Annotated in this window: 105 protein-coding genes, 1 tRNA gene, 3 pseudogenes and 1 riboswitch; of the genes and pseudogenes, 85 read left to right on the forward strand and 24 right to left on the reverse strand. The window is 44.8% G+C overall.

Annotation, left to right across the window (positions count from 1 at the left end):
- Positions 1-347 precede the first annotated feature (347 nt).
- The 3 genes from HMPREF0581_RS01810 (at position 348) to HMPREF0581_RS01820 (ending at position 4,386) form a co-directional block, all read left to right on the forward strand.
- Positions 348-983 carry a TetR/AcrR family transcriptional regulator gene (locus HMPREF0581_RS01810; RefSeq protein ID WP_009643109.1) on the forward strand — a complete coding sequence of 212 codons (636 nt, stop codon included), beginning with the start codon at positions 348-350 and terminating at the stop codon, positions 981-983.
- A gap of 40 nt (positions 984-1,023) precedes the next feature.
- Positions 1,024-2,349, forward strand: a complete 1,326-nt coding sequence (locus HMPREF0581_RS01815; RefSeq protein WP_051426888.1) for a DUF1254 domain-containing protein — start codon at positions 1,024-1,026, stop codon at positions 2,347-2,349.
- A 93-nt stretch (positions 2,350-2,442) separates the two neighbouring features.
- Entirely contained in the window at positions 2,443-4,386 is a 1,944-nt protein-coding gene (locus HMPREF0581_RS01820; protein WP_009643110.1) for an alkyl/aryl-sulfatase, read from the forward strand.
- A gap of 84 nt (positions 4,387-4,470) precedes the next feature.
- On the opposite strand, the gene HMPREF0581_RS08465 is transcribed toward HMPREF0581_RS01820, so the two are convergent.
- Entirely contained in the window at positions 4,471-5,328 is an 858-nt protein-coding gene (locus HMPREF0581_RS08465) for a helix-turn-helix transcriptional regulator (protein ID WP_084645309.1), read from the reverse strand.
- Between the two features lie 331 nt (positions 5,329-5,659).
- Between HMPREF0581_RS08465 and HMPREF0581_RS01830 the strand changes: the two genes are divergently transcribed.
- From HMPREF0581_RS01830 to HMPREF0581_RS01840, 3 genes are all read left to right on the forward strand, one after another.
- Positions 5,660-6,313: a cupin domain-containing protein gene (locus HMPREF0581_RS01830; protein ID WP_036379875.1), complete on the forward strand. Its 654-nt coding sequence runs from the start codon at positions 5,660-5,662 to the stop codon at positions 6,311-6,313.
- A gap of 208 nt (positions 6,314-6,521) precedes the next feature.
- A complete protein-coding gene (locus HMPREF0581_RS01835; RefSeq protein ID WP_036379878.1) occupies positions 6,522-7,688 on the forward strand; it encodes a low temperature requirement protein A in 1,167 nt (388 codons plus the stop codon).
- Between the two features lie 94 nt (positions 7,689-7,782).
- Entirely contained in the window at positions 7,783-8,970 is a 1,188-nt protein-coding gene (locus HMPREF0581_RS01840) for an oxygen-binding di-iron domain-containing protein (RefSeq protein ID WP_009643118.1), read from the forward strand.
- Between the two features lie 158 nt (positions 8,971-9,128).
- On the opposite strand, the gene HMPREF0581_RS01845 is transcribed toward HMPREF0581_RS01840, so the two are convergent.
- Positions 9,129-9,998, reverse strand: a complete 870-nt coding sequence (locus HMPREF0581_RS01845) for a DMT family transporter (RefSeq protein WP_036379880.1) — start codon at positions 9,996-9,998, stop codon at positions 9,129-9,131.
- 326 nt (positions 9,999-10,324) lie between these two features.
- Between HMPREF0581_RS01845 and HMPREF0581_RS01850 the strand changes: the two genes are divergently transcribed.
- Positions 10,325-10,900 carry an HD domain-containing protein gene (locus HMPREF0581_RS01850; protein WP_009643125.1) on the forward strand — a complete coding sequence of 192 codons (576 nt, stop codon included), beginning with the start codon at positions 10,325-10,327 and terminating at the stop codon, positions 10,898-10,900.
- A 283-nt stretch (positions 10,901-11,183) separates the two neighbouring features.
- On the opposite strand, the gene HMPREF0581_RS01855 is transcribed toward HMPREF0581_RS01850, so the two are convergent.
- Positions 11,184-11,495, reverse strand: a complete 312-nt coding sequence (locus HMPREF0581_RS01855) for a YhbY family RNA-binding protein (protein ID WP_009643104.1) — start codon at positions 11,493-11,495, stop codon at positions 11,184-11,186.
- Positions 11,496-11,730: 235 nt separating this feature from the next.
- Here HMPREF0581_RS01855 and HMPREF0581_RS01860 point away from each other — a divergent pair, with 235 nt between their 5' ends.
- Positions 11,731-12,873, forward strand: coding sequence for a DUF4317 domain-containing protein (locus HMPREF0581_RS01860; RefSeq protein WP_036379883.1), 1,143 nt, complete (start codon positions 11,731-11,733; stop codon positions 12,871-12,873).
- A gap of 193 nt (positions 12,874-13,066) precedes the next feature.
- Here HMPREF0581_RS01860 and HMPREF0581_RS08235 read toward each other — a convergent pair whose 3' ends face one another.
- From HMPREF0581_RS08235 to HMPREF0581_RS01890, 6 genes are all read right to left on the reverse strand, one after another.
- On the reverse strand, positions 13,067-13,543 hold the full coding sequence (locus tag HMPREF0581_RS08235) for a hypothetical protein (protein ID WP_051426890.1): 477 nt from the start codon (positions 13,541-13,543) through the stop codon (positions 13,067-13,069).
- 16 nt (positions 13,544-13,559) lie between these two features.
- Positions 13,560-14,408, reverse strand: a complete 849-nt coding sequence (locus HMPREF0581_RS01870; RefSeq protein ID WP_036379885.1) for a metal ABC transporter permease — start codon at positions 14,406-14,408, stop codon at positions 13,560-13,562.
- A complete protein-coding gene (locus HMPREF0581_RS01875; RefSeq protein ID WP_051426891.1) occupies positions 14,401-15,105 on the reverse strand; it encodes a metal ABC transporter ATP-binding protein in 705 nt (234 codons plus the stop codon). Before HMPREF0581_RS01875 ends, HMPREF0581_RS01870 begins: the two co-directional genes overlap by 8 nt.
- Positions 15,106-15,136: 31 nt before the next feature.
- Positions 15,137-16,180, reverse strand: a complete 1,044-nt coding sequence (locus tag HMPREF0581_RS01880; protein WP_009643134.1) for a metal ABC transporter substrate-binding protein — start codon at positions 16,178-16,180, stop codon at positions 15,137-15,139.
- 365 nt (positions 16,181-16,545) lie between these two features.
- Complete coding sequence (locus HMPREF0581_RS01885; protein WP_036379888.1) at positions 16,546-17,118, reverse strand: hypothetical protein; 573 nt, start codon at positions 17,116-17,118, stop codon at positions 16,546-16,548.
- 220 nt (positions 17,119-17,338) lie between these two features.
- The gene (locus HMPREF0581_RS01890; RefSeq protein WP_009643097.1) at positions 17,339-18,292 is read right to left on the reverse strand and encodes a 3-hydroxyacyl-CoA dehydrogenase; all 954 of its coding nucleotides are present in this window, start codon (positions 18,290-18,292) and stop codon (positions 17,339-17,341) included.
- 233 nt (positions 18,293-18,525) lie between these two features.
- A riboswitch (FMN riboswitch) is annotated at positions 18,526-18,641 on the forward strand.
- 125 nt (positions 18,642-18,766) lie between these two features.
- Between HMPREF0581_RS01890 and ribD the strand changes: the two genes are divergently transcribed.
- From ribD to thrH, 6 genes are read left to right on the forward strand one after another with little or no spacing between them, the layout of a single operon-like run.
- A complete protein-coding gene (gene ribD, locus HMPREF0581_RS01895; protein WP_009643093.1) occupies positions 18,767-20,041 on the forward strand; it encodes a bifunctional diaminohydroxyphosphoribosylaminopyrimidine deaminase/5-amino-6-(5-phosphoribosylamino)uracil reductase RibD in 1,275 nt (424 codons plus the stop codon).
- The gene (locus HMPREF0581_RS01900; RefSeq protein ID WP_036379890.1) at positions 20,041-20,715 is read left to right on the forward strand and encodes a riboflavin synthase; all 675 of its coding nucleotides are present in this window, start codon (positions 20,041-20,043) and stop codon (positions 20,713-20,715) included. Before ribD ends, HMPREF0581_RS01900 begins: the two co-directional genes overlap by 1 nt.
- An 11-nt stretch (positions 20,716-20,726) precedes the next feature.
- Positions 20,727-21,953 (forward strand): bifunctional 3,4-dihydroxy-2-butanone-4-phosphate synthase/GTP cyclohydrolase II, encoded by a 1,227-nt coding sequence (locus HMPREF0581_RS01905; RefSeq protein ID WP_036379892.1) that lies wholly within the window; start codon positions 20,727-20,729, stop codon positions 21,951-21,953.
- 12 nt (positions 21,954-21,965) lie between these two features.
- On the forward strand, positions 21,966-22,439 hold the full coding sequence (ribH, locus tag HMPREF0581_RS01910) for a 6,7-dimethyl-8-ribityllumazine synthase (RefSeq protein WP_036379895.1): 474 nt from the start codon (positions 21,966-21,968) through the stop codon (positions 22,437-22,439).
- Between the two features lie 11 nt (positions 22,440-22,450).
- Complete coding sequence (locus tag HMPREF0581_RS01915) at positions 22,451-23,200, forward strand: HAD family hydrolase (protein WP_036379897.1); 750 nt, start codon at positions 22,451-22,453, stop codon at positions 23,198-23,200.
- Positions 23,201-23,209: 9 nt separating this feature from the next.
- On the forward strand, positions 23,210-23,809 hold the full coding sequence (gene thrH, locus HMPREF0581_RS01920) for a bifunctional phosphoserine phosphatase/homoserine phosphotransferase ThrH (protein ID WP_036379899.1): 600 nt from the start codon (positions 23,210-23,212) through the stop codon (positions 23,807-23,809).
- 549 nt (positions 23,810-24,358) lie between these two features.
- Here the strand turns inward: thrH and rpsI are convergent.
- From rpsI to HMPREF0581_RS01940, 3 genes are all read right to left on the reverse strand, one after another.
- Positions 24,359-24,754: a 30S ribosomal protein S9 gene (gene rpsI, locus HMPREF0581_RS01930; protein ID WP_009643105.1), complete on the reverse strand. Its 396-nt coding sequence runs from the start codon at positions 24,752-24,754 to the stop codon at positions 24,359-24,361.
- A gap of 17 nt (positions 24,755-24,771) precedes the next feature.
- Complete coding sequence (gene rplM, locus HMPREF0581_RS01935) at positions 24,772-25,200, reverse strand: 50S ribosomal protein L13 (RefSeq protein ID WP_036379904.1); 429 nt, start codon at positions 25,198-25,200, stop codon at positions 24,772-24,774.
- Between the two features lie 171 nt (positions 25,201-25,371).
- On the reverse strand, positions 25,372-25,926 hold the full coding sequence (locus HMPREF0581_RS01940) for a GNAT family N-acetyltransferase (protein WP_036379906.1): 555 nt from the start codon (positions 25,924-25,926) through the stop codon (positions 25,372-25,374).
- Positions 25,927-26,429: 503 nt separating this feature from the next.
- Here HMPREF0581_RS01940 and HMPREF0581_RS01945 point away from each other — a divergent pair.
- The 6 genes from HMPREF0581_RS01945 to HMPREF0581_RS01970 all read left to right on the forward strand — a co-directional run bounded on the left by HMPREF0581_RS01945 (position 26,430) and on the right by HMPREF0581_RS01970 (position 34,125).
- Positions 26,430-26,987, forward strand: a complete 558-nt coding sequence (locus HMPREF0581_RS01945; RefSeq protein ID WP_156918786.1) for a hypothetical protein — start codon at positions 26,430-26,432, stop codon at positions 26,985-26,987.
- Positions 26,988-27,154: 167 nt separating this feature from the next.
- On the forward strand, positions 27,155-27,613 hold the full coding sequence (locus HMPREF0581_RS01950; protein ID WP_242835185.1) for a GNAT family N-acetyltransferase: 459 nt from the start codon (positions 27,155-27,157) through the stop codon (positions 27,611-27,613).
- Between the two features lie 19 nt (positions 27,614-27,632).
- Complete coding sequence (locus HMPREF0581_RS01955; RefSeq protein WP_242835187.1) at positions 27,633-28,418, forward strand: mechanosensitive ion channel family protein; 786 nt, start codon at positions 27,633-27,635, stop codon at positions 28,416-28,418.
- Positions 28,419-28,683: 265 nt separating this feature from the next.
- Complete coding sequence (locus tag HMPREF0581_RS01960) at positions 28,684-29,736, forward strand: response regulator transcription factor (protein WP_009643091.1); 1,053 nt, start codon at positions 28,684-28,686, stop codon at positions 29,734-29,736.
- A gap of 125 nt (positions 29,737-29,861) precedes the next feature.
- A complete protein-coding gene (locus HMPREF0581_RS01965) occupies positions 29,862-30,251 on the forward strand; it encodes a DUF1307 domain-containing protein (RefSeq protein ID WP_009643085.1) in 390 nt (129 codons plus the stop codon).
- A gap of 154 nt (positions 30,252-30,405) precedes the next feature.
- Positions 30,406-34,125: a Cna B-type domain-containing protein gene (locus tag HMPREF0581_RS01970; protein ID WP_036379916.1), complete on the forward strand. Its 3,720-nt coding sequence runs from the start codon at positions 30,406-30,408 to the stop codon at positions 34,123-34,125.
- A gap of 214 nt (positions 34,126-34,339) precedes the next feature.
- Here the strand turns inward: HMPREF0581_RS01970 and HMPREF0581_RS01975 are convergent.
- Positions 34,340-34,415, reverse strand: a tRNA-Arg gene (locus HMPREF0581_RS01975).
- A gap of 188 nt (positions 34,416-34,603) precedes the next feature.
- Here HMPREF0581_RS01975 and HMPREF0581_RS01980 point away from each other — a divergent pair.
- The 8 genes from HMPREF0581_RS01980 to rlmH all read left to right on the forward strand — a co-directional run bounded on the left by HMPREF0581_RS01980 (position 34,604) and on the right by rlmH (position 45,818).
- Entirely contained in the window at positions 34,604-35,194 is a 591-nt protein-coding gene (locus tag HMPREF0581_RS01980) for a histidine phosphatase family protein (protein ID WP_036379918.1), read from the forward strand.
- A 119-nt stretch (positions 35,195-35,313) separates the two neighbouring features.
- Positions 35,314-36,579 (forward strand): hemolysin family protein, encoded by a 1,266-nt coding sequence (locus HMPREF0581_RS01985; RefSeq protein WP_009643915.1) that lies wholly within the window; start codon positions 35,314-35,316, stop codon positions 36,577-36,579.
- A gap of 49 nt (positions 36,580-36,628) precedes the next feature.
- Positions 36,629-39,442, forward strand: coding sequence for a preprotein translocase subunit SecA (gene secA, locus HMPREF0581_RS01990; RefSeq protein ID WP_036379921.1), 2,814 nt, complete (start codon positions 36,629-36,631; stop codon positions 39,440-39,442).
- Between the two features lie 30 nt (positions 39,443-39,472).
- Positions 39,473-40,589, forward strand: a protein-coding gene (prfB, locus tag HMPREF0581_RS01995; RefSeq protein ID WP_156918790.1) for a peptide chain release factor 2 whose coding sequence is annotated in 2 segments (ribosomal slippage) — positions 39,473-39,538 and positions 39,540-40,589 — 1,116 coding nt in all. Because the reading frame shifts where the segments join, the coding sequence is not laid out codon by codon here.
- Positions 40,589-41,230 carry an HAD family hydrolase gene (locus HMPREF0581_RS02000; RefSeq protein WP_009643940.1) on the forward strand — a complete coding sequence of 214 codons (642 nt, stop codon included), beginning with the start codon at positions 40,589-40,591 and terminating at the stop codon, positions 41,228-41,230. The genes prfB and HMPREF0581_RS02000 overlap by 1 nt, the downstream gene beginning before the upstream one ends.
- Before the next feature lies 1 nt (position 41,231).
- Positions 41,232-44,510, forward strand: coding sequence for a PD-(D/E)XK nuclease family protein (locus HMPREF0581_RS02005; protein WP_036379926.1), 3,279 nt, complete (start codon positions 41,232-41,234; stop codon positions 44,508-44,510).
- The gene (locus HMPREF0581_RS02010) at positions 44,503-45,315 is read left to right on the forward strand and encodes an MBL fold metallo-hydrolase (RefSeq protein ID WP_009643951.1); all 813 of its coding nucleotides are present in this window, start codon (positions 44,503-44,505) and stop codon (positions 45,313-45,315) included. Before HMPREF0581_RS02005 ends, HMPREF0581_RS02010 begins: the two co-directional genes overlap by 8 nt.
- A 23-nt stretch (positions 45,316-45,338) precedes the next feature.
- A complete protein-coding gene (gene rlmH, locus HMPREF0581_RS02015; RefSeq protein ID WP_036379929.1) occupies positions 45,339-45,818 on the forward strand; it encodes a 23S rRNA (pseudouridine(1915)-N(3))-methyltransferase RlmH in 480 nt (159 codons plus the stop codon).
- A gap of 185 nt (positions 45,819-46,003) precedes the next feature.
- Here the strand turns inward: rlmH and HMPREF0581_RS02020 are convergent, their stop codons facing one another.
- Positions 46,004-46,888 (reverse strand): DMT family transporter, encoded by an 885-nt coding sequence (locus HMPREF0581_RS02020; RefSeq protein ID WP_036379931.1) that lies wholly within the window; start codon positions 46,886-46,888, stop codon positions 46,004-46,006.
- Between the two features lie 173 nt (positions 46,889-47,061).
- On the opposite strand from HMPREF0581_RS02020, the gene HMPREF0581_RS02025 reads away from it, so the two are divergent.
- The 11 genes from HMPREF0581_RS02025 to HMPREF0581_RS02075 all read left to right on the forward strand — a co-directional run bounded on the left by HMPREF0581_RS02025 (position 47,062) and on the right by HMPREF0581_RS02075 (position 57,193).
- Complete coding sequence (locus HMPREF0581_RS02025; RefSeq protein WP_036379932.1) at positions 47,062-47,958, forward strand: LysR family transcriptional regulator; 897 nt, start codon at positions 47,062-47,064, stop codon at positions 47,956-47,958.
- Positions 47,959-48,218: 260 nt separating this feature from the next.
- Entirely contained in the window at positions 48,219-48,401 is a 183-nt protein-coding gene (locus HMPREF0581_RS02030) for a DUF4044 domain-containing protein (protein WP_036379934.1), read from the forward strand.
- Between the two features lie 201 nt (positions 48,402-48,602).
- On the forward strand, positions 48,603-48,929 hold the full coding sequence (locus HMPREF0581_RS02035) for a hypothetical protein (protein ID WP_036379937.1): 327 nt from the start codon (positions 48,603-48,605) through the stop codon (positions 48,927-48,929).
- Positions 48,916-50,898 (forward strand): V-type ATP synthase subunit I, encoded by a 1,983-nt coding sequence (locus tag HMPREF0581_RS02040; RefSeq protein WP_036379939.1) that lies wholly within the window; start codon positions 48,916-48,918, stop codon positions 50,896-50,898. Before HMPREF0581_RS02035 ends, HMPREF0581_RS02040 begins: the two co-directional genes overlap by 14 nt.
- The gene (locus tag HMPREF0581_RS02045) at positions 50,898-51,371 is read left to right on the forward strand and encodes a V-type ATP synthase subunit K (RefSeq protein WP_009643949.1); all 474 of its coding nucleotides are present in this window, start codon (positions 50,898-50,900) and stop codon (positions 51,369-51,371) included. Before HMPREF0581_RS02040 ends, HMPREF0581_RS02045 begins: the two co-directional genes overlap by 1 nt.
- A gap of 46 nt (positions 51,372-51,417) precedes the next feature.
- Positions 51,418-51,987, forward strand: coding sequence for a V-type ATP synthase subunit E (locus HMPREF0581_RS02050; protein WP_036379944.1), 570 nt, complete (start codon positions 51,418-51,420; stop codon positions 51,985-51,987).
- Positions 51,988-52,014: 27 nt separating this feature from the next.
- Positions 52,015-53,010 (forward strand): V-type ATP synthase subunit C, encoded by a 996-nt coding sequence (locus HMPREF0581_RS02055; RefSeq protein ID WP_036379946.1) that lies wholly within the window; start codon positions 52,015-52,017, stop codon positions 53,008-53,010.
- The gene (locus HMPREF0581_RS02060) at positions 53,003-53,323 is read left to right on the forward strand and encodes a V-type ATP synthase subunit F (protein WP_009643929.1); all 321 of its coding nucleotides are present in this window, start codon (positions 53,003-53,005) and stop codon (positions 53,321-53,323) included. Before HMPREF0581_RS02055 ends, HMPREF0581_RS02060 begins: the two co-directional genes overlap by 8 nt.
- Before the next feature lie 11 nt (positions 53,324-53,334).
- On the forward strand, positions 53,335-55,113 hold the full coding sequence (locus HMPREF0581_RS02065) for a V-type ATP synthase subunit A (RefSeq protein ID WP_036379950.1): 1,779 nt from the start codon (positions 53,335-53,337) through the stop codon (positions 55,111-55,113).
- On the forward strand, positions 55,106-56,479 hold the full coding sequence (locus HMPREF0581_RS02070) for a V-type ATP synthase subunit B (protein WP_009643943.1): 1,374 nt from the start codon (positions 55,106-55,108) through the stop codon (positions 56,477-56,479). The genes HMPREF0581_RS02065 and HMPREF0581_RS02070 overlap by 8 nt, the downstream gene beginning before the upstream one ends.
- Before the next feature lie 24 nt (positions 56,480-56,503).
- Positions 56,504-57,193, forward strand: coding sequence for a V-type ATP synthase subunit D (locus tag HMPREF0581_RS02075; RefSeq protein WP_036379953.1), 690 nt, complete (start codon positions 56,504-56,506; stop codon positions 57,191-57,193).
- Positions 57,194-57,563: 370 nt separating this feature from the next.
- Here the strand turns inward: HMPREF0581_RS02075 and HMPREF0581_RS02080 are convergent, their stop codons facing one another.
- Entirely contained in the window at positions 57,564-59,063 is a 1,500-nt protein-coding gene (locus HMPREF0581_RS02080; protein WP_036379955.1) for a phosphohexomutase domain-containing protein, read from the reverse strand.
- A 264-nt stretch (positions 59,064-59,327) separates the two neighbouring features.
- Here HMPREF0581_RS02080 and HMPREF0581_RS02085 point away from each other — a divergent pair, with 264 nt between their 5' ends.
- The 19 genes and pseudogenes from HMPREF0581_RS02085 to HMPREF0581_RS02160 all read left to right on the forward strand — a co-directional run bounded on the left by HMPREF0581_RS02085 (position 59,328) and on the right by HMPREF0581_RS02160 (position 77,184).
- A complete protein-coding gene (locus tag HMPREF0581_RS02085) occupies positions 59,328-59,564 on the forward strand; it encodes a hypothetical protein (RefSeq protein ID WP_009643935.1) in 237 nt (78 codons plus the stop codon).
- Between the two features lie 57 nt (positions 59,565-59,621).
- Positions 59,622-60,062 (forward strand): Rrf2 family transcriptional regulator, encoded by a 441-nt coding sequence (locus HMPREF0581_RS02090; protein WP_036379957.1) that lies wholly within the window; start codon positions 59,622-59,624, stop codon positions 60,060-60,062.
- Between the two features lie 99 nt (positions 60,063-60,161).
- Positions 60,162-61,163: an SIR2 family NAD-dependent protein deacylase gene (locus HMPREF0581_RS02095; protein ID WP_036379959.1), complete on the forward strand. Its 1,002-nt coding sequence runs from the start codon at positions 60,162-60,164 to the stop codon at positions 61,161-61,163.
- A 292-nt stretch (positions 61,164-61,455) separates the two neighbouring features.
- Entirely contained in the window at positions 61,456-61,635 is a 180-nt protein-coding gene (locus HMPREF0581_RS08885) for a hypothetical protein (protein ID WP_009643945.1), read from the forward strand.
- A complete protein-coding gene (locus tag HMPREF0581_RS08470) occupies positions 61,581-62,057 on the forward strand; it encodes a flavodoxin (protein ID WP_242835188.1) in 477 nt (158 codons plus the stop codon). Before HMPREF0581_RS08885 ends, HMPREF0581_RS08470 begins: the two co-directional genes overlap by 55 nt.
- A 427-nt stretch (positions 62,058-62,484) precedes the next feature.
- A complete protein-coding gene (srtB, locus tag HMPREF0581_RS02110) occupies positions 62,485-63,435 on the forward strand; it encodes a class B sortase (protein WP_051426893.1) in 951 nt (316 codons plus the stop codon).
- 243 nt (positions 63,436-63,678) lie between these two features.
- Positions 63,679-64,785 carry a pyridoxal phosphate-dependent aminotransferase gene (locus tag HMPREF0581_RS02115; protein WP_009643950.1) on the forward strand — a complete coding sequence of 369 codons (1,107 nt, stop codon included), beginning with the start codon at positions 63,679-63,681 and terminating at the stop codon, positions 64,783-64,785.
- 192 nt (positions 64,786-64,977) lie between these two features.
- The gene (locus tag HMPREF0581_RS02120) at positions 64,978-65,565 is read left to right on the forward strand and encodes a nitroreductase family protein (protein WP_051426894.1); all 588 of its coding nucleotides are present in this window, start codon (positions 64,978-64,980) and stop codon (positions 65,563-65,565) included.
- Between the two features lie 381 nt (positions 65,566-65,946).
- Entirely contained in the window at positions 65,947-67,437 is a 1,491-nt protein-coding gene (locus HMPREF0581_RS02125) for a hypothetical protein (RefSeq protein ID WP_156918792.1), read from the forward strand.
- A 105-nt stretch (positions 67,438-67,542) separates the two neighbouring features.
- The gene (locus HMPREF0581_RS02130; RefSeq protein WP_009643919.1) at positions 67,543-68,163 is read left to right on the forward strand and encodes a TetR/AcrR family transcriptional regulator; all 621 of its coding nucleotides are present in this window, start codon (positions 67,543-67,545) and stop codon (positions 68,161-68,163) included.
- Positions 68,164-68,192: 29 nt separating this feature from the next.
- Positions 68,193-70,340 carry an ATP-binding cassette domain-containing protein gene (locus HMPREF0581_RS02135; protein ID WP_051426895.1) on the forward strand — a complete coding sequence of 716 codons (2,148 nt, stop codon included), beginning with the start codon at positions 68,193-68,195 and terminating at the stop codon, positions 70,338-70,340.
- Between the two features lie 18 nt (positions 70,341-70,358).
- On the forward strand, positions 70,359-70,940 hold the full coding sequence (locus HMPREF0581_RS02140; RefSeq protein WP_009643924.1) for an MptD family putative ECF transporter S component: 582 nt from the start codon (positions 70,359-70,361) through the stop codon (positions 70,938-70,940).
- A 9-nt stretch (positions 70,941-70,949) separates the two neighbouring features.
- Complete coding sequence (locus tag HMPREF0581_RS08955; RefSeq protein ID WP_009643934.1) at positions 70,950-71,375, forward strand: ABC transporter transmembrane domain-containing protein; 426 nt, start codon at positions 70,950-70,952, stop codon at positions 71,373-71,375.
- A gap of 31 nt (positions 71,376-71,406) precedes the next feature.
- Positions 71,407-72,015 carry an ABC transporter ATP-binding protein gene (locus HMPREF0581_RS08960; protein ID WP_330371650.1) on the forward strand — a complete coding sequence of 203 codons (609 nt, stop codon included), beginning with the start codon at positions 71,407-71,409 and terminating at the stop codon, positions 72,013-72,015.
- Positions 71,975-72,391 carry an ATP-binding cassette domain-containing protein gene (locus HMPREF0581_RS08895; RefSeq protein WP_242835186.1) on the forward strand — a complete coding sequence of 139 codons (417 nt, stop codon included), beginning with the start codon at positions 71,975-71,977 and terminating at the stop codon, positions 72,389-72,391. Before HMPREF0581_RS08960 ends, HMPREF0581_RS08895 begins: the two co-directional genes overlap by 41 nt.
- A gap of 198 nt (positions 72,392-72,589) precedes the next feature.
- Positions 72,590-72,682, forward strand: a pseudogene (locus tag HMPREF0581_RS09080) (hypothetical protein); the annotation flags it as partial.
- Positions 72,683-72,898: 216 nt separating this feature from the next.
- Positions 72,899-73,549: a TetR/AcrR family transcriptional regulator gene (locus HMPREF0581_RS02150; protein ID WP_009643960.1), complete on the forward strand. Its 651-nt coding sequence runs from the start codon at positions 72,899-72,901 to the stop codon at positions 73,547-73,549.
- A gap of 130 nt (positions 73,550-73,679) precedes the next feature.
- Positions 73,680-75,458, forward strand: coding sequence for an ABC transporter ATP-binding protein (locus HMPREF0581_RS02155; RefSeq protein WP_009643959.1), 1,779 nt, complete (start codon positions 73,680-73,682; stop codon positions 75,456-75,458).
- Positions 75,451-77,184 (forward strand): ABC transporter ATP-binding protein, encoded by a 1,734-nt coding sequence (locus HMPREF0581_RS02160; protein WP_036379963.1) that lies wholly within the window; start codon positions 75,451-75,453, stop codon positions 77,182-77,184. The genes HMPREF0581_RS02155 and HMPREF0581_RS02160 overlap by 8 nt, the downstream gene beginning before the upstream one ends.
- 149 nt (positions 77,185-77,333) lie before the next feature.
- On the opposite strand, the gene HMPREF0581_RS02165 is transcribed toward HMPREF0581_RS02160, so the two are convergent.
- A complete protein-coding gene (locus HMPREF0581_RS02165) occupies positions 77,334-78,233 on the reverse strand; it encodes a LysR family transcriptional regulator (RefSeq protein WP_009643969.1) in 900 nt (299 codons plus the stop codon).
- A gap of 342 nt (positions 78,234-78,575) precedes the next feature.
- Here HMPREF0581_RS02165 and HMPREF0581_RS02170 point away from each other — a divergent pair, with 342 nt between their 5' ends.
- The 6 genes from HMPREF0581_RS02170 to HMPREF0581_RS02200 all read left to right on the forward strand — a co-directional run bounded on the left by HMPREF0581_RS02170 (position 78,576) and on the right by HMPREF0581_RS02200 (position 84,282).
- Positions 78,576-80,087 carry a glycine/sarcosine/betaine reductase component B subunit gene (locus tag HMPREF0581_RS02170; RefSeq protein ID WP_009643958.1) on the forward strand — a complete coding sequence of 504 codons (1,512 nt, stop codon included), beginning with the start codon at positions 78,576-78,578 and terminating at the stop codon, positions 80,085-80,087.
- On the forward strand, positions 80,059-80,298 hold the full coding sequence (locus tag HMPREF0581_RS02175; protein WP_009643961.1) for a CBO2463/CBO2479 domain-containing protein: 240 nt from the start codon (positions 80,059-80,061) through the stop codon (positions 80,296-80,298). Before HMPREF0581_RS02170 ends, HMPREF0581_RS02175 begins: the two co-directional genes overlap by 29 nt.
- The gene (prdB, locus tag HMPREF0581_RS08475; RefSeq protein WP_083844325.1) at positions 80,295-81,020 is read left to right on the forward strand and encodes a D-proline reductase (dithiol) protein PrdB; all 726 of its coding nucleotides are present in this window, start codon (positions 80,295-80,297) and stop codon (positions 81,018-81,020) included. The genes HMPREF0581_RS02175 and prdB overlap by 4 nt, the downstream gene beginning before the upstream one ends.
- Before the next feature lie 243 nt (positions 81,021-81,263).
- Complete coding sequence (locus tag HMPREF0581_RS02190) at positions 81,264-82,148, forward strand: sulfite exporter TauE/SafE family protein (RefSeq protein ID WP_036379966.1); 885 nt, start codon at positions 81,264-81,266, stop codon at positions 82,146-82,148.
- Positions 82,132-83,163, forward strand: a complete 1,032-nt coding sequence (locus HMPREF0581_RS02195) for a proline racemase family protein (RefSeq protein ID WP_036379968.1) — start codon at positions 82,132-82,134, stop codon at positions 83,161-83,163. The genes HMPREF0581_RS02190 and HMPREF0581_RS02195 overlap by 17 nt, the downstream gene beginning before the upstream one ends.
- A gap of 351 nt (positions 83,164-83,514) precedes the next feature.
- Complete coding sequence (locus HMPREF0581_RS02200) at positions 83,515-84,282, forward strand: endo alpha-1,4 polygalactosaminidase (protein ID WP_242822275.1); 768 nt, start codon at positions 83,515-83,517, stop codon at positions 84,280-84,282.
- A 158-nt stretch (positions 84,283-84,440) separates the two neighbouring features.
- On the opposite strand, the gene HMPREF0581_RS02205 is transcribed toward HMPREF0581_RS02200, so the two are convergent.
- On the reverse strand, positions 84,441-84,992 hold the full coding sequence (locus HMPREF0581_RS02205) for a phosphoribosyltransferase family protein (RefSeq protein ID WP_036379970.1): 552 nt from the start codon (positions 84,990-84,992) through the stop codon (positions 84,441-84,443).
- Positions 84,993-85,204: 212 nt separating this feature from the next.
- Here HMPREF0581_RS02205 and HMPREF0581_RS02210 point away from each other — a divergent pair, with 212 nt between their 5' ends.
- The 9 genes from HMPREF0581_RS02210 to HMPREF0581_RS02250 all read left to right on the forward strand — a co-directional run bounded on the left by HMPREF0581_RS02210 (position 85,205) and on the right by HMPREF0581_RS02250 (position 98,314).
- Positions 85,205-86,992 carry an AMP-dependent synthetase/ligase gene (locus HMPREF0581_RS02210; protein ID WP_051426896.1) on the forward strand — a complete coding sequence of 596 codons (1,788 nt, stop codon included), beginning with the start codon at positions 85,205-85,207 and terminating at the stop codon, positions 86,990-86,992.
- Positions 86,943-88,832, forward strand: a complete 1,890-nt coding sequence (locus HMPREF0581_RS02215; RefSeq protein ID WP_051426897.1) for an AMP-dependent synthetase/ligase — start codon at positions 86,943-86,945, stop codon at positions 88,830-88,832. The genes HMPREF0581_RS02210 and HMPREF0581_RS02215 overlap by 50 nt, the downstream gene beginning before the upstream one ends.
- The gene (locus HMPREF0581_RS02220) at positions 88,823-89,947 is read left to right on the forward strand and encodes an alanine racemase (RefSeq protein ID WP_084645313.1); all 1,125 of its coding nucleotides are present in this window, start codon (positions 88,823-88,825) and stop codon (positions 89,945-89,947) included. Before HMPREF0581_RS02215 ends, HMPREF0581_RS02220 begins: the two co-directional genes overlap by 10 nt.
- Before the next feature lie 30 nt (positions 89,948-89,977).
- Entirely contained in the window at positions 89,978-90,457 is a 480-nt protein-coding gene (greA, locus tag HMPREF0581_RS02225) for a transcription elongation factor GreA (protein WP_009643957.1), read from the forward strand.
- A gap of 94 nt (positions 90,458-90,551) precedes the next feature.
- Entirely contained in the window at positions 90,552-92,498 is a 1,947-nt protein-coding gene (lysS, locus tag HMPREF0581_RS02230; RefSeq protein ID WP_051426898.1) for a lysine--tRNA ligase, read from the forward strand.
- A gap of 339 nt (positions 92,499-92,837) precedes the next feature.
- Entirely contained in the window at positions 92,838-94,373 is a 1,536-nt protein-coding gene (locus HMPREF0581_RS02235) for an RNA-binding domain-containing protein (RefSeq protein ID WP_036379972.1), read from the forward strand.
- Positions 94,374-94,479: 106 nt separating this feature from the next.
- Positions 94,480-95,436, forward strand: coding sequence for an AAA family ATPase (locus tag HMPREF0581_RS02240; protein WP_036379975.1), 957 nt, complete (start codon positions 94,480-94,482; stop codon positions 95,434-95,436).
- A gap of 2 nt (positions 95,437-95,438) precedes the next feature.
- The gene (locus HMPREF0581_RS02245; protein WP_036379979.1) at positions 95,439-97,910 is read left to right on the forward strand and encodes a S8 family peptidase; all 2,472 of its coding nucleotides are present in this window, start codon (positions 95,439-95,441) and stop codon (positions 97,908-97,910) included.
- Positions 97,911-98,059: 149 nt separating this feature from the next.
- The gene (locus tag HMPREF0581_RS02250) at positions 98,060-98,314 is read left to right on the forward strand and encodes a hypothetical protein (protein WP_330371646.1); all 255 of its coding nucleotides are present in this window, start codon (positions 98,060-98,062) and stop codon (positions 98,312-98,314) included.
- Between the two features lie 82 nt (positions 98,315-98,396).
- Here the strand turns inward: HMPREF0581_RS02250 and HMPREF0581_RS02255 are convergent.
- Positions 98,397-99,614: pseudogene (locus tag HMPREF0581_RS02255) on the reverse strand (IS110 family RNA-guided transposase).
- A 287-nt stretch (positions 99,615-99,901) separates the two neighbouring features.
- Here HMPREF0581_RS02255 and HMPREF0581_RS02260 point away from each other — a divergent pair.
- Positions 99,902-100,108, forward strand: coding sequence for a hypothetical protein (locus HMPREF0581_RS02260; RefSeq protein WP_084645314.1), 207 nt, complete (start codon positions 99,902-99,904; stop codon positions 100,106-100,108).
- 451 nt (positions 100,109-100,559) lie between these two features.
- Here HMPREF0581_RS02260 and HMPREF0581_RS08690 read toward each other — a convergent pair whose 3' ends face one another.
- Positions 100,560-100,715 carry a hypothetical protein gene (locus tag HMPREF0581_RS08690; protein ID WP_156918795.1) on the reverse strand — a complete coding sequence of 52 codons (156 nt, stop codon included), beginning with the start codon at positions 100,713-100,715 and terminating at the stop codon, positions 100,560-100,562.
- A 187-nt stretch (positions 100,716-100,902) separates the two neighbouring features.
- Here HMPREF0581_RS08690 and HMPREF0581_RS02265 point away from each other — a divergent pair, with 187 nt between their 5' ends.
- The 4 genes and pseudogenes from HMPREF0581_RS02265 to HMPREF0581_RS08480 form a co-directional block, all read left to right on the forward strand.
- Entirely contained in the window at positions 100,903-101,373 is a 471-nt protein-coding gene (locus tag HMPREF0581_RS02265) for a hypothetical protein (protein ID WP_009643640.1), read from the forward strand.
- A gap of 653 nt (positions 101,374-102,026) precedes the next feature.
- Positions 102,027-102,602: a hypothetical protein gene (locus HMPREF0581_RS02275; protein ID WP_330371647.1), complete on the forward strand. Its 576-nt coding sequence runs from the start codon at positions 102,027-102,029 to the stop codon at positions 102,600-102,602.
- Between the two features lie 292 nt (positions 102,603-102,894).
- Positions 102,895-103,209: a hypothetical protein gene (locus HMPREF0581_RS09015; protein ID WP_330368086.1), complete on the forward strand. Its 315-nt coding sequence runs from the start codon at positions 102,895-102,897 to the stop codon at positions 103,207-103,209.
- A 214-nt stretch (positions 103,210-103,423) separates the two neighbouring features.
- Positions 103,424-103,561: pseudogene (locus tag HMPREF0581_RS08480) on the forward strand (IS256 family transposase); the annotation flags it as partial.
- Between the two features lie 191 nt (positions 103,562-103,752).
- Here HMPREF0581_RS08480 and HMPREF0581_RS02285 read toward each other — a convergent pair.
- The 3 genes from HMPREF0581_RS02285 to HMPREF0581_RS02295 all read right to left on the reverse strand — a co-directional run bounded on the left by HMPREF0581_RS02285 (position 103,753) and on the right by HMPREF0581_RS02295 (position 105,459).
- A complete protein-coding gene (locus tag HMPREF0581_RS02285; RefSeq protein ID WP_036379983.1) occupies positions 103,753-104,232 on the reverse strand; it encodes a hypothetical protein in 480 nt (159 codons plus the stop codon).
- 33 nt (positions 104,233-104,265) lie between these two features.
- Positions 104,266-104,727 carry a hypothetical protein gene (locus HMPREF0581_RS02290; protein ID WP_009643651.1) on the reverse strand — a complete coding sequence of 154 codons (462 nt, stop codon included), beginning with the start codon at positions 104,725-104,727 and terminating at the stop codon, positions 104,266-104,268.
- A 90-nt stretch (positions 104,728-104,817) separates the two neighbouring features.
- The gene (locus HMPREF0581_RS02295; RefSeq protein ID WP_036379985.1) at positions 104,818-105,459 is read right to left on the reverse strand and encodes an L-2-amino-thiazoline-4-carboxylic acid hydrolase; all 642 of its coding nucleotides are present in this window, start codon (positions 105,457-105,459) and stop codon (positions 104,818-104,820) included.
- A 405-nt stretch (positions 105,460-105,864) separates the two neighbouring features.
- On the opposite strand from HMPREF0581_RS02295, the gene msrB reads away from it, so the two are divergent.
- From msrB to HMPREF0581_RS02315, 4 genes are all read left to right on the forward strand, one after another.
- Complete coding sequence (gene msrB, locus HMPREF0581_RS02300; RefSeq protein WP_036379989.1) at positions 105,865-106,848, forward strand: peptide-methionine (R)-S-oxide reductase MsrB; 984 nt, start codon at positions 105,865-105,867, stop codon at positions 106,846-106,848.
- Positions 106,849-106,936: 88 nt separating this feature from the next.
- Positions 106,937-107,296: an arsenate reductase family protein gene (locus HMPREF0581_RS02305; RefSeq protein ID WP_178978580.1), complete on the forward strand. Its 360-nt coding sequence runs from the start codon at positions 106,937-106,939 to the stop codon at positions 107,294-107,296.
- A 119-nt stretch (positions 107,297-107,415) separates the two neighbouring features.
- On the forward strand, positions 107,416-109,140 hold the full coding sequence (gene ade / locus HMPREF0581_RS02310) for an adenine deaminase (protein WP_036379990.1): 1,725 nt from the start codon (positions 107,416-107,418) through the stop codon (positions 109,138-109,140).
- A gap of 170 nt (positions 109,141-109,310) precedes the next feature.
- On the forward strand, positions 109,311-110,843 hold the full coding sequence (locus HMPREF0581_RS02315; RefSeq protein WP_051426899.1) for a CCA tRNA nucleotidyltransferase: 1,533 nt from the start codon (positions 109,311-109,313) through the stop codon (positions 110,841-110,843).
- Positions 110,844-110,916: 73 nt separating this feature from the next.
- Here HMPREF0581_RS02315 and HMPREF0581_RS02320 read toward each other — a convergent pair whose 3' ends face one another.
- Both HMPREF0581_RS02320 and HMPREF0581_RS02325 read right to left on the reverse strand, forming a co-directional pair.
- Positions 110,917-111,822, reverse strand: a complete 906-nt coding sequence (locus tag HMPREF0581_RS02320; protein ID WP_084645316.1) for a nucleotidyltransferase family protein — start codon at positions 111,820-111,822, stop codon at positions 110,917-110,919.
- On the reverse strand, positions 111,822-113,498 hold the full coding sequence (locus tag HMPREF0581_RS02325; RefSeq protein ID WP_036379993.1) for a glutamate--tRNA ligase: 1,677 nt from the start codon (positions 113,496-113,498) through the stop codon (positions 111,822-111,824). Before HMPREF0581_RS02325 ends, HMPREF0581_RS02320 begins: the two co-directional genes overlap by 1 nt.
- A 118-nt stretch (positions 113,499-113,616) precedes the next feature.
- On the opposite strand from HMPREF0581_RS02325, the gene HMPREF0581_RS02330 reads away from it, so the two are divergent.
- Genes HMPREF0581_RS02330 through HMPREF0581_RS02340 form a run of 3 tightly spaced genes read left to right on the forward strand, consistent with a single transcriptional unit; the run spans position 113,617 to position 115,238 of the window.
- The gene (locus HMPREF0581_RS02330) at positions 113,617-113,844 is read left to right on the forward strand and encodes a hypothetical protein (RefSeq protein WP_009643639.1); all 228 of its coding nucleotides are present in this window, start codon (positions 113,617-113,619) and stop codon (positions 113,842-113,844) included.
- Positions 113,845-113,853: 9 nt separating this feature from the next.
- Positions 113,854-114,468, forward strand: coding sequence for a dTMP kinase (gene tmk / locus HMPREF0581_RS02335; RefSeq protein WP_178978583.1), 615 nt, complete (start codon positions 113,854-113,856; stop codon positions 114,466-114,468).
- 11 nt (positions 114,469-114,479) lie between these two features.
- Complete coding sequence (locus tag HMPREF0581_RS02340) at positions 114,480-115,238, forward strand: hypothetical protein (protein ID WP_036379996.1); 759 nt, start codon at positions 114,480-114,482, stop codon at positions 115,236-115,238.
- The last annotated feature ends 105 nt before the right edge of the window (positions 115,239-115,343 follow it).

Here is a 115,343-nt window from a genome sequence, read left to right on the forward strand (position 1 = left end):
ATCGTCTGGAGTGAACTCCATAGAGAGGACAATTATCCTTCTTACTGGGATTAGCAAAACACGTTTTTTGTCCTATAAGCCTCCGTTGTCGTAATTTGACACGTTTTATCACAGGTTGTGTGACAAGTGTCAAAGTTTATAGATGCAAATTTATTCATTAAAACGTATAAACAAATAAATGTGAAAAAATACAGGTCATGTAATTTTATGCAGAATTAAAAAATATACCTTTAGACATTTAAGAATTTCTATAGACAATCTAAATTGCTTTGTAATTTTGCCTGCTGATGATATAATATCTATCATCAGCAGGCAAGCTGTCTTTAGAAGGGGAAAAGGAGAAAGGAATGGGATTTGACCCTAAGCAGGACGCTTTACAAAAAGAAGAAACCAATAGGCGAATACTTGATGCGGGCTTCAGTATATTTTCCGAAATGAATATAGACAAGGTCTCTATGGCAAAGGTTGCGGACAAAGCGGGGATAGGGGTCGCAACCTTATACAGATATTACCGAACCAAGTCCGAGCTTGTGGTCGCTGTCGGAACCCATGCATGGAGCAAATTCATAATAGGCTATATGCCTCTTATAAACGAGGACAAGGCAACAGCCGTGGAAGAACTTGAATTTTTCCTTGATTCATTTCTTGAATTATATAAAAACCACAAGAGACTGCTTTGCTTCAATCAGTTCTTTAATATTTACATCAGGAATGAAGCAGTTCCTCAAGAGGCTTTGAACTCATATAATGAAATGATTGACAGACTTGCAATGCGTTTCCATAGAACTTATGTTAAAGGCGAGAATGACAAAACACTGTGCACGGAAATGAGTGAAAGAACAATGTTTTTATCTATAATGCATCTCATGCTTGCCGCTGTCACAAGATATGCGGTGGGACTTGTTTACGAAAATGACAGCGAGTCGGATAAGGAGCTTATTTTACTCAGAGATATGCTTATGTGTGAGTTTACGCCAAACTGATATCGCGGAACTAATATGAAGTATTAAGGAGGATTTTAAGATGAGAGAAGAAATGAAACATGACAGAGCAAGATCGCTTATTGAGCAGGCGTTTATTTTTTCTTTTCCACTTGTTCTGATGGACATTACCAAGGAAGTCAGCACCAACACAGTCGAACCCTCAAAATCAAAGGCCCCTGTTAACTGTTTTTTTCATGCAAAGGCTCTCGCTACATCGGAGTTCAGGCAGGTTGTCACACCTAATGTTGACACGCTTTATTCTCAGGTTTTTTTCGATTTAAAGGACGATGCTCTTGTCGTTAAAAAGCCTTATGCAGATAGGTATCTGACATTTCAGATTATGGACGCATGGTCCAATACCGTGGCAACCTTGGGAACGGGTGGAGATACGGACGGAGAAAAAACATATATACTTACAGGACCTTCTTTCAGAGGGGATATTCCCGAGGGAATGGATAGGATTGAGGTTCCTACATCTATCGGTTGGCTGCTCGGAAGAACAATCTGCTATGGTGCCGAAGATATACCCAACATCTACAAATTGCAAAGTGAGATGGATGCCGAGACTCTGTCGGGTTTTATGTCTAACGGGGAAATATCAAAAGGCTCTTATGATGCGAGCAAAGACGGTGTTCCTCTTACGATTGCAATGAATCTTTCACCGACAGAGTATTTTGGGAGATTCAACAGACTTCTTATGGATAATCCTGCATATCCCGAGGATAATGAGTTGCTCCGAGAGCTTGCGGATTTGGGAATAGGCGCCGGCCTGAGCTTTAGCCCTTGTCTTTCTTCTGAGGATTTGGAAGATTTCTGGTGTGAAATGAAAGACCTGCTTCTTCCTAAATTGATCAAAGCAACATTGAAATTCATGGTCAGAAACGGCAGCTTTAAATTCTATGGTGATCCGATAAGCCGTTTCGGTAAGGAATACGAATACCGTTGTCTTGTTGCAATCGCAGGTTTCGGTGCAAATCCTGTGGAGACCGCCGTATATCTCAAAGCGGAAGAAGACGACAGTGGAGAGAAGCTAAATGCCAAAAACAAATACTTGCTGCATTTCATGTCGAACAGTCTGCCGCCGGTTGGAGAGCATGGATTTTGGTCGGTAACAGCATATGGCGATGATGATTTCTTGATTTCCAATCCGCTGGACCGTTATGCAATAAGCAATCGAAGCAGTTTCAAGCTAAACGAGGATAATTCCTTGTATTTAATACTCCAGACTGAAGAGCCGAATGAAAATAAGGAGAATTGGCTACCTGTGGGTAGTGACGGATTTCATCTTTTTCTTAGAATATACAGACCCGATAACAGCGTGCTGAACGGAACATGGGAAGCGCCTAAAATAACGAAAATCGGCTAAAGACCGACAATATAGTAAAACTTAGCTATCTTAACTATAAAAAAGATTGCTGCGATTGCTGCCGGGGAAACATATTAACAGGAGGTAAATATTGTGAGAATAGATAGAAAATTTTTAGGCAGGTCGTGTTGCTCGTGCGCAACGACGAGTACGGCTAAAGCTAACAGGACATGGTATTCTTTGCTTAATTTTTCGGATGAACGTGAAAAAGAATGTGCACTGAGAGGTCTGATTGAATCACCGGAAGAACTTGTTATTAAGCGTGACGACGGTGAAGTGGCGTGGGATCTCGGAGATTTCGATTTTATCAAGGACAAGGAAGCGCCCGACACGGTAAATCCGAGTCTATGGAGACATACGCAGCTCAACACTTACGCGGGACTTTTTGAAGTATGTGACGGTATATACCAGGTGCGCGGCTACGATATGGCGAATGCAACTTTCATTAAAACAGAGCATGGCTGGATAATTTTTGACGTTATGATGTGCAAGGAAAATATGGAATCAGCTATGGCGCTCATGGAAAAGCATTTCGGAAAGCTCAATGTCAAGGCAATTCTTTACAGTCACTCTCACATAGATCACTACGGCGGAATTATGGGTGCGATAAATGCCGATCAGGTGGCTGATGCGAGCCTTAGCTTAGAAGAACAACTCGCTTCCGGTAAGGTCCTGATCTTAGCGCCCGAAGGATTCTTAAAGCATGCAGTGAGCGAAAACATTTACTGCGGCGCTGCTATGGGAAGAAGAGCTCAGTATCAGTACGGTTCAATTATGAAAGCCGGAGAAAAAGACCGTATGGCAATAGGTATAGGACTTGGCCAGTCACGAGGAACGGTCGGTCTGCTGGCACCTACAATAGAGATAACTGGCAATGATACTATCACGATAGACGGGCTTGAAATTCGCTTCCAGCTGACGCCCGGAACAGAAGCACCGGTGGAAATGAACGCATATTTCCCTAAATATAAAGGCCTGTGGATGGCTGAAAATTGCACCGGGACTATGCATAACATTTACACTCTGCGCGGGGCTCAGGTGCGCGATGCCGAGGCGTGGGCACGCTTCATACTGGAGGCCGAATATCTTTTCGTGGATGAAACCGAGGTGGTTTTTCAATCTCACAATTGGCCGCACTGGGGAAAAGAAACCGTAAAGGAGTATATGCAGGATACGGCTGCAGTTTATCAATATATAAACAATCAGACGCTGCATTACATCAACCGGGGTCTCACTCCTGCGGAAATCTCAAGGAAACTGGAGCTCCCGGACAGGCTCAATAAAGTCTGGTATTGTCGCCAGTATTACGGCACGTTAAGTCATAATATAAAAGCAGTTTATCAACGATATATGGGCTGGTACGATGCCAATCCGGTCAATCTCAACCCGCTTACTCCCGAGGATACCGCAAAAAAATGGATTTCATACCTTGGTGATTTAGAAAAGGTTCTGAGCAAGGCGAAGGAGGATTTCGACAAGGGGGAATACCAGTGGGTAGCTCAGTTGACAAAGGAACTCGTATTTGCCAAGCCGGATCTCAGGGAAGCAAGGGAACTGTGTGCAAAGGCTCTTGAACAGCTCGGTTATCAGTCTGAAAGCGGTCCGTGGCGCAGCGCCTACCTTATGGGAGCGTGGGAGCTTCTTGATGGAAATCAGTCATGCAACGAAGGAACCGTAAAGGGCAATGAAGTAATGATGATGGGGATGACGACAGAGATGATGCTGTCATACATAGATATTATGACAGATGCTCTGGCAGCACAGGACGATAATTTCACCCTAAATCTTAAAATTACCGATACGAACGAGGAGTACCTCGCAGTAAGAAGAGATGGTATTCTGCTCGTCTATAAGGGAAAAGCCAAAAGGAAGGCAGATTGTTCCATTAGTTTAGAGCGTCTGCAGCTACTCTCGCTTATGTTTGGGAAAAAAGAAGTTATGGAGAGGATTTCCGTAACAGGAGATCAAACTGTGCCGCTACGGCTTATCAAATATATGTCTCCACTAGTATTGAACTTCAACATAATAGAACCGTGAGTAGAGAAAAACAGTGTTTAAAAAGCAAAAGAGAAGCCAAGCCATTTGAGCCGGCTTCTCTTGCTTTATCTGCAGGCTATTGAGTTATGCTTTATAAGCGACGGCAACCGAAGTCAAACTCACATATTTATTGTTGCCGATCGAATATTTGATTTCGAAAATACAGAACCAGACAGCAGTTTTGTTTTCATCAAGATTGTCACTAAACGTTACCTCATCCTCAAAGAGAAAGTCTGACAGGAACACAGTAACCCCGGCATCATCCTTTTTATATGTAACCATTTTATCTTTTCTTTCTTGAGGAGCTACAGGCATTCCCGGTGCAGTGTAGAGTTTTATACTGTCTATCTTCGGAGCTTGATTTTTATAGTCAGTGTCTTGGAATCGCAGCTTCACGTAGGACTCAGCTCGATTTTTTATGAATACGCAAGGTACATCACCTTCAATTTTGCCACAAGTATTACTTCTTATATTAATTCTCTTTGATTCCGAAAAAGACTCATAGCTGCCGGCATCAAAGGTCCTTGTAATGGCAGAGGATGGTGAACTCCCGTAAATATCAACCATCATTTTGATATTAGTATCAGTTGTAATTCGAGATTTGTCAGGAGTTGGCTTGTATGAAAAATGGAGAACAGTAAACAATGCTGTCAGGAGACCGAGTATCAAAACAACAGATACAAGAAGCGTTTTTTTCCACAATGACAGCTTTTTCCTAGTAGTATCAATACTCTTAATGTATATCTCATCCTCCTTGATAAGCGTATCAAATGATACTTCGTACTCGTTGCTTATGTGTTTAAGGATTTCCATATCAGGATAGTGCTTATCATTTTCCCAGTTTGAAACGGTCTGGCGTGTGACGCCGAATCTTTCGGCAAATTGCTGCTGACTGAGATTATGCGACTTTCTTATTTCTTGTATCTTGGTTCCGATTGACATACCCCACCTCCAACCTAACCTTACCGTATAATACATGAAAACAAAAGCAAGAATTGTTTTACATGTATCTCTTTTGAGGGAAACCAAAGTGTTTGATTCTTCAAATCCCGGATCCAAAATCCAATAGAGATGAATCGTAGGGAAATCATCAATTTAAATAAGTCATGCCGGTTTCCTTGACTTAAGATTAAAATGATTCGACTTTCCATTGTACATAAAAATACAAGAAATATAACTGTAGATGCAGAATTGCCTGTAAAACACGTATATAATGTAATTGAACGGATCAAAACAGGATTTACGATATTGCAGTCCGGAAGGAGAGCAGGGTATGAAAGAAAAGGAAGGAGAGGTTTTCTCCATAGCAAAGGATAACAGACCGATTTCGGGATGCACTATTTCAAAGGAAATATATAATGGCACAGAGCACATTACTTATTTTTCCCTGGCAGCAGGAACAGATATCAGTGCTGAGATTTATCCGTATCACAAGCTGATTCTGGTTGCGGATGGAAGTGCAGAGGTATATGGAGCCGATGGCTTTAACAGGGGATTGAACGACGGAGATATAATATTAACACCTACAGATGCACCGATAGGTATACGTACATCGGTGGGAGCAGTTTATATAGAGATTTCAGTTCAGAAGGAGGCTATTATGAACGGAGCAATTAAAGCAGGAGAGGTATTCAATTTAGCGGAAATTATTCCTTATCAGGAAGGTAAAATCGTAAACATGGATCTTGTCAATAACGACAAGATGAAATTTGTTGTAATGGCATTTGATAAAGATACGGGGCTTGCCGAGCACGCTGCACCCGGCGAAGCAATAATATTTGCACTGGATGGCGAAGGCGTGATCAGTTACGAAGGTAAGGATCACGTGATTAAGGCAGGGGAGAATTTCCACTTTGCTAAAGGTGGGCTGCATTCTGTAAAGGCCACGGCTAATTTCAAGATGGCATTGCTGCTGACACTTGAATAATATGAAAGGTGTGCAGTCCCTTCATTGCTGTTTGTGCCGCCGATGAGAACGGCGATATGGAGATTAAGATGAGAAAAATAAGTAAGCGGAAGAATATGAAAAGATCCCGTAAAACCCTCATAGCCATACTCAGCGATGTGTGAAGACGACAGCAAAAAACCGCAATTTTTTATAAATTCAGAGTTGTAATAGGAACAGAAGGGACATAATGCTAAAATCCACTATCAAGCACAAAAATGTCGAATTTACCGAGCTGTTCTATGATCTGGTGTTCGTATATGCCATATCCAAGACAACCGGGCTGATTCACCATCTGCATGACGGAATCGTGGGTGGCGATGCCTTTCTGACTTTCCTTGTCACACTTTTTGTGCTCGTCGATGCATGGATGCTGCAGACTGTATTTACGAATCAGTACGGCAAGAATTCGTTTCTCAATATCTCGATTATGTTCATCAAGATGGTGATACTGCTCGTGTTCTCGGGCATGATTGTCAACGACTGGTACGACCACTTTGATTACCTTTGCTGGACTATCTGTCTGCTGTCGATCGTGCTGTTCCTGCAGTATTTTGTCCAATATTATAGTGACGAAACAACTGCTGCTGAGAGACACTCAATTAAAGGATTCCTTGCAGTTACCGGGATTCGGGCGGTCGGAATATTTACGGCAGGTATGTTTCCTCTGTTTCCGGGTTTTTACATATATCTTGCTACGATTGCGGTGACTTTCTGGATGCCTATCAATTTCAGGAGGAGACAGGAGCAGGTCGAGATCAATTTCGTTCACCTAGTCGAGAGAGTTGCGCTTCTTACTATTATAAATTTTGGCGAGATGATCATGGGTATCGCCCGGTTTTTCACGCCTCAGACGTTTACGCTCAAGTCGGTGCTGTATTTCGTCATTGTTGCGAACCTGTTTCTGTACTATTTCAGTGCGTTCAACCACGCGGTAGACGAGCACCGGAACACGCACGGGATATTCATGCTGTACAGCCATTATCCGATTTATATCGGGTTGATCATGATTACCGTTGCCATGACTTTTATAAGCGAAAATGCGGCAAATGTTCACTTTGTCACGGCGTTTCTGTACATGGGCCTTTTTATGTTCCAGTGGGCGGTCATTGCAAATAATCGGTACAGCAAGCCGTACATGCGGTTTAATCGGCGATATCTCGCAGTTCAGGCGGTGATCCTCGTGGCAGGGTTTATGACGAGTTTCAACCTTGCGCATAATGACGCGGCGGTGCTGTATGTCACAACGGTGATGGTGGCAGCATTGACGGTGCATGCGATAGGGTTTCTATATGCGAGGAATTTGAAAGAGAGAAGGAGGCTAAAGAAATCTACTTCAGGCGCCAAGACAAAATAAAAAATATCTAGAGAAATCAGAGAATAAATGGGATAATCCGCCTTAAAAAAGGTGTAGCATTATCTGTACAACAATTGATAATACGGAGGAAACAATGAGGAAGCTTGTAAAAAACAATGTAAGTTGGGTCGGATACATGGATTGGGAGCTCAAGACTTTTCACGGTGATGAGTATTCGATTTTAAATGGTTCAAGTCAAAATGCATTTTTGATTGAGGAAGAGAAAACTATTCTTGTGGACACCGTATGGCTTCCACACAGAGATGAGTTTATAGAGAATCTGAAGGCTGAAGGAGTGCTGGACAAGATCGACGCAATCATTGTAAATCACGGTGAGCAGGACCATTCAGGTTCGTTGCCGGCGCTGCTCAAGGAGATTCCGGGCACGCCGCTCTACTGCACTGCGGCATGTGTAAAGAGCCTTGAAGGGCAGTACGGCAAGCAGGGATGGAATTTCAACGTGGTGAAGACCGGTGATAGCCTTGATATAGGAAACGGGAAGCAGCTGGTGTTTATCGAGATGAAGATGCTCCACTGGCCGGATTCTATGGCTACATATATGACTAGGGACAACATCCTGTTCTCTATGGATGCGTTCGGACAGCACTTCGCAGTTGAGGAGATGTTCAACGACAGTGCAGATCAAGCGCTGCTTGACAGGGAAGCGATGAAGTATTTCGCAAATATCTTAAATCCTTTTGCACCGTTTGTAACCAAGAAGCTCGCAGAAATTGCAGAGCTGAACCTACCAATTGACATAATCGCTCCGTCACACGGCGTGATATGGCGCGACAATCCCGGACAGATAGTTGAGAAGTACGCTGCTTGGGCAGATGCTTATCGGGAGAATCAGATTACAGTTGCATACGATACGATGTGGGAGGGTACGACTAAGCTGGCGCACGCAATCGCTGATGAGATTCACAAGCAGACACCGGATACTGTTGTAAAGGTTTATAATATCGCCAAGACAGACAAGAACGAGCTCATGACGGAGGTCTTCAAATCAAAGGCTATTGTCGTTGGTTCGCCGACTTGCGTAAATGATGTGTTGACAAGTGTCGCAGGATGGCTATCTTTCTTAAAGACTTTGAAGTTCAAGAATAAGAAGGCTGCTGCATTTGGCTGCTACGGCTGGAGCGGTGAGTCAGTTAAAATTCTGCAGGCTAAGCTTGCGGATGCGGGATTTGAGGTTATAGAAGGGCATGTGCGCTCATCCTGGAATCCGGATGAAGAGGATTATGCAAAGATTCCGGAGATGGTTTCGGATTTGGTTAAGTGATCCGGACTTTCAAATATGCATCTAAATATGAGACTTCTCGAATAGATAGAGTGAAAGCAGCATGCACAGTTGCTGAGGATGAGAAGCTTTTGTCCCTTATTAAGTTATTTGCTCTTACAATTAAAACGAGTTCAGCGTAATGGCACGGATGAGTAGCATCATTGTTCTTGCTTTGATTTTAGGAATATAATCAGTGAAGCCGTTATGATTATCGCATAGCCGATGAAGCTGTATAGATCCGGCAGCTCCCTAAAGATGAGCAGACCCATGATTGTCGTAAATATGATCTGTGAATAATCATAGATGGATATCTCCTTGGCCGGTGCATAGCGATATGCTCCGGTGATGCTGAACTGTCCGCCCGCAGCTGCAAGTCCGGCGCCGAGCAGCATCAGCAGCTGATATTTGTTTATGGGTTCGTGGTACCGGATTATCATCAGCGGCACCATCGATAGGCAGCTGAATGTCGAGAAACAGAACACGATGACAGCTTGCGGCACCCCGTTAGAGCCGAGCATCCTGACCATTGTGTAGGCGAGACCGGCGCCGACGCCTCCGATCAGACCGGCTGCCATTCCCATAGGATTGCCCGAGAATCCCGGCTTGATTACAAACATTGCTCCGGTCAATGCTAACAGCAGGCAGAATACCTGATACCTCTTAGGAACTTCTTTGAGTATTATCATAGAAAATATAATCGTCGCGAACGGAGACAGCTTGCTGAGCATGCTGGCGTCAGCAACCATAATGTGGCTGACGGCGTAGAAGTTCCCGAGTATTCCGATAGTTCCGGCCAGCACCCTGATGAGCATCGGCAGATAATTTTTGCGCCCTATTACAATCGGTTGTTTCTCTTTGATTAGAACAATTACAGCGATTATCGCCGCTATGAGGTTCCTAAAGAAAGATTTTTCGACTGCAGGCAGATCTCCGGCAAGCTTGACGAAGATTCCCATTAACGCGAAACAGAACGCTGACGAGATTATCAACAATATTCCTTTATTTTTATCATGTATGACTTTTTCCATTTTTCAGTCCTTGTATTCTCCGGTCTTTATGTCTATATCCTTTGCTCTTGCAGCTATCAATATATGCGGTATATCTCCGGGCTATATAGAATCCGGATATAATGTATATCGCTTGTGCCGTCGGGCGGCTTCAATCGGCGTAATTAAATTACGAATAACCGGAACGCAGTATGCAGTATGCCGATAGAATTAACACTCAATATCTTATTGCAAGATGGGCGCGCAGTCAAATTCAATAGAAATTTTCATTATAGTAAACCGATGACAATGGTGTTAAAATCTAAATGATTGCTAGATGATTAAGAAGATATAAGAGGAGAATAAAAATGAGTGAACACATAACCAGAGAACAGGCAAATGCTCTGTTACACAAGTATGTAAAGGGTGAGAATTACATAACACATTCGTATGCGGTTGAAGCGATTATGAGGGGGCTGGCCAAGAGGCTGGCTCCGGATGAGATAGAGTTCTGGGGGAACTGCGGACTGCTGCATGACCTCGACGAGGAGACAGCTGATTGGCGTAACGATATGTCCACTCATGGACCGGTCTCTGCGCAGATTCTAAAGGACGAGGGCTACGATGAGCCGGTTATGGCACAGGCAATATGTGCTCACAACCCCGAGTCGGGTGTTGTAGCGAAGTCTACGCTTGAGATTGCGCTGCTTGCGGCAGATCCGATGAGCGGATTCTGCAAAGCTGTCGCGCAGATATATCCCGATAAAAAGATTGCGAGTGTCAAGCACAAGTCGGTCAACAAGCGGTTCAAGGAATCCAGGTTTGCAGCCGGCGCGAACAGGCAGTATATGGCAGCAATTGAGGAGACCGGCATCAGCTTTGATGAGTTTATAGATATTTCTCTGGAGGCTATGCGCGAGATTGCGGATGATATCGGGCTGTAGGCTGATGGGGAGCTGAACTGCCTGAAAATTTGTTTCTGTAATATATAGCACAAGCACTTGCCCGTGCAGGGTAAGTGCTTGTGAATGTATGGCGGGCATGCTGTCAATCTGTGGTGAAAGTCCACGAGGGGGTAGTTGCCGACGAACCTCATAGCGTTCCCGGATTGGAAGCCGGAGCAGTTGAGTCAAGCTTCTCATCGCCGGAATTCCTAATACCTAGATGGTATCGGCATTTAGCTTCAAGATTCGCACCGCTGATATTTCCGGATAAAAGTTACGTTTATTATTTGCGAGGTGCGCGTGGCAGCTCAATCTTGACGTTCTTAGGATTTTTGGCTCTTCTGTAGAGCACGAAACGGCGACCTATTGCAGCGACGAACTCAGCGTGCAGCGTCTCTGCGAGCTCGCTGCATACGTCGGCCGGATTTAGCATAGAACCTTCCTGAAGCTGTCCCTTGACGAGTTCGTTTGCAGTGAGATTCTCGTCGATGGAGCGGACAATGTTGTCCGTGAGGTCGGCCTTGCCAATATATACTGTCGGCTCGATCTTCTGTGCGAGCCCTTTGAGATAACTTCTTTGCTTACCTGTGAGCATGTGTTCTCCTTGATATTTCCGAAATGTGTTATAGAATTAATCGTATGCATTATATTAACACAACGGCGTGTGCGAATCCATAGGTGCGAGGGTTGCGGTGGAGTAACGGCCTGTGATTGCGGCGGAGTCACGGACTTAGTGTGCGAGGATGAGACAGAGAAATTCTTTGAATTTAAATAAATAGGTGCGGCGGATAAAATTCAAGCTGCTTAATAGTTTTAAAATAGGAGATACGATGAATCGCAAGGAAATTAGAGAAATCAAGAAGAGATTTAATCCGGATATGGACAATTTCGGTCATATCTACGGGTGCTATGTCAATGCGGCGCATGAAATTATCGCGTATATGGATTCGCCGACTATGCTCATGGGAAATGAGGAACGAGAGATGTACATGAAGACTCTCAAGAAAACTCTGTCGGGAGCACTAGGCAAGAATCTGCTCAATGTTGAATTTTCAACGGCACAGGTCGAGGACAGCGATGAGCACAGGCTGCTGCAGGCGCTCAGAACATCACATCTCAGCAACGAGACAATGCGCAAAATCCTGTTTCAGAGGATTATAGACAATGTGGATATGGGTGATGTCGGCTATGTAATCCTGCTCGCTTCGGATTCTTACGATGTGCCTTACAAGAACGGTGGCAGCGATGAGTGGTCGGAGGAGTCGACGGATCAGTTCGAATATTTTATCTGCTGCCTATGCCCTGTAAAGGACCCGAAGGGCGCACTCAGGTATCTAGCTGAGGAACAAAATTTCCGTGCCGCTTCGACGGGCAGCATACTCGGGGCACCGCAGATGGGCTTTATGTTCCCGACATTTGACGACAGGATGACCAACATCTACCGGGCACTGTACTACACGAGGAGCTCGGCGGATGTGCACCAAGATTTCCTCAAGGCGGTATTCAACCTCGACAAACTTCCAATGGCTGCAAATACTCAGAAAAACGCTTTTGACAGCGCTCTCGCAGACTCGCTCGGTGATGAGTGCAGCATGGATGTAGTGAAGGCTCTGCACAGCCGGATTGGCGAGAGGATTGATGTGCTCAAGGGGCCAGGAGCTGATGATGCACCTGAGATTCATATCAATGAGCTTGAGGAAATCCTGATGAAAAGCGGCACTTCCGATGAAGCCATAGAGAAGTTCCATGATACCTGCAAGAACTATTTTGAGGGTGAGGAATTCTTTAATCCCGAGAACTTGATAAACCGTAAGCAGTTCAAGCTCGAGACTGCCGAGATGAACGTCAGCATTGACCCTGAGCACGCATTCGGCATCAAGACGGAGATTATAGACGGACGCCAATATCTGATGATTCCAATCAGTGAAGGGCTGACGGTGAACGGGGTGGATGTGAAGGTTAGTGACAAATAGCAGACACTGCGAACAGTTGGCAGCTGATTATGTTTGCTTGGCGGATTATACAAAGTCTGCGGACTTGAAGTGATGAGACAATTCGAGGCTTTGTTAGTCCGCATCGGCAAAGAGTTAAGTTTGAAGAAGAGGGCTGACCCGGCAGGTCAGCCCTCTTGCAATTATTAAGGATTCTGATGTGCTATCGAGAGCACTATTTTTTGTAGATTTTGGCGTCCTCCAGCATAACCGTATATGCGTTCGGGTCGTCCGTACCAGGAGCCTTTTTTCTGACAAATTTGCCGGAAATTACAAATCGATGTTCCTCCTTGGGCAGCTTATCACGCTCGCCTTTCTTGAGCTTGAAGAGCAGCCCTTGTTGGCAGCATTCAGTAGCATCCGGAATCAAGCAGTATTCGTATCGTTTACCGGTTCCCGGATCGATGCTGACTACGTAATAACCTTTAACCTTGATGTGCTTGCCATCATATTTCTCAGGCTTATTCATCATGTTGGACACTTCCGAGTAGATAGCTGTGGCACTCATAGTGCTGAGGTCTGTGTCTACACCCGAATCTGTCCCGGAGCTCCTACCTGATGCAATGTGCAGTGTCACTGCAATGCATACCACAACCAGAGCTAATAGGGAAATGATTATTACTATAAGTTTTGTCTTGTTTTTGTTAGCCATTTTGTCTCATTGTAAATTATCCACGGGCGGTTGCTTTGCCTATTATTATAAATACAAGATACATAGCTGCATCAACTGTTACAATAGTTGCTCCGACCGGGGTCCCGCCCAGGATTGATATGAACATTCCCGTCAAGGCTGCAACTATTGATATTACTACCGAACAGATTGTTACTGATTTGAAGCTGCCAAATACGCACATCGCCGACAGGGCAGGGAAGATGATAAGCGCAGATATCAGCAGTGAACCGACGAGATTCATGCCCAGAACGATGATAACCGCAATGATAATGGCGATTATCAGGTTGTAGGTATCTGTCTTGGTTCCGGTTGCCTTGGTGTACTCTTCGTCAAATGTAACTGCAAATAATCTGTTGTACAGGAATATAAATGCAATTATGACAAGTACAGATATGGTGAGGCAGAGCACGACATCCTGTGAAGTCAGCGTCAGTATGGATGTTGATCCGAATAATGTAGTACACACATCGCCGGATACATTGGCTGATGCCGAGAACACATTCATCAGCAGATAGCCGAAGGCCAGCGATACAACTGACAGGATAGCCAGCTTGGCATCTCCCATGACCTTGCTGTTCCTGTTGCTCCTGAGGAGTATGACTGCCGCCAGTACGGTGACAGGCAGGGTAATATACAGGTTGCTGGATATGTGCAGGATGGTTCCAATTGTCATCGCTCCGAATGCCACGTGCGACAGTCCGTCTCCGATAAATGAATATCTCTTCAGAACCAGCGTTACTCCGACCATTGCCGCGCATAGCGCTATAGAAACGCCTACGATCAGCGCATATACGACAAAATCATGAGAAAGGTACATGCGGATAAGTCCCAGCGTACTAGACATCCAGCACCTCCTTTCTCTCCTCATCTGATGCCAGATGAGGCGTATCGTTCATTATCAGTATTTTGTTGGCTGCTGACAGGGCTTTGCCGACGTCATGGGATATGGTTATGATTGTCGTGCCTTTTTGATTCAGCTTGTCCAGCATTCGGTATAGCTTGGCAGCGGCAACCGGGTCCAGCCCGGTTATCGGCTCGTCCAGAACCAGGACCTTTGGGGACGAGGCGATGGCGCGTGCCAGGAGCACGCGCTGCCGCTGCCCGCCGGAAAGTTCGCGAAAGCTGTCATTCTTAATATCCTCGAGGTCAAGCTCTCGGATAGCAGCAGAGGCAAGCTTTCGCTCCCTGATTCCATAAAAAGGTCTGAAGCCCAATCTGTTGAGGCAGCCGGATAGCACCACCTCCCATACGGAAGCGGGGAAATCCTTCTGAGTTTCACGCTGCTGCGGCAGGTATCCGATGTCGCTCCTGACAATATCGCCGCGCAGCGCGACATCGCCGCTTACAGCCGGAATCAAACCGATCAAGGTCTTAATAAAGGTCGATTTCCCGGCACCGTTTTCTCCTACAATACATATGTAGTCGCCATTATTGATCTCCAAATCAAATTCCTTGCAGAGGGGCTTGCCGGAATATCCTACAGCAAGCCCTTCGCAGTCGATACTAAATGAAGATTCAGTCCCGTTAACCATCTGTTCCATTTGTACTCCTAATAATCTTAGCCGCAGAAGCTTACTTATTGCTCAGAAGCTCCTTTAGCACCTCAAGGTTTTGCTCCATAGTCTTGAGATATGTCTTATCCTTGAGATCACTCTTCTTGATCGATTGCAGAGAGTCGAGCGTCTTGATGTCGCGTTTAGTGCTGTCGGCATCGCGGATAATCGACTTGGCAATCTTGTGATCGGAATTCTCAATAGTTACAACGTGCTTTAGCTTGAGCTGGTTGAGCTTCCCTGACAGGAAGTGGATAGTCTCGAAGCTGGCCTCCGATTCAGCAGAGCAGCCTACAAAAGCCGCATAGTAATCGATGCCATAATCATCGACCATATAACGGAAAGGGAAGCGGTCGCCGAACACCAACGTCTTAACCTTTGCTTTTGCAACAGCATCAGCATACTGCTTATCAAGCTTCTTCAGCTTTTCAGTATAAGCGTCAAGATTCTTCTTATATGTATCGGCATTGTCCTTGTCTTTGTCAGCTATAGCCTTCTCGATAGGCTTACAGAGCTTGATTGCATTCTTGAGCGACAACCACACGTGCTCGTCATACTCAACCTCTTCAGCATCCTCATGATGATGGCCGTCCTTGTGATCTTTGTCTTTGTCGCCGTCATGGTCGTGATGGTCATGCTCTTCCTTTTCAGGCTGCATTCCTTCCTTGACCTCCTCTGCCTTCTTGCTGTCCTTCATCTCATCCATCAGGTTGATAGCTACGAGATTTTTGTTAGTCTTCTTCTTAAGTACATCGCTGACCCACTTATCTGATTCGCCGCCGACATACACGAAGATATCGGCGTCCGCAACGGCCTTGATATCATCAGCGGATGGCTGGAAACTGTGCAGGTCACCGCCGCTCTTTTGCAGCAGCTTCAGGTCGACATCTTTAGCCTTGTCGCCTAGAATTTCCCTAATCCAATCATATTGCGGAAATGTCGTCGCGACAATCTTTATTTTTTTCTTGCTTTCGGTCTTGTTGCCACAGCCGGAAAGGGCTCCCAGGGTTAGAATTGCAATCAGCATAATTGCAAACAGCTTTGTGAATTTTTTGCGATTCATACATACCTCCGTGTCTTGTTACATGTAAATACAGATCCTTCAAAAAACAATCTCGGTTATAACACTTTTCCGACTCTCCGTACCGGTTCCTTTTTGAACCGAGGGGGAATGATAGAGCGGAAAATAAAACCGAAATTAAAAATCGTTTTCAGTTTATCACCGAGAGCCCATCATGTCAATGAAGGAAAACACACATATATTGAAAGCTCAGCAGCTGTGGCGGCTACTATAAATACAATAATAAAACTCTGCATCCCGAGAATCTCAGCGTGTGAAGCGAGATAGCGGTAGCCGTTAGCTAGACCGGTACGCCCGGCAGCATTGTCAACAGGCACATTGTGGAGCGACACAGCGGTAGCTGCCGGTTAGACTCTGGCAATCTGCTCAATGCCATCAACGGTTCCCAGCAGATCCATACCTACCGGTCGCCAGTAGTCATATATGAGAACGGGTCCGCTATATTCGTATAGAAGTCTGATGACTGTGTTGAAGAATATAGGGTTGTTGATGAACATCTTGACGTTGAAGTTACAGCCGAACTGCTTGTTCTCAGTATATGGATATTTGAAGTTGATGATCTGCGATTCAGGCTCACAGTCGTAGTATCTGAGCTCGAGCAGCTTATAACCGGTGAACTTTGATTGGTTATCCTCAGCGTTGTCTCTGGAGGCTATCAGTTGAGCCGCAGTTGCATCGGTCATGATCTGCATATCCCCGGGATTATTGTTGCAGATCTCATATAGCTCTCGGACAGTGTTAAGTTCATGTGGGATTGGGGCTTCTTCCTCATCTACAGGGACTATACCTTTGCCGATGAGATGCTGCAGAAACTCCTCGCAAGAGAATGTGCCCAGTTTGTAACTATCCGGGCAGCTGCTGGCAGTGCTCTCAATCGTTACGTTTGAGTTGTCGATTTCCTTGAAATTTATATATGCCATGTTGTTCACCTCTGATTCTTATTAAGCATTGGTATTATAACACTGCAGAGCACATTGGTCATTACCGAATAATAAGAGAGACCACATCACTGATGCGATGCAGCCTCTCTATGTGATTCCATTATACTTGGAAATACTTGGAATTGCCGACGTATCTGATGATCCTTGCCGTGGTCTGTAATTTGAAGGCCGTCACCGGCACTGATGATTTATCGTGTAATTATCTGTACTTGTAGAAGCCTTCGCCTGCGTTGACACCGGTCTTGCCTGCATCGATATACTTCTTGAGCATTGCGGCAATCTTACCGGCGTTTGTAGTTGGATCATTTGCCTCAGGGTGATTAGCAACGATGTTGTACGCAGTTGTAAGACCAACGATATCCAGAATCTGGAAAGGACCATATGGCGCACCGGTCCCAATCTTCCACGCCATGTCGATGTTCTCGTGATCCCCGATTCCGTTAGCTAGTAGATACTGAGCGGAATTTAGGAAAGGTACGAGCATCGAGTTGAGAAGGTAACCGGGCTGCTCCTTGAGAACCTTGATAGGAACCATATGGAGAGCCTTAGCGAACTCAACAGCCTCATCATATGCGGCTTGTGAAGTTCCGTCGTGTCCCATAACCTCTGCGGAGTTACTCCTCCAGATGTTGTTGGCGAAGTGTAGTGCGAGGTATCTTTCCGGTTTTGTGAAATCAACCTTAAATGTGCTGGGGAGCAGTGTTGACGAGTTAGTCATGACGATTGTCTTGTCCTCAAGAACCTCGTTGAGGTTCCGGTAGAATACGTGCTTATCCTCCGGAATTTCTGCCATGCTCTCTATATAGTAATCACAATCATTTGCTGACTCCTCCAGGGAAAGCGTGATTTTCAGGTTCTTATACGCAGATTCGACCCTAGCTGCCAGCTCATCGAGCTTTTCGTCAGTGAGTTCATCCGGCTTCAGGCCAAATCCTGCGGGTGCAGCTGCGTTCGGCTTACCAAGGCCGGCTCTGACAGACTCGATATCAGCTAGATATAGCTTGTGAAGTCTGTCAAGCTTAGGCTGAGCTCTACCGATTGAACCCTCGCTTCTTAGCCATATTGTTGTATCAAATCCTGAGAATGCGCTCTGAAACGCAATCTGGCTGCCGAGAACTCCGCCGCCGGCTACTGTAACTTTTTTAGTGTTCATAAGATTCACCTCCGGTGTTTAATAACCATTAATGTTAGGTTTCTATAGCTTGATTATACACGAACAATTAAATAATGCTACGAAAAATTCAATAGTACACAATTATTTCTTAAAAACAACACATTTTAGAATGAGTGCAGCTATTGACATAGCACACTATAAGTTCTATTATACTTATTAGTTTCAAGTTATTCCGTTTTAACTCGGGATGATGAGGAACTGATAAATATGGTAATTGACTTCAGGGCAGGGTGTGATTCCCTACCGGCGGTACAGCCCGCGAGCCGAAAGGCATGATTCGGTTAGATTCCGAAGCCGACAGTTATAGTCTGGATGGGAGAAGCTTTTATTCTGAAGAGTGCAGATTACTGCACGGGAACGAATTGCAGGAGCTCTGAATGGGCTTCTTTTTTAATTCATATCCATTCTAAATGGACGGGTCAATTGTATATTTATTGGAATGAGGAGAGAGACATGTTGCTAGAAAGAGCTGATGAGCTGATGATGCTGGATAAGGAGTACATGCGCCGAGCTATCGGGCTTGCCAAGAAAGGTGAAGGCTGGGTTAATCCCAATCCGAAGGTCGGAGCGGTAATTGTCAAGAGCGGTCAGATTATAGGTGAAGGCTATCATGTGAAGTGCGGACAGATGCATGCGGAGAGAAATGCGATAGCATCGCTCCGCGAATCCGCGGAGGGTGCAACGTTGTATGTAACGATGGAACCTTGCTGTCACTACGGCAAGACCCCGCCTTGTACAGCTGCTATCATAGAAAACAAGATATCCAGGGTCGTAATTGGTTCAAAGGATCCTAATCCAAAGGTGGCAGGTAAGGGCGTCAAGATACTCAGAGAAGCCGGAGTCGAAGTAGTAGAGGATTTCTTGATGGAGGAATGCGATGCTCTTAATCCGATTTTCTTCCATTATATAACCACAGGGCGTCCATATGTACGTCTCAAGTATGCAATGACCGCAGACGGCAAGATTGCAACTAAGACCGGAGCTTCCAGATGGGTGACAGGACCGGAAGCAATCCACAAGGTGCATGAGATGCGCCACGAGTGCATGAGCGTTATGGTTGGTGTTGACACTGTGATCGCCGATGATTCTATGCTGAACTGCAGGCTTCAGGACGGTAGAGATCCAATCAGGATAGTTTGCGACAGCAAGCTGCGGATACCAAGCGACGCACAGCTGGTAAGGACTGCGGACGAGTACGACAGCGAGACAATTATTGTGTGCTCTGTTGAAGGACTTCCGATGGGAGAAATCCGGGTTAGCGAGAAGGCTCCGCTCTACATGGATGACGAGAATACCAATCCGCCGGCAAAGGCACTTGCCAAGAAATTCGGCGGAGCCGAATTTACCAAGAAGGCTGCCAAGCTAAATGAAAAAGGCGTCAGACTGTTCAACTTTCCCGGGCATGACGGCAGAGTGGATCTGATAATGCTGCTTCAATACCTGGGCAAGCTCGACATAGACAGTCTGCTGCTGGAGGGTGGGGGTAATCTCAACGAAAGCGCGCTGAGAGCGGGTATTATCAATGAGGTAAGGATATTTGTCGCTCCAAAGGTGTTTGGAGGAAAGGCCAAGAGCCCGGTTGAAGGACTTGGAGTTGAGCATCCCAACATGGCATATAAATTCTCGTTCGATGACGTTGAGAGAATCGGTTCAGACCTCATGATTACCTGCAAGCGAATCGATAATCTCGGAACATATATTCCGGAAGATGAGGATGGAGAAGAGTAATGTTTACAGGAATTATTGAAGAAACCGGGAGACTGCGCTCTCTAGATATTTCCGGAGCGACAGGGCGCATAGAGCTCTCGGCGTCCAAGGTTCTGGAGGGAACAAATATCGGCGACAGCATCGCTGTAAATGGCGTGTGCCTTACGGTTGTTGAGATTAATTCCGACAGCTTCGTTGCTGATGTGATGCCCGAGACTGTCTCGCGAACCGGGTTTGCCCGACTCGGAGTAGGTGATAGAGTCAATCTGGAGCGAGCGATGGCTGCAAATGGCAGGTTCGGTGGGCATATAGTGTCAGGCCATATTGATGGAGTCGGTACGGTTGAGTCGCTCGAGGATGACGGAATTGCTGTGTGGGTCAGCATCAAGGCTGCAGCGGAGATTCTCAAACTGATAGTTGAGAAGGGTTCGATTGCTATAGATGGTATCAGTTTGACAGTTGCCCACGTGGATAGCGAACGCTTCAAGGTGTCGATTATCCCTCACACGGGAGCAGAAACCACGCTGCTCACAAGACATGCGGGCGACAAGGTCAATCTCGAGAATGACGTAGTAGGCAAGTATGTCGAGAAGTTATTGGGGTTAGGCAATCCAACACTGTACAACTCAGGTACAAGTGACGGAGATGGAGGAAGCCGTTTGACGCTGGAATTTCTGGCAGAGAATGGATTCTGAAAGGAGACATGATGAGCAATAGAAAACGCGAATACGATTCAATAGAAAACGCGATTGCAGATCTGAGAGCAGGCAAGATAATCCTCTGCACGGATGATCCGGATAGAGAGAACGAAGGTGATATGATCTGTGCTGCGGAGTTTGCAACGCAGGAGAATATCAACATGATGGCCAGCCTTGCCAAGGGACTGATCTGCACGCCGATGAGCTCGGAATATGCCAGGAAGCTGAATTTCCCGGCAATGGTGTCGGAGAATACCGATAACCATGAGACTGCATTTACCGTATCTATCGATCATGTGGATACGACTACAGGAATTTCGGCTAAGGAGCGCGGATATACTATGAGAAAGTGTGTTGATCCTGATTCAAAGCCGGAGGACTTTAGGAGACCGGGTCACGTGTTTCCGCTAGTAGCTCGCAGAGGCGGCGTGCTGGTTAGAAACGGTCACACAGAGGCAACTGTTGACCTGCTCAGACTGGCCGGACTTGAGGAGTGCGGCGTGTGCTGCGAGGTTATGGACGGTGACGGTACCATGATGAGGACGCCCAAGCTGTGGGAAATCGCAGAGAAATACGACCTTGCATTCATAACAATCAAGGAGCTTCAGGATTATCTGCGCATCAACGAGTGCCACGTAATCCGCGAAGCAGTTGCTAAGCTGCCGACCGAATACGGTGATTTTACGATGTACGGATACATCAACGACATCACAGGTGAGCATCATGTAGCTCTTGTAAAGGGAGAAATCGGAGACGGCAAAGATGTGCTGTGCCGAGTGCACTCAGAGTGTCTCACAGGAGATACCTTTGGATCGCTCAGATGCGACTGCGGACTGCAGCTGGAGAAGTCGCTGGAGATGATAGATAAGGAAGGTCGCGGAGTTCTGCTCTACATGAGACAGGAAGGCCGCGGAATCGGACTCATTAACAAGATCAAGGCATATGCACTTCAGGAAGAGGGCTACGATACAGTTGAGGCTAACGTCAAGCTTGGATTTGCACCGGATCTCAGAGAGTACTGGGTAGGGGCTCAGATTCTGCGTGACCTGGGATGCAGGTCGCTCAGACTGATGACCAATAACCCGGATAAGGTGTACGGACTAAGCGATTTTGCGCTCGACATCACCGAGAGAGTGCCGATTGAGATTGCGCCACAGAAGTTCGATTACGTATATCTCAAGACTAAGAAGAGTAAAATGGGACACATTTTCAACGAAATAGAGCTGGATAAGTAGAAAGGAATCGTCATGAACAATATCAATCTATTAGAGGGCAAGGTTGTAGCTAAGGAAGGAATGAAGGTCGGCATCGTTGCTGCTCGTTTCAATGAAATCGTCGTTAGCAAGCTGCTCGGCGGCGCTGTTGATGGACTTGTTCGTCACAACGTCAAAGAGGAGAATATTACAGCTGCCTGGGTACCGGGCGCATTTGAGCTTCCGGCTGTAGCCAAGAAGATGGCCGAGTCCGGCAGGTACGATGTTGTAATTGTACTCGGTGCTGTAATCAGAGGACAGACCTCTCACTACGATCTGGTGTGCAATGAAGTTGCAAAGGGAACCGCTCAGGTGTCGATGCAGACAGGCGTTCCAACTATGTTTGGGGTAATCACAACCGAGAACATTGAGCAGGCAATTGCTCGTGCAGGAAGTAAGGTTGGCAACAAAGGGTACGACTGTGCACTATCTGCAATCGAGATGGTTAATCTGATAAATCAGCTGTAGGAGTTATATGTATGGGAAACAATCAAGCCGGTGAGGAGAACCGGACCGGAATTCCTAAAGATGACACAGCTGTCGGTGGCAGCAAGGTCGATAGAAGCAAGATAATGCTGGTGTTCGACTATGATGGCACTATTCAGGAAACAATGAAAATATATGCGCCGGCCGTTTTGGATATGGCCAAGAGACTGCGCAATATATACGGATATCGAGTCGAAAATCCCGGCTACGCGCGCATGGAGAGCTGGCTGGGGCTCCGCAACGAAGAGATGTGGGAGGATTTCGCCCCGGCGCTCTCCGCGGACGCCAGGGCGGCCGCGGCGGCGAGGGTCGCCGCCTACATGCGCGCTCTGGTTCGCGAAGGTGTTGACCCCTGGTATTCCGGTACCAGAGAGATACTGGATAAGCTAAAGGCTGAAGGCTATAGGATGATGATTCTCAGCAACTCGGATCACGAGTATGCCGATTTTAATAGAGACAGCTTTGAAACCGATAAGTGGTTCGAGAGATATGTAGATTGTGAATCTTGGGATTGGCAGCCCAAGGCGGATGTGTTAAGCTCAATTATAGCCGACAATCCGGAGATGACATACGTGATGATAGGAGACAGGTTCAACGACCGGGAAGCCGCGGTCAAGAACCATATCCTGTTTATCGCATGCGACTACGGATATGCGCGAGCAGGTGAGCTTGACGAGGCAGATGCGCGGGCACACTCGATAGAGGAGCTGCCGGAGATAATTGCAAGATTAACAGATTATTAGGGGGTTAACATGAACATTGTTTGCTTGGACATGGAAGGAGTATTGGTACCGGAGATTTGGATAGCTTTTGCAGAAGAAACCGGAATTCAGGAGCTCAAGAGGACCACTAGAGATGAGCCGGATTACGACAAGCTCATGAACTACAGATTGAATATATTGAGAGAGCATGGACTCGGCCTCAAGGAGATTCAGTCTGTAATCGCCGGAATTGATCCGCTGCCGGGAGCCAAAGAATTCCTGGATGAGCTCCGTGAGACCGTTCAGACAATAATCATCAGCGATACATTTTCGCAGTTCGCACAGCCGCTTATGAAGAAGCTGGACCGGCCAACTCTATTCTGCAACGAATTGATTGTAGGTGAGGATGGCATGATTGACGGCTTTAAGATGCGCTGTGAGAAGTCAAAGCTGACAACCGTCAAGGCCCTGCAGTCTTGCGGTTTCGAGACTATAGCTTCCGGAGACAGCTTCAATGATTTAGGCATGATTCAGGCCGGCAAGGCAGGCTTCCTATTTAGAAGCACTGATGCAATCAAGGCAGAGTATCCGGAGATCCCGGCCTTTGATGAGTTCGACGATCTGCTGGCGGCAATCAAGGCTGCGCTGTAAGTTGAGAGCCTACGGGGCATATGCATGTAAAACATATGCCCTTAAACATTTAGAGATAGATAAAAAGCACTGCATCTTGAACTGCACCCCGAAAGTTAAAATTTCGGGGTGCAGTTCATCGGCGGTGTTTTTTAGTGCCATCTTTACTAATTTAAGACATGCAGAATTCGCAATAAAAACAGACGGGATGATAGGAACGATTAATCCAACATTCTTATCCAATGGTCTTGCTTTGCCCTTCCGGAAGCAATTCAAGATGGATAAGAAGGCAGAAAAGGAGCGTCTGTAGCAACAGAGCGGCTAGCGTGTTTTGTGTGATAATTTTGCAGAAGATCGTATGAAATTTCCGTGTGTAAACCTTTTTCTGTAAATTAGCCTTCTGCGGTAAATTGGTGGATTTTAGCTCATAATCATATTAGGTGATTACGAGCTTATTTTTTATGCTGTTTTGTCACTTATTTGTTACTAACGCAGACGAAAACGCACGAATACAGACAAAGAAAAATCCCTAAATTCCAACGAATTCAGGGACTTGCCAATCCTGTGAAATTAACGCTTCGAGAACTGGCTTGCTCTTCTGGCCTTCTTGAGCCCGTATTTCTTTCTTTCCTTCATACGAGGGTCTCTCGTTAGAAAGCCGGCGGCCTTAAGTGTTTGTCTGTTAGCCTCAGCATCTACTTCGCAAAGTGCTCTTGAGATACCGTGCCTAAGTGCTCCGGCCTGCCCTGTTGTACCACCACCGTTAACCAGCGCGATTACATCGTACTTACCGGTTGTTCCGGTGATTTCAAAAGGTCTCTTAACCTCGTTCTTCAGGACTTCAAGTCCAAAGTAATCCTCAAGATCCTTCTTGTTTACAACGATTCTTCCTGTTCCAGGGAGTAATCTGACTCTAGCAATTGAAGATTTTCTTCTTCCGGTTGCCTGATACATTTCTTTAGCCATCTTCTAATCCTCCCTTCCTAGAATTTCCACTCTTCAGGATTCTGTGCAGCATGTGGATGCTCAGGTCCTGCGTATACCTTTAGCTTCTTGAACATCTGTCTGCCGAGCTTGCCCTTAGGCATCATACCCTTAACGGCGTGACGGATGATCTCCTCCGGCTTTTTAGCACGAAGCTCTGCGAGAGTTGTTTCCTTGAGACCACCGGGATAACCGCTATGGCTCCTGTAGATCTTCTGATTTTCCTTCTTGCCTGTAACTGCAACCTTCTCAGCGTTTACAACAACTACGTAATCTCCGCAGTCAACGTGAGGTGTGTAGATAGGCTTCTTTTTTCCTCTTAGGATCATTGCAACCTCAGCTGCAAGCTTTCCCAGAGTCTTGTCCTCTGCATCGATAACGTACCATCTGTGGTCGATCTCTGCAGGCTTAGCGATGTAAGACTTCATTTTGTTCCCTTTCTACCTACTCAGATCCAAGGGATCGGTTTCGGCACTGTCTACTGGGATCCGAGGATCTTGTTCGACATACTAAAAATAACTTAGTGTCGGAGCTGCCGGGCGAACCCTGCTCCAATTGCACAATGCGCCCGTAGATTATATTATCTGAAGCGCTTAAAGTCAAGCTTTTAAAGCCTTCGTTTCATTCTGTTCTTCCCATTCTTCCTTGAGAATAGCTCGTAATTCCATGTCAAAGTACTCGTGGCTGCGTTTACCCGCAAGCTTGAGTATACCTTCTGTTCTAAATCCGAGCTTCGTATATAGGTGAGAAGCAACGACATCATCCGGGAAATGCGAAACCGTAACGCGGTGAGCCGTAAGCTCCTCGAATGCATGGATAAGCAGTGCTTCCATTGCTTCTGTTCCGTAGCCTTTGCCGCGCACTGATTCGTCTGCCAGGTAGATGATGGCGATATTGAGAGAGTCGTTAATAGGGTCGATATTAGTGATATCAATCTTTCCAAGCGGTTTTTTGGTGCTACTCTCAGCTATGGTTAGCCACTCACGGGTTGGGTCATGGATAACTGTGTGAAACTCGTCAGTGATTGTATCGAGATCGCGTTTGCCGGTAGTACAGAAGTGTTCGATAACGTCTTGACGTGACTCCCATTCTGCAAAGAGATCACAGTCGGCAAAGGATGCTTTTCGAAGTATAATATGTTCAGTCTCTATCACGTTTGATTCCTCCTATTGATAGTATCTAATATTCTTTATTGTAGAAATAAAAGCGTCTGATAGTCTTAATAACTAATTGTTCATTATATCAAAAAATGCACATCAGTAGTGATAACCCGACAAGATTTGATGATTCAAGTTTGTTCACAAGGATAAATGCCCATGCTATAATGTCTATAATCCGGGGGCTCAGGTTATATGAACGACAAGACAAGGAGTAACGTCGCATTCGTCTCGATTATGGGAATATTTCAGGCCACAAGATTGGACTTGAGATGTGATTTTTAGTTATTCTGGAAATACTCGGCTATTCCGGGAATGCTACTGCACAAGCACATAAGCCTGATTGAATGGGGCGGATGTGCCGTCATATCCGCATCTACAATTATTTCAATTATTTCACAGGATCGGTATAAGTGACCTTTTGAGTCGAAATGATTGTCCGGGGGAGCTTGTCTGTGTTCGGAAGGTATATTCTGCTCAAGCGTGCGGTGGGAGGAGCTATGATGAAGCAACAACGCAAAATCCATAAAACATCAGCTTTAATTACTGCTTTAATGTTTGCAGCAATCCTTTGCGCGGGCTGCGGATCACAACATAAGCCCGACGGAACTTCGTCTAATAATGCATTTGAGTTAAAATACGGTAGCTGTGACATGCCATCCGGATGGGTAAAAGATAAAGATGATTCCACATCTGATAAGCCGTTTTTTGTTCCTAAAGGATACGATGGAAATGGTGTACCCGATAATATTTCGATTGAGTACGGCAGGAATCGTTATTCCAAAGAGCAGTCTCAAGAGTTCGGGAATTCAATATTGCAACAGCTCGGCATGCAGACGCGGGGACAGACTGTTGGACAAATTACCGCTTCGGGAACAACTACGAAGCATGGTGATACAATGTTAGTATATAAATTTTCCTTGAGTGATAGAACCTGCACTCAATATTATATAGTCGGTGACCGTTCATACGTCATGGTGTATGAGACAAATTTTGACGGTTCATCCGATTGTGACGAAGCAGCCAAGCAAATAGCCGATACTTTTAAATGGAAATAGCGCAAAGTGCGGTATTTCGGGGGCTAAAGCTTGACGTAATGAAAGAAGTATTGAATGTCGTCTGCAAAGATGAAAGATGAATGAGAGGACACATATTTATGGGAAATAACTCAAACATTATAATACGTGAAGTGCACCGTCCCGATATCCCGGAGATAGGTCGCATTATGTCGGACAATTACCACGATACGTATGCCGACATACTGGACAGGAGATATATGGCATCGGTAAATCCTGACAGCTGCGCAGCCAGGATGGATGCCTATTATCTGTCTCCGGGTAATGAGCTGCTGGTTGCGTGCTGCTCGGAACAAATCATGGGCTTCGTAGCCGGTACTCCATCTCCGGATGTTCTCGGTGCCTTCTGGCTCGAGATGCTTCACGTAGAAGCGGAGTATCGGGATATGGGTTGCGGTCGTAAGCTTTTATTTGCAATGGGTAAACGAGCTGCGCAGACGGGTTATTCTCAAATGGTCATAGATGTATTCGCAGGCAATTCCAAGGCGGAGGAGATATACAGGCACTACGGGGCGAGATTTATCGAGGGCTACTATCAGGACGTAGAGGGTTTCGGTGTGTTGTCATCTCTGTTTAGCTGGGATGATTTATCTGTGTTTGATAGATAGGGGGGACGCATTGAGCTTTGTGGTTAAAATAGTGACTTCGCAACACTTTATAAGCAGCATCATAATCATCGCATTCGGCATAATTGCGACGGTTATTATTGAGCACGGGCATAGAATATATCTCAAGAAGACAAACAACACCGTGCAGATGAACGCAATTGTACGTTCGACGTTCAGACTGATCAAGACAACCGCATGGCTGATTGCGCTGCTTGCTGTACTCGAAGTTAACAACATACGCATAACATCGATTATCGCCGGTGTTGGTGTTGCCGGCGCTGTCTTCGGTATGGCGATGCAGGATGTGTTCAAGGACGTCCTCATGGGTATGCATATCATCAATGATAAGTCCTTCAAGGTCGGAGATGTCATCAAAATTGACGGAGATGAGGGTATCGTTACACTGTTCACGCTTCAGACGACGCAATACACCAGTATAAATACAGGTGACCACGTTACAATATGCAACCGCAACATCAGCAAGGTCGCCGTGTCGAGCGGGATCTACGATATCAACATCGGGCTCAGGTATGACGAGGACCCGGACCATGTCAAGGAAGTGTTCACTGGCTGTGCCAAGAAAATTAAAGCTATCAAAGGTATTAGGAACGCAGAATACCTGGCTGTTCAGAATTTTGAAGCATCGTCTGTTATCTATAGGATCAGGTATTGGTGCAAGCCTAAAGATAAATGGGTGATGAGAAGAGCAGCGATGGGTGTGCTTCAGAAGTGCATCATTGAGTCGGGCCTCGAGATTCCATATAATCAGCTGGATGTGCATGTGGTTGATTCTCAGGGTAATTAAAATTTTATATGCTTCTAATGCACAGCGGATTTGATTTTTCAACTGAAGAAATATGTCTTAAATATTAAAATCAGCGGTCTCCTGTAAGCCGTTTTTAATTTATTGGCAATTTGAAAATATAAACTTCTCTATTGCCAATCTTGTTGTCAACCCCCATTCCGTATAAAAAACAGGTGATTTTATATAAGCGTTAAATACGATACAATTTATCCTATACTTGCAGATGCTTTCATAAATAATAGTGAACTAAAATGGAGTTCCGCTTATGAATCCGAACAAAGAGACCATAAACAGAAAATATTTGATGCCGTTTGTAAACTCTTGCTTTGAGAAAGGTGATGCACATTCGGCAATTGAGGCTATGACGGATTGCAAAATGCGGAAAATTGCATGGGCTGAGTATTATTACTTTACGGGTCATACAGAAGGGGCATCTGAACGGGCCGAAAAGCTCTTGGAAGAACCTGACTTTGCAGCAAGATTCTCCGGGTATATGATATACGGCTTTGCTAACCTCACTCTGGGACGCGTGCAGGAAACACAGAGGATGCTTGCGTATGTGGATAATACTTTTGCGGAGGATACGGATGCTTGCGATGATACGTGTAGGGCAATGTTGTCCTTTGCTTCGTTCCTATACAGAACTCTCCTTCATATTGAGCGAGAAGAAGAGTGTTCTCTTATCAATCGCTTAAAATATTTGCCTAACGGCCTTCAACCGTTTGGAAGCTATGTTATTGCGTACAGCATGTATCTCAAAGGTGAATATTGCGAGTCAATCGGGTTTATAAAGGGTGTTATGGCCTTGAAGGAACAGATTTATCCTGTTCCTTCAATATATCTCAATATTGTTATGGCAATGAACTATATGGCTTTAAGAAAGGTTGAATATGCAGAGAAATATTTTATGAAGGCATGGGAAACGGCTTCTGCAGATAGTCTTCTTGAAGCGTTTGGAGAGCATCACGGTTCTCTTGGAGGACTCGTGGAAAAGTGCTTGAAAAATGAGTATAAAAGTGATTTTAATCAAATTGTCGATATTGTTTATCAATTCAGTACAGGATGGAGAAAGATTTATAAGGGAGTTCTGGGCGTAGAAGTCGCAGACATACTCTCTACCACAGAATTTTCAGTTGCTATGTTGGCAAGTAGCGGTTGGAAGAACAAAGAGATTGCCGGACATATGGGAATCTCTGCGAATACGGTTAAATCACATCTGGATTGTGTCTATCAGAAGCTTAATATATCCGGAAGAAAAGAACTTAAACAGTATATGCAAAGTAATTTACAAGGGAAATCTGCAGATGTGAAAATTTAGCAAGGTAAGCAATAATGGAATCTGCGAATCTTAAATTAAATTGTAATTAAAGGCAAAAAAATATGAAAAAAATCTTGATAATTTTGTTGATGTTGATTTTTACATTAACCTGGTGTTCGTGTGGGATGAATGAAAAGAAGACAGAAGTATATAAATACTCTGATGAAAATGTATCTATGGAATTGTCCGTATTTGCCGAGAATGATGACGTATATAAGATCGAACAGGTTTCGGAATTGAACATAAAAGGATACTCAGACCGGGAAGTCAAAGAAGTTGAATATAGAATAAAGGAAATGGAGAAAACATATAAAGCTATTGACGACATGGAGTATTCAACAAAGAAAGGGAAAAATAAAATTACTGAAAGCATCTCAATCCCGGTCAATGAAAAAACAATGGAAAAGATAAAGAAAGAAAAACTGATTCCGGTCGAGACACAGGAGGATAAAAGTATTTCGTTGAAGAAATTCACTAAATCGCTTGAGAACAATGGATGGAAATTGAAAAAATAAATTCCCGCAGATGTCATCTCGATGAGCGGGTATATAAACGTGTATATAATTATCGCTCGGTATAAAGAGCGTTTATATATAAATATATTTTAGAGAAACAAATTCTAAAATTGTATAGGAAGAAGCTTGTAAATTGTTAGTAGAGGTACGGAAAATGAAGAAAGACAAGAGAAGAGGCAATTCCATACTGGCGTTGATTATGAGTTTTGCTGTAATAATCTCCGGTTTTGGTACTCCGGGGATTAGCCTTGCCTTTGCTGCCGGAGATGAAAGTGCGCCTGCAGCAGAGAAAACGGCTGAAACTCGTGCACCTGAGAAGGTTCAGGTAGAAGCATCAAATGAAAAGACGGTTAACGCTGAGGAAAAAGAAGAATGGTTAAAGTCACCTAACCCGGACCATTTAAAGTCTCCTGAAAAAGCTAACCCATCCCCCGATGTTTCGGGCGGAAAAGCCGATCAATATCTCGGTGCAAATGGCAAAAAAATGATGCTCAGATCTGCATCGGGAACTGGATTACGCGGACCTGCACAAGGTGCGGTGGCGTTGACAAAAAAGGCGGAACCTGTACCGGGGAAGCTTAATACCTTCAAGGTGACGCTTCGCATGGAGGCGACAGATAAAGAACAGAAGAATGATATCGTCATGGTTGTCGATACATCCGGCAGTATGAATGACAACGGACGAATGAGAGAAGCTAAAAAAGCGGCGAAACAGTTCGTAAATAAACTTCTTGACGAAAACCATCCTAATACGAGAATTGCACTTGTAACATTTGAAACCAATGTGCATGTAAAGAAAAATTTTACAAATTACGCTAATAAGCAGCAGCTTCTAAATGCTATAGATGATCTTAGGGCCGGAGGAGGTACCTTTACACAAGGCGGTATAAAGGCGGCTTCCGATTTGTTGAATAATTCGCAGGCAGACTTTAAGAACATAGTCTTGCTGTCTGATGGTGTGCCTACGTTCAATTATGCGCTGCATAATCCGGATAATTACCTGGTAAATGGCGGACCCGGAAGTCACACCTATGAGAAACAGACGAGTGCGAATGTTCCCAGACCTGCGTTTAATTATTCAGAAACCACAGGTGCGGGAAACAGCATGTGGCACCGTTACGATAAAGTTTGGATAAATGGTCATCGCGAGTACCACTATTACAACAGCGGAAACTGTGCCATAGCTGAAGCAGGGTTTGCGAAACAGAACGCAAAGTTATATACGGTTGCAGTAAATGCAGGAAATACGGGAAATGATGTGCTTGAGAAGATGGCCAGTCCGGGGTGTTCATACAGCACTGAGGATCCGGCGGCCTTGAGCGGCATTTTCGATAGTATTGCAGCCAGTATTGCAGCTGCAATGAAGGATGCTAATGTTTCCGATCCTATGGGTGCAGGCTTTGAGGTTAAGGGCGGAACTGCCTCGAATATTCATGTTACACAGGGAACTGCTACACTTAACAACAACACGATCAATTGGAATGTGGGAACTCTTACGACATCGGTTTCACCCGGTTCGATGACGCGTTATGCAGAGATGACGTACGAGGTTGTTATTAATGACAGCATCTTGGATGTGGTATCACCTTCAGATGGAAATTATAATACCAATGCAGGAGCATCGGTTCATTATACGGATATAGACGGTGTTCAACAGACCAAGGCTTTCCCTGAACCGAAAGCAAAACCGTTAATCGTGGAGCTGCACAAAAGGCTGCTCGATTTTAAAGGCAGAGAGATTCCCGCCGCTTATGCAAACGGGCGTGAGTTTAATTTCAACATGAAGCTTAAAGAGGACTCCGGCTTCAATCAGAATTATCTCGTTCCCGGAAACAAAAGCAAGGTAATGGTTGACCTGCGTGTCGATAAAACATATCAGCTTAAAGAGAATGTTGTTTCCGGCAGCCCGGCAAGCAGTCTTTCCGATTATAATTCTGAAATACAATGGAAAACATGGGACGGAACTCAGAGCGCAGCACCTGTTACAGGAACATCACTGGATAGCTTTGTTGTACCTAGAGGCGGCAGTGACAATAATCCTCTGAACACAAAGATAACTGTTACCAATAAAGAAAAAAAGCTTGGAAAGCTGAAGCTGAAGAAGACCTTCAACCCTGATTCTGCAAATGGCAGAGGTATTTATGGACCGAGGAGTGCGTTGTATCGTTCGACTCCGAAGTATGCAATTACCGTTGTAGGTACTAATCCTTATGGCGGAAATGATGAAGTTTACAGGGCAGTTCATGAATTGTCTGCAGGTGAAGAAAGGACAATAGATAACCTTCCTTATGGACACTACACTGTTTCAGAGCCGGGGCATGAACCTGCGCCGACTTTTGTTGACAGCGACGGTACAAACGACGGCAAGGTAGACTTGTTGATAGATCGAAAGGACGCTTCGGTGGAGGTAATAAACAGACCGAAAGGTGACGACTATAAGACCGAAGTAACAGCAAGCAAGACTTGGGTGAACGGCCCCGAAGCTGATCACACAGCTCCGAGCTTTGAATTATATGCTGACGGCGTTAAGAAAACTGATGTTACACCGACAGTGACACCGACAAACGGAACGGCAAATAAATTCACATATAAGTGGACAAATTTGCAGAAATATAATACTTCCGGCAGTGAAATAAAATACACTGTTAAGGAGGCCGGCGTAACAGTAGATAATAAAGTAACTGTTAATGGGCATACGTATGCAGTAACGCAGGAAGGCAATGCGATTATCAATACATATGAGATTCCAAGCAACGGTGAAGTAAGCGTAAATAAGGTATGGCAGGATCCTCAAGGAAAGACCCTGGTAAAGCCTGAGGTAAATCTAACACTTTACAGAAAGGTAGAAGGAGGAACAGAGGAGCAGGTACCTGCGTCAGAAGCGGCAGTAAAGGTAGTAGACGGAACAACTACAAGCGCTAAATGGACAGGCCTAAAGACAACAGACATCCACGGTAAGGCATACAGCTTCATCGTAAAGGAAAGCTTCAAGAATGCAGGAGATGTCAATAACGGAAACTGGACACTTGCAGAAAGCTCTGCTGTAGAAAACGGAAAGGTAACTATTACCAATAAAGCTGTAACGGGCGATGACAATCTGGGCAAGCTGACAGTAACAAAGAAGCTGCTTGAAAATGGAGCGGGAACAAGACGTTCTGTAAGAAGCTTCAGAGGAGCACCTGTTAAATTCAGCTTCAAGGTAACAGGGCCAAGCAACTACGAAGAAAACTTCGAGTTGGCACCGACGGAGAGCAAGACCCTGAAGGGACTGTACTTCGGAGAATACACAGTAAAAGAAACAGATTCTAAGGGATACACTGTAACCTACTCGGTAAGTGGAGGAAAAGTAACGCTTAAAGCAAGTGATAAGGAAAAGAGCGTCGAAGTAACCAATACAAATGGCGGAGCGGGAACAGTAGTAGATAAGACGGTAGAAAAGGTGTGGGTCAACGGACCGAAACCGGCAACTACGATAGAGCTGTGGAGAACGAATGGCAAGACAGGAGCAGACAAAATCGACGAGAAGGTGGGTGAGTTTGCGGTACCTGCAAATGCGAGCGGCGCACAGCTAAAGAAGAGCTTCACAAAGCTGGCTAAGCATGACTCAAAGGGCAACGAGTATGAGTACTATGCAAAGGAGCAAAATGTACCGGAAAACTACAAAGCAAGCTACAGCGCTGATAAGCTGACTGTAACAAATACGTATGTGAAACCGGCTGACGCTGACAAAGATAACAAAGGCTCTAAAAAAATCGAAAAAGTTAAGACCGGTGATAGTTTAGACTTGACATTGTATGGTGGAATCGGCATATTTGCTGTGTTGATTATGATACTGTTGTTCGTAGTCGAGGCTAGACGCAAAAAAAGCGAGTAATCAAATAAATCTTGGACCTTCAAGCAAGGTGTAGGGGTGAACCTGTAAAACTTGCAGGATGCCTTATATTCGGATATCGGTTCTAAAGATGTGAGATTGTAGGTTAAAAACGACGCAGGAAGGTGAAATCAATCACCTTCCTGCGTCATTTTAGACAGCTTCAAAACGAAAAAATGAAAGCACGGCAATTTCAACGATTTCCGGTGCTTTTAGCTGGTGCGCCCGAGCGGATTCGAACCGCTGACCTTTTCATTCGGAGTGAACTACTCTATCCCCTGAGCTACGGGCGCGTAAAATCCGCAGCAATGCGGATTGTTTTTATTAATTAATCATTTTGTTCACGCTTAGACGGCGGTACACAAACATGTAGAATATTATAGCAGAAAATGATATAATATGCGACAATTGTGAACGATTATAGCCTATCGTATATAGCCTATCGTAATAGTGATATTTAAGTCAATAAGAGGAATTGGAGATGGGTAACACATTATACCTGATCAGACATGGAGATACAGAGGGCACAATCAAAGACCTGTTCTACGGCAGCACTGATCTACCGCTGGTAGATCAGGGCGTGCAACAGGTCAAGGCTTTGCGTGGGCATGGTGTATATCCCAGCCCGGATGGAGCTAAGCTGTACACCTCGGGGATGCTCAGAACAGAGCAGACCTTCGAACTGATATTTGGAGACCGTTCACACGATACTATCCCGGATCTCAAGGAGATTGGAGTAGGCATATTTGAAATGAAGACTATCGATGAGATTAGAGAGAATGCTGAAGCGAGGGCTTGGTTGGACGGAGAAAAGCCTTATATGGATTTCCCGGAGGGAGAGACCAACGATGGGTTTATAGAGCGTGTGGCTCGCGGTCTCGATATGCTCAAAAGTGATGTGGTGCGTTCGGATGTTATCGGCGTGCTGCACGGTGCGGTTATATTTACCTGCATGGCTATGATGTTCCCGGGCGTCAAGGATAAGCCTTGGCAGTGGACACCTAATCCTGCCGGGGGGTATGCGATTGCATTCGAAAATGACACACCTGTCAAGTATAGAAAAATCGGATAGATACCGAACTCCCCTGCTTTGCAGAGGGGTTGTTTTCTTTGTTTCATCACCTTAAAAGGCATCATTATATAGTATAATTAATCGGATATACCATAATATAGGAGAATGACACTGACTCGATGACACCTTATATAATAAGTATGATATTGCTGCTTCTGCTGTCGGGCTTTTTCTCGGCGACAGAGACGGCATTTACATCGGTAAGTAAAATCAAAATTAAGAATATGGCGAGCGACGATGTTACCAACGCTGAGCTGGTACTTGAGATAACGGAAAACTTCGATAAGTTCCTCACTACCATTCTGATTGGCAACAATATTGCAAATATCGCCACAACGTCTATCGCGACGGTATTCTTTATAAAGCTATATGGCAGCTATGGCGCAACTGTTGCGACAATCGTTGTTACTATACTGGTTCTGATATTTGGTGAGATTTCGCCCAAGAACATAGCAAAAGACAAGGCGGAGGGGCTTGCGTTATTTGCAGCGCCGATTGTAAAGGCTTTGATGATAGCATTTGCTCCGCTCAACCGGATATTTGGAATATGGAAGAAGTTCGTGGACAAGCTGTTTAAGGTATCGTCCGAACAGGGCTATACAGAGGATGAGCTCAAGACGATAGTCGAGGAGGCTAAGACTGGCGGCAACATCGGTGAGTCACAGAGTGAGCTGATCACAAACGCGATTGAATTTGAAGACCTTGAGGCGATAGACATCATAACACCTCGTATCGATATCATCGCGATAGAGCTGGGCACTCCTGTTGAGGAAATCGGCAAGACGTTCAAGAGCACGGGTCTTTCGAGGCTGCCGGTGTTTGAGGACGATCTGGACAACATAATCGGTATCCTCAATCAGAAGGATTTTCACAACTACGTGGTTGGAGAAGGCAAGAGTGTCAACCTGTACATCAAGCCTGTGGCATACGTTGCCGAGTCAATCAAGGCATCGATACTGCTCAAGAAGATGCAGGCTAAGGCTACGCACATGGCGATAATCGTCGATGAGTACGGCGGTACGACGGGGCTGGTAACTATGGAGGATATCATTGAGGAGCTTGTCGGCAAGATTTACGATGAGCACGATACTATTGAGATGAGAGAGGTCACTGATCTCATAGATGGATCCTATTCGGTAGCAGGTGGAGCCAACGTCGAGAAGTTCTTTGAGCTTCAGGGCGAGGATATCGATATCGACGCCACCACAGTCAACGGCTGGGCAATGATTGAGCTGGACCGCATACCTAAGGTTGGAGATCAGTTTGAATACACCTCCAAGCACAAGGTGTTTCAGGTCAGGATCACCAGAGCTGACTCTAAGAGGGCGCTTAGATTGCATATCCGCGTTGAAGACAGACCTGAAGAGGACGAGGATGACAACTGATAGAGAAGTAATTCAATACATGAGAGCATTCAATGAAGGGAGCATGTAAATGGGTTTAGCAGAAAAGATTTTTGGAGACCTCAACAAGCGTGAGGTAAAGAAGATTGAGAAAATAGTAGACGTAATTGAATCGTACGATGAGCAGATGCAGGCGCTGTCCGACGATGAGCTGCGTGCCAAGACCATCGAGTTCAAGAAGCGTCTTGGCACGATAAGAGAGGAAGGCGAGGAAGGTCCGTTTGAGACCGTCGACGACATATTGCCGGAGGCATTCGCCGTATGTCGTGAGGGTGCAGTTAGAAGTCTCGGCATGAAGCATTTCAGAGTACAGCTCATCGGCGGTGTGGTCCTTCACCAGGGTAGAATCGCTGAGATGAAGACAGGTGAAGGTAAAACTCTGGTAGCTACGTTGGCTGCATATCTCAACGCCTTGACAGGCAAAGGTGTGCATGTAGTTACAGTTAACGACTACCTGGCTAAGCGTGACGCGGACTGGATGGGTAAGCTATATACATTCTTAGGGCTGACTGTCGGCTGCGTTATCAATTCGCTCAAGGGCGATGATCGCAAGGACGCGTATCAGGCTGACATCACTTATGGAACCAACAACGAGTTCGGCTTCGATTATCTGCGTGACAACATGGTTACATATGAGGAAGAACTTACACAGCGCGAGCTTAATTTCGCTATCGTCGACGAGGTCGATTCTATCCTGATTGATGAGGCTCGTACACCTCTGATTATTTCCGGTAAGGGTGTCGATTCCAGCGACATGTACAGGACTGCAAATACCTTTGTTCATACTCTGGCTCGAGATACTACGAGTGAAGAGGAGGACGGTGAGAACGGAATTCACGGCGATTACACAGTCGACGAGAAGGATAAACAGGTTGCGCTCAACGAGACCGGAGTTAAGGCGGCAGAGACTTATTTCGGTATCGAAAACTTCTCCGATCCTGACAACATGGAGCTCAACCACTATGTCAATCAGGCTTTGCATGCTAACTACCTGATGAAGAGGGATGTGGACTACATAGTCAAAGACGGAGAGATTCTGATCGTCGATGAATTCACCGGTCGTCTGATGTACGGCAGACGGTTCTCAAACGGCTTACATCAGGCTATCGAGGCTAAGGAAGGTGTGTCCGTAAGGTCTGAGTCCAAGACTCTCGCAACTATCACCCTGCAGAACTACTTCCGTATGTACAACAAGCTATCCGGTATGACGGGTACAGCCAAGACAGAGGAAGACGAATTTAGAGACATCTACAATATGGATGTAGTTGTCATCCCAACCAACAAGCCAATCGCCAGACAGGATCTGGACGACGCGGTATATGCTCATCAACCCGGCAAATACAAAGCCATTGTTGATAGAGTTGCCGAGGCTAACGCCACCGGTCAGCCGGTGCTCGTAGGTACTATCTCAATCGAGATATCCGAGCTGATCAGCGATATGCTCAAGAAGAGGGGCATCAAGCACAGCGTTCTGAACGCTAAGCACCATGAGAAGGAAGCCGAGATTGTTGCGGAGGCAGGTCGTAAGGGCGCCGTAACAATCGCTACCAACATGGCCGGTCGTGGTACCGATATTATTCTCGGTGGTAATGCTGACTTTGAAGCCAGACAGGAGATGAAGAAGCTCGAGTATACGCCTGAGCAGATTGCTTTTGCGACAGGCTTTGAGAAGTCAACCGACGATGAGCTTAACTCAGCTCGAAGCAAGTATCATGAGCTGCTTGAGTCCTTTGCTGCGGAACGTAAGGAAGAGCAGGAGGAAGTCAGGCAGCTCGGAGGACTCTGCATCATCGGTACTGAAAGACATGAGTCGAGACGTATCGATAATCAGCTCCGAGGACGTTCCGGACGTCAGGGGGATCCCGGTGAGACACAATTCTTCATTTCGCTTGAGGATGATCTGATGAGACTGTTCGGCGGGGAGAGAATGCAGAGAATTGTACAGAGTGTCGGACTTGGTGACGACGAGGCTATTGAGGCCAAGGTGCTGTCGAGATCAATTGAAAATGCCCAGAAGAAGATCGAGGGCAAGAACTTCGGTATTCGTAAATACGTTCTCCAGTACGACGACGTCATGAACAGACAGAGATCGCAGATATACGAGCAGCGCAAGATGGTACTCGATGGAGAGAATCTCCGAGATTATATCATGGGAATGGTGGATGAGCTTGTAAATGCCATCATCGCACCGGTCACTATGAATTCGAGATTCTCCGAGGACTGGGATATGGACGATATATACGAGGGCTGCGAGCAGATAACCCCCGCATTTAGAGACAGGCTGAATTATACAGAGGAGGAGCAAAGAGAACTCGACGAGGAGCAGCTGCGAGAGGATATCAACAGGGTATTCGAGCAGATTTACGAAGAGAAGGAAGCTGAGGTCGGTATTGAGCATATGCGTGAGGTTGAACGCATGATTATGCTGAGAGTCGTTGACAATCGCTGGATGGATCACATCGATGCGATGGAGCAGCTCAAGAACGGTATCGGGCTTCGCGGCTATGGACAGCAGGATCCTGCTGTTGCTTACGCTAAGGAAGGCTTCGACATGTTCGGAGAGATGATTGCAGATATCCGCGAGGAGACTGTAAAATATTGCTTCAACGTCAGTGTCGAGACACGTACGGAGCGTCGTGCAGTTTCGATTGGCGAGGTGGAGAGTAAGGAAGAATATCATGACGAGGAGCTTGCAGCTGCTCGTGGAAATGGTCAGCAGTATCAGACCAACGGAGAGCAGGTTCAGGTGCCTGTTCACCGCACAGAGCCTAAGATTGGCAGGAATGATCCGTGCCCATGCGGCTCAGGCAAGAAGTATAAGAATTGCTGCGGCAAATTTAAGTAGGATGGTTAACACATATCATAGGAGATTACGATGATTGAGCTAGATGAGATAAAGCAGACTTTACCCGAGGAGCTGAGCAAGCTCGCAGAGGTAGGAGATTATCTTTGACCCTGCCGGATTAGCGACTAAGATTGATGACATGGAGCAGGAGATGCTGCGCCCCGGTTTCTGGGATTCTCCCGACGAAGCTCAGAAACTCATGAAGCACAAAAAGCATCTCGAAAACGAACTCGAGCAGTACAACGGACTGAGGCAGGGCTTTCAGGATGTAGCCGATATGATTGAGCTGGCAGACGAATACGACGACTACTCAGAGGCTAAGGACATCATAAGAACCTTCAGGAGACTCCACGAGGAAATGGAGGCTCTTGAGCTCAGCAGACTGTTGACCGGCAAGTATGATGAAAAGAACGCAATCCTCAGCATCCACGCCGGCACAGGCGGGGTAGATGCCATGGACTGGGCAGAGATGCTGATGAGGATGTATCTCAGATACTGCGATCAACATGGCTTTAAGACGGACGTGGTGGATTTGCAGAACGATACGCTGGCCGGTATCAAGAGCTGCACCATAGTGATAAGCGGCATCAATGCATACGGCTATCTGCGCAGCGAGGCGGGCGTGCATAGATTAGTCCGCATTTCACCTTTCAATTCTGCCGGCAAGAGACAGACATCCTTCGCGGCAGTGGAGGTGCTGCCGGATATGGGCGACAGCATCGAAGTCAACATTGCCCCTAATGACCTCAAGATAGATACCTACAGGAGCTCCGGTGCGGGCGGACAGCACGTAAATACCACTGATTCGGCCATTCGAATCACACATCTCCCAACCAACATCGTTGTAACATGCCAAAACGAGAGATCTCAGCTATATAACAAAGAGATGGCTATTAAGATTCTCGCTTCGAAGCTGCAGCAGCTCGCTGAGCAGCAGCACAAGGAGAGCCTCGATGAGCTCAAGGGAGACATGAGTCAGGTAACATGGGGTGCACAGATTAGATCCTATGTGTTCCAGCCGTATACTATGGTCAAGGATCACCGCACCGGCACGGAGGTCGGAAATGTGAGTGCGGTCATGGATGGCGCTCTCGATGACTTTATCAGAGCCAAGCTGTCTCAGGAAGCAAAGGAGAGGAGTAGCTAGTGAAGAAGCACATAGTGTTCGATTTTGATGGCACAGTTCTCGATACTGACCAGCTGATTATCGACTCCTGGCAGGCGGTATTTCGTCGGTTCAGGGGCGAAGAAACTACTGAAAAGCTGATACTCTCTACATTTGGCGAGACAGTTGCGAATACAGTGCAGGAGCTTTTTCCGGAGGAGAATGCGGAGGAGGTTATGCAGGTTTACCGCAGCTATCAGCAGAAGCACAGCGCAGGAGCCTACAGATTATATCCGGGCATCCGCGAGCTGCTCGGCGAACTGAAGGAGCACCGCTACAAGCTGTCAATCGTAACGTCCAGGCTCGGCAATACCACGATGCAGTATTTAGGCGAGATGGGTATCAAGGATAAGTTTGATGTTATTGTCACTGCGGACGATGTGACTTCCCCAAAGCCTGATCCTACACCCTTGTTGACAGCGATGGATAAGCTCGGTGTTGGCAGGGACGAGTCGATAATGCTCGGCGACACGAGATTTGACATAGGCTGCTGCGTCAACGCCGGAGTGGACAGCATCCTCGTCGGCTGGGGCAGGAGCTGTGGCCGAACCTCACTGAGAGGTCTTGAGCCTACATATAGGATCTATCAACCCGGGGATTTGTTTGAGATAATCGAGGGATAGCATGCTTAACCTATTTATGGCACGCGAGTGCATGAACAAGGAGAGATTCATATACGAGAATATACACGGCAAGGCGTATGTGCTGGTGCCCAACCAGTACACGCTTGTCGCTGAGGAGCAGGCACTCAAATATACGGAGAGTGCCTGCCTTCTTGATATTGAGATTCTATCTCTCAGCAGGCTGGGTCAACGCGCGCTGGCTGAGCAAGGCAAGGAGAACATAGAGATACTCGACCGCTACGGCCGTCACATGCTGCTCTACAAGATCATCAAGTCTCATCGTGACGAGCTTGAGGTATTCAAGTCTGCGGCGGACCAAAATGGGTTCATAGACATGGTCAACGACTTTATCGCTGATTTCAAGCAGCAGGACTGCACGCTGTCCGATCTGGAGGCTATGATCGCCGCGAATGATTCCGGCGAGATCCTATCACGTAAGCTGTGTGAGTTGAGAATTATAATCGAGGAATACGAGACTGAGCTCACGGGAAACTACATAGACTCCGAGGACTACAGCTCGATGTACGTCGCGGCTATCGGGGAGTCGGAGCTACTGCGAGACCATACAGTGTGGGTCTATGGATTTGACAGTCTAGCCCCCAAGTACATGGATGCCTTAATTGAGATGGCCAAGCGGGTGGAAGTCAATCTTATGCTCAATGTCAGCGACTTCGGGCTGGATATCAGTCTAGGTGACGCACTTACTGCAAAAGCAGGTGACGCGGGTGTTGCAGTGTCCCGTGCGTCCGTAGCGGACCGGTACAGAGAGTCTTCGAGATCAACGCTGGATTATCTGGAGCGGAATCTGTTCAGGACGGTGTCAGGATCTAATGATGCAGGCATTGGGAATGTACCGGATACAGAAGAGATTAACGATGAAATCAAGCTGGTTGAATGCGCCAATCCGTTCTATGAGGCAGAGAGCGCAGTGTCTTACATATACGAGCTCATAAGAGATAAAGACTATAGGATGAGCGATATAGCGGTTATCTGCAACGATGATTCGGCAAGGCAGCCGATCATCAGGCGGACCTTTGATGAGTACGGTATTCCTCTGTTTGTCGATTCGAGACGTACTATCACCGACTCGATGGCGGCTCGCTTCATAGTCAGTCTGATGGAATTCGTGCTGTTCAACTATAGAACCTCTGCGCTGTTTGTATTGCTCAAGACTGAGCTGACGAACGTAGAGAGGGAAGCAGTAGAGCATCTCGAGAACTATGCCCGCAACTACAGGATTCGCGGCAGCATGTGGACGAAAAAGTTCAAGTACGGGCACTTTGATTATACTGACAGCGAGTTCAATCAGCTTGAATCAACCAGAAGCTTTATCATGGAGCAGGTGCTCAAGCTGCAGAACATAGTCGAGGCTTCCGGAACTGTGAGTGAATTCGTGGACGGCTTGATTAAGCTGCTGGAGGAGGAATGGCAGCTGCCGGCCAGACTCACGCGAGCAGCTGAGAGGCAGGCTTTCGAAGGATATAATGAGGAAGCGCAGAATACAGCTCAGAGCTATGAAGCCTGTGTCAAGATTCTCGAGCAGTTGTCGACGATTCTCGGCGATGAGATTTTTGACAATAACAGCTTTGCAGAGCTGATGCAGCTCTACAGGAAGGGCCTTGAATCCATCGATATCGGAGTCATCCCTCCCGCTCTCGATGGAATCACTATGGGGTCGATGATCAGAACCAGACCGAGACCGCTCAAGGCTATGATAGTTCTGGCAGCTAACGAGGGAGTGTTGCCGATGGAGCCATCGCCGGAAGGACTTTTTTCCGTAGATGAGATGGCATTTTTCAAGGAGCATGATTTTCCTATAGGACACCTCGACGAGATCAAGATGACCGAAGAGAACGTAGCCATGTACAGGCTCATCTCCAAGCCGTCCGAGAGGCTGTATGTAAGCTGGGCGCTATCCGACTCGGAGGGGCAGGACTGCAAGCCGTCATCGTTGGTTGATACACTGCGATCAGCATTACCGCAGCTGAAGCTTCACAAGGATGTCGTATCGAACGGACTCGAGATGAGCGTGGTAAACAATCCCAAGACAGCAATGCGCCATCTGCTCAACTATCTCAAGGGACGCCGGTCGCAGGAGCAGATATCCGATGCCGGACAGGTCAAAATGATTACAGATTCGATAATCTCGTGGTATAAGTGCAATAATCCACAGGTACTTGGCATAGCTATGAAGGCGGCGCGTGAGGACAACGCGGCAGAGCCGATTTCAGCGAGAATGGCAGGACGGCTCTTTGCCGGATCTAACGGTGAGTTTTCTTTCTCGCCGACAAGGATTGAGAACTTCAATCACTGTCCTTTTAAACATTTTGTGTCTTACGGACTAAGACCTCGTGAGGAGCGTGAGTTTAGAGGGTCGTCACGAGAGATAGGTGATATATATCATGAGTGTATAATGAGGGTCTCCGAGGAGCTTGAAGCTGAGAATCTCTGGGGGACCATCAGCGAGGCTGAAATCAACCGGCTGGTACAGGAAAAACTCAAAGAGATTGCTGCCGATTATAGGGACGGATTGTTCGTAGCGGATGGACGAGAACAGTACAGGCTCGATAGAGTTGCACGGGTCTGTGCGCGCGTAGCTGACAATCTGGCAGAACAGATGAGACAAGGTAAGGTCGAGAAGTCCTATTTTGAGGAAGAATTCAGAAGAGGCAGGATATTTGACCCGATTGAGCTGACGATAGATAATCACAAGGTGTTTATAGAGGGCAAAATTGACAGAGTCGATGTATTTGAAGGTGGAGATATGCGCGTCATCGATTACAAAACCGGCGGAGATAAGGTTAACATAGAGCAGATGCGCTGCGGTTATAAGATGCAGCTGATGGTATACATGCAGGGTGCTAAGTCCGATGACAGGAGACCCGCGGGCGTGTTCTACTACAACATCAAGGATTTGTCGGTTCAGATGGGTAATGACGGCGATGTTGCTGACACTGTTAGCAATGAGATGAACAAGGGGATGGCTCTAAACGGACTTTGTGTGGACGAAGCGCATATACTGGACGAAATGCCGGAATCTATGCTGGGCGTCAAAAAATTTATCATCTCAAGAGCAACCTTTGAGAGTATTGAGGCAGACGTGAGCCGGTCAATATACGATATCAGCAAGCGGATCATATCCGGTGATGTCAGTATTTCGCCAACCAAGACGAAGGCTGCAGCTGATATCAAGGGAGAGTGTAAGTACTGCAAATACAACTCAATATGCAGATTCGATATAACATACAAAGGTAACAGGTATAGGGAAGTAGATGGGTAAATTGAGGATTGCATCTATCGGCAGCAGCAGCTCCGGTAATGCGTATATAGTTTCAAATGGCAAGACGAGGCTGCTGCTCGACGTGGGACTTACAGCCAAGCGTATCAAGGAGGGTCTGGCTGAATGTAACCTGACCTCAGATGATATCCAAGGCATATTTGTGACTCACGAGCACGTGGATCACGTCAAGAGCATCAGGGCAATTGCCAAGGCATGCGCAGGAGCCAAGGTGTACACGTCTCGAGGCACAGCCGGCAGCTGCGATAAATTTGAACACATACGAGCTGAGCAGCTCGAATACATGTCTGCCCAGGATGTGGTAAGGATTGGTGACCTAAGCATCAAGGCTTTCGCTCTATCGCACGATGCTGCTGAACCGCTCGGATTCAGCTTCATGGAGGAAGGTGAACAGCTCTCGGTAGCGACGGATACAGGAGTTGTTACAGACGAGATAGATGAAGAGGTTAAGCACGCAAATACACTGGTGCTGGAAGCTAACCACGAGGAAAGCATCCTTCAGATGGGAGATTATCCGTATTCTCTCAAACGCAGGATACTGGGAGAATATGGACATCTGTCCAACGTCGCAAGCGGCATCACTATCGCCAGGGCTCTGTTGGCGCGCAAGTGTGTGGGACGCTCGGATAGCGATCAGCGTATTATGCTGGCTCATCTCAGCTCTCACAACAATACTCCTGATACCGCGTTGCTGACGGTCCGTAATATTTTGGATGAGAATGAGCTCTGTCAAGGTAGCGACTTTACGATCAAGGTTGCTGCGAAGGACAGCCTTACAGTGCTTTAATAGGCATAGGCAGAGGGAGAGATATGAAGATACGAATCATATGTATAGGGAAGCTCAAGGAGAAATATTGGACTGCGGCAGTCGCCGAGTACAGTAAACGCATCGGCAGTTATGCCGATATTGAGATAGTCGAGCTCAAGGAAAGCAAGCTTCCTGCAAACCCATCGCCTGCGGACGAGACCAATGTGCTCACACGCGAGGGAGAGAAGATCCTTAGTAGAATCAAGGATAACGACTATGTGATAGCGATGGAAGTAGAAGGACAGCAGCTTGACTCTGTGGAGCTGTCCGGAAAGCTGCAGAGAATATTTGATACAGGATCATCTACTATCGATTTTATCATTGGAGGCAGCTTGGGCTTATCAGATAAAGTTAAGCGGAGAGCAGACTATGGGATGTCTTTCTCCATGCTCACCTTCCCGCATCAGTTGGCAAGGGTGATGCTGCTGGAGCAGGTGTATAGAGCGTTTAAGATTAGTAACGGGGAGACGTATCACAAATGAGAATATAAGTCATGTTTGGTTATATCATGTTGTGAAACCGGCATTTACCTACTTTACAAGTACTATATATAGTAATTCAAGTACGAGGAGACCTCCGCTTAAGAGCAGAGGTCTCCTCGTACTTTTACTTTATACTTTGTGAACATTATAAGGTTTAGGAATATCTCGTAATGTCGTAAACGAGTTTAATGGTATTCCTTGTGATTTGAGAACATAGGAGCAAGAGCCGGAATTACTATACTTGTGAGTATTAATAATCCGCCTATTATGCCGGTTAGCCCAAGCCGTTCTCCCAGGAATATGTAGCCCAGAATCGCTGTTATCAGCGGGTTAAAGGCACAAAACAGGCCGGATATTGACGCGGATAGTCTGCTTTGTGCTACGGGCTGCAGTGTGAAACCGAAACACGTGCACACGATTGCCAGAAAGAACAGAACGCCCCAGGCTGCAGGTGCGGTTGGGAAGGATGGCCCTTCAACAATCATCGCAAGTGTGAAGGATGAAAGACCTATAAATGCTACTTGGATTATCCCGAGCATAAACGGATCATCTCGTTTTGAAAACCTGTCTGTGGCAATTACTGCACATGTGTATGCCAGTGCGCTGAGTATGCATATAAACTCTCCTAAGCTAAGCCCGAGATGGCCGCCTTTGAGAGTAAGGAATCCAACTCCGATCAGTGCAATGATTGCGCTGATGATCACACTGATCTTAGGTGCTTTTTTTACCAGTAAGGCATCTACCAACGGTACGAATATAATTGCTGTGTTCTCCAGAAATGACGTAGTCGAGGAGTTGGTCATCTTGAGTCCGATAACTTCAAACGACATAGTCAGTAAAAAGAAGGAACCGATTATAGAACCGTGCATCAATATGCTTTTATCTATCTTCTTCATATCCTTTCGGAAGATAAACAACATGATTATGGCAGCAAGCGGGAATCGGTAGCCGTTCATGGTGAGCGGCCCCATATATGACAAACCTGTTGTTGCAAATAACAGCGACGTTGCGCGTAGTGCAATAACTGAAAACAGCAATATCATTGCATGATTTCGCCTTTTTGTCTTCACTTCGCCCCCCACTCTAAATGTAAATCTTTCTAAAAGTAAATCTGATGTTCTATTATTATAAAAAAAATATTAATTTGCGAATATCGCTAATTAATCATATTTATTGTGATAAAATATCAACATCTATTAAACGTCTTTATTTAATGCTTAATAGTAGGAGTGATATTTTATAGATGGAAACTGAAAAGGTAAAAGCACTTCTTCGTGCACTGGAACTTGGTAATATGTCTTCTGTAGCAGCTGAACTCGGCTATACTCCTTCAGGCATGAGCAGGATGATGGCTTCTCTTGAGGATGAGACAGGCATGCGGTTGATTAACAGAAGCAGGAACGGCATTACGCCGACGAATGAATGTAAGAGACTGCTCGCGAATTTTTCAGCACTCGTCAGCGCGGCTAATCACGTGGAGCAGAGGGTAGCGGAGATATCAGGGATTATAACCGGAGAGGTACGTGTTGCGACAGCGTATTCGACATATTACAAGCTATTTATGGAGCTGATTAAGCAGTTCTGCGTAAAGTACCCGGGTATCAAGGTTGACCTGACATCAGGCAGGAGTACGGCGCTTATGGAGAAGCTACAGAGCGATGAGCTGGACTTTTGTCTCATAAGCTACCGTGAGGGCAACTGCGAATGGATACAGCTCTTTGAAGATCCTTTCTATATATGGGTTCCAAATGATCATCCGGCTGTTGCAAAAGGTGTGTACGATATCTGTCAGATTACCGAGGATAGTTACATTGACCTCTATCCGGGACTTGAAAGCGACAGCTCACGTCTGTTCGCATCACACAATTTCGTGCCAAAGATTAAGTACACGACCTCGGATGCTTATGCGGCCTATGCAATGGTTGAGGCGGGGCTTGGTGTTACCTGTGCAAATGGTGTCTCTATAAACCAATGGAAGGGCAATGTTACAGCCCTGCCGTTTGCGCCTAATCACAATGTTCCGATCGGTATCGCTGCGCCAAACCCGGGGCAGATCTCCCCGGCGGCGAAGAGATTCAAAGATTTTGCGACTGCATTTTTTACTGAACATATATCGGAAATGATGGAAAATGTTAAATAAAAGAAAAAATATAGGCCAGATACAATGTTAATGGTATAAATTTTGTGAAAAATAATAAAAATTAGTGAAGCTATCACATAAGTATTAATTAAGCATAGGTTTTATGCATGTTTCAATTATTTTTTTTGTGCATGTAAGAACAAAACAATAGATAATATTGATTTTCATGATAAAAAAATAGTAGACTTATCATATACGTTCATATAGAAATATACGTAGATATTATGTGATATAGAAATCGTGAGACGGGAGAGTTAAAGATGAACAAAAAGGCCAGAAAAAATGACATAAAGTCCGGTGAGATTCACGCAAGACGTTCATTTGTAACGGATAGATCGAACAAAAGCAGGAGAGATAAAATGGTGCGTGTTATGGCGATCATCATGATTGCTTTGATGGTAGGTTTTTCGTTCATAACGGCAGGAATATTTCTTTTAAATTAGATATATTATTTCGATAAAGTTTTCAGAGGCGAAAATAGGTTGAATTGTATTCTGTGACAAGGCTTTGACAAGCTGAAGCCTTGTTTTTTAATGCTTCCAGTTTGTAAAGGATTTTAATGAGTGATATAATTCAAATTAAATTACGTGCTATACAGTTTTGCCAATTGCGGTTGAAACGTATAGGGCAGAAAGGATACGCTTATGTCGATAGCAGGTATTGAAAAAGTTAGAGAAGCTGAGATTCAGGCTGCTCAGATAAGGAAGGAATCTGAAGAGGCTGCAGCTCAGATTATAGCTGACGGAAAAAGAGAAGCTAAGATGCTGCTTGAAGAGGCTGACAGAAAGGGCAATGAAGCTTATAGAGCTGCAATGCAGACAGCTGAGACCAAGGCTGAAGCGCTCTATCAGGAAAGGATAGACTTGGGAGCCGCAGCCTGTAAAGAGCTTAAGTCGGCGGCTAGGGAGAATCTCTCACGGGCAGCTGAGACGATCATCGGAAAGGTAGTGGGTACTTATGGCAACAGTTAAGATGAACAAGTTGTCCGTCATAGGTATGAACGATGAGAAGCAGACATTGCTCAGAGAGCTCATGGATCTTGGAGTTGTCGAGGTTAGCAAACCGGAGGACTTGTTACAAGACGAAGAGTGGAAGAAGCTGGTTGTCCGGGATGGCGATGAGACTGCAGTTGCAGAGTTTGATAAGAAGATTTCTGCTGCCGATACTGCCATATCTCTACTGGATAGATATGATAGCAGCAAAAAGCCGATGTTCCCGGCTCGCAGGGTTATGAGCGAAGCGGAGTTCAAGGAAATTCAGAGCAAGGAAAATGATTTTGCGGAGAAGGTGAATTTCCTCAATTCGTGCGGCAACAAGATAACCGACGCATACGCTAAGGTGAACTCTGCTGAAGCACTCAAGCTTTCGCTGGAGCCCTGGAATAACTACGACCTCCCGATTGATTTGACGTCAACCGATTCGTTAAGTATCAGAATCGGATTGATGCCGCTGAACACAAACGTTGAGGGTGTTGCCAATGAACTCGAGGCTGCAGGCCACTCATCGGTTTTTGAGAGCATCAACAAGGATAAGGAGCAGCAGTACGTCATGCTTTGGTATTTCAAAGCAGACGAGGATGAGGTGATGGATGCAGTCAAGCGCCACGGCTTTACACAGGCTCCGATAGCTGATCTAAAAGGTACTGTAGAGGAAAACCTCGCTCAGGCCGATAGGACGATCGATGAGGCTAATAAGGAGATAGGTGCTCTAGAGCAGAGAATCAAGAGCATGAGTGATGTCAGGACCGATGTCGAGAGCTACCACGATATGATGGCAGTTGAGCACGACAGGGCATACGTCAGGAGCAGGCTTCTGACTACAGATGAAACGTTCACCTTTGACGGATGGACACCGAAATACGCTTCCGGCAAGGTTGAGAAATTGCTGGAAAAGTATACATGCTGGTACGAGCTGACAGAACCGGAGGAGAGTGATGACGTGCCTGTGCGCTTACAGAACAAAAAGTTCTTTGCACCAATCGAATTCATCACCGAGATGTACTCGTTGCCGAACTGGAAAGAAATAGATCCGACATCTATATTCGCAATCTTCTATATCATATTCTTCGGAATCATGTTTGGAGATGTGGGCTACGGAATCATCCTATGCGTTATGTCGGTGTATGCAATTAAGAAGAACAAGCTGTACGAGGGCGGACCGTACAAGCTGCTCAGAGTGCTATTCTACAGTGGAATCTCCAGTATATTCTGGGGGGTAATGTTCGGAAGCTTCTTTGGAGATCTCATTCCTGTAGTTGCTAAGACGTTCTTCGGCAAGACAGTCGTCATCAATCCGCTTTGGCTCGACCCGGCCAAATCACCGATGATTTTCCTAGTGTTCTCGTGCGGACTCGGTGTTATACACCTCTTTGTCGGCATGGGAATCAAGGCATATCAGCAAATCAGGGACGGTAAGGTCCTCGAAGCATGCAAGGATGTATTTGCATGGTATCTTATCGTTAGCGGCATAATTCTTATGCTGTTCGGAACCAGGGTCGCTCCGGGAGCTCCGAAGGTTGGCAAAATTATGACTATCGTAGGTGTTGCGGCGGCAATCCTACTGCCATTCATCGTCAACAAGGGGGTTACCAAGGGACTGGGAATCTGGGACATATACAGCGGGTTGACAGGAAATCTGTCCGATATACTCTCGTATTCGAGACTTCTCGGACTTGGACTTGCTTCCACATCTATCGCACAGGTATTTAACTTCCTGGCTTCGATGGGAGGCAAAAGTATAGTCGGCGTGGTTATGTTCCTTGTAATCGCAATTCTGGGACATACGCTCAACTTCGGAATCAATGCTCTTGGAGCATTCGTTCACTCCTGCAGACTTCAATATGTAGAGTTCTTTGGCAAGTTCTACGAAGGTGAAGGCAGGGCGTTTGAACCATTAAGCAGGGATACGAAGTATATAAATATAATCAAGGAGGCAAAATAATGAGTTTAGGTCTAACATTAGCTGTACTGGGTGCAGCAATTGCTACAATCGCAGGTGTAGGAAGTGCTATTGGTGTCGGTATTGCCGGTGAGGCAGCTGACGGTGTAATGTCCGGAGACAAGGTAAGCTTCGGTTCTACACTTGTACTACAGGCTCTTCCAGGCACGCAGGGAATTTACGGAATGGTTATCGCTATCCTGATTCTCACTAAGATAGGAATTCTTGGCGGCAACCTCGCAACAGTGACAACCAATCAGGGTCTTGCATTCCTATTTGCAGGAATTCCAATCGGTGTAGTAGGCATTGTATCCGGCCTTACACAGGGCAGAGCCGCTGCAGCCGGCATGCAGCTGATCTCCAAGAAGGATGGAGCACTGGGTAACGCAATTATCTACGCGGTAATGGTTGAGACATACGCTATCCTCGCATTCATCATCTCCTTCCTTATGTACAACGGAATCCGGATTGGTTAAATCGCGGTAAATCGTTGTTACTGATATATAGAAAGGGACGGTAAGAATGAGTATAGAGTCTATAACAGAGAGAATCCGTAAGGAGGCTCAGGCTTATTCCGACGATCGTAGAGCGGAGGCAGAAGCTGTAAAAGCGGAAGCACTCAAGACGGTTCAGGCAGAAGCAGACAGGCTGATACAGAGACGTGAGGCGGAGGCTGAAAAGGATGCCGAGGTTCTAATAAGCAGAAGACAGTCGGTTGCGGATCTCGATGCGCGCAAGATGAAGCTCGCTGCCAAACAGACGGTAATTGACGAATGCTATGATACGGCAGTGGAGCGGATTCTTGGCCTTCCTAACGCGGAGTATGTCAAGTTCATCTGCAGACAGCTTGGCAGCTTCCAGCAGGAGGGCGGAGAGGTTCTGCTCAATCAAGCAGATAGAGATAGAATCGGCGCTGACCTTGAGAACATGTTCAAAGGCACAGCGCTCAAGCTAAGCGATGAAATTGCTGATATCAAAGGCGGGTGCATCCTTAGAAGAGGCAATATCTCATACAATGCTTCACTTGAGAAGCTATTATCGAGTGTAAGAGAAGAGTTGACCGCAGAGGTTGCCGGAATTTTATTCAAGTAACCGCAGTAACCAGAAAGGAGGCGTATTTTGGGAGCTGATTTCGTATATGCGAGCTCATATGTGAGAAGCCAGGAGAGAAAGCTTCTCTCGGGAGAGCAGTTTCGCAATATGACAGAGTCTAAAAATATCGACGATATATGCAAAATTCTGCAAGATGCTGGTTATGGTTCTGAAGGCAACGCTTTGACAGCAGCAAATTATCAGGATGTATTGAAGCAGGCAGAGGCCTCGTTCTTCGCTGAAGTCAAGGAACTCAGCAAGAGCAGCAAGGCACTCGATATATTCTGCTATCCTGCTGACTACCACAATCTCAAGGTGCTGCTCAAGTCAGAGGCGCTGGGCGTAGATAGAGACGAACTTCTCATGGAGAGCGGAACTGTCAGCACAGGCGATATGTCCAAGAGTGTCAGAGAGAGGGATACCATGTTGCTCACCGAGAATATGATCCGGGCTCTTGACGAAGCTGTAGCAGTTCATGCACGCTCAAATGATCCGCAGATGATTGATTTCGTCTGTGATAAGTATTGCTTCGCTGATATTGTCGAGGCGGCAGCGAAGTCAAAAAATGATTTCGTCGAAGGCTATGTAGCACTTTGGATTGACACGATTAATCTCAAGACTTTTGCTAGAGTCAAAAAGATGGGACAACCATGGAAGTACTTTGAAAACGTATTTATTTCAGGCGGATCCGTGGATATGCAGGTGTTCCTCGATAGCTACGACGAGGACTTCAAACAGGCGGCGGACAGATTCCTTCCTTATGACATAGCTAAGGCTGTAAACGACGGCGGAGAGGCAATCGATACTGGTGGGAATTTCACGATGCTCGAGAAGATTTGCGATAATCTGCTGGTTGAATACAGCAGAGGAGCCAAGACCGTGACGTTTGGCCTGGAGCCGCTCGTTGCGTATCTCATCGCCAGACAGAATGAGATTAAGGCTATCCGCATCGTGCTCGCCGGGAAGCTGGCCAAGATGAGTCCGGATTTGATAAGAGAAAGGCTGAGGGAGACTTATGAGTAAGATTGGTATTATTGGTGATGCCGATAGTGTGCTCGGCTTCAAGGTCTTCGGTCTGGATGCATTTGCGTGCAGAAACAAGGATGAGGCTGCAGAGAAATTGCATAGTATCGTGAAGGATGATTATGGAATCATCTATGTCACTGAGAAATATTACAAAGAATTAGGTAATGAAATCGCAAAATATGAAACCCTGCGTATTCCGGCAATCGTTCCGATTCCGGGAAGCGACGGGAGCTATGGCGCGGGTCTTAACAACGTCAAGAGAGCTGTTGAGAAGGCTGTTGGTGCCGATATACTATTTGGCGATAAATAATGGAGGTAATCATGGAACAAGGTAAAATCGTTAAGATATCCGGACCTCTAGTAGTTGCTTCGGGCATGAGCAATGCAGATATGTACGACGTGGTCAAGGTCGGACATCAGGGCCTTACAGGCGAGATTATCGAGATGCGCGGCGGAAATGCTTCGATTCAGGTATATGAGGAAACTGCTGGACTACAGCCGGGTGAGCCTGTATTTTCAACAGGGGCTCCGTTGTCTGTAGAGCTCGGTCCGGGACTTATTGAGACTATTTACGACGGAATTCAGAGACCGCTGTCTGTTCTACTCGAGAAGACAGGCACCAATATTGCCAGAGGTGTATCGGAGCCGGCGTTAGACCATGACAAAAAATGGGATTTCGTTCCGGCTGCAAATGTCGGCGATGAGGTTTCCGCCGGAGATGTATTGGGTACAGTCAAGGAGACGATCGCCGTAACACAAAAGATTATGGTACCTTACAGGGTCAGCGGTAAGGTTAAGAGCATCGAGAGCGGCAGCTTTACAGTTGATGAGACTGTTGCAGTTATCGAGGACACATCCGGCAGGGATGTAGAAGTCAAGATGCTGCAGAGATGGCCGGTCAGAGTTGAGCGCCCTTACAAAGAGAAGCTTTCCCCGGACGAACCGCTGATCACCGGACAGAGAGTTATCGATACGATGTTTCCAATCGCAAAGGGTGGTGTAGCGGCTGTTCCCGGACCTTTTGGATCAGGAAAGACGGTTGTACAGCATCAGCTGGCTAAGTGGGCAGACGCGGATATCGTAGTTTATATCGGCTGTGGTGAGCGCGGTAACGAGATGACAGATGTACTCAATGAGTTCCCTGAACTGGTTGACCCTAAGACAGGCGAGTCATTGATGCGCAGAACTGTCCTCATCGCTAATACATCCGATATGCCGGTAGCCGCTAGAGAGGCATCGGTATACACAGGAATTACAATTGCCGAGTATTTTAGAGATATGGGTTACTCCGTAGCGTTGATGGCTGACTCGACATCCAGATGGGCTGAGGCTCTGCGTGAGATGTCGGGACGTCTTGAGGAAATGCCCGGCGAGGAAGGATATCCGGCATATCTGGCATCCAGGCTTGCGCAATTCTACGAGAGAGCCGGTAAGGTTGTGTGCCTGGGAAGTGACGGCAGAGTCGGTGCACTTTCGGCAATCGGGGCTGTATCGCCTCCGGGAGGAGATATTTCCGAGCCTGTGTCACAGGCAACATTGCGTATTGTCAAGGTGTTCTGGGGGTTGGATGCCAACCTGGCACACGCCAGACACTTCCCCGCTATCAACTGGATGAACAGCTATTCGTTGTATTCAGACAGACTCAATGTGTGGTTTGCGGAGCATGTCAACAAGGCTTTTCCTGTTCACAGAGCTAAGGCTCTCAAGCTGCTTCAGGAGGAGGACGAGCTCAACGAAATCGTACAGCTTGTCGGAGTAGACGGTCTGTCAAAGGAAGATCAGCTCAAGCTTGAGGTCTGCAAGATGATTCGTGAGGACTATCTACACCAGAATGCATTCCATGAAGTTGACACATTTACATCTACAAACAAGCAGTTCAAGCTGCTCGACCTAATCCTTCACTTCTATGATGAAGGTCTCAAGGGACTTCAGGAGCACGCTGATTTCAAGGCTGTTGCATCCATGCCGCTTCGCGAGAATATCGGTAGATTCAAGTATCTGCAGGAAGATCAGGTTGACAGCGAATACAGCACTCTGACCGAAAAGCTGGATGCATCCGTAGATGAGCTCATTAAGAAGGCAGGTGAACTGAATGATTAGAGAATATAAGACTATTTCTGAGGTAGCCGGCCCTTTGATGGTTGTTAAGGGTGTAGAAGACGTAGGCTACGATGAGCTGGGAGAGATTGAGCTCGCAAATGGCGAGCTGAGACACTGCAAGGTTCTTGAGCTCAACGGCACTGACGCTGTCGTGCAGCTATTCGAGAATTCCGCAGGAATGAATCTCAAAGAGAGTAAGGTCAGGTTCCTTGGTCACGGCAACCAGCTCGGTGTATCTCTCGATATGCTCGGAAGAGTATTTGACGGAATGGGCAGACCTATCGATGGCGGTGCTGAGATTATCCCGGATAGATACATGGATATCAACGGACTCGCTATGAATCCGGCTGCCAGAGAGTACCCATCTGAGTTCATTCAGACTGGTGTATCCGCAATCGACGGACTGAACACGCTGGTAAGAGGACAGAAGCTTCCACTCTTCTCCGGATCGGGACTGCCACACGCTAACCTTGCAGCACAGATTGCCAGACAGGCTAAGGTTCGCGGGTCTAACAGCAAGTTCGCTGTAGTATTTGCAGCCGTAGGTATCACTTACGAGGAAGCCGAGTTCTTCATGACTGACTTCCGGAGGAGCGGTGCTATCGACCGCTCCGTAATGTTCCTCAACCTGGCTAATGACCCGGCTGTAGAGCGTATCGCGACACCTCGTATGGCACTGACCGCTGCTGAATATCTGGCATTTGAGCAGAATATGCACGTACTGGTTATCATAACTGATATTACAAATTACTGCGAATCTCTCCGTGAGGTTTCCGCAGCTCGTAAGGAGGTTCCCGGTCGTCGCGGCTACCCGGGATACCTGTACACTGACCTTGCAACTATGTATGAGAGAGCCGGTAAGAAGAAGGGCATCGATGGTTCTATAACTATGATTCCTATCGTATCAATGCCTGAAGATGATATTACGCATCCAATTCCCGACCTTACAGGATATATCACCGAGGGACAGATTATCCTATCCAGAGACCTCTACAGAAAGGGTATAACACCACCGATTGATGTACTTCCGTCGCTGTCCCGTCTAAAGGATAAGGGGATAGGCGAAGGCAAGACTCGCAAGGATCACGCGGATGTGCTCAACCAGCTGTTTGCTCTTTACGCAAGAGGTAAGGAGTGCAAGGAACTGATGGCTATCCTCGGAGAAGCTGCACTCAGCGATGTCGATAAGCTATATGCAAAATTTGCAGATGAATTTGAAAACAAATACGTATCACAGGGATACGAGAAGGACAGATCCATCGAAGAAACTTTAGATGTAGGCTGGGAGCTCCTCAGAACTATGCCTAGATCTGAGCTCAAGCGTGTACACGATGAGTACCTGGATGAATTCTATGAGCAGAAGTAGCTTAGTTAAGGAAGGGATGATCTTATGGCAAGATTAAATGTTAATCCGACAAGAATGGTCATGTCTAAGCTTAAGGGGCAGCTCAAGGTGGCTATCAAGGGGCACAAGCTCATGAAGGATAAGCGAGATGAGCTGATGCGTATCTTCCTTGATCTCGCTAGAGAGATCAGGGCTCTTCGCGAAGAGATTGAACCTATACTGGAGGATGTGTACGGAAGCTTCTCCGTTGCGCGTGCCGTAATGACACCGGAAATGTTGGAGGAAGCTCTGATGTACCCTAAGCAGAGCGTTAAGCTTGTAGCTACTGAGAAGAACGTGATGAGCGTCGATGTCCCATCCTTTGATTTTGAGCAGGAGAACACGCAGACTGGCAGCGTATATCCTTATGGATTCGCAACTACGTCGGGTGAGCTTGATAAATCCATAGAGAAGCTGTCGGAACTCTTTCCTAAACTGCTTCGGCTTGCCGGAATGGAGAAGGAAGCTATGCTGATAGCCGATGAGATAGAGAAGACCAGAAGGCGCGTTAACGCCCTTGAGTACGTCAAGATACCTGACTATCAGGAGACCATCAAGTATATCAAGATGAAGCTTGATGAGAACGAGAGAGGTAACCAGACGAGACTCATGAAGGTCAAGGACATGATACTGCATGAAAATATTGAGCAGCAGCGTGCCAAGGATGAAGAGATGCTCGCCAGTCTGGCAGAGTAAGAGCTTAGGTATTACATTCCTATAGAGTTAGAGCGGAGCCGAGAGACTCCGCTTTTCTGTTGGTTCCAAAGAGGCTATATCTGAGGGTTGTAAAGTTTTAGCTGTTGATATTGACGGCTTTAATATTCTTGTTGAACAAAAAGAAAAGTTCAGAGACTACTGCTTATAGCAAAAAATGGAATTGGGCACATTTGCTAACGATGAGCCCATATACGGCTTAATTTGGTTATCACTTTCAGGTTATAAACCAGGGCGGAGTCATGTGCTCCATCCTGGTTTATAAATTATTGATACGATCAAACGGGGGACGTGAGTGGAATTATATTATGCATTGTACCCTTACCGTGTTATAAAGTTAGTCAATTGCAATTCATCTATCGCAGGACTGAAGTATAACTCCTGACTGCGTCTCCATAAATTCTTTAATTTTATCCAGTGCAAGCGGTATTCCGCCTTCATTACTCGACTCGACGTTGAGCGGCATAACCGGGTCGTGAAGCGATTTCCTGAGCAGGAACCAGCCGCTGTGACCACCAAGGTCGAAGTTGACTCTGACCCCCTCGTAGTTAGGCTGCTCCGGCGATAGTCCATCTGTTTGCTCAACCCACATCTTCATATCCTCAAGAATCTTATCACCGACTTCACTGTAATCTTCAGTTGTGAGATCAAATCTAATCTCTACGGCTTCTGCGGGTTCTCCGAGATCTGCGATCATGGTTTCGATGCCTTTGCCTTCCTTCTTGAGGTTAGCCGCGTTAATTATAATCTGAACTGCCAGAAATGCACCGTCATCCAGATAGTAGTTGTCAGAGTATGCAGCATGTCCGGAAGTCTCAATTGCCAGGAATGCCTGTTCGCCTTCCTTGGACAACTCCATAGCCTTGTTAATGACATTGCGATATCCGCGCTTAAAACGAAGATGCTTGAGCCCAAGCTTATCCTCCAGGAAAGTGTGCAGCTCGTTGGATGTGATGCTGTCTGTGACAACTGTGCCACCGGGATAATCATCCGCACCGATTGCGGCAGCTAGAGCGACGATTCCGTTGCGGCTGATAGGCTTGCCATCAGAGGATACGGCTGCGCTTCTATCCACGTCCGTGTCAAATATTATTCCGAGGTCTGCACCTGTCTCACGAACCCGCTTGCATATGGAAGTCATGGCATCCTTGTTCTCCGGATTCGGCTGATGGTTCGGGAAAGTTCCGTCCGGATCGAGGAACTGACTGCCGCTGATGTCAGCGCCGAGAGGGGCGAGGACACTGTTTGCAAAGAATCCGCCCGCACCGTTACCTGCGTCTACCACAATCTTCATGTTGCTGAGATCTCCTCCGACTCCCATGCTGATCATCGAGCGCAGGTGAGCGGCATACATCTGCATCAGGTTGACACTCTCTGCATGGTATTCAAAAGGCAGTATGTGAGCACTTGCGGCGTATTCGAGTACTTCCCTTATGTCGGATTTGTTGAGACCACCTTCAGCGGTGAAGAATTTGAAACCGTTCCTGTTAAACGGCAGGTGGCTCGCTGTGACCATAATTGCTCCATCAAATTCATAGTACGGCATGATTGTCGACATATACATCGCCGGTGTAGATGCAAGCCCTGCATCGCTGACCTGCACACCTAGATAAGCCATGCCGGACATCAGAGCATCTGCAAGGTCGATCCCCGAGAGTCGCGGATCTCTGCCGACGCATATCTTGAGGTCAAACGAATTCTTCCCGGTCTTGAAGCCTAGCCAATGTGCAAATGACGCACCAATTGCCAGCGCATCGTAGCGAGTCAAATTAACTTCTTCACCCTCAACACCGGGAAGCGCGATACCTCGGATGTCGCTGCCGTTTTGAAGCTTAAATATTTCTTTACCCATGTTTCTCTCCCATTATGTATTGAAAAAATAAACCGAATGTTGCCTTTTGATTGACCACATAATTAAATCAACGCGAGTATGCATTTCCTTATGGTACAAATATATTATCAATATTATACAAAATAATTGTCCGGAAAGGTTGGGAACTTGGTGATATAGGAATAATAAATATGATTATGTTCAACTGTCATTCCGGGATTATGTTCAAGTATCATAAGGCACGAGAATTTAATTATCAAATCGCAGAGAAGGCTTTTGCTTCTAATGCTTGTTTTTTCTGTAATTCCTATTCCCGTGAAGACCACCGTCAATAGCATCCGCGCTTTCGAGGCCGGAGACAAGGTTTGTCTGCAGACCGTCTACAGCTTCGCCGGAGTCGGCGAGCAGGCAGCTTTCGACATCTTCCGCTTCAATGTTGACGACAAGCTTGCCAAGCATTGGGCTGTTATGGAGACCATTGCTGCCAAGGCGATATGGCAGAATCAGAACGGTGAATTTTAATGTAACCGTTGAAATTACAACGGGCTTAATGTAGAATGGTAGCCGGAGGTGGTTCATATGCAGATATCGAGCAGATTTACCGTGGCTTTACATATCTTCACCTGTGTGGATACGTTTAAGGATGAATATAAGGTGACGAGCGACTTCCTCGCAGGTAGCATAGGAACCAACCCGGTCATTATTCGCAAGATACTCACACAGCTTCAAAATGCAGGACTCATCACGGTAACAAGAGGAACCGGCGGAATCAAGCCAACAAGAGAACTGTCGGAAATATCCTTCTATGATGTATATCAGGCTATAGAGCCTTTGGAGGGCGGTGATTTGTTCCGGTTCCATGAGAAGCCGAGCCCACAGTGCCCTGTCGGAGGTAATATCCATGCATTGCTGGACGCAAAGCTGAACGCGATCCAGAATGCGATGGAGGACGAAATGAAGAAATATACAATAGAGGAGCTGCGGACGGGAATGCAGGAAATTTTCGGGAAAGAAGCATGATACAGAAACAGATGTGCGGCCGGAACGGCTACTCGCCTATCTTGTGGAGTAGTTAAAGGGCGATCTTCAATATTTTTAAGGATGAGGACAAAAAATACTATGAAAAGCTTATACGGTGAACTGCCGAACGGCTATCAGGAAAGTATCCGGAAAGGAATCAGCGCGGTGAGGTATCTCAGCGGACATATGTCCTATGGTACAGGTACAGTAGAGGAATGCGTCAGCAGATTGAAATATGAATTGGATAATGCCGATGCAATTGTGATTGGAGCCGGAGCAGGCTTGTCCACGTCAGCGGGACTTACCTACAGTGGTGAACGATTTGAGAAATACTTTTTTGATTTTGCGAAGAAATATGATATCCGTGATATGTACTCCGGCGGCTTTTATCCTTTTCCGGACGATGAAACACGTTGGGCATGGTGGGCAAGGCATATCTATTACAATCGCTATATCGACGCTCCGAAGCAGGTATATCAGGAATTGTATGAATTCGTGAAGGATAAGGATTATTTCGTCATCACCACTAATGTGGATCACCGGTTCCAAAGGGCGGGGTTTGATAAAAAACGGTTGTTCTATACACAGGGTGACTATGGTTTGTTTCAGAGCGTGAATCCATCACTGCAGAAGACCTATGATAACGAAGAATGGGTTATGAAAGCAATGGCGGCACAGGGTTTTATCAAAGATGAAAGAAGAATATTCCAGGTACCGGAAAGCAGCAGTATCACCATGCGGATTCCAACCGACCTGATCCCGAAATGCCCGGATGACGGTTCAGAGGTCACTATGAATCTTCGCGCGGATGATTCCTTTGTTGAGGACGAAAGATGGCACAGAGCATCGGCGGCTTATTACGATTTCCTTCGCAGACATGAGGGTCTGCATGTACTGTATCTGGAACTTGGCGTTGGAGCCAATACGCCTGTCATCGTGAAGTATCCGTTCTGGCAGATGACACTTGCCAATGAGAAGGCTGTTTACGCCTGCATAAATTACGGAGAAGCATTCTGTCCGGGCGAGCTTGAAAATCGAAGTATCTGTATAGATGCGGATATTTATGAAGTGCTAAGAAAATACGCCTATGGGCATTTCTAGGGATACTCATAGGCGTGTAATAGATTGTAATATGAGTTGCTTTATCTCCTTCTTAAATCAGTCGAACTGCTTATTCCCGCAGAAACGTGCATACTGCACAACGGCCTCAAATTGCTCCGGAAGATATGTTTCGATCAACATAAAAGAAATGCTCCTACATGATGATATACCCGTCGTGTATACCATCATAGATGAAAAGCATTAGACTTTCAATTGGAGAACCAATAATATGTAATCAAAGACATCGGAAGCATCTATAAACAGAAGCAGTATACGAAGGAGGATATCGATAATGAAAAAGATATGGTCTGTTCTGCTGGCCGCAGCTATGATGCTTTCCCTAGCGGCATGCGGAAGTTCAAATAATAACACTTCGGAATCATCTAAAAAAAGGGTTCTGAATTTAAAGGGAAAGCCATCGTTGTTTATTATTCCGGTTCGGGAAATACAAAGAGAGTTGCAAATTTCGTAGCTGACGAGCTCGATGCAGATACTTTTGAGATAATTCCCGCCGTGCCTTATTCTGATAGTGACTTGAACTGGAGAGACCGGAACAGCCGCGTTAATAGAGAGCACGACAACGTATCTCTTCAGTATGTAAAGCTTGCCTCAACAGAGGTTCCGAATTGGAGCGATTATGACGTGGTTCTGTTCGGTTATCCAATCCGGTGGGGTGAAGCACCGTGGATCGTGAACAATTTCATCAAGAGCAACAATTTCACCGGGAAAAAGGTCGTTCTATTTTGCACATCCGCAAGCTCAGGAATTGGAAGCAGCGGAACAAATCTTGAAAAAATGGCAGGGACAGGTGACTGGCTTGAAGGAAAACGCTTCTCGGAAAAACCCAATAAAGGCTCGGTCAGGGAATGGGTTCGGGGACTGGATCTGAAATGATCATCCCCGTATCGGCGGGCTTGGTATCTGCGGTTCCGGCTCATATATGTCGGTTGCCGGTGTGAAAGAGCCGCGAATCAAGTCTGTTGCTGCAATCGTTCCCGCCATCTCCGACATTTCTGCTTCTCCGATGATGGGTTTTTATAAAAAAGCAGATAATTTACGGAGAAAGAGGCGATAGAGTAATAATTCCACATATAACAAACAAATCCGCAGACAGTTGAAGCAATGCTGTCTGCGGATTTGTTTCGTCACAGAAATTATACAGACCGAATTAAGCTTTATGCTATTATTAACAGTGCGTTATGAGAGACTGCAACATTGAGTTAGCTATTTGGCAGTGATATAATCTAGCCTTGGAGATGTGAACCATAGCATAATATAGCATAATATAGAATAATTGGGAGAGAACAGAAGGAGAGCTGTTATGAGAAGTGACAAATACAATGACGTCAAGCCTAATCAGATAGTGTCTGAAGAGGTTGCTGTTGAGCCCAAAGGAGTTGCAGAAGTCGATACCTCAGAGTCTCTTAATAGGGGCAAAAAAGCGAAAAAGGCTAAGAGCAAGGTTAAGAAGAAAAAGAAGAACCGTGCAGTTGACTGGGCATTTAGAGTCATAATATTTTGTCTTGTTTGCGTAATTTTGATTAGCGGTTATAAGGTAGGTACAGCGCTTTATAATTACTACCATTCAAGAAGCGGCTTCAAGGAGGTCGCAAAAGAAGCCAAGGTCGACCCTAATCAATTCACGGGAATTGTTGATTTTGCAGCTCTCCGGAAGCAGAATCCGGATGTTGTAGGTTGGATTTACCAGAAGGATACGATTATCAATTATCCGATTATGCGTGGCAACAATAACGATATCTATCTGCATACAGATATTAAGAAGAAATATAGTGTGTCCGGTTCAATCTTCATGGATTACCGTAATTCTGCCGATTTCTCGGATTTCAATACGATTGTGTATGGGCACCATATGCATGACGGCAGTATGTTCAAGTCGTTGAGGGGGTATACGAAGGAAAACGATTATTATGACAGTCACAAGACCTTTGAGCTTATTACACCTGATGCCAAATATCATCTGCAGGTATTCGCTTCTTATATCACCCCGGCAACCAGCGATGCCTATAAGAATTCATTTAACAGTGAAGCAGAAAAACAGGCTTTCATAAACTATGCCAGGACAAATTCAAAAATCAGCGTAGAGGGCGTTAATATCTCTACTAAGGATAGGATCGTTACGCTAAGCACCTGTGCATACGACTTCGACGAAGCCAGATATGTGGTTGTATGCAAGATGATTCCGTGGACTAAGGCTGAGGTCAGAGCAGGAGAAAAGCTTCAAGCAAAAATAGATAAGCAGAACGGCAAATAAGGATTCGGCAAAAATTTGAAATTACGGCGAATATAAAGAAAATAACCGATTTGCTCTTGAATACAGTAATTAATAGTAATTATGGGGAATCGTTGCAACCGGATGCGGCGGTTTCCTTTTTAAGCATTTTTAAGCTGTAAAGCAGGCATAATTGCTGCTGTCAGTCCCCTTTTGATATTTGCCGGTACAGTATATAATCATCTAAAAGGTAAACTTATCTAAATGAAAGTCCGAGGTGCACTCATGAGTATTGATAAGACAAGAATCAGGGATGAGCTTATTCCTGAGATCAGGAGCTATGCCGACAATACACCGGTAGCTGACGAGCATACGCTTGACTGCAGTCTGGGGATAAATCCGTACGGATTTCCGGATGTCGTGATAGACATTGTGCGAAATTTTGATGTAAACAGGCTGTATCAGTATCCGCACAGCGATGAAGCTCAAGAGGCTGTGGTCAATTATTGGCAGGATTATGCCTTTATTGAGCCTGAAAATGTAGTTATGACGGATGGAAGTGTTACTGCTCTCAACCTCCTTGTAAACGTTTTTGCAAAACCGGGAGCTGAAGCAGTTATGTTCATGCCTACATTTACAGACATGGTTGAGTATTCCAGAATCATGGGTATGAAGGTACACGGAGTAGTGACAAGTGCCGAAAATAATTTTAAAGAAGATGTAAACAGGCTGGTTGGAACTATAAACGACAATACTTCTTTCGTGTACATTGATAATCCAAATAATCCAACGGGTCAATTTCTGTCGAATGCGGAGCTTGAGCGTATAATCAGCAAATGCGAGGAGATGAAGGTGTACGCCATAATTGACGAAGCCTATGCGGATTTTATCCCGAGGGAGGAATCTGCAGTTATGCTTGGTCCGAAATACAGCCACATGATTAGTGTGAGAACCTTTTCTAAAGGCTTCGGGTTGGCAGGAGCCAGAGCCGGTTACATAATAACCAATAAAGAGCTTGTCAAATATATCAAGAAGGTCAGCAATCCTTACATGATGAACGAGATGAGTCGCGCGATAACAGCAGCAATCCTCAACTATGACGTTCAGCCGGTTGAGCACGGTACAGACTTTTCGATCATCAAGGGAGCGCTTCGCGATGCCTGCGGAAGTAAAATAATCATGGCAGAGACGGATGACAGAGTTCCGATCTGCCTGCTCAGGCATGTAGATGACGACATCGATTTGCAACGAATGCTTATGAATGAGAATGTATTGACCTGTAGCGGAAGCGAATTTGAGCCGCTTGGAAGGAATTGTGTAAGACTGCGTGTTCCAACGTTAAAAGATGCGGGTAAGCTGATCAAGGCAATTAGGAATGTGGTTAGCGCGTAACTACGATAAGTCCGATGAGTCCCTGAACAGGGTTACGGCAATGAGAAATGCAGTTAGCGCGTAACCCATCCTGTGTGTCTCATGCACTGCCGACAGGCAGTGCGACAATTAGAAATGTAGTTAGCACGTAACCTGTGCATTATGAGCGATGATTAAGAATCAAATGAAACTATGCGTATGAAGAGGGCGGAAATGATGATTAAAGATTTGATTAAGAAGAACAGAAGTGTCAGAGGTTACGATATTTCTCGGGAAGTGACTGATGAAGAACTCCGTGAGATGGTTGATTGTGCGAGATTATCCGCATCAAGTGTTAATATGCAGCCACTTAAATATGTAACTATAAATACCCCGGAAGGAAGAGATAAAATCATTGGACAGATATCATTTGCCGCAAAATTGTCAGAGCTTCATCTCCCCATCTCGGGTACCGAACCGATGGCATATATAGTTATCTGCCAAGATGAGAACATCAGCAAGAGCGGAACAGGATATCATAAGGATGCGGGAATTGTTGCCCAATCCATAACTTTGGCTGCTGCGGAGATGGGGCTCGGAGCTTGTATATTAGGATACTTTTCGCCAAAAGAAATGGCTACGTCACTTAGACTTGCCGGAAACCTCAGACCGCTGCTTGTGATAGCACTAGGCAAATCAATCGAAGATATCAGGATAGTCGAGATTGAAGAAGGTGAATCAACTGACTATTATCGCGATGAAAACGGCGTGCACTATGTACCTAAACGAAGGCTTGATGATGTGATAGTTGAGTGGGAATAGAGTATAGCTTCACATAAGTGACTTAGTTTCAAGGGCTGTAGCCTAACCTATCATTATAATAAACAACCGGAACAAAATTGGGTAAAGCTTTCAAAAAGAATAAATTGAGTGATTGCTTCCGTTGGGTTTACAAGTGAACAAAAAAATCAGACCGTAGCTTAGTTGTTCCGGTCTTTTTGCGTATGTGGAAAAGGGGATATTTCACGTGAAGAGGCAGAGGATGAACTCCTCGCCGATGCTACCGATGTGTTCTGGAAGGGAGATAAGGACGCGGAAGCTGCAGTCAAAACGCTTGTAGAAAAAAACAGGAGCCTTGGAGAAACCATCCTCAAGGCTATTAAGTCTACAGTAGATAAACTGAACACTCTGGGCAAGAGTGCGATGAACGCACTAAAAGGAGAACTTCGCGGCAAGTGGCTTGAAGAACTGGGAATACTTGAAAAGGCGCAAGAAATGTGGACTGATGCTTTGATGAATTCGGAAGTAGATGAGTTTGAAGAGGCTGTAGATAATGGAGACGGAATTAAATTCATGTTCAAGGGGCAAGATTCTCAAGGCAGAGATATATATGAAATATCCGAAACAACCAAGAACCTAACTAACAAAGAAAAGCGCAATCTTGCCGTTAATAATATTAAAGAATTGTTAGGAAAGAAAACGATTATATTTGATAATGGAAGCGAAACCGCAGAGGCTAAACTAGACAAGGTTTTCTTAAAAAAGAATATCTATGGTGACAACCAAACGAATAGAAAGAAAGTATTTAAAAATAAAATTAACATTTTTGCCGATGGTGATACGATGAATTTGCTATCAAATGCAGCTTATGATAGCAAATCAAAAGATAAAGACAATAAGCATAAAGGTGCAGTTAAAGAGTGGGAATATTACAATAAAGAAGTATGGATAGATAACAATCTGTTTGACGTTTTAATAAACGTACAAGAGCGCAGCACAGGAAAATATGTATACAATGTAAAATTCACGCAAATTAAACAAAATAAATCAGCCCCCGTTGCAACCGTAAAAGCAAACGCTAACGGCCTGAAATCAACAGGGGCTGATTCAAGTACAGTTAATGTATCATTGAAAAACTCTAATGTCAACGGGGAAACTAAAAAATATCAGAGAAAAAACAATATCTTTGATATCCCAAACAATCAGCAAGCGGATATAAGCACCATTAAGGAGCTGAACAAAAAGATTGACGCTCTAATCCTCAATCAGACCAAGACAAAAGGAACGATGCCTAAGAGGTCTGCAGTTATAAATTATCTGAAAGAACTAATTAGCGAGGTCGGATCAGATGTAAAAGCAGAAGAGCTGCGTATTGATTATCATAATCTTTATAAAGCGGCAAAAACAGGTGACAATGCTACAAAGGAAAGACTGCTGAATGAAATAACACGTGAAATTGTCAAGAATACCTATGAAACCGAGCGCATATCTCAAGAAATACAAGATGTTCAGAGATACCTCAAGAACATGACTGTGTCTATTGATGAAAATCTGGAATCTGAAATAAAGAGCAGATATGGTTCATTTGGAAAGTTCAAAGAATATATTGATAACGCCTTTAAGGTAAAACTTAGCAGGAATGTTAACAGAATGGAATATGCTGTTCCTGTGGATATTATGCTGTCAGAAATGAATGAAATATTCGGTGACACCATAAAGGTGGATGGTCAAAGTTTGAATGATGTCACGGATTTTGTAACAGCACTGAGTGAGATTGCTGAATATGCATCGGTAAAAGATAATAAGGTATATCTATTTGACGGTGGCGCGCAGCTTGCAGGGTATACGGAAAAAGAAATATCCGACAGTAAAATTTCAAAAAATATATCTTTATCTATTGTTAGGCAACACTAACTGGCGTATAATCAATAGTTAAGTTATTAATAATAACGTTATTAATAACTTAATTATTGATTGAGTTATTAAAAATTGAAATTTTATAAGAGCGGAGAAATGAACATGGCTAATAAAAATCATGAATTAGATAAGCCGATAATTGAAGCTGCTAAAATTGAATTTTTAAAAAATGGATTTCAATCTACTTCAATCAATTCTATTGCAAAAAGAGCAGGAGTTACAACCGGAGCTATATATACAAGATATAAAGGGAAAGATGAGCTTTTATATAGCTTAATTGAAGAACTTTTACAAGTTTTGGATAGTGAAAGAAAAGATAACAAAGAAGCATACATGAAATATTGTATAGATAAAGATTTTGATAATCTTTTAAGTAGTATAGAAAAAGAAACTGCAAGATATATAGATATTTTATTTGAATATTATTATGAGTGTAAACTTCTGTTATGTTGCAGCAAGGGAAGCTCAGTCGAATCCATGTTTGATGAAATGATGAAAAATAAGATACACGAAACACAAATATTCATAGAAAAATATATTGACTCGGATATTAGTAAGTTAAAATTGGATTTAGTGGAATTACTAATGAATGAGCAGTTTAATGTATATGCTTTGATAATCGAAAAAGGATACAGCAAAGACGAAACAGTTGAGTATATAAAAATGTTGGGGGAGTTTATTGGAGCAGGTTGGGAAAAGATTTTTAAAGATTTTATAAAATAAGAATTTGATTTACAGATAGGACGAGTGAAGTGTACAAAACTATTTTAGATTTTAAAATCGACTTTTCTTATGATGAAAATAAGGAAAAAGTATTGAATAATGTGGTAGGCAGTATATCGAAAGGGCAGTGTGTAGCTCTTTGTGGTGAAAGTGGTTGTGGAAAATCGACTTTTCTTAGATGTTTAAATCATCTGATTCCTGAATTTTACGACGGTATATTTAATGGACATATATTAGTAAATTCTGAGAATATATGTAATAAAAATGTTGGAGAAGTAGGGGAGATTATTTCGTCTGTTTTTCAAGACCCAAGAAGTCAATTTTTTACAATGGAGAGTGATACGGAAATTTCCTTCGGACTCGAAAATAAAGGATTAACGCATGAAGAGATAAAAAAAAGAACAAAAGAAGCTTTTTCTAAGTTTGGGTTAGAATATCTGGAGAACAGAGAAGTCTTCAAGCTTTCAAGTGGAGAACGGCAGCTCATAGCCGTTATGGCTGCATGGGCAATGAATACAGAAATTATTTTACTTGATGAACCGACTGCAAACTTAGATTATTTAGCCATAGAAAAACTAAAAAATATCTTATTGCTTCTTAAAGAAGAGGGAAAAACTCTAATAATAAGTGAACATAGGCTTTACTATCTGAGGGAGCTTGTGGATGAATATTGGCTAATTAAAAATAGAAGCTTATACGAAAAGTACGATGGAGACGCTTTTAGGGCATTTTCTGGGGATAAATTGGATGATTTATGTTTACGAGTTCTGGAGCTTAATCAACTTGAAGTTCCAAACAAGTGTTTTGAGTTTTGTAGTGATAGATTGGAAGTAAAGGAGGTATCTTTTGGATATAAAAAACAACATATTTTAAAAGATTTGTCGTTTACAGCTTGTTTGGGAGAAGTTACTTGTTTGATTGGAAAAAATGGTTCAGGTAAAACCACCTTGGGAAAATGTATATGTGGATTGTTGAAAACACAAAAGGGGAGAGTTTTTCTAAAGGATAAAGAATTGAGTCATAGGCAGTTGTCACAAAACAGTCTTTTTATTATGCAAGAAGCTGAATTTCAATTTTTTACAAATTCTGTATTATCTGAACTCAAGTATGGTGTAAATCGAAACAAATATGATGAAATAGAAGCTTTACTTAAGCGATTTGATATGTGGAAATATAGAGATAGACATCCATTTTCTCTTTCAGGCGGGCAGATGCAAAAATTAACCTTAATGATGGCATATCTTTCGGATAAAAGCGTGGTTATTTTAGATGAACCAACATCTGGAATGGACAAAAAAAGCTTAGATATTGTAGTGGGACTGATAAATGATATGAAAAAGAAAAAAATCGTGATAACTATCAGCCATGACTTAGAGTTTATCTCGGCAGTTGCCAATAAATGCTTGGAACTTGATAATGGAGTGATACAAAGAATTTGTGAAGTAAAAGAGAATAAAGATATTGAAAATATTAAAAGCATATTCGAAAAAGATTTAGAACATAAAGTCCCATCAGAAAGAGAGAAAATTATTTTAGATCCGAGAACAAATATTTTGTTTTGGGTTCTTTGTATGGTTTCAGTGGGAATTGACAATAAGATATTGATTTTTGAATGCAATTTATTGGCGCTTGTTTTTTCTCTTGCAAATAGAAGATATAAAGCGTTTGGAATTACTTCCATCATTATAGGATTGATTTACGGTCTTGAAATAATATATCCCAATGAAATTACAATGTTTACAGCAAATTTGTTTCCTAGATTTATTTTAATATTTCTACTATTTCCTATCATTCTTGGAGGTAGAGGAGCAACAAATATGCTTGCGGGACTTAGAAAAATAAGAATGCCTGAGAAGTTATTATTGATTCTTGCGGTTTCTTTTCGATTCTTTCCAGTGTTAAGGAATGATTTTAATTTGCTTAGACAGGTGCTTAGAAATAGAGGACGCTGTAGCCACAAAAATATAATCAAAGAAAAGATGGAGTATCTTGAAGCACTGATTGTTTCATTGATTTTTCGAGTGATAAGAATAGGTGAAACATTATCAGCTTCAGCAGAAACAAGAGGAATTGCTTTAAATCACAAAAAATCATCTTATGTTACTTTGCAGTTTCATCTATGCGATTACATATTGATGATGGGGATGATAGTAATTTTGATGATAAATATTTTATAAAAATAGGAGGACCTAATAATGAACAAAAATAAATTGAAAGCGAAAGATATAATTATGGTTACATTGCTATCCTTGTGTAACATTTTGATATTTTCTTTAGGTACATTTATGTATGCAACACCAATTACCATACTTTTAACACCAGTGCTGTACTCATTATTACAAGGTGTGGTTTTCTTTGTTATTGGAGTGAAAGTGAGAAAAAGAGGAGCATTTCTTATATATTCTCTTATTCAAGGAATTATAGCATTTTATCCACCATATATTTTAATGTTTGTAATTTCAGGATTGATAGCAGAATTTTTACTATATAAAAGAGGCTATGGAAATCTAAAAATTATTGGAATTAGCTATGTTATTCAACAGACATTGGCTTCTGTCGGAAGTGTAATTTATCCATATACCATAGCGCTGAATAAAACCATAGGAGATATGAAAGAAAAGGAGTTAGCTTCGAATATTACAGCGGCAGGCAAAATGATTACTTCTTGGGGAACGCTGATTTTACTTGTTTTAGTCATAGTTTCTGCAATCATAGGGTCTTATATAGGAAGTAAGGTCGTGATGAAACATATTTTAGAAAAAGAAGCTGATGTATAGGGTGAAGTCATGAAAAAAGCGAGAGAACCAAACTTTTTTAAAGAAATGGATTCGTTTATCAGTCCATACAAAAAAAGATACATTTTATCTGTGCTTCTAAGCATGCTTTCTGTTCTATGCGAACTGTTATCCTATGCTTTTGCTGGAATTTTAGCGGGATATATCTTCAAAGGATTTTATGGTAATAACACTGTATATGCCTTGATATTAACCATAATCTGCAAAATATCAGGAATGCTATTTTCAAACATTTCAACATTTATATCTCATAAGGCAGCATATTTAACATTAAGTGACTTAAGATATGCAATTTGTGATAAATTTATCAGACTGCCGATGGGATATTTTGATAGAAATCCTAGTGGAACATTGAAAACTATATTGGTAGACAGAGTGGAAGATATAGAAAAAAACATTAGCACATCTACTTCCTGAAATGACTGCAAATTTGCTGATACCTATTGCTATGATTATTTGGATGCTTGTAATTAATATTAAGCTTACTGTCATTATATTTCTATGGATTGTGTTTGGTTTATCAATCGGAATGCTTATGATGATTGGCTATAAGAAAAAATATGAGGGACAAGTACAGGCACAAAAGAACATGAATCAAGCGGTCATAGAGTATATAAAGGGTATCGAGGTAATTAAAACTTTCAATATGGAAGATAGTTTCTATGCTAAATATAAAAATGCAGTCATCCGCAATGCAGAGTGTGCATTAAACTGGATGAAAAGCTCGCAGTTTTATGCGTCTCTTTCATATAGCATAGCACCGATATCTATATTTCCAACAATTGTTGTGGGGTTGATATTTTTCAATAATGGTAGTCTTACTGAGCAGAGTTTATTTTTGTTTATGATGATTTCTCTTGGAATATTCAAACCAGTTGTTAAGGCATCCAGTTATGTTGACCAATTGGCGCAGATGGGAACTGTTGCAAAGGAAATAAAAGGAATATTAGATTATCCGGAACTAAAGAGAAATGAGAATTCTAATTTAAAAGAAAAAATGACATACGAGATTTCATTTGAGAATTTACAATTTTCTTATGACGGGACAAAAAAATGATGTTGATAATGTGAATTTGAAAATTAAAGAAAAAAACATGACTGCAATTATTGGTACTTCAGGTTCAGGGAAATCAACTCTAATGAAACTTTTAGCCGGATTTTGGGATTTTGAGAAGGGGGACATAAAAATAGGTGGTATAGGGGTAAAAGATCTTTCAATGAATTACCTGAATACTATTATATCCTATGTAGATCAAAATACATTTTTATTTGATGACAGTATTTTGGGAAATATTAGAGTAGGTAAAAAAGCTGCGACTAATGATGAAGTTATAGAAGCTGCCAAAAGAGCCGGTTGCCATGATTTTATTGTCGCTTTGCCTGACGGATATGACACCATAGCAGGTGATAGGTTATCCGGCGGAGAAAAATAAAGAATAGCTATTGCCAGAGCAATTCTAAAAAATGCTTCAATTATCATATTAGATGAAGCAACTGCAAGTGCAGATATTGAAAACGAAGAAAAAATTCAAGAGGCATTACTGGAATTTACCAAAGATAAAACGTTAATTGTTATTCTATAATAAAACATATCCATTTTTGATATTTGATTAAATTGAAAAAGCGACTAAAATGCAACGGAAACCATGCAAGACAAATTAAAACGCATAATGCTTAGAGAAATGGAGAGGGAAAAACATCAAAAAGGCGATAAAAATGATTAGAAAGTCCTTGACAAGTTGTTACAGAACAAACAGCAGCAGAAAACTACACTCTCTCGGTATAGGAATTCAATAGACATAAACAGCAATCGGAAATAGCGGGTTGCTGTTTTTTAATATCAGAACGAATTTTTTCTTGACATTATAGTCATTCAATGATAATATAACAACGTTATATAACAGTGTTACATGATGTCGCAGTTTAACTACAGGAGTAATATGAATACGCAGCCTTACACTACAGACGAAGTTCAGACCAAACGCAGGATTATAGAAGCTGCACTTTATGAATTCGAACAGAAGGGATATCAGGGCGCTTCTTTGCGTCAGATTGTGAAGAATGCAGGGGTGACTACAGGAGCCTTCTATGGGTATTATTCCAGTAAGGCGGAGCTGTTTGAAGGTATTGTTGGTGTGCATTACGATGCTATGATGCAGCACTACACGGATGTTCAGGAATCATTTGCGATTAAAGAGTTTGATGAACAGAAGGCGGACATGGCCGATGTATCGCGTGACTGCATGCATTGGATGTTGAATTACGCATATGAGCATCTAAGAGAAGTAAGAATCATGTTCATGAAATCAGAAGGAACAAGATTTTCGGATTTTGTAGACAGATTGGTTGAGATTGAGGTTGAATCTACTGAAAATTTTAAGGTCGATCTTCATAATGACATGAAGGAGGCGGCACAGGAGTTTCTGAATATCGATTACAGATTCGAGCATATTATGGCTACAGGCATGTTTAATGCGTTTCGTGAGCTTATCGTTCATGAGATGACATATTCGGAGGCTAAGGTCCAGCTTGAACTCATTCGCAGATTTTACACCGCAGGATGGCAGGAGCTATTTGGTGGTATTTTCTAAGCGGATATTTCCACAAGATGATACCGTTTTTTTTGGAGCTTAAGTTAGACTGGACTAATCAACTGTCGATTAGCTGATTACGGACACAAATTTATCAATTATAACTGTTTAAAGACAAGGAGGAAGACATATGAATGATTCTTCAGGACGTAATGGCAGTAATGCGCTTGCCATAATTAAACGATTTGCGAGTTCGCGAAAGAGTAAATATATTCTCTCCGTTATATTCGCTTTACTTGGAGTGATATGCTCCATCATCCCGTATTACCTGATGAGCCGTATCGTTGTTAAACTGCTGGATGGTGTTAGTGACTGGGACGCCTATCAAGGGTATTTTATATGGATGATTGTTTTATGGACTCTTAGAGCATTGCTGCATTCTGTTTCTACAGGCTTCTCGCATGCTGCTACCTTTGCAGTTCTGGGAGATATAAGAAAAGCGCTCTGCTTCAAGCTTACCCGCATGCCGCTTGGAGATGTTAAACGTATGTCTTCCGGTTCTCTAAAGAGTATTATCGTTGAGAGAGTAGATAGCCTTGAAACTACACTTGCACACATTGTGCCGGAGTTCACCGCTAATCTGATTGCTCCTATAGCGGTGCTCGTTTATATCTTTACCATTAACTGGAAACTGGGCCTTGCAAGCATTATGACGCTGCCGGTGGCTGCTTTTTGTATGGGGATGATGACCAGGAATGCAGGCAGTCGTTGGGCTGATTGCGTAAAAAAAACAAAGGCTCTCAATGATACGGCAGTTGAGTATATCAACGGTATTGAGGTAATCAAGGCCTTCGGCAAGACGGACAGCTCATATGAGAAATTCGAGAAGGCGGCACATGAAGGAGCATATTGCTTTATCGATTGGATGAAATCAACAATCGTATTTTTTACAATCGGTATGGCTATAACTCCTACTACCATTCTGACAATTATACCTGTTGGAGGCATTCTCTTCATGCATGGGTCAATCACAGCAGGAGAGCTTATCACAGTGCTCATTCTCTCAGTCGGCATGCTGGCACCGCTTATAACTGTGATGTCATATACGGATGATATGGCCAAGATCGAAATTGTATTCGGAGAGGTTCAGGGAATACTTGATCGTAAAGAGCTGGAGCGTCCTGAAGCTACAGACTGTAAACCTGATGGAAATGATATTGTTATTAAGAATGTCAGATTCTCATATGAAGAAGGTACGGAAATTCTGCACGGGGTAAACATATCTATCAAGGAGGGTAGTGTGAATGCGCTGGTAGGACCGTCAGGCTCCGGTAAATCTACAATTGCCAGACTCATCGCTGCACTCTGGGACGTAGACAGCGGTGAGATCACATTTGGCGGAGTTAATATCAAGGATATGAGCTGGGACGATTATAATACCAAGATTGCCTATGTATCTCAGGATAATTATCTGTTCAATCGTTCGGTAATGGACAACATCCGCATGGGGCGTAAGGGTGCCGGCGATGAGGATGTCATTGAAGCAGCGAAGCGCTGCGGTTGCCATGACTTTATCATGAGATTGGAAAACGGATATGACACTATAGTCGGTGATGCCGGCGGACACCTTTCCGGTGGCGAAAGGCAGCGTGTCTCCATAGCCAGAGCGATGCTCAAGGGGGCGCCAATTGTTATACTCGATGAAGCTACTGCTTACACCGATCCTGAAAGTGAAGCGGTGGTACAGCGCTCGATTGCCGGCATGATTAAGGGCAAAACGCTTATCGTCATAGCGCATAGATTATCTACCATTGTGGATGCAGATCAGATAATTGTGGTGGATGACGGAAATATCGATGACGTCGGGACTCACGAAGAACTTCGAAGAAAAGACGGGCTTTATAATAAAATGTGGCTTGCACATGTATCGGCAAGGGATACTGTAGACGGAGGTGAGACTGATGTTTAAAATTCTGATGAAATTCTTCCGGTTCTCGGGAGCGGAAAATAAAAAAAGGTATTATGAAGCGATTTTTCTCGGTGTGATAGAGGCTGTCGGTCAAGCCATGAAAATTCCGGCAATTTATATACTGGTGACGGCGGTAGTACGCGGCGATGTGACCTACAGAACCATCATGTTGTCACTCGCAGTTCTTGTTGGAGGAATGATTGTACAATGCATTGTATCCCGAAGAAGCAAGATGCAGCAGACCATCGCAGGGTATACAACCTGTGCGGGAAAGCGGATAGAGATAGCTGAGCATCTTCGCTATGTACCGATGGGATATTTCAACGAAACATCGCTTGGAAATATCACAAGTATAACTACAAATACTATGGAGCTGTTGGCTGATGTTGCAACACGCGTTGTAATGTTGACGCTTGGAGGCACGCTTGAGTCCTGTTTAATCACAGTGCTGCTGCTGATTTTCGATCTCAGAATCGGAGCGGTGGCTCTCGCCGGACTTCTGATATTCTTTGTGATCAATTCTTTTTTGCAGAGACATTCAGTTGATGTGTCGAAGGGTAAGCTGGATACGGATGCTGCTATGGTTAGCGAGGTGTTGGAATTTATACAGGGAATTGCAGAAGCAAAAAATTTCAAACTTATCGGAGAGAATAACAAGAAGCTGGATAACTGCATTGATAATTCATCAAAAGCAAATATTCGCATGGAACTCAAGATTATGCCATTTGTCACATTGCAGAGCTGGATCATTAAGATGACAGGGGTATTGATGTGCATACTCTCTTTACGCTTCTACCTGGCGGGGACTATGGATCTTGCGACATCCATAGTTATGATGATTGCGGCCTTCCTGATGTACGCTGCACTTGATTCCGCCGGTAACTTCTCGGCTCTTCTGCGTGCAGTTGATATTTCCGTTGACAAAGCGGAGTCAGTGCTTGCTATTGAGAATATGGATATTGATGGAGAGTATATCAGGACTGAAACACAGAATATTGAGATGAATCACGTTGATTTTGCATATGACACAAGGAAGGTTATTGATGATCTCAGTCTTTCAATTCCGGAGAAATCTACGGTGGCCTTTGTAGGGCCGTCGGGAAGCGGCAAAACGACGATTTGCCATCTGATAGCAAGGTTTTGGGACGTTAAGTCGGGGCAAGTCAAGCTTGATAATAGAGATGTTCGGGCCTATAATATGAACTCTTTGATGGAAAACTTCAGCTTTGTATTCCAGTCCGTATATCTGTTCCATGATACGATAGCCAATAATATCAGATTTGGGCAGCCTGATGCTTCAATGGATATGGTCATAGATGCGGCTAAGAAGGCTTGCTGCCATGATTTTATAAGCGAGCTGCCGGACGGTTATGATACGGTGCTGGGGGAAGCGGGGGCCAGCCTTTCCGGTGGGCAGAAGCAGCGCATATCTATCGCTCGTGCCATTATGAAGGATGCACCTATTATCATACTGGATGAGGCTACGGCAAATGTAGATCCGGAAAACGAGCGTGAGCTGATGTTGGCAATCAAAGAGCTTACCAAAGAGAAGACCATATTGATGATTGCCCACAGACTCAAGACTGTACGCAATGCAGACAGGATCTATGTTATTGATAAAGGCAGAATAGCGCAGCAGGGCACTCACGAGGAGCTGATGAAGGCTGGCGGAATCTACAGGGATTTTGTATCAGCACGTTCCGAGGCGATTGGTTGGAAATTATAGTACGCAGCGGTAAAATATAGCTGTGATAAAATAGCAAAAAACGGCTTGTATCAGGTGTGAACCGACCCCCGAAGTTGAATTTTGGGACAGTCATCGGACTGGGCACACCTCAGCGATATGAGCCGTTTTTCGATGTCAAAACTTTATTTTTAATAGGAGATGCTAGCCTTCAGCTTATCCGGATCCCAGGTCTCAATGTAATCCTTTGTCAGGTCGATAAACAGCTGTGCCAGCGGTGGAGCATCCTTGAAGGAGTTGGCGGCAATTCCGATAACTCGGTAACGCGGCTCCGCAAAGCGTTTTTTAACTGCCGGAGTGGCGATTCCGTCCAGGATAAGCTTGGGTAGAATGGATATCCCGATTCCGTGCTCAACTAACGGCACAGCAAGCATATCTTCATTTACATAATGGACTACCTCAGCTCCTTTTATTCGTGAGAGAATGTGCCACGCGTCATATTCTCCACCCTCTTCCATGAGCACAAAACGTCTGTAATTCAAAGCCTCAATCGGTATGCGTTCATATTGTGCCAGCGGATCATCAGGAGGGAGGAGTACAAGATATTCATCCTGATATAACGGCATAAATTCAAAATTTCCTTTATAATAACCTGACAAAAAACCTATATCCAACTGCCCGGTCTGTAGTCCTGCTTCCACTCCGTCATAGCTGCTGTGAGATTGAATCAGCTGGATGTTGGGGTATTCCGCTGCGAACTTTTCGGCAACGGCCGGAATCCAGTGCATCGATACACTCGTAAAGGCTCCGACACGCAGTGTGCCTCGCCGCAGTCCGCGAAACTGGTCTGCCTTTTGCAGCAATCTCTCTCGGCTGCATACGATCCTGCGAAAATCAGGCAGGAGTTCTTCTCCATATTTGGTCAGAGTAATCCCGTTTTTTGCACGGTGAACGAGCGGGAGTCCGATTTCTTCCTCCAGGGCGCGAAGGGCATGACTTATTGCAGATTGTGAGTAATGGTATCTTTCTGCGACTTTTGTAAGATTGCGTGTTTCTGCAACCTGGACAAAAACCTCATATTTGTTTAACATGGACGCCTCCTCTTATCTATATGTAGAACTGTATCTAGTGCTTCCTCCTTCCAAATTTACGGAAGCTTATGAAATATTTTCATAACGCCTGCATATGGAATTTACCTGCATGTTATGAAAGTATTTCAGAACTTCGTGAAATTTCTTGTCGTTTATACACCGATAAGGCTTTATATAATAATAATTGATAAGAGGCAATGTCAGAATCGGTTTCTTCTATAATTATTAACACTTAAAATCTACCATATTTAGATATAAGAAATCAATGATTTTGCTTCTTATCAATTTAAGAATTGTGCTGTTTAGTGCATAAACGAACAAAGTGATAAGGAGGGTAATGTTGTGTCTAATTCATTGAAACAGGGATTTCCCCGTGATATTACGGCAGGAGGACTGCTTAAAATTGATATTGCGGAAGGAAAAGAAATTCATCTTGAGATTCCTGTAGAACCAAAAGAAGAGATGTCGGGAAGGGCACCTTCTGTATTATTCCGTTCTGATAAACAGAAAGAGCTATACGAGGATGAGGCAGCTGCGCACTCTGTTCGTCATGTTTTGAAGAATTGTGCATTCCCGGTTACTGAGGTAAGACTTGGAGAACGTACAAGCTTTGAGGATGGAGTTCTTACCGTAAGGAAAAGTCTGGAGGCGGAGGCTCAGGGATGTAACGATCTGGTTAAATCAGCAGAGCTGGATATCATCTATCCGGATAAGCAGCATGTTTACACAAACAGTATGATGGATGTGCAGCCCATTGCTGTGAAGAAAGAAGGTATGCTCGGTGAAGGCACCACTTTTGAAATGACCGGGGTGTACATGATGCTCACCGGGACCGATGAGGCGGGACTGCAGATTGCGGATGCAAATGTCTCAAACGGAATTTATGAAGAAAATGTCGAATTCGGGCGTCCGGGAGCGCCGGATCGTGATGCCTTTATCATCCGGTTAAATGTCACGATTCAGGAAGGCTGCGGCATGGAACGTCCGGGACCGTTGGCTGCCCATCAGGCACTGGATATCATCACACAGGAGCTTCGTGAAGTGCTGAAGGAGAAGGATGCATCAACGGCTGCTGCCGAACGCGAATACCTGGATGTGGAACGTCAGGGGGCGCTTAGGATTCTGCTGGTGAAGGAAATTATGGGTCAGGGAGCTATGCATGACAATCTGATTTTGCCCGATGAGCCTTGCGGCTTTCTTGGAGGACGCCCGAATGTTGATCTGGGTAACGTACCGGTTTTGCTGCGCCCCAATGAAGTGCTTGATGGCGGGATTCATGCTTTGACCTGCATCACGCCGGACACGAAGGAGACCTCTCTGCATTACTGGAGAGAACCGTATCTCAAACGGCTCGCTTCCGATCCGGAGATTGACCTGTTAGGGGTGCTGTTTGTCGGATCACCTCAGGCAAATACTGAAAAGTTCTATGTATCCGGGCGAGTAGGAGCCATTGTTGAGGCTTTGAATCCGGACGGCTGCATTGTTACGACGGAAGGCTTTGGTAATAATCATATAGACTTTGCATCGCATATAGAGCAAATCGGTTCTCTCGGGATCCCGGTTGTAGGCTGCTCTTACTGCGGTGTTCAGGGAGCTCTGGTTGTCGGTAATAAATACATGGATGTCATGGTCGATCATTGCGTAACAGAGCATGGAAATGTTGAGGATATTCTAGCCAAAAATACAGGGACAGAGGAAACTGCAATAAGGGCTGTGGCACTCGTCAAAAATAAGATTGTAGGAGAGAAAATACGACAGGCGGAACGTCGATACAATCCTGCACTGATCAAGGATAATGAGGAGCTGGCAGAGGAGGTGTATGGCCATGCTGATCCACGGTATTCATGTGAATAACGAAGCCGTTCCGCATACGGGAACCATAACCGAGATAAATGACACTTATTTCTATGTACAGATAACTGCAAGAATGGGTGTGCTGAAGTTGCCGTTGCGATGCCTGATCAGTGAACATCGTCCAAAGATAGGCGATAACGTTCGGTTCCTGATGAGCTATGTGGAAATGCAGAATGATAATTATGAAAAGGAGGCAAGCGATAATTTATGAAGATTACAACAGTTAAAAATATGGCTTCGGAAATATATACTCCGATTACTCCCGCGCCTGTCTGGACTCCTCTCACCAAGCCGCTCGAGGAATGCACTGTCGGGTTTGCCAGTGCCTGCGGAGTTCATTTGAAAACTCAGAAGCCGTATAAGCTCGCCGGAGATGGAAGCTGGAGGGAAATCCCGCGTGATGTTGCACCGGATGAACTGATGATAACACATGGAGGATACGATCATACAGATGTCAACAGGGATATCAACAGTATGTGGCCGTATCAACGGATGATTGAACTCGAAAGCGAAGGGTTTATCAAGCATTTCTGTGATATAAATGCCGGTTTCATGGGAGGAGGCGGCGATATTGACACCTTCACCAATCAGATAGGTCCGGAGGTAGCGGAGCTCTTCGTAAGTGAAGGGGCGGATATAGTAATCCTGACAGCCGGATGAGGAACCTGCCACCGCTCCACCGTTTTGGTGCAGAGAGCAATTGAAGCCGCAGGAATTTCAACCTGCATTATAGCAGCTCTTCCGCCGGTTTGCGTGCAGCAAGGTGCACCTCGCGGGGTTGCCCCATCTGTTCCGATGGGAGCCAATGCCGGGGAGCCTCACAATACGGCAATGCAAACAGCAATTGTTAAAGCCGCACTGCAGCAGGTTGTCAAAGCGGATATGCCGGGGATTATCCGTCCTCTGCCATATGTATATCACGCGAAAATCTGAACCGGATTTGCCCGGGTATCTTGATCGTTTAAGATACCCGGGGTTTCGGAATAGTAAGCTTATTAATAAAAAGTTTCTGCGAGAGCAGCGGCAGACGAGGCGACGATAGGTTCCAAAATAGTAAGCCTGTTAATAAAAAGTCGGGTGCTTTTTAGGAATAAAACAAAAAGATTGTTTAAGAAAGATAGGCACAACAAAAGAGCCGCCTTTTGTCGTCGGCTTAAAAACAGACGAGGAGGAGTTATGATACTCAGAATAATCCAGGCACTGATATTAGGATTCGGAACGGTTCAGGGCGCTTTCCTGACAAAACACTTTATTAGAGAGCGAGAAAGAGGATTGCAGCCCAAAACGATAGGGATTTATTGGGTGATGGGCTTCATCTTCAATTTCTTTGATTATCTCGGAATAGGATCTTTTGCCCCTTCCCTCGCCTGCTATCGTTTGACCGGGACCGTATCGGATGAGGAAATCCCGGGGACGCTTGTTACCGGCGCTGTTATTCCGGTAGCCGTAGAAGCGCTGGTCTCACTTTCGATAATTGAGGTTGAGATTACAACTCTTTTTACCATGTATGCCTGTGCTGTGCTCGGGGCTGTCCTTGGCGGTAAGCAGGCGGTTAAGTTGAAGGTGAACACCTTGAGGAAATTTATGGGGTGTGCGCTTCTGATCGCCGCTACTCTGATGCTTGCAAGCAAATTCCAATTGATGCCGCTTGGAGGGACTGCTATCGGACTGCATGGAATCCGTCTGGTAATCGGAGGTGCCGGAGCTGCTGTTCTGGCGGCTTTGCTCACGGTAGGGATAGGCAACTATGCGCCGACTATGGTACTCGTATATATGCTGGGAATGAACCCTGCCGTTTCATTCCCGATAATGATGGGAATCGGCTGTCTCAGCATAGCGGGAGGCTCGTTTCCGTACTTCGAATCAGGACGTTACAACAAACAAGCCGCATTGGGATTTGCACTTGCCGGGATTCCGGGGGTAGTTATTGCTGCTTTTATCGTAAAAGCTCTTCCGCTTAATGCACTCCAGTGGCTTGTCATAATTGTCTGCATCTATACGGGTATTTCCATGCTCGTACAGGCGTTTGGGGAAGGGAGGAAGCATGAATCTGAAACCTAAAATTGATTTTAAACACTTTGAAAGGTGTTTTACGGCTATCGATACTCACACAATGGGAGAATTCACACGAGTGGTTATCGGAGGTTTTCCGGAGATACCGGGGAACACTATGATAGAAAAACGCAACTATATTGTGGAACACTATGACCAATATCGCAGGGCTATGATGTTTGAACCCAGGGGACATAATGACATGTTCGGTGCAATTGTGCTTGAGCCTGTGCATGCCGAGGCGGACTATGGCGTGTTGTTTATGGAGTCGGAGACCTATACCAATATGTGCGGTCACGGTAGCATCGGGACGGCTACTGCACTTGTGGAGGCGGGGCTTGTAGAGGTGCGGGAACCTTTTACCGAGGTTGTACTGGATACTGCAGCAGGAGTTGTACACACCCGTGTTAAGGTGGAGAATGGCCGTGCCCAAGAAGTGACTATTACAAACGTACCGTCATTTCTGTATAAGGATAATCTCGAAATTGATATAGACGGATATCGGATACCTTATGCTATTTCGTTTGGCGGACAATTTATCCCTCTCGTGGATGCCCGCAAGCTGGGAGTTGAAATCTGCACTGAGAATATTCCGTTTTTTACCGATGTCGGAATTAAAATGTTGGAAAAAATTCCTCAGGAGGTAGAAATTCGACACCCGACGGTTGACATAAGGGAGGTTACCACATTGGAGTTTTATGATGAAAGTCCGACTGAACAAGCGGATATGAAGAACATCGTGGTTTTCGGGAAGCATCAGGTGGACCGCAGCCCGTGCGGAACGGGAACCTGTGCGAAGATGGCGATGATGCATGCTCATGGAAGGCTCGGACTGCATCGTCCGTTGATTAATGAGAGTGTCATCGGGACTCTGTTTAGAGGAGAGCTGATAGATGAGGTTCAGGAGGGCGAATTCTCCGCTGTAATTCCTCAGATTACCGGAAGTGCGTATGTTACGGGAATTGCAACCTATCTGATAGACCCGCGTGATCCTTTAAGATACGGCTTTGTACTGGGAGAATAGTTTTCAAGACAGGTCATACCTGTAACATAAAAATATTTTTTTTATCGAAATTAACGAGCGGGGAGCAAGGCTTCGCTCCCCGCTGCGGATTGTTTTGAAAATTTCCCGGAGATATAGAGTCATTCCGAAGTTTATGGTAAGCTGTAGCTGATCGTCGTAAAGAGATATATGACTAACGGGCTTCAGGCAGGTGACAGATTTTTCCGGAAAATATACCGTCAGGATGCGATGTGCATTACGAGCCTGCAGCATCTCGGTTTTTCAGTATGGAGTAGATTCATGAGAAATAAACGGTTGCTCTCTTTATTAATTCCGCTTTTATCCTTTGTTTTATGTTTATGTTTATTCATTTTGATCTTTTTTTCCGGATGCACGATAAAGTCGAGGAAAGAATATGGAGTATTTCTCGGCATCAATAAGGAGCAGATAGACCGCTTGCGGGATTATCGTATTGTAGTTATTGAACCATCTGAATTTCAGACTGACCAGATTCGCGCACTTCACAGAGAGGGAAAGAAGGTATACGGATATCTTAACGTAGGTGCCATTGAGGTATATCGACCCTACTTTAACCGCTTCAAGGGGAATACGCTTGGACAGTATAAGGACTGGCCGGATGAACGGTGGATAGATGTATCTTCTCCGGAGTGGCAACGATTTATTGTAAATGAACTGGGCAAAAAATATGCCGAAATGGGGTTTGACGGCCTTTTTTTGGATAACACGGATGTATATCATCATTATTCTACAGAGGACAACTTCCGCGGTCTTTGTTCTATTATGAAAGGCCTGAAAGGTCATAACCTTTCACTCATTATAAACGGTGGTGATGATTTTGTTTTAAGGTGTATAGATGAGAATAGGGCACTTTCTCTATTTGACGGGATCAATCAGGAGACTGTATTTACCAGTATAGATTTTAAAAATAAAAGCTATGGAAGGCAGACGAAAAAAGAAACGCTATATTTTAAAAAATATATCTCCAGAGTGAAGAAATTCGGGTTGTCCGTATATCTGCTGGAGTATGGCGCAGATGGGTCTCTTGCAGATGATATTGAAAGCTATTGTAAGGAAAACGGTTTTTTCTGGTACAACGCGAAGGGCTTGGAGCTTAATTAACGGAGGCTCATTGAGCTCCTGTCAGACTTAACGAGCCGGAAGCAAAGCCCTGCTCCGGCTACTGAGATTCAAAACTGTATTACAGAATTTCAGACAATCACCGTATGCTTTAATGTTCCAAAATTCATCGGGCTGCCGATTTGGTAAATGCCATCGACCTACATAACCTCTCCGTTAGCATCAAATAAAGGCAGCTTCGCAAGGAAGATAATATCGTCTCTGTTAGCGGCTTCTCCTTCAGCGAGCACCGACATCCGGCCAACGACGTTTCCGCCGACTTCATCGACAAGCTTGTCCAGCGCGGCAATGGATTCGCCTGTGCTGATTACATCGTCAACGACGAGAATCTGCTTGTCCTCCATAACCTCTCTCTCGTCATGACCGACGCAGAGAGTCTGCATGTGGTCTGTGGTGATAGAATCAACGTTTACGGTTACGAGGTCGCTCATGTAGATCTTAGGCCCTTTGCGAGCTACAATGTACGGTTTATTGCCGGCCTGCCTTGCCATCTCGTATGCCAGCGGAATTCCCTTGGATTCCGCGGTGATGATGACATCAAACTCAGGTGCCTTTTTGAGCAACTCCTCAGCACATGCAACTGTAACTTCAACATCGTTGAACATGATGAAAGCCGCAATATATATGTCGTCTGAAACCTTGCAAATAGGGAGGTGTCTCTCCAGTCCCGCGACATTTAATAAGTATTCCATTTGTCTTCCTCCGTGTCTTGTTGTCTATCCTCGAATGCTGTGAGGTATAGAAGTCCTTTCAACCCGAGTATTATATCACCGCTCGCGATAACCTTGCAAATAATTGCAATGAAACGCAGAAAATGATAGAATTCCGTATTATGTATTGATTATAAAATCGCTTGGTATGGCACTTTTGAGCACATTGGCAAGGGTACAGAGGTTGGCGAAATATGAACAAGAAGAAATATGAAAATCAACTATATGATGTAAAATACGTAGAGACCATCAAAGAGATGATAGACGCTTCCGTTGAGGCTTTTCCGGACAGAGTTGCATATATGTATAAGGACGAGCATAAGGAGCCGTTCAAGACCATGACCTATGCGGAGTTCAAGGCAGAGCAGAATGCTATAGGAGCTGCTCTTATAGAGAGAGGCTTCAAGGGCAGCAAGATTGCAGTAATCGGTGAAAATTCGCACAGATGGGCTCTGTCCTACTACTCGGTTGTCTGCGGAGTGGGAGTAATCGTTCCTATCGATAGGAACCTTGAGCCGGGTGAGATCACCAACCTGTTGGAACGCGCAGACGTAGAGGCCATCTTTGCATCTCCCAAGCTCGCACCAACTGTTGTACCGCTGCTTGACGAGCTCCCTCTCGTCAAGCAGGTCATCATCATGGCTGCACCTAATGACGAGGTAGACGAGTTGATAACAGACAACAGGCTGATAACTATGTCACAGCTTGTAGCAGAGGGTAAGGAGCTCGTGGCAGAGGGTAAGCAGGGGTACATCGATGCGCAAATCAATGCAGATGATTTATCTACTATCCTGTTTACGTCCGGTACTACCGGCTTGGCTAAGGGGGTAATGCTGTCTCATAGGAACCTCTCACAAAATGTATTCAACATGTCTAAATACGTACATATACCGGAAGCAGGTCGTGTGCTCGATGTGCTTCCTATGCATCACGTGTACGAGATGACTTGCACAGTTATGACGAGCTTCTATCAGGGAGCGACAGTAGTTATTTGCGAGGGTCTCAAATACATACAGAAGAATTTCGTGGAGGCGGAATGCAATATCATGCTTGGAGTTCCGCTGATATTCGAGAATATATATAGAAAGATTTGGACAAATGCCGAGAAGAGCGGCAGCACCGATAAGCTCAGGAGAGCTATCGGCATGTCGATGAAGCTTGACCTCAGGAACAACAGGGCGGTTACCAAGAGACTGTTCAAGGCGGTGCACGGAATATTTGGCGAGAGTCTTCACCTGTTGATTGCCGGAGGAGCCGCGATCGATCCCAATGTTATTGCTGAGTTTGAAGCCATGGGATTGCCGATGATGCAGGGCTACGGCATGACTGAGAATTCTCCGATTATCGCTGTCAATCAGGACAGGTATGGCAAGGCTGCTTCAGTCGGAAAACCGATGCCCGGTACTGAGGTTCGCATTATTGATAAGGACAGCAGCGGCATCGGCGAGGTTATCTGCAAGGGACCATCTGTCATGATGGGATACTACAAGGATGCGGAGAACACGGCTAAGACCATTAAGGACGGCTGGCTGTACACCGGTGACTACGGTTACTTTGACGAGGATGGCTTCCTGTATATCACAGGACGTAAGAAAAATGTAATCGTAACAAAGGGTGGCAAGAATATTTTTCCGGAGGAGGTGGAGTACTACCTGCTGCTCAGCGATTATATCTGTGAAGTGATTGTATACGGTAAACCTGAAGAGGTTAAGGACGACCTCATCTGTACAGCTATCATGTACCCTGATTATAAGGCTCTCGAGGAAGCCGGCGCGGAGAATGACGAGGATAAGTACAAGCTGCTCAAGGAGGCTGTTGAAGAAGCTAATTCCAAGATGCCACCTTACAAGCGCGTTAAGAGAATAGAGATTCGTGAAGACGATTTTATCAAAACGACGACACTCAAGATCAAGAGGTTTGAGAAGGAGAACTATGAGTACCAATTCGACGACAGGGACTTCGAGAAGGGACGCAGATTTTAACGGAGCCGGTGAGCTCCAGTGCAGAGCGCATTACAGAGCTCTAAAGTCCGGGGAACTGGAGGACATGCAGTCCATGATGGACTATATCAAAGAGTCCGGCGATCCGGCTATCGCCTACAGATGGCGACGCGCAGTAACGGATATCAAGAATATCCTGGAGACCAGCGCGGAGCTGTACGGGGACAAGCCCTTGTTCCTGCAGAAGTTTGAAAATGATCAACCCTTTCAGGAGATTTCATACAGCAAGGTGCTTACAGATGTTAATGCTCTTGGCACTGCACTCATCGAGCTCGGGCTCAAGGGCAAGCATGTCGGCGTTATCGGCAAGAATTGCTACGAATGGGCAGAGAGCTATCTGGCTGTAGTCTGCGGTACCGGCGTGATTGTGCCTCTGGACAAGGAACTCAACGAGGACGAGCTCGCACATTTAACTGCCGGCGGCGAGCTGTCGGCAGTCATCACCATGGACAAGCATTATGATATGTTCAAGCGAATCAAGGACAGGGACGACAACAGCCTGAAGCTGGTAATCAATGCCGGTATGCACAGCCACGAAAACGAACACAAAGGGCTGCTGTCCTGGCACAAGCTGAGGGAGCGCGGCTACGAGCTTGTTGAGGCGGGCGACAGGAGCTTTATCGACGCTGAGATTGTCAATACGGATCTCGCGGTTATTCTGTTTACATCGGGAACTACAGGAACATCCAAGGGGGTAATGCTCAGCAACAGGAATATCAGCTCCAACGTAATGCTTGCCCAGTCTTTCATAGACATACAGCCGGGAGATGTGTTCTTCTCCGTTCTTCCGATTCACCACACCTATGAATGTACATGTACCTTCATAGAGGCGATGTACTGCGGAGCGACGATAGCATTTTGCCGGGGGTTAAAATACATAGTCAAGGACCTGCAGGAGGTACGGCCTCACTTAATGCTCGCTGTTCCGCTTATCTACGAGAACTTCTATAGCAAGATCATCAGGCAGATCAGGAAGAGCGGTAAGGAGAAGCAGTTGAATGCACTCCTCAAGATAAATAAATATACAAGGAGGATTGGGCTGGATATCAGCAAGAAGGCGACCAAGCAGATTACAGATCTGTTTGGCGGTCGCATGAAGATGCTGATAGTCGGCGGTGCGGCAATCGACGGAAAGATTATGGACTTCTTCCGCAGCTTCGGTATAAATGCCGTTCAGGGCTACGGTCTGACCGAAACCTCACCTATGGTATCTCTCAATCCGGACAATGCTAAGCTGATTGACAACGCTTCGGAGGGTCATCTGCTGCCATTCGTTGAGTGCATGATAGCTGACAAGGATGCGGAAGGTATCGGAGAGATTTGTTTCCGCGGACCTAACATAATGATGGGATATTACAAGGATCCCGAGAGCACGGCTGATGCTATAGTAGACGGCTGGTTCCACACGGGCGACCTCGGATACATAAACGAAAATGATTATGTCTACATAACCGGACGCAAAAAGAACGTCATAATCGCCGCTAATGGCAAGAATGTATTTCCGGAGGAACTCGAGTTCTATCTCATGAAGAATGACTGCATTGCAGAATGCATGATTTGGGGTGACGAGGACAACGAGGACTCGCTGAAGCGAGGTATATATGCTACCATTCGCGCAGACAGGGAGCACATAACCGAGGAGCTGGGTGAAGATGCTACAGATGAACAGGTGCGCGAATACATCGAGCGAATCGTGGACACGCAGAACGATACAATGCCTATTTTCAAGAGAATCAATCATGTCATCATCCGTGACAGGGAATTCAACAAGACAACAGGGCTCAAGATTAGAAGATTTGTCGAGGACAACAAGTGGGCATAGAAAGCGAGAACAGACTCATGGAAGAGTACAAATACCCCGCGCTGTTTTACGACAGGGCAAAGCTGGTTAACAACGTGAGGATTCTCTCATCCAAATGCGGCGAGCATGGAATAGATATTGCCGGCATTATCAAGGCTACGAACGGTGCCGCGGCTACTGCGGAGGATTTTGTGGCAGGCGGTGCTAAGCTTATAGGTTCATCGAGACTGGAGCAGCTGGCTAGAGCCAAGGCGGCAGGTATAAGAGTTCCGTTGCTGATGATAAGAGTTCCGATGCTGTCAGAGGTATCGGAGATGCTCAATATTGCAGATATCAGTCTCAACAGTGAGCCGGTGGTCCTAGAGGCTATCAACGAGGCCGCTTTGAAGCGCGGCATCACCCACAAGGTTATCCTGATGGCTGACCTCGGGGACCTCAGAGAGGGATTCTTTGATATGGAAGAGCTGATCGAGACGGCTGTCAAGGTTGAGAATGAGATGCCGGGGCTGGTGCTTGCAGGAGTGGGAACCAATCTCGGCTGTTATGGTTCGGTAATGCCGACAGAGGATAAAATGTCGGCACTCGCTGAATTGGCGGAACACGTTGAATCTGAGATAGGCAGAGAACTGGAGTATGTGTCAGGTGGAGCCACATCGAGCTTGCTCGGCGTGTATAACGGATATATGCCCGGTAAGATCAACATGCTTAGGCTCGGAGCAGGTCCTATAATAGGTCCACTTGAAGATGTCAGAGTGTGCTATAATCTAGAAGCTATGGATGAACTGGATACGCCTTTTTCGCTCGAGGCAGAGGTCATAGAGCTCAAGGTGAAGGCAAGTTATCCACAGGGGAGGCTTGGAGTCGATGCAGCCGGCAAGAAGCGCAAATATTTTGATAGAGGTATGAGAAGGCGTGCACTGCTGGCAATGGGTAGAGCCGACTATGGTGATATAGACAACCTCATCCCCGATCGCAAGGGCGTGGAGCTGGTGGGAGCTTCGGGTGACCACACGATAATAGATGTCGAGGATATCGATGGGAACATCAAGATTGGAGACATCGTGACATTTAGACTGAAATATGACGCATTGCTGAACCTGTCAGCGAGCGAAAATGTTAAGAAATACGAGATTTAGTGACGGAAAGTTGAAAGGAGTAAGAGATCAATGACAACGTCTAATAACGAAATGACTAGAGAGGGTTATGAAGCTCTCCAGAAGGAGCTCGAACATCTTATTACTGTAACCAGAAAAGAGAACGCAGCTAGACTTAAGGAAGCTATCTCATATGGAGATATCTCCGAGAATTCCGAATATGATGCGGCTAAGGATGCACAGGCGGAGACAGAGGAGAGAATCACCAGCATTGAGGCTATGCTTCGTACAGCCAAGATTGCTGACGAGGACGAGAGTACAGATGAGGGTGTGATTGCTACAGGACGTACAGTAACTCTTCATGACCTCGTATACGACGAAGAGATTACATACAAGATCGTAGGCAACACAGAGGCAGATCCGTTTAACGGCAAGCTTTCCAATGCTTCTGCCGTAGGTCAGCATCTGATGGGTGCCAGAGCAGGAGATGTGCTGGAGTTCCCGGTTATAGACGGAACCGCTAAGTACGAGGTTCTCGATGTAAGGAAGTAGGATGGGGATAGCTACGGTAGATACCAAGATATCTGTATAGCTCAAGAACCAAAAATATTTTATACAACTTACAGGAAAGGATTACGGAATCATAATGAGTAACGATAATGCAAAGACTCCTGAGCATGGACAGCCGGAGCTTACCGCAGAGGAGATAAGTGAACAGCGTCAGATTAGAAGAGACAAGCTTCAGGAGCTTCGCGACATGGGCAGAGACCCGTTTGTGCAGGAAACATACGATGTAACCGCACACAGCAAGGATATCAAGGACAACTACGAGGCCATGGAAGAACAAGAGGTTGCACTGGCCGGCCGTATCATGAGCAAGAGAATCATGGGCAAGGCGACGTTTTTCGATATTCAGGACAAGCAGGGCAGAATCCAGTGCTACGTCAAGCGTGACGAGATCGGTACTGACGAGTATAAGCTGTTCAAGACATATGACATCGGCGATCTGGTGGGTCTCAGGGGACTTGTGTTCAAGACCAGAACCGGAGAGATTTCGGTTCACGTACAGGAGCTGACACTGCTGGCTAAGTCGCTTCAGGTGCTACCTGATAAGTGGAGCGGCCTTGTGGATACAGATCTCAGATACAGACAGCGTTACGTCGATCTTATCGTAAATTCCGACGTGAGAGATACGTTTATTAGACGTGCGAAAATCGTTAGCACAATCCGTAGAGTCCTAGAGGAGGAGTATGGCTTCCTGGAGGTTGAGACTCCTGTGCTGCAGACGATTGCGGGCGGTGCAAACGCCAGACCGTTCAATACTCATCATAATGCTCTCGACTTCGACCTGCACCTTCGTATCTCGCTGGAGTTGCCGCTCAAGAGACTTATCGTAGGCGGACTCGATAGAGTATACGAGCTGGGGAAGGTATTCCGCAACGAGGGAATGGACAAGAACCACAGCCCTGAGTTCACTTCGATGGAGTGCTACATGGCTTACGGCAACCTCGAGGACATGATGGAGCTGATGGAGCAGGTTGTGTACAAGTGTGCTATGGAAGTTAACGGTACACCTATCATTACATATGAAGGCAAGACCTTTGATGTGACGCCTCCATGGAGCAAGATAGATATGACGGAGACTGTAATCAAGGTTACAGGAATTCCTTTTGACAGGATTGATGATGATGCGGAGGCTCGAGAGAGAGCAATTGCATACGGAATGGATGCTGAGGAGGTCAAGCACTGGCCTCGCGGCAAAATCATAGCTGAGATGTTTGACGAGTACTGCGAGGACATACCGGGACTGCTCGATGGCCCGGTGTTCCTGACAGGACATCCTGTTGAGGTATCGCCATTGGCTAAGAAGGATCCTAAGGATCCGCGTATCACTCGCAGGTTCGAAGCTTATATCAACGGCTGGGAGATGTCCAACGCATTCTCCGAGCTCAACGACCCAATCGATCAGCATGAGAGATTTGCTGAACAGCAGCGCGAGCTGGAGCTCGGCCTTGACGATGAGGCACACCCTATGGACACCGACTTCGTCAATGCCCTCGAGGTTGGAATGCCTCCAACGGGCGGACTGGGAATCGGAGTAGACAGACTGGTAATGCTGCTCACAGATTCCTCAACTATCAGAGACGTACAGCTGTTCCCTGTTATGAAGCCGTTGAGCAAGGGCGGCAGTACAGATGAGAGGGCAGAGAGAAAGCTCGATTTATCCAGGGTTAAAGTGGAGCCTTTGTTTGAAGATATTGTTGATTTCGATACATTCAGCAAATCTGATTTCAGAGTTGTGAAGGTGCTGGCTTGTGAAGAGGTTCCTAAAAGCAAGAAGCTTCTTAACTTTACGCTCAATGATGGTACTGGAAAGGAGAGAACTATTCTTTCAGGTATCAAAGATACATACTCCGCAGATGAGCTGGTTGGAAAGACTCTGGTCGCTATAACCAACTTGCCTCCTCGCAAGATGATGGGAGTAGAGTCCTGTGGCATGCTGCTCTCCGCTATATGTGATTATGACGGAGGAGAGCTGCTTAATCTGGTTATGCTGGACGATTTAATTCCTGCAGGGGCGAAGCTGTATTAAGATGTACTAAGAGGATGTCCTGCTCTGCATAGAAAGCGGGACATCCTAATTTGGAAGAAATTCAGAAAACACATAGATTTACATCACTGAATGCAAAAGTTCAAGTATAAAAGACGTGATAAAGATGGGATAGCATTAAAATAAGATTATGATTTTAGATGAACCTAAAACATGATCAGAGCGTGATGTGTAAATCCCAGTGTCAGGAGATATAATTTTGTAATATATAACAACTGATATAATAGGGATAGGAAGAACTTGCTCATTAACTTACTCATTGATATAATATGAGACAGTTAAAGAGCTAGTTAAGAACAACACGTTTCGAGGGAAAATATTATGGCTATACCGGTGAATATAGAAAAGCTGATCCGCCAACGTGTGGTGGAAAGTTCTAGGATAGAGTACAAAACCGATTGGAATGCAGAGCCAATCATCCACTCGATTGCTGCATTTGCCAATGATTTTGATAATCTCGGAGGCGGATACATCATAATAGGAGTTGAAGAACAGGATGGACATCCGAGATTTCCCGTCAAAGGACTTGAGAAAAATTCTTTAGATTCAATACAGAAAGAATTGTTGAACAAATGTAACCTGATTGAACCAAGATATATTCCTGTTATAGAGCCTGCAATTATTGATGGGAAAAATATTCTTGTTTTGTGGGTTCCGGGCGGGGATGACAGACCCTACAAATGTCCGGCTAAAATATATACAGAAAAGGGTGCCCATAAGAGTGAAAGGATATACTATATTCGCAAGGCATCGAATACAATCAAAGCAAATGCTTTAGAGGAAAGGGAACTGATCGGACTTGCCCGAAATATTCCGTTTGACGATAGAGTGAATCATCACGCACAAATAGCAGATATGAGATCCAGTTTGCTATCAGAGTATTTGCATACGGTGGACAGTGAATTATATGAAAGCTCACTTTCTCGCACAGTTGAAGATGTTGCTACTGATATGAAACTTGTCGGTGGTCCTGTTGAATTTAGAAAACCTATTAATGTCGGACTGATGTTTTTTAATGAAAGGCCGGATAATTTCTTTCCTTACAGCCAGATTGAAGTGGTAGACAAACCTGATCCCACAGGGATTGATATGAAAGAAAGAATATTTACCGGACCGTTGGATAAACAGCTTCGGGATGCGTTATCTTATATTAAAAACTATGTCATAGCGGAGTATGTGACTAAGGTTCCCAATCAGGCGGAAGCGGTACGTATTTTTAACTGGCCTTTTCGAGCAGTAGAAGAGGCCTTGAGTAATGCTGTTTATCATCGTTCCTATCAGATCCATGAACCAATTACTGTAACGATTACGCCAGACCGGATGGAGATTCTAAGTCTGCCGGGCCCAGATCGTTCAATTACGGATGATGATTTGGAAAACAGAGTATTGATTTCTGCTCGATATCGGAACAGGCGTATCGGAGACTTCCTGAAAGAGTTAAAAATGGTTGAAGGTAGAAATACCGGGGTTCCCCTGATTCTGAATGAGATGAGAAATAATGGCTCAGAATTGCCGGTGTTTAGAACGGATGAAGAAAGAATCTATTTTCGCGTTATTCTGCCAATCCATCAAGCTTTTTGGGGGAACAAAGGGAAGGTAGCAGAGGAATTTCAGGTAATAAAAGAGAAAAAACACAAACGGCGAACCAGAGAAGAGATCCATGCTCTTATCATAGAAGCATTGATTCAGAAAAGAGAGCTTTCAATGAATGAATTGGCCGTAGAACTTGGATATAAGAATTTGAACAATACACTGCGGACAGTTGTGAAAGAAATGTTGGAATCGGGAGAGGCAGAGTATCTGTATCCGGATAAACCAAACAGTCGGAAGCAGAAGATATATTTAAGTGGTAGGTAGAATTGGAAGTTATTTTTTGTCACATTAGAATATTTCAGATTATGTTGGCTATTAAAGGTTCACAATGTAGAACAGGGGTGGATTATTGCGCCAAGGAGGGATTGCTGTGGCAACGGCAGATCAGATTAAGAGTTTAATCAAAGCTCATATAGATCAAAATGATGAAAAATTTAAAACTGTTGTTTTGCAAATTGCGGCTTCTGAAGCAAAACGGGGGCATGAAATTGTAGCACGAGAATTGAAAAATTATGCGACTAAAATCACCTCTAGAGGAAACGTGATTAAAATTAACGATGGAAATAATATGTTTATAATGACGACCCCTCAGGAAAAATTCTCAGATTTAATTGTTTCTGAAGAAACTGAGGAGAGAATAAAAAGAATACTTCAGGAGTACAGAAATCAGAACAAACTTCGCCAGTATGGTTTATCTAACCGTAGAAAAATATTGATAGAAGGGCAGCCTGGAACTGGAAAGACATATACTGCATCTGTTATCGCTTCTGAATTGAATATTCCCTTATATACAGTTCAAATGGATAAGGTTGTGACAAAATTTATGGGAGAAACAAGTGTACGACTCCGGCAAATATTTGATCAAGTGTCTGTTAGTGTGGGAGTTTATTTGTTTGATGAATTTGATGCAATTGGAGCAGATCGAAGTCTTGATAATGAGGTGGGAGAAGCCAGACGAATATTAAATTCTTTTTTACAATTCATTGAGCAGGATAATTCTAATAGTTTGATTATTGCATCGACAAACAATCAAAAGCTTTTGGATCAAGCACTATTTAGACGATTTGATGATGTACTTCACTATGACATGCCTTCCAATAATGAAATTCGAAGATTATATAAACTGAAATTAGACACATATTCGACAGATTTTAATCCTGATAATGCCCTGCTAGAAAAATCAAAGGGCCTTAGTCATGCTGAAATCATTCGTGTGTGTGATGATGCTATAAAAGAATCTATTCTTTCCGGTACACATATTAATAAGAATCAGATGCTTAGATTGTTGGATGAACGTAAGAGGGCGTATTCTTCTAAGGAGGCATAAGATTGAATATTGAAAAGAAAAACATATTTCTTCAAAATACAAAAAGAGAGTTACCATATACTTCACAACAAAAACGGGTTTCCCATGACTATCCAGTAAGAGAAAACCCACATCAACATGTCCAGCGAATTCTTGATCAATTGATGAGATGTCAAGAGAGGGATCTGTCTTCTGAACAAGTGGCAGCGATAAGGTGTAAATCGGGTTTATACTTGGAATTTGAAGGAGTTGCTTCAAAGGAAATGAAAGTTAACTCGTTGGAGGATCTGCGGCAGGGGATTCGTTTATTAAATGTCAGAGAAGATGAAGGAGTTATAAAAGCTACAGTATATGTGCCTGAAGGTAAGGAAAGCTGTTTTCTTAGAAAAGCAGAGGCGTATAGAGATAGTATTGATATAGCAGAAACGCCAAAGAATAATGATTTGATCTGTAGTATTGAGAAGATTAGTGTGGCAGTTGTGGAATCATTTTGGGTTGGAGAAAAGTCAATGATCCCGACCCAAAGCAAATCTTGGTGTGAGATATGGTTGAGATTCGATAAACAAAACGTCAAAATAGCAAAAGAGGACTTTAGAGAATGTTGCGAACAGAATAATATAGATTGTAAAGAACAATATATTAAATTTCCTGAACGGTTGGTTTTTCTTGCTCATACTAATAGAGAGGATATAAAGAACCTTATTGTTGGCTGTGATTTCGTGGCGGAAATACGAAAAGCTCCTGAAACCACAAATTTTTTTGATGAGTTATCTGGTGCGGAGCAAAATGAGTGGGTACAAGAGCTGATCCAGAGGACAATATTTAACGAAACAAATACGGCTGTGTGTTTATTGGATACAGGGTTAGAAGGGGGACATCCCTTAATTAAACCAGCTCTTGTTAACAATGGAATTCAATCGGTGAATCCGTCGTGGGGAATTAACGATCAACAAGGACATGGAACAGAAATGGCAGGGATTGCAATTTACTACGATCTCCAGAAAAAACTGGGAAGTTCGGATGATATTGATATTAATCATCAAATTGAGTCTGTAAAAATACTACCGCCTAATGGTTCAAATGCCCCTGAACTTTATGGAGCTATTACTGAGCAGGCTGTTGCAATGACCGAAATTCAGAATTCTTCTTTGGAAAGGTGTTTCTGTATGGCTGTAACGGCTCCAACAGATTCCGTTTCAGATGGAAGACCTTCATCTTGGTCAGGAGCGCTTGACGGTATTGCGGCAGGAGTTGACAATGGCGATAGCAAACGATTAATAATTGTTAGCGCAGGGAATGTAGAACCTAGTGAATTTGTTACTAGTTTATACCCCGATGCTAATAGATTGCACGGAGTTGAGAATCCAGCACAGGCATGGAATGCACTGACAGTTGGAGCATATAATGATGACGTTCAAATTGTGGATAAGGGACTAAATGGATTTATGCCAGTTGCAGAGTCGGGAGAACTTTCACCATATAGTTCCACTTCTTTAATGTGGGATAAAAAATGGCCTGTAAAACCTGAAATATTATGTAATGGGAGTAATGTTGCGACTAACGGAGAGGATTATACTAACTGCATGGATTTCTCGTTATTAACCACATCTCATAAATATCTGCAGCATTCTTTTTCTACTATCTGGGCAACAAGTGCAGCAACCGCCCAAGCTTCATGGATGGCAGCGGAACTATTTGCGGTATATCCTGGAATTTGGCCAGAAACAGTAAGAGGGTTGATTGTTCATTCTGCAAGATGGACAGAGAAAATGAAGCATCAGTTTTGTAAAGATGATAAAAAAACAACTGGACGGAAAGAACTGATTCGTACATGTGGTTATGGGATACCAAATTTGAATAAAGCCATTCAATGCATGAACAATTCAGTTAACATGATTATCCAAGACGAACTTCAACCATTCACGAAAAAGGAAAATGTTTATAAAATGAATGAAATGAACATACATGCGCTCCCATGGCCTAAGAATATTTTAGAGGCTTTAGGCTCGACAGAAGCAGAGTTAAAAGTAACTCTTTCATATTTCATTGAACCTGGGCCAGGTGAGATTGGGTGGAAAGATAAGTATCGATATCAGTCATGTGGTTTGAGATTTGATGTAATCAATGCTGATGAGGGAATTGAGGACTTTGAAAAGCGAATTAATATTTATATGCGAGGTGATGATAAGAACGACAAAGGTGAAGGAACTAGTGGCAGTGAAAGATGGTATTTAGGTTCAGATAATCGTGATGTGGGATCTATTCATTCTGATTATATGAAACTTAGCGCTGCAGATCTAAGTGAAATTAATCAAATAGCGGTTTATCCAGTTGTTGGTTGGTGGCGGGAAAGGCATCATTTGGATAAATACGATAGTAAGGTCCGATATTCGTTGGTTGTTTCCATTTCAACCCCTGAATCGAATGTGGACTTATATACATCAATCCTCACACAAATAAAGAATACAGTAGATATTACAATTCCTACAGTTTAATGGTAGAAAACAAAACAATTCACATCACTTACATCAATTTACACAGCAAATAAAACAATAGCGATGAAAATTTGCAGAGAGATATGAAAAAGTTATTGAAATTCAAGCATTAAAATAACAGGTTTTGAATGATTGCAGAATTATATGAAATGAGTAAATCCAAAATCTCGGTTATGAAGTCACTGGTCAAGGGCGGCAGTACAGATGAGAGGGCAGATAGAAAGCTCGATTTATCCAGGGTTAAAGTGGAGCCTTTGTTTGAAGATGTCGTTGATTTCGATACATTCAGCAAGTCTGATTTCAGAGTTGTGAAGGTGCTGAAGAGGTTCCTAAGAGCAAGAAGCTTCTTAACTTTACGCTCAATGATGGTACCGGAAAGTCTACTAATAAAAAGTCAAGTATAAGTTTGAGGAGTCAGGAACCAGAAATGGAGGTACCACAAAAAGGCCACCGTAAGCGCTGGCCGGGGAAAAGAATTGCCACATGTTATTCGACAGTAGATTGAACAGCCAGGCACTCCTTGACCTTGCCGTAGTAGATGCGAAGGAACTTATTCGCTCCGGCAGTCATATAAACCTGATACGGTTTTCCCTCGGATTTCTTCTTCATCATGAAGAGATAGACTGGATCGTCCGCAGGAGCCAGCTAAAGCAAAGTGGTCATGATCTGGAAAAGTGTTTTTCGAAGGCGCGGCGCTCCGTGCTTCGAAGCCCGATTGCTTTCGTAGTTTACCGTTCCAGATTGATTTACACCGGGATCGACGCCTGCAAAGGCTGTAATCGCAGAGCGATGATCAAAGCGTGAAATATCGCCGATCTCAGCCATAAGCTGAGGGCCATAGGTCGGGCCGACGCCATACATGGACATGACTGTGTCGTATTCCGGAAGCGTAAAGGCAAGCTCGTTCATCTTGCGGCGGAACTCTTCGATCTGTCCGGAAATCGTATCCAGCTGTTCGATATTGCTGAGAATCAGCTGCTTGTATATCGGATCTTTAGGAACGACAGCAACAAGCTCTTTGGAAGCATTAAAAAGCTCCTCCGGTTTATCCGACTGAAAGTTATAGCCATGGTGCTTACAGAAGTTCTGATAGCGTTCCGTGAAGGTTTTCAGACCGATCTTGCGGACACAGTCCGCATTCCAGAAGGAATGGACGTAATCAATCCACTTCTCGCTTCCGTCAGTGCGGACAGGGCTGTCAAACAGATTATTGGCACCGGGATAGGTCAGATCCAGAAGGGAAATAAGATTGTTCTTCAGGGAGACCTTCTGCTGCATGAAGAAGTGAAACTGCGTATTCAGTGTTTTCAGTTGTGTTCGAATAGTATCCATAGCTGAATGCTGACGCAGATGTTCCCACTTGTCAAGAGTATATTTGGCGATCTTCCTGGCATCAGCAGGATCTGACTTGACTTTCCGAAGCGGATTCTTATCACTGTCATGGTGCTTGACGAGGGTAGGATTTACAGCTGAAACAAAGATACCTGCATCCAGAAAAGCCTTAAGGACAGGTTCATGATAATGGCCGGTCGTCTCCATGACGACTCTGGTCTCGCCATCAAGGCTTCCGACATAGGAGACCAGCTCCGAGAGCCCTTTGACAGAATGAACGACAGTGAAAGGCCTCCGCACGGTTTCGCCTGCAGGGCGCAGTACTGTGACAGTGCTCTTGCCTTTCGAAACGTCGATACCAACAGCGTTCAACATGAGATACACCTCCAGAGATAAATTTGCAGTGGATCAACCATTCCTCATTGCTTATTCAATCTCCTGGGTATCAAACGAACGCACAAGATGCGGTTCAATCTACGTAAACCGAACAGCTGCGAATGAGTGGCTGGCAGACAGACTTTCCGACGGACGCGAGGTCCAAGGAGGACTCCGTCCGAACCAATGCCACTACATTCTAACAGCTTAAGCAACGAGAGGCCTATACCCCCAGCTGGCTGTTGGGGAGTATAGCCACTACACTTTTATATTAGGAGAGAACTATTCTTTCCGGTATCAAAGATACATACTCCGCAGATGATCTGGTTGGAAAGACTCTGGTCGCTATAACCAACTTGCCTCCTCGCAAGATGATGGGAGTCGAGTCCTGTGGCATGCTGCTCTCCGCTATATGTGATTATGACGGAGGAGAACTGCTTAATCTGGTTGTGCTGGACGATTCAATTCATGCAGGGGCGAAGCTGTATTAAGATGTACTAAGAGGATGTCCTGCTCTGCATAGAAAGCAGGACATCCTACTTTGGAAGAAATTCAGAAAATACATAGATTTAGTTTAAACTTACATCACTTGATGCAGAATCGTGTGTAGACAAGAATTAATCGCATATTTTTGACATTGAATGGGCAGTTCCGATAGGGATTGCCCATTTTCAAAAATAAGAGAAAAACAAATCGGAATTAGCCGAGCTCTTTGAGCGAGGGAAGCGAAATACTAGGACTAAACTTGTTCACCGTTGTTTTTCGGATGACGAACCATTCTGCCAGGAACAATACTACGGAGATTAAACAGTATATCCTGTGCTAACATAGAGAGTGTCGCAGATGACTCGAATCTTCAAGACCCCGAGCTCCTACCGGATACCTTCAGCATCATTAACTTATGGTTGCGGTTGTTCGAAGCCATTTCATATGTGCTATCGTCTATTTGCTTTTGCCCGGATACTGATGTCCATGCCTCAGACAGAAAGCGTTGATCTGCTGCCTCACCTTTTTCAGTGCCGCCCTGTGGTCATCACGCATACGGATGTAATCCTTGACCTGATCATCATCTCTTGTTGATTGTATGTCTTTTTTCATTTATTGAGTGTCGCACTTTATTTTACAACTGGGAGAGGAAATTTTATTACACAAATCTATAAATTTAGGCTGTAAAAGTTGTTCATAAAATGATACAATGAACTCGTTTATAAGGGCTGGCTTTGCTTTTATATATTGAAACTTGACTTGATAAGGCGAAATTACAATTATATAGGAGGAATGTATTATGGGTTGGTTTGGAAAGAAGAAAGAATGGGATACTCTAAAATCCGATACAAACAAAAGCCGATTAAGAGAATTATTTAATGGAGTTATGGAAGATGGAGACTCCTACAATATTGTTTATGGGTACGGTTTGAATATCAAAACCAGTAGTTATATTTTAGCCCGTAAAACCACATATACATATACAAGTTTAATTATAGGTTATCGTGAATCTGATATGAGCATAGCACTACTACAAACAACTCCGGAACTTGAGGGGTGTAGTGAAGCTGAAATTTTTAGAAAAGACAATATTAAAAAAGCAAAAATGGTAACAGGTATGTATACGATTTATCATCAAGGCGGAATGATGGCGGGATATACCCAATTTGCAACTTTACCGGGAAATGATGAAAAATTTCTTGCTTATGTATATCAGCCGGAAGAATATGATAAGTTTGATGCATTCTTTAGGGAATTTTCGGGCAGGTAAGCTATGAATTGGCTAATATACTTTTTAATCTTTTTAATTATCTGTATTGTATGGTTTGTTATCACACGAGTTTGGGTAAATTTGATAGATTTGATTATCTCTACTTTCAAGAAAGTGTTGGGACTAAATAAAAATAACAGTACAGAAAATTGGCATACTTTGGAAGATATTAGGGAAAAGAATAAAAAAGAATAAAAAAGATTAAATAACAGATACGATTAAATTTATAAGATTTTGAAGAGCAGTAAATCAAATGATATGTACCCTCCTTATTGGTTGTCCAGTAAAGAGGGTGTTTTCATGCGCTGCAGTTATGAGTTTAAGTTAGCTAGTGCTCACGCGCTCCGAAGCATTGTTAAATACAGCTTAACTCATTGAAAATACTGCAGTTTATGCTCATCTGTAGTATAATACAGGTGCAAGGAAATGTTGTAAAAACGGCCAAAAACCGTGCACCTGATTAAACCGGAGACATCAATGACATGATCCTCGAGTACAATACTACAGATGATGACAATGATCCAAACGGGTCACCTTCAGAGGGACGCACTGATGAGACTTCATCAGTGCTCAGGGCATAGAACTCAAGCCAAAACAGCCTGAGCGGCTTACAGTTGTTCGCATTAGAGCCAACTTTCTAACAACGAATTGTTGTGCATACGCTAAATATATCAAAAGATGAGGGAGGATCATTCAAAAATGGACTCATGATACCATCCGCAGAACACGCGGTAATTATTATAGGGGAATACCGTAAACATATTTTAAACTGCAGAGGAAGTGATATTGAAATGTGTAAAGAATGTTATGCTGATAAAAAAAGAATAACACCACTTTTAAATCCATTGGATTGCTTAGAAAATCATACACAATATATCTGTGGGACCTGTGGTAGGTGCATTTGTATTGAGCATGAGCAAAACCGAGGCTTGCAGCGATGGAATTTTCCTTTTAAATCATTGGAAATTGCCAAGTTGTATTTGAGAACTGCCGATTATACAATGAAAAAATCATGTGGAATCTATGAGCTCAGAAGCAAAAATGGTAGATTATCATACAAAATCTTTGCGGATTGCGAAGACTTACGAGTATATTTGAGAAAGAATAAAGATAAAACCTGTGAATCGATGTCTCCTGTTTTTCGAGTGGAAGAATATGAGGAGCATCCCAATACTCAGATTAGAAAATTAACTTCTGACGAAATACAAAAATATATGGCGGAAAGATAGATTAGAATTTAATGTGGTGTTTGAAATGAAAACGGTAGTTGTATATATTCATGGTGCAGGAGGAAGCGGAGCATTATAAAGGATTGTTCCCGGACAGTGAAGTAATCGGTTTTGATTATCGATCACAGACACCTTGGGACGCAATAACTGAGTTTCAGAATTTTTTTGAGACGATAATGCGGAGTATAATTCTGCTATTCTGATTGCAAACAGTATTGGCGCTTTCTTTGCCATGCATGCATTGTCTGCTGTTTGTTTTGAAAAGACGTATTTTATTTCGCCTATAGTGGATATGGAGAAGCTGATTACTGATATGATGCGACGGGCTGGTGTAACCGAAGAAGAACTTGAAGAAAAAGAAATCGTTAAAATTTCATTTGGCCAGGATTTGTCATGGAAATACCTAACATGGGTAAGAAATCATTCCTTCGTTTGGAACCATCCTACGGCCATATTATACGGAAATTACGATAACCTGCAGTCTATTTATACCATACAGACATTTGCAAGAGAATGCGAAGCGACGATAACCGTAATGAAAAACGGTGAACATTGGTTTCATACTGAAGAGCAGATGAAATTCCTGGATCAATGGATATGCAGTTAAATCTCAGTTTGCATTCATATCTCAGTACAGCGCTGAGACGCCCCGGAATACAAGAGGTGCTACGGACTTGATAGATGATATGTAGATGAGGTAGCGTGTATCATAAACAGTTCAAAAACGGAATTATTTTGCAGTATCAATCTGGCTTCAGGATATACTCTGCTTGAATTTGCAGAGGCGGATTAAATGAGTGAAAGAAAGCTCTCACACTCTCGATACAGCACTACTCAAGGCCTTATATCTATCTACCTTGCAGGCTACTAAAAAGTGGACTTTACCAATTCGCAATTGGGCAAAAGTCTATGGAGAATTCAGCATTATGTACCCGGACAGGATGCCTGAAACGATGTAGCACAGCTCAAAAAACAAGGAAGGCCAATCCGAATGGAATGGCTTTCTCTTGACATGCTTGCACATGTTTATTATATTGTGGTAAAGACGTATTCTTTGCAAACAAAGGGATACATTCACTCAATCTACCATAGTGGGCTATTTTACAGACCCGAAAAAGTTTCACACACTCTCAAAGTTCCTCGAGATACGTTAAAAAATCAGCGCAACGATCTCAGCAACAATTACTGCCCCAACAATCCAGATCAGGGTAAGAAGTCCTCGCTTTTTTAATACCTGCTTCCACGTCTGAACAAATGGCAATTCTTCGCAACCTGCCAGTATCCAAAACTTGCTGTGTCCTACCCATATTTTATCAATCACGATACCGTCATACCAGTTCATAACCTCTAAAAACAACAATGCCAAAAGATAAGCTGTCTTGAAATCCGATACTCTATGCAACACACCAATTATAAGTACAAGTGCAACTAACATGATAATATAAAATTCTGTCATGAAGATTTTCTTTTTACGCTGCATTACTTCTTTTGTGGTCAAACCTATTTCAATGGCTCTCTCCTGAACGATTTTCGGATAAAAATACAACCCATCAATTGCACCACCTCTCACAGCATACCTCACCATCATTGTAAACAGGAGACAGTACAAAATTAATTCCAATGCAATCATATTGCCACCTCCACAACTTCATATTTATTATTGCTATTGCACTTTTTCTTCAGATCGCTTATTAAGTAGCTTTATCCACTTCATTTGTCTGTGCGAGTAAAATGCCTTTGCCCACAAACATACCAATGGTGTTTTCCATCCTGCCCCAATTTCCACCTCGTCAGTATATTCGGTTTTGATGTCAGCAATTTCTTTAAGAATAATTCGATGATTCCATACGGGGCAAAAAGGATTACCCTCATTCGTATAGATGTTATCTATGTTGAATTCCTTGACATTTATAATATGAACACCGAGGTCAATGAAGCCAAACATCTTAAAATCAAAAGAGAAACTTCTGCCAGCTTCCCAAACCGGTTCGGTTTGTCCGTCGATGTTTTTAAATGTTGCATAGGGCTTGGCAATATATGCAAGTGTATCAAATCTTTGTAGGAGTTCAAAAACATTGCTTTGCTTCGCTGGAAAAACGGAAGTCTTTTTAATAGTCATTTTCATTTATCATTCCTCGTTCCCAAAGCGAGTAATCGCCTCGACAGATTCAAATTTATCGCCTATACCATAATAATTTCCCAATCATAAACTTCTTCATTTATCCCACTTTGAACCTTTTTTACATACATAAAAATCACAACAATCCGCACCTGAAGCTAATGTTCCTTGCCTTTTTAGTACACCGCCCGTCATAGCTATAGTCTCATAGTCCATCTTACACATATATGGTATCAATTCCTCATGATGTTCCTGTTTGCCCAAGGCGCAAAGCCCACATCTATGATATATAACTGTATATTCATCTTCATCTCTGCCTAAAATAAGTTCCGTGTTCCAATTAAATTCACTATCAGAAGCAGAATTTGCAACCTTGTTTTTTTCTATTTTCTTTTTCTGCGTTTTTATATCAAAAGGCTTTTGCTTTTGGAAATTTTTCTTTAACATAGGAGCTTCTATTGTAGCACTGACCATTTCTCCAAACTGCTCTTCATTCATTTTCCCTTCCATCGCATCATATACAGATAACCACAACAGTCCACCTGCAAGAGGTATTCTAAGTGGATTCTTTCTGAAACTGCCTATGTCCGGCGTACGACTAATCATAGCTTTATAGTTCCCTTTAGAAAGTCTTTTAATGCTCTGTATGTCAATATCTTCCCAATATTGTTCTATAAATTTGAATATGGTAGGCGATAAAGCATACCACATTATCTTTTCACATAACGAAATTTTCATGATAACTCATACCTTTCTGAATCTTTCAATATATGGTATCGTATCATCTTTGTGTTAATTTTACCATTATCATATTTGCCTATGCTGCAGTTCTTTCATTCCTTCCGTTCCGCCTGTACTACCTTTAACAGCTTATCTTGAAATGTATCCTTGGCGTTATCCTCCTTTTTTGTGTGTCTATATATCCCAAATTTACAGTTGATATTATGCTACCCATGGAGGAGGGCAACGGATGGCAGGAGTTATCTATATCAGGAGTGATATGCAGAAAATGTTCATGAGACATATTTTGTAGTTGCAACTGCACGGTAATAGTATATAATTAAATTGCACACAAGATAATTGAAGGCCCAAGCAATGCTGTTACCATAGCTTGGGCGAACGAATCTATATAGGGAGGCGATCATGAACAGAAATATATATTTTGCCGGTGGATGCTTCTGGGGCACCGAAAGAGTATTTAAGGAAATCCCCGGCGTTGTTGATACAACGGTAGGATACGCGAATGGAACCGTTGAGTACCCATCATACGAACAGGTGTGTAGGAATGAAACCGGACACAGAGAGGCAGTCAGGGTTGTGTATGATTCAGACAGGCTGTCTCTGGAGAAACTGACTCACGCTTTCTTCCTTGTCATCGATCCTACACTCGAAAACAGACAGGGCAACGATATTGGCACACAGTACCAGACCGGTATCTACTATGAGGATGAACAGGATTTGCCTGTTCTGACAAAGGTGTTTGAACAGCAGAGAGCTCAACACGATGAGTTTCATGTGGAATTAAGTCCGCTCTCGGCATTTTATGATGCTGAAGAGTATCATCAGGACTATCTGGATAAAAATCCCGGCGGTTACTGCCATATTACGAACTATGAGCTTGAAGAGGTTAGGGCATTATTCGCAGCTGAAGCTGCAGAGATCGGCGAGGAGCCGAAGGATGAACTGTATGCATCCGATGAAACCGAGGAAGAGCTGTTCGATCGCATCGGACCGTCAGCTTATGACGTGGTGCGTAAGGCAGGGACAGAGCGAGCATTCTCGGGTGAATACGATGATTTTTTTGAAAAAGGAATTTACGTAGATATTGTCAGCGGTGAGCCGCTATTCGTGTCGACGGATAAGTATAACTCGGGGTGCGGCTGGCCTGCATTTACAAGGCCTATCGGAGAGGAACACGTGGTATACAATAGAGATACGTCGTTTGGCATGGAGCGTGTTGAAGTCAGGAGCAAGGGCGCAAATTCACATCTCGGTCATGTCTTTCATGACGGGCCGGCAGACCGGGGCGGCATGAGATATTGCATCAATTCTGTGGCTTTACGATTTGTTCCGGTTGATGATATGGAAGCAGAGGGATACGGCGATCTCGTTGAGCTGGTGCGCTAATATGAGCGAGGATACCGGGAATCAGACACATTGCTTTTGATGAATACGATAGTGTCAACTGATCTATGAATACAGAGAGGGTGAATACATGAAGATTTTATTTAATGAATATCCAAAGTGCAGCACTTGCAAAAAGGCTAAGAAGTGGCTCGACGACCATGAAATCAGGTATGATGACAGGCACATTGTCGAAAATAATCCCAGCAAGGATGAACTCAAGGAGTGGCTCGCAAAGAGCAATAAGCCGGTGCGCAAGTTCTTCAACACCAGCGGCCGGCTGTACAGAGAACTCGGACTTAGGGATAAGCTGGATTCGATGAGTGAGGATGAGCAGCTGGAGGTCCTGGCTTCTGACGGAATGCTGATCAAGAGGCCGCTAGTCGTGGGAGATGACTTTGTACTGTCCGGCTTCAGAGAGAAGGAGTGGGAGAGACAGTTCAAAAGTTAGTTTGTCGACAGCATTTAATGGCCCGGTGACGGGCTATTTTTTGTTTGCCGCTAAACCGGACAGCACAATGTGTGGTACAATGGGTTAATTTATATTGACACAGATAAAGGGGTATTTAGATGTCGGAAAGCTATACAGGTAAGATTAATCGAAAATTGCAACGCAAACAGAAAATTATCCGAGCGGCTGCGGGCAAATGCAAGGCAGACCTGGTACTCAAAAACGCGACATACGTAAGCGTCTTCTCGGGCGAGCTGCGGAAGGCGGATATTGCTGTTGCTGCCGGTCTGATAGTCGGGATAGGAGATTACGAGGGAGAGCGCGAGATTGATATGACTGACAAGATCGTGTGCCCGGGCTTCCTTGATGCGCACATCCACCTCGAGAGCGCTCTCGTGTCACCGACAGAATTTATAAGGGCGGTTCTTCCGCATGGAACTACAACTGTAATCGCAGATCCACACGAGATTGCAAATGTCATGGGTACCGATGGCATCGAATACATGCTGCAGGCAACGGAGAGGCTTCCGATAGACGTTAGATTCATGCTCCCTTCGTGTGTGCCGGCAACTCCGCTGGATGAATCCGGTGCAACGCTTGATTATAGAGCTATCGACAGCTTTTACGACCATCCTAGGGTGCAGGGACTTGCCGAAATGATGAATTATGTAGGCACAGTAGCTGCCGGCGAACAGGTGGTTGAGAAAATCGTTGCTGCACAGGCGCACCACAAAAAGATAGATGGGCATGCACCGGGACTTAGGGGTAAAGCTCTAAATGCCTATGTCGCTGCAGGCGTGTATTCCGATCATGAGTGCGCTACCGCAGAAGAGGCGATAGAGAAGCTGGAGATGGGTCAGGTAATAATGATTAGAGAGGGCACAGCTGCTCACAATCTGGAGGCGTTGATGCCGCTGCTGACAGACAAATATGCAGACAGATGCATGTTCTGCACAGATGACAAGCACCCCTCCGATCTGCTGGAGAAGGGGCATATAGATTACATCATCAAGCGTGCTATAGAGATGGGGGCAGACCCAATCCTGGCTGTAAAGGTTGCCAGCACCAATGCGGCGCGATATTTCAGGCTCAATAACAGAGGTGCAATCGCTCCCGGGTATTTGGCGGATTTCGTCATAATAGATAATTTTGAAGATTTTAATGTAGAGCAGGTGTTAAAGAAGGGCAGGCTGATGTACGATAACGGCAAGCTCAAGACCTTCCCGTCACCTGAGGTTGACGAGTTCCTGGCTTCGAGAGCGCACAACACCTTTAAGGTCGATAAGCTCACCTCAAAGGCATTTAAAATAGATAGGCCTAGAGGGGTGCTCGGAATGATGCCCGGAGAGCTGATGACTACAGATGAGGGATATGCGACCGGTGTTGATGTCGATGCGGATATCCTCAAGATTGCAGTTGTCGAGAGGCACAACTACACGGGACACATCGGAATTGGATACATCAAGGGCTATGGGCTTAAGAGCGGCGCAGTAGCAACCAGTATTTCGCATGATTCCCACAATATAATCGTAGTCGGGACGAACGACAGCGATATGGCAGATGCGGTTAATCACATAGCTGAAAACGATGGTGGAATCACCGTATATGATAATGGCAGGTGCATCGGAGATGTGCAGCTTGCAATCGCCGGGCTGATGAGCGATGCGCCGCTTGTAGATGTCAACAGGGCGCTGGAGACGGCTAAAGAGAAAGCTTTTGGGCTGGGTATAAATCGCAGCATCGATCCGTTCATGACTCTTTCGTTCATGAGCTTGCCGGTAATTCCTAAGCTCAGACTCACGACACGCGGTGTATTCGACGTGGAAAGTCAGAGCTACGTATAGGGCTTAGTATGAGATTGCGATTATAATCCACAATAGTGAACAGTATATGGCGGTGTTTATTTATCTTAATCCTCCTGATGATACTTACCTGTATCGCTATATGGTAGAACGTAATATAGTAGTAATATAGTCGCAGCAGAATTGTTCAAAAGCTGCATGCAGAATTAATTATGCAAAATAAAAATGGAATGGATAAAAGCGAACAGAAATTGATAACTGCACTGGCAGAAAAAATAGCGGAGCTCGGAGGTAGAGCCTATTATGTGGGTGGCTACGTCCGAGACCGGGTGATGGAGCTTCCGGTCAAGGACGTTGACATTGAGGTGCATGGAATTGCAGCAGCGGTTTTAGAATCTGCACTGGGAGAGCTGGGAAAGCCGCTCAGCTTTGGTTCCTCATTTGGAGTATATTCTCTGGCAGGGCATGACATAGACATAGCTCTGCCTCGGGCTGAGCGGCCCACCGGAGCCGGACACAGGGATTTTGAGATTCAGATCGATCCGTTTATCGGTATCGGGGAGGCAGCACGGCGGCGCGATTTCACCATGAACGCGCTGATGCAGGATGTCCTGACTGGTGAAATCGCGGATCCATATGGCGGAGTGGATGATATACGAAACCGAATTATCCGCCATATCGACGATAGGAAATTCGGTGAGGATCCACTCCGTGCCTTACGTGCTGCCCAATTCGCAGCCAGATTCGGATTCCGGATCGCGCCTTCCACGATTGCAATCTGCAGAGCGCTCGATCTGACCCATCTGTCCTCCGAGCGCGTCGAGCTGGAGATGAAGAAGGCGCTCCTGGAATCCCGCCAACCTTCCCGCTTTTTTGAATCGATCAGAGAGATGGATCAGCTGGGATTCTGGTTCAGGGAGCTGCAGCAGCTCATAGGACTGGAACAGAATCCGGCTTTTCATCCGGAAGGGGACGTCTGGACCCATACCATGCAGGTGCTGGACAGAGCGTCCCGCTTCCGGTTCTATGCGAGTGACCCATACGCGTTCATGCTGCTGGCTTTGACTCATGATTTCGGCAAGATTACGACTACCGAATTCGTCAATGGCGCTATTCACGCGTATGGTCACGAGCTGCAAGGAGCAGAAATCGCGGAGCGATTTCTGGACCGCATCTGCCATTACAAATACGTCAAGAAATATATAAGGAACATGATTCCCAACCACATGCGTCCCAACAAATTGGCAGAGGTCAGGTCTGCAGTCAAAAAGACCAATCGCATGTTCGACGATGCAGCTGCACCGGCCGATCTCATCTATTTTGCTATCTGCGATAAGCCGAGATTGCCGCACTTATCCGATGCAGATCAAACTGATGGCGAAGGGAGGCAGGTTACCCTCTCAGCTGAGCTCATGCAGCAAATATCAGAAACTGATATTACGGGACATGCAGGAAATATATCTGAGGGTAATCTCGCCGGTGAATCGGAAAATGAAAATCCGGAAAAGAAGCGCGAGCAGGAGCGTATAGATTTCCTGTTTGAACGCCTCGAGCTCTATAGCGAGATGATGGCCAAGCCGCATGTTACAGGTAAGGATTTGATTGCGGCCGGAATCCGGCCGGGAGAGGATTTTGGACAGCTACTGGATTATGCGCACAAGCTCAGGCTGGCAGGTATTCCTAAGGAGAATGCACTCAAGCAGACACTTGCGTATGCGAGAAAGCAGCAGAGACACAAAAATTAGACAGAAAAAATGCGCTAGCACACAGCTAACGCGCGGGTTATAAGACAAAACGTTTGTAGTTTTGTAATCTAAGCTACCACAGCTCAACAGGATACTGCCCATCCTTTTTCATCTCTCTGAACTTAGCGATGACCTCATCCTTGTCTTCCTTATATGTAACGCCGAACCATCTGTCGCTCGACTGCAGGACAGCGACAGTAGCTCTGTCAGCCTTGACCTCCCTGTCGATGCAGTAAGGCAGGAAGTACTCTCCCTTCATAGGGTTCTGCTCGAGGATGCTATCCAATGCATCGGGGAAGCCGTCCATCATAATCTTGAGAAACTCAGCTCCAAATCCCCAGAGATTCATCGATACCGAGTGGCCATCCGGAATATCATGCCTAATGCCCTTGGTGTTAGTTGCGCGGATAACCCCGTCCGGCTCACGGATGACTTCCGAATGCTCCTCGATATCCGACAGGAAACCGTCTGTAACCTCGCACAATCCGCGGGAAACGGACCCGTTTGCGGATAGCGTGTTCTCTATTTTGAAGCCGACCATGCAGTGGTGAGTAGCATCGGCAGACTCGCTGAGGAACTTGTGTATCTTCGCGAAAGCCTCTTTGCCATAATAATCGTCGGCATTGATAACTGCAAAAGGAGCGTTGATGTAGTCTCTGGCGGCCAGTACAGCATGGCCGGTGCCCCAGGGCTTTGTTCTGCCTTCAGGAACTGAGTAGCCTGCAGGCAGGTCGTCAAGATCCTGGATGGCATAGTAGGTCTCAAACAGCTTGCCTGCTCTACCTTCGATGTGAGCTTTGAACTGTTCTTTAAAATCAGCCTTGATTATAAACGCGACCCTCCGAAATCCCGCATGATATGCGTCATACAGAGAGAAATCCATGATGATGTCGCCCTCATCTGTTATAGGATCGATTTGCTTAGGGCCGCCATAGCGGCTGCCCATTCCTGCCGCCATTATCACTAGAATAGGTTCCATTATTTTCCACCTTCTATCTGTCTGTTGATTCTGCTTCTAACCATCTCTTCGCCCATAATCTGCTGGATTGCCCATACGTCAGGAGACTGAGCCCGCCCAACTATCGCCAGCCTGATGACTGTGCTGACGTGACCGACATGGCCCTTGTAGTCATCAGGAGTTTTCTTGTAATCCTTAGGCTTTGCAGCGTATCCGAGGTCGGTAGCTATTGCTCTAATCTTGTTGAACCAGTCCTCCTGCGAATCGCTGTGATCGTATGTCGATAGGTAAGCTTCCAGGATAGCCCTCTGATCTGCAGCAGCCTCGGCCGGCAGCTCATCTACGACCTTGAAGCTCTTATCGTAGAAATAGCTGATGAAGTCCATGATCTGTCTGGCATATACGAGATCCTTACGGGGCTTCTTGTCACCTCTGCCGAGGTCGAGTATCCGAGTCAGGAGATTCATATCTTCAAATACGTATTCGTATTCAGGTGCGAACTCACCGGACCAGGACTTTAGGAACTCAGCGATCTCGGCAGCAGGGATATGCAGCATAGTATCCTTGCTGACGTCGTTAAGCTTATCCAGATCGAACAGCGCACCTGAATTGCTCATCTTCTCAGCTGTGAACTTGAATTCATCAATGTCAGCTTCAGGGTTCTCCATTCTCCACTCCTCATAGTTGGAATTGAGAATTGTGAGCAGGTACTCCCTGACAGCAGCAGGATGGTAGCCCTGATCTCTGTAATAGCCGAGAGACAGCTCCGGATCCTTGCGTTTTGACAGCTTGCGCTTGTTGCCGTCCTCGCCTAGCTTCATGAGCTGTGCGGTGTGGCAGTAGACTGGAAGCTCAAATCTCAGCTTGTCAAAGAGCTCAACATGTATAGGGAGTGAAGGCAGCCATTCCTCGCCGCGGACGACGTGAGTAGTTCTCATAAGGTGGTCATCGACAGCGTGTGCAAAATGATATGTAGGGATACCGGTAGTCTTGACGATTACTATATCCTGAAAATTCTCCGGCACGTCGAGAGTCCCGCGAATACCGTCAGTAACTTTATTTCTCTTAATCTCATCGCCGACAGCATTAGGAACGCCGTCCGACCTAAGTCTGATTACAAAAGGATCACCGGCCTCGATGTGCTGAGCCACTATCTGCTCTATCTCAGGATCCTTGTGCCAATCTCTGTATTTAGACCAGCCTGCGTAGACTCCGGGTGCAAGCTTCTGCTGCTCCTGCTGTTCTCTGATAGTGCTGATCTCGTCTTCCGTGAGGAAGCAAGGGTAAGCTTTGCCTTCAGCGATCAGCTTCTTGGCATAAAATCTATATATATCGCCGCGGTGGCTCTGCGTGTAGTCGCCGTATTTTCCGATGTCGCCGTGCTTGGTAACGCCCTCATCAAACTCGATGCCGAAAAAAGCGAGCGATGAGATGATAGTCTCAACGGCATTTTCAACATATCTCTTGTCGTCAGTGTCTTCGATTCTAAGGAAAAAGACGCCGTTACTCTGGTGGGCCAGCCTCTCGTCAACAAAGGCGCCATACAGGTTGCCAAGGTGAATAAAGCCTGTAGGGCTTGGACCGAGTCTGGTAACCTTAGCTCCCTCTGCGAGATCGCGATGCGGATACATGGCCTCATAGTCAGTATCATTAGCAATCTCAGGATAAATGAGTTCGCTGAGTTCAATTGAATTCATATTATTCCTCCCGCATTCTAATCAAATTAGCTACTTAAGTGTACCACATATTATGGTATAATACATTCTGAATATTAATCTGAAAATTTATGCATTAGCGGTGGGAGGAAATGTCCGTATGATATTATTCAAATACATATTGGCGCTGCTCCTTACGATTCCGATGGGCGCGCTGGGACTATATCTGTTTAACGAGTACTTTGATATTATCAATGGCAAGAAGCAGGCTAGACAGGCCGCTAAGGCTCGCAAGGAAGCAGAGCGAAGGAAGGCTCGCGAGAGAGGCTTCACGATTCATATTCCGGATCCTGTAATAGATGAGGCGAAGGACAACACACGTAGATAAGGTGGTGACATGGTGCCAAAGGGAATATTTATAACGCTTGAGGGACCTGATGGCTCAGGCAAGAGCACGCAGGTTGAAAATATAAAGGAATTTTTTACAAAAGCGGGCAGGGATGTTGTGGTGTCCCGAGAACCTGGAGGTACTCCGATAAGCGAGAAGCTTCGCGGCATAGTGTTGGATGCGGATCATTCGGAGATGGACGATGTCACCGAGATGTTCATCTATGCAGCGGCGAGGGCTCAGCATGTAGCAGAGAAGATAAAGCCGGCACTGGAGAGCGGAGCGGTTGTGGTTTGCGACAGGTTTGTGGATTCAAGTATCGCTTATCAGGGCTACGGCAGAGGCCTTGGAGATCAGGTTGAAGAGGTCAACAGATATGCGACGAGCGGACTTGAGCCGAATGTGACGTTTTTCATGGATTTAGATCCGGAGATTGGTAGATCTAGGATAGGCAAAGACGTGCGGGACAGGCTCGAGCAGCAGAAGATGGATTTTCATTATCGCGTATACGAAGGGTACAAAGCGTTAGCCGCAAAGTATCCGGAGAGGATTATGAGGATTGACGCCGCCAAGACAATAGATGAGATTAAGGCAGAGATAGAGACTAAGCTGTCAAGCCTATAGCGGAGGGATTGATGACACAGGAATATGCGCATGCATATATATTAGAGGGGAAGAGCGGCGAGACCAGAGACGAATACATCCGCAGCTTTGCCGGTAATATCATCTGTCCCAACGCCGATGAATTCGGTCATGCGTGCGGCAGATGCCCGGCATGCGTCAGGGTCAGAAGCGGAACTCACGAGGATTTATTCTACATGAATCAGAGCGGCAAGGATATGTACAGGGTCGAGGATGCCGCTGACATGATGGAACGACTCAGCATGAGACCCTATGGCGAGCATAACGTCGGAGTTGTTGACAATGCGGAAAGGCTTAGCGAGATAGTGCAAAACAAGCTTCTCAAGACCTTGGAGGAACCGTATCCGGGCACAGTGATTATACTGGCAACGGATAACCGCGAGTCGCTGCTTCCGACTGTCAGATCCAGGTGCGTCATAAAGCACGTATTTTCAGATGGTGAAGAGGCGGAAGACAGAGTAAATATACAGTCGTTGCTGTCATCGTGGAACAGCAAGACCTATTTCTTCAAGGTTCGTGAGCTTATCAAGAAGGATTTAAACGGCAACGAGGATGCTTTGGCCTTTCTCGATGTGCTTGAGACGGATTTGCACGATAGATTGATAGGAGCCGGAGCACTGCCGCAGGATGCCGTCAGGCTGCTGAATGAGATAGATGAGGTCGAGCAGACTAGGATCAATATCAAGCGCGGCATGAATCCTGACTACGCGCTGGAAGCACTGTTCCTGACAACAAGTCACGGGCAGCCGTAGCGGTAAGCGCCTGAGATAAGAAGCAGCTCCCAGACTCCCAAAAGAGAGAAAAGATAAACACAGGTATCCGTAGCGGTAAGCGCCTGAGCTGTGAATCAAGGCAGC

The organism is Mogibacterium timidum ATCC 33093 (assembly GCF_000525775.1).
Lineage (GTDB): Bacteria > Bacillota > Clostridia > Peptostreptococcales > Anaerovoracaceae > Mogibacterium > Mogibacterium timidum.

What these genes read in the sequence shown, in the direction of transcription:
- HMPREF0581_RS01810 (WP_009643109.1), top strand. Translation starts at nt 348, where the DNA reads ATGGGATTTGACCCTAAGCAGGACGCTTTACAAAAAGAAGAAACCAAT.
- HMPREF0581_RS01815 (WP_051426888.1), top strand. Translation starts at nt 1,024, where the DNA reads ATGAGAGAAGAAATGAAACATGACAGAGCAAGATCGCTTATTGAGCAG.
- HMPREF0581_RS08465 (WP_084645309.1), bottom strand. Translation starts at nt 5,328, where the DNA reads ATGTCAATCGGAACCAAGATACAAGAAATAAGAAAGTCGCATAATCTC.
- HMPREF0581_RS01830 (WP_036379875.1), top strand. Translation starts at nt 5,660, where the DNA reads ATGAAAGAAAAGGAAGGAGAGGTTTTCTCCATAGCAAAGGATAACAGA.
- HMPREF0581_RS01835 (WP_036379878.1), top strand. Translation starts at nt 6,522, where the DNA reads ATGCTAAAATCCACTATCAAGCACAAAAATGTCGAATTTACCGAGCTG.
- HMPREF0581_RS01840 (WP_009643118.1), top strand. Translation starts at nt 7,783, where the DNA reads ATGAGGAAGCTTGTAAAAAACAATGTAAGTTGGGTCGGATACATGGAT.
- HMPREF0581_RS01845 (WP_036379880.1), bottom strand. Translation starts at nt 9,998, where the DNA reads ATGGAAAAAGTCATACATGATAAAAATAAAGGAATATTGTTGATAATC.
- HMPREF0581_RS01850 (WP_009643125.1), top strand. Translation starts at nt 10,325, where the DNA reads ATGAGTGAACACATAACCAGAGAACAGGCAAATGCTCTGTTACACAAG.
- HMPREF0581_RS01855 (WP_009643104.1), bottom strand. Translation starts at nt 11,495, where the DNA reads ATGCTCACAGGTAAGCAAAGAAGTTATCTCAAAGGGCTCGCACAGAAG.
- HMPREF0581_RS01860 (WP_036379883.1), top strand. Translation starts at nt 11,731, where the DNA reads ATGAATCGCAAGGAAATTAGAGAAATCAAGAAGAGATTTAATCCGGAT.
- HMPREF0581_RS08235 (WP_051426890.1), bottom strand. Translation starts at nt 13,543, where the DNA reads ATGGCTAACAAAAACAAGACAAAACTTATAGTAATAATCATTTCCCTA.
- HMPREF0581_RS01870 (WP_036379885.1), bottom strand. Translation starts at nt 14,408, where the DNA reads ATGTCTAGTACGCTGGGACTTATCCGCATGTACCTTTCTCATGATTTT.
- HMPREF0581_RS01875 (WP_051426891.1), bottom strand. Translation starts at nt 15,105, where the DNA reads ATGGAACAGATGGTTAACGGGACTGAATCTTCATTTAGTATCGACTGC.
- HMPREF0581_RS01880 (WP_009643134.1), bottom strand. Translation starts at nt 16,180, where the DNA reads ATGAATCGCAAAAAATTCACAAAGCTGTTTGCAATTATGCTGATTGCA.
- HMPREF0581_RS01885 (WP_036379888.1), bottom strand. Translation starts at nt 17,118, where the DNA reads ATGGCATATATAAATTTCAAGGAAATCGACAACTCAAACGTAACGATT.
- HMPREF0581_RS01890 (WP_009643097.1), bottom strand. Translation starts at nt 18,292, where the DNA reads ATGAACACTAAAAAAGTTACAGTAGCCGGCGGCGGAGTTCTCGGCAGC.
- ribD (WP_009643093.1), top strand. Translation starts at nt 18,767, where the DNA reads ATGTTGCTAGAAAGAGCTGATGAGCTGATGATGCTGGATAAGGAGTAC.
- HMPREF0581_RS01900 (WP_036379890.1), top strand. Translation starts at nt 20,041, where the DNA reads ATGTTTACAGGAATTATTGAAGAAACCGGGAGACTGCGCTCTCTAGAT.
- HMPREF0581_RS01905 (WP_036379892.1), top strand. Translation starts at nt 20,727, where the DNA reads ATGAGCAATAGAAAACGCGAATACGATTCAATAGAAAACGCGATTGCA.
- ribH (WP_036379895.1), top strand. Translation starts at nt 21,966, where the DNA reads ATGAACAATATCAATCTATTAGAGGGCAAGGTTGTAGCTAAGGAAGGA.
- HMPREF0581_RS01915 (WP_036379897.1), top strand. Translation starts at nt 22,451, where the DNA reads ATGGGAAACAATCAAGCCGGTGAGGAGAACCGGACCGGAATTCCTAAA.
- thrH (WP_036379899.1), top strand. Translation starts at nt 23,210, where the DNA reads ATGAACATTGTTTGCTTGGACATGGAAGGAGTATTGGTACCGGAGATT.
- rpsI (WP_009643105.1), bottom strand. Translation starts at nt 24,754, where the DNA reads ATGGCTAAAGAAATGTATCAGGCAACCGGAAGAAGAAAATCTTCAATT.
- rplM (WP_036379904.1), bottom strand. Translation starts at nt 25,200, where the DNA reads ATGAAGTCTTACATCGCTAAGCCTGCAGAGATCGACCACAGATGGTAC.
- HMPREF0581_RS01945 (WP_156918786.1), top strand. Translation starts at nt 26,430, where the DNA reads ATGATGAAGCAACAACGCAAAATCCATAAAACATCAGCTTTAATTACT.
- HMPREF0581_RS01950 (WP_242835185.1), top strand. Translation starts at nt 27,155, where the DNA reads ATGTCGGACAATTACCACGATACGTATGCCGACATACTGGACAGGAGA.
- HMPREF0581_RS01960 (WP_009643091.1), top strand. Translation starts at nt 28,684, where the DNA reads ATGAATCCGAACAAAGAGACCATAAACAGAAAATATTTGATGCCGTTT.
- HMPREF0581_RS01965 (WP_009643085.1), top strand. Translation starts at nt 29,862, where the DNA reads ATGAATGAAAAGAAGACAGAAGTATATAAATACTCTGATGAAAATGTA.
- HMPREF0581_RS01970 (WP_036379916.1), top strand. Translation starts at nt 30,406, where the DNA reads ATGAAGAAAGACAAGAGAAGAGGCAATTCCATACTGGCGTTGATTATG.
- HMPREF0581_RS01980 (WP_036379918.1), top strand. Translation starts at nt 34,604, where the DNA reads ATGGGTAACACATTATACCTGATCAGACATGGAGATACAGAGGGCACA.
- HMPREF0581_RS01985 (WP_009643915.1), top strand. Translation starts at nt 35,314, where the DNA reads ATGACACCTTATATAATAAGTATGATATTGCTGCTTCTGCTGTCGGGC.
- secA (WP_036379921.1), top strand. Translation starts at nt 36,629, where the DNA reads ATGGGTTTAGCAGAAAAGATTTTTGGAGACCTCAACAAGCGTGAGGTA.
- HMPREF0581_RS02005 (WP_036379926.1), top strand. Translation starts at nt 41,232, where the DNA reads ATGCTTAACCTATTTATGGCACGCGAGTGCATGAACAAGGAGAGATTC.
- HMPREF0581_RS02010 (WP_009643951.1), top strand. Translation starts at nt 44,503, where the DNA reads ATGGGTAAATTGAGGATTGCATCTATCGGCAGCAGCAGCTCCGGTAAT.
- rlmH (WP_036379929.1), top strand. Translation starts at nt 45,339, where the DNA reads ATGAAGATACGAATCATATGTATAGGGAAGCTCAAGGAGAAATATTGG.
- HMPREF0581_RS02025 (WP_036379932.1), top strand. Translation starts at nt 47,062, where the DNA reads ATGGAAACTGAAAAGGTAAAAGCACTTCTTCGTGCACTGGAACTTGGT.
- HMPREF0581_RS02030 (WP_036379934.1), top strand. Translation starts at nt 48,219, where the DNA reads ATGAACAAAAAGGCCAGAAAAAATGACATAAAGTCCGGTGAGATTCAC.
- HMPREF0581_RS02035 (WP_036379937.1), top strand. Translation starts at nt 48,603, where the DNA reads ATGTCGATAGCAGGTATTGAAAAAGTTAGAGAAGCTGAGATTCAGGCT.
- HMPREF0581_RS02040 (WP_036379939.1), top strand. Translation starts at nt 48,916, where the DNA reads ATGGCAACAGTTAAGATGAACAAGTTGTCCGTCATAGGTATGAACGAT.
- HMPREF0581_RS02045 (WP_009643949.1), top strand. Translation starts at nt 50,898, where the DNA reads ATGAGTTTAGGTCTAACATTAGCTGTACTGGGTGCAGCAATTGCTACA.
- HMPREF0581_RS02050 (WP_036379944.1), top strand. Translation starts at nt 51,418, where the DNA reads ATGAGTATAGAGTCTATAACAGAGAGAATCCGTAAGGAGGCTCAGGCT.
- HMPREF0581_RS02060 (WP_009643929.1), top strand. Translation starts at nt 53,003, where the DNA reads ATGAGTAAGATTGGTATTATTGGTGATGCCGATAGTGTGCTCGGCTTC.
- HMPREF0581_RS02065 (WP_036379950.1), top strand. Translation starts at nt 53,335, where the DNA reads ATGGAACAAGGTAAAATCGTTAAGATATCCGGACCTCTAGTAGTTGCT.
- HMPREF0581_RS02070 (WP_009643943.1), top strand. Translation starts at nt 55,106, where the DNA reads ATGATTAGAGAATATAAGACTATTTCTGAGGTAGCCGGCCCTTTGATG.
- HMPREF0581_RS02075 (WP_036379953.1), top strand. Translation starts at nt 56,504, where the DNA reads ATGGCAAGATTAAATGTTAATCCGACAAGAATGGTCATGTCTAAGCTT.
- HMPREF0581_RS02080 (WP_036379955.1), bottom strand. Translation starts at nt 59,063, where the DNA reads ATGGGTAAAGAAATATTTAAGCTTCAAAACGGCAGCGACATCCGAGGT.
- HMPREF0581_RS02085 (WP_009643935.1), top strand. Translation starts at nt 59,328, where the DNA reads ATGCTTGTTTTTTCTGTAATTCCTATTCCCGTGAAGACCACCGTCAAT.
- HMPREF0581_RS02090 (WP_036379957.1), top strand. Translation starts at nt 59,622, where the DNA reads ATGCAGATATCGAGCAGATTTACCGTGGCTTTACATATCTTCACCTGT.
- HMPREF0581_RS02095 (WP_036379959.1), top strand. Translation starts at nt 60,162, where the DNA reads ATGAAAAGCTTATACGGTGAACTGCCGAACGGCTATCAGGAAAGTATC.
- HMPREF0581_RS08885 (WP_009643945.1), top strand. Translation starts at nt 61,456, where the DNA reads ATGAAAAAGATATGGTCTGTTCTGCTGGCCGCAGCTATGATGCTTTCC.
- srtB (WP_051426893.1), top strand. Translation starts at nt 62,485, where the DNA reads ATGAGAAGTGACAAATACAATGACGTCAAGCCTAATCAGATAGTGTCT.
- HMPREF0581_RS02115 (WP_009643950.1), top strand. Translation starts at nt 63,679, where the DNA reads ATGAGTATTGATAAGACAAGAATCAGGGATGAGCTTATTCCTGAGATC.
- HMPREF0581_RS02120 (WP_051426894.1), top strand. Translation starts at nt 64,978, where the DNA reads ATGATGATTAAAGATTTGATTAAGAAGAACAGAAGTGTCAGAGGTTAC.
- HMPREF0581_RS02125 (WP_156918792.1), top strand. Translation starts at nt 65,947, where the DNA reads ATGAACGCACTAAAAGGAGAACTTCGCGGCAAGTGGCTTGAAGAACTG.
- HMPREF0581_RS02130 (WP_009643919.1), top strand. Translation starts at nt 67,543, where the DNA reads ATGGCTAATAAAAATCATGAATTAGATAAGCCGATAATTGAAGCTGCT.
- HMPREF0581_RS02140 (WP_009643924.1), top strand. Translation starts at nt 70,359, where the DNA reads ATGAACAAAAATAAATTGAAAGCGAAAGATATAATTATGGTTACATTG.
- HMPREF0581_RS08955 (WP_009643934.1), top strand. Translation starts at nt 70,950, where the DNA reads ATGAAAAAAGCGAGAGAACCAAACTTTTTTAAAGAAATGGATTCGTTT.
- HMPREF0581_RS08960 (WP_330371650.1), top strand. Translation starts at nt 71,407, where the DNA reads ATGATTATTTGGATGCTTGTAATTAATATTAAGCTTACTGTCATTATA.
- HMPREF0581_RS02150 (WP_009643960.1), top strand. Translation starts at nt 72,899, where the DNA reads ATGAATACGCAGCCTTACACTACAGACGAAGTTCAGACCAAACGCAGG.
- HMPREF0581_RS02155 (WP_009643959.1), top strand. Translation starts at nt 73,680, where the DNA reads ATGAATGATTCTTCAGGACGTAATGGCAGTAATGCGCTTGCCATAATT.
- HMPREF0581_RS02160 (WP_036379963.1), top strand. Translation starts at nt 75,451, where the DNA reads ATGTTTAAAATTCTGATGAAATTCTTCCGGTTCTCGGGAGCGGAAAAT.
- HMPREF0581_RS02165 (WP_009643969.1), bottom strand. Translation starts at nt 78,233, where the DNA reads ATGTTAAACAAATATGAGGTTTTTGTCCAGGTTGCAGAAACACGCAAT.
- HMPREF0581_RS02175 (WP_009643961.1), top strand. Translation starts at nt 80,059, where the DNA reads ATGCTGATCCACGGTATTCATGTGAATAACGAAGCCGTTCCGCATACG.
- HMPREF0581_RS02190 (WP_036379966.1), top strand. Translation starts at nt 81,264, where the DNA reads ATGATACTCAGAATAATCCAGGCACTGATATTAGGATTCGGAACGGTT.
- HMPREF0581_RS02195 (WP_036379968.1), top strand. Translation starts at nt 82,132, where the DNA reads ATGAATCTGAAACCTAAAATTGATTTTAAACACTTTGAAAGGTGTTTT.
- HMPREF0581_RS02205 (WP_036379970.1), bottom strand. Translation starts at nt 84,992, where the DNA reads ATGGAATACTTATTAAATGTCGCGGGACTGGAGAGACACCTCCCTATT.
- HMPREF0581_RS02210 (WP_051426896.1), top strand. Translation starts at nt 85,205, where the DNA reads ATGAACAAGAAGAAATATGAAAATCAACTATATGATGTAAAATACGTA.
- HMPREF0581_RS02215 (WP_051426897.1), top strand. Translation starts at nt 86,943, where the DNA reads ATGAGTACCAATTCGACGACAGGGACTTCGAGAAGGGACGCAGATTTT.
- greA (WP_009643957.1), top strand. Translation starts at nt 89,978, where the DNA reads ATGACAACGTCTAATAACGAAATGACTAGAGAGGGTTATGAAGCTCTC.
- lysS (WP_051426898.1), top strand. Translation starts at nt 90,552, where the DNA reads ATGAGTAACGATAATGCAAAGACTCCTGAGCATGGACAGCCGGAGCTT.
- HMPREF0581_RS02235 (WP_036379972.1), top strand. Translation starts at nt 92,838, where the DNA reads ATGGCTATACCGGTGAATATAGAAAAGCTGATCCGCCAACGTGTGGTG.
- HMPREF0581_RS02250 (WP_330371646.1), top strand. Translation starts at nt 98,060, where the DNA reads ATGAGTAAATCCAAAATCTCGGTTATGAAGTCACTGGTCAAGGGCGGC.
- HMPREF0581_RS08690 (WP_156918795.1), bottom strand. Translation starts at nt 100,715, where the DNA reads ATGAAAAAAGACATACAATCAACAAGAGATGATGATCAGGTCAAGGAT.
- HMPREF0581_RS02265 (WP_009643640.1), top strand. Translation starts at nt 100,903, where the DNA reads ATGGGTTGGTTTGGAAAGAAGAAAGAATGGGATACTCTAAAATCCGAT.
- HMPREF0581_RS09015 (WP_330368086.1), top strand. Translation starts at nt 102,895, where the DNA reads ATGGAGAAGCTGATTACTGATATGATGCGACGGGCTGGTGTAACCGAA.
- HMPREF0581_RS02285 (WP_036379983.1), bottom strand. Translation starts at nt 104,232, where the DNA reads ATGATTGCATTGGAATTAATTTTGTACTGTCTCCTGTTTACAATGATG.
- HMPREF0581_RS02290 (WP_009643651.1), bottom strand. Translation starts at nt 104,727, where the DNA reads ATGAAAATGACTATTAAAAAGACTTCCGTTTTTCCAGCGAAGCAAAGC.
- HMPREF0581_RS02295 (WP_036379985.1), bottom strand. Translation starts at nt 105,459, where the DNA reads ATGAAAATTTCGTTATGTGAAAAGATAATGTGGTATGCTTTATCGCCT.
- msrB (WP_036379989.1), top strand. Translation starts at nt 105,865, where the DNA reads ATGAACAGAAATATATATTTTGCCGGTGGATGCTTCTGGGGCACCGAA.
- HMPREF0581_RS02305 (WP_178978580.1), top strand. Translation starts at nt 106,937, where the DNA reads ATGAAGATTTTATTTAATGAATATCCAAAGTGCAGCACTTGCAAAAAG.
- ade (WP_036379990.1), top strand. Translation starts at nt 107,416, where the DNA reads ATGTCGGAAAGCTATACAGGTAAGATTAATCGAAAATTGCAACGCAAA.
- HMPREF0581_RS02315 (WP_051426899.1), top strand. Translation starts at nt 109,311, where the DNA reads ATGCAAAATAAAAATGGAATGGATAAAAGCGAACAGAAATTGATAACT.
- HMPREF0581_RS02320 (WP_084645316.1), bottom strand. Translation starts at nt 111,822, where the DNA reads ATGGAACCTATTCTAGTGATAATGGCGGCAGGAATGGGCAGCCGCTAT.
- HMPREF0581_RS02325 (WP_036379993.1), bottom strand. Translation starts at nt 113,498, where the DNA reads ATGAATTCAATTGAACTCAGCGAACTCATTTATCCTGAGATTGCTAAT.
- HMPREF0581_RS02330 (WP_009643639.1), top strand. Translation starts at nt 113,617, where the DNA reads ATGATATTATTCAAATACATATTGGCGCTGCTCCTTACGATTCCGATG.
- tmk (WP_178978583.1), top strand. Translation starts at nt 113,854, where the DNA reads ATGGTGCCAAAGGGAATATTTATAACGCTTGAGGGACCTGATGGCTCA.
- HMPREF0581_RS02340 (WP_036379996.1), top strand. Translation starts at nt 114,480, where the DNA reads ATGACACAGGAATATGCGCATGCATATATATTAGAGGGGAAGAGCGGC.